This window comes from Trinickia sp. (assembly GCF_051953405.1).
GTDB lineage: Bacteria > Pseudomonadota > Gammaproteobacteria > Burkholderiales > Burkholderiaceae > Trinickia.
Genome location: NZ_JBQCIV010000131.1, coordinates 1 through 108,932, shown reverse-complemented (window position 1 = coordinate 108,932; position 108,932 = coordinate 1). Strand labels below are relative to the sequence as shown.

Annotated in this window: 97 protein-coding genes, 3 tRNA genes and 3 pseudogenes; 44 read left to right on the top strand and 59 right to left on the bottom strand. The window is 62.9% G+C overall.

Translation table 11 applies throughout. The features are described from left to right. Positions 1–209: 209 nt before the first annotated feature. From dnaB to ACTHN9_RS24215, 6 genes are all read right to left on the bottom strand, one after another. Positions 210–2,639: a replicative DNA helicase gene (gene dnaB / locus ACTHN9_RS24240; protein WP_440539355.1), complete on the bottom strand. Its 2,430-nt coding sequence runs from the start codon at positions 2,637–2,639 to the stop codon at positions 210–212. 156 nt (positions 2,640–2,795) lie between these two features. After that, complete coding sequence (gene rplI / locus ACTHN9_RS24235; RefSeq protein WP_440539354.1) at positions 2,796–3,248, bottom strand: 50S ribosomal protein L9; 453 nt, start codon at positions 3,246–3,248, stop codon at positions 2,796–2,798. A gap of 27 nt (positions 3,249–3,275) precedes the next feature. Continuing rightward, positions 3,276–3,551, bottom strand: a complete 276-nt coding sequence (gene rpsR, locus ACTHN9_RS24230) for a 30S ribosomal protein S18 (protein WP_440539353.1) — start codon at positions 3,549–3,551, stop codon at positions 3,276–3,278. A gap of 2 nt (positions 3,552–3,553) precedes the next feature. Further along, a complete protein-coding gene (gene priB, locus ACTHN9_RS24225) occupies positions 3,554–3,853 on the bottom strand; it encodes a primosomal replication protein N (RefSeq protein WP_440539352.1) in 300 nt (99 codons plus the stop codon). A gap of 51 nt (positions 3,854–3,904) precedes the next feature. After that, positions 3,905–4,282 carry a 30S ribosomal protein S6 gene (gene rpsF, locus ACTHN9_RS24220; protein ID WP_440539351.1) on the bottom strand — a complete coding sequence of 126 codons (378 nt, stop codon included), beginning with the start codon at positions 4,280–4,282 and terminating at the stop codon, positions 3,905–3,907. Positions 4,283–4,449: 167 nt separating this feature from the next. After that, entirely contained in the window at positions 4,450–5,376 is a 927-nt protein-coding gene (locus ACTHN9_RS24215; RefSeq protein WP_440539350.1) for a LysR family transcriptional regulator, read from the bottom strand. 232 nt (positions 5,377–5,608) lie between these two features. On the opposite strand from ACTHN9_RS24215, the gene gcl reads away from it, so the two are divergent. The 3 genes from gcl (at position 5,609) to ACTHN9_RS24200 (ending at position 9,276) form a co-directional block, all read left to right on the top strand. Continuing rightward, on the top strand, positions 5,609–7,384 hold the full coding sequence (gene gcl / locus ACTHN9_RS24210) for a glyoxylate carboligase (RefSeq protein WP_440539349.1): 1,776 nt from the start codon (positions 5,609–5,611) through the stop codon (positions 7,382–7,384). A 104-nt stretch (positions 7,385–7,488) separates the two neighbouring features. Next, the gene (hyi, locus tag ACTHN9_RS24205) at positions 7,489–8,283 is read left to right on the top strand and encodes a hydroxypyruvate isomerase (RefSeq protein ID WP_440539348.1); all 795 of its coding nucleotides are present in this window, start codon (positions 7,489–7,491) and stop codon (positions 8,281–8,283) included. A gap of 78 nt (positions 8,284–8,361) precedes the next feature. Then, positions 8,362–9,276: a 2-hydroxy-3-oxopropionate reductase gene (locus ACTHN9_RS24200; protein WP_440539347.1), complete on the top strand. Its 915-nt coding sequence runs from the start codon at positions 8,362–8,364 to the stop codon at positions 9,274–9,276. Between the two features lie 439 nt (positions 9,277–9,715). Here the strand turns inward: ACTHN9_RS24200 and ACTHN9_RS24195 are convergent, their stop codons facing one another. Beyond that, a complete protein-coding gene (locus tag ACTHN9_RS24195) occupies positions 9,716–10,738 on the bottom strand; it encodes an asparaginase (protein ID WP_440539346.1) in 1,023 nt (340 codons plus the stop codon). Positions 10,739–10,837: 99 nt separating this feature from the next. After that, the gene (locus ACTHN9_RS24190) at positions 10,838–11,764 is read right to left on the bottom strand and encodes a CysB family HTH-type transcriptional regulator (RefSeq protein WP_440539345.1); all 927 of its coding nucleotides are present in this window, start codon (positions 11,762–11,764) and stop codon (positions 10,838–10,840) included. Positions 11,765–12,060: 296 nt separating this feature from the next. Here ACTHN9_RS24190 and lexA point away from each other — a divergent pair, with 296 nt between their 5' ends. From lexA to ACTHN9_RS24175, 3 genes are all read left to right on the top strand, one after another. Continuing rightward, positions 12,061–12,708, top strand: a complete 648-nt coding sequence (gene lexA, locus ACTHN9_RS24185; protein WP_440539344.1) for a transcriptional repressor LexA — start codon at positions 12,061–12,063, stop codon at positions 12,706–12,708. A 24-nt stretch (positions 12,709–12,732) separates the two neighbouring features. Beyond that, positions 12,733–13,074 (top strand): hypothetical protein, encoded by a 342-nt coding sequence (locus tag ACTHN9_RS24180; RefSeq protein ID WP_440539343.1) that lies wholly within the window; start codon positions 12,733–12,735, stop codon positions 13,072–13,074. A 69-nt stretch (positions 13,075–13,143) separates the two neighbouring features. Further along, the gene (locus tag ACTHN9_RS24175) at positions 13,144–13,785 is read left to right on the top strand and encodes a DUF2939 domain-containing protein (protein ID WP_440539342.1); all 642 of its coding nucleotides are present in this window, start codon (positions 13,144–13,146) and stop codon (positions 13,783–13,785) included. A 100-nt stretch (positions 13,786–13,885) separates the two neighbouring features. On the opposite strand, the gene ACTHN9_RS24170 is transcribed toward ACTHN9_RS24175, so the two are convergent. Then, the gene (locus ACTHN9_RS24170) at positions 13,886–14,386 is read right to left on the bottom strand and encodes a universal stress protein (RefSeq protein WP_440539360.1); all 501 of its coding nucleotides are present in this window, start codon (positions 14,384–14,386) and stop codon (positions 13,886–13,888) included. A gap of 248 nt (positions 14,387–14,634) precedes the next feature. Between ACTHN9_RS24170 and nodI the strand changes: the two genes are divergently transcribed. Continuing rightward, positions 14,635–15,549, top strand: a complete 915-nt coding sequence (gene nodI, locus ACTHN9_RS24165) for a nodulation factor ABC transporter ATP-binding protein NodI (RefSeq protein ID WP_440539341.1) — start codon at positions 14,635–14,637, stop codon at positions 15,547–15,549. A gap of 124 nt (positions 15,550–15,673) precedes the next feature. Continuing rightward, a complete protein-coding gene (locus ACTHN9_RS24160) occupies positions 15,674–16,519 on the top strand; it encodes an ABC transporter permease (protein ID WP_440539340.1) in 846 nt (281 codons plus the stop codon). Between the two features lie 68 nt (positions 16,520–16,587). Here the strand turns inward: ACTHN9_RS24160 and ACTHN9_RS24155 are convergent, their stop codons facing one another. The 5 genes from ACTHN9_RS24155 to dusA all read right to left on the bottom strand — a co-directional run bounded on the left by ACTHN9_RS24155 (position 16,588) and on the right by dusA (position 20,937). Next, positions 16,588–17,010: a hypothetical protein gene (locus ACTHN9_RS24155; RefSeq protein WP_440539339.1), complete on the bottom strand. Its 423-nt coding sequence runs from the start codon at positions 17,008–17,010 to the stop codon at positions 16,588–16,590. Between the two features lie 159 nt (positions 17,011–17,169). After that, positions 17,170–18,300, bottom strand: a complete 1,131-nt coding sequence (locus ACTHN9_RS24150) for an acyltransferase family protein (RefSeq protein WP_440539338.1) — start codon at positions 18,298–18,300, stop codon at positions 17,170–17,172. Between the two features lie 3 nt (positions 18,301–18,303). Further along, a complete protein-coding gene (locus ACTHN9_RS24145) occupies positions 18,304–19,116 on the bottom strand; it encodes a 2OG-Fe(II) oxygenase (RefSeq protein WP_440539337.1) in 813 nt (270 codons plus the stop codon). 664 nt (positions 19,117–19,780) lie between these two features. After that, a tRNA-His gene (locus ACTHN9_RS24140) sits at positions 19,781–19,856 on the bottom strand. 82 nt (positions 19,857–19,938) lie between these two features. Continuing rightward, positions 19,939–20,937, bottom strand: a complete 999-nt coding sequence (gene dusA / locus ACTHN9_RS24135; protein WP_440539336.1) for a tRNA dihydrouridine(20/20a) synthase DusA — start codon at positions 20,935–20,937, stop codon at positions 19,939–19,941. Between the two features lie 138 nt (positions 20,938–21,075). Here dusA and ACTHN9_RS24130 point away from each other — a divergent pair, with 138 nt between their 5' ends. Both ACTHN9_RS24130 and ACTHN9_RS24125 read left to right on the top strand, forming a co-directional pair. Then, the gene (locus ACTHN9_RS24130; RefSeq protein ID WP_440539335.1) at positions 21,076–22,038 is read left to right on the top strand and encodes a PRC-barrel domain containing protein; all 963 of its coding nucleotides are present in this window, start codon (positions 21,076–21,078) and stop codon (positions 22,036–22,038) included. A gap of 11 nt (positions 22,039–22,049) precedes the next feature. After that, a complete protein-coding gene (locus tag ACTHN9_RS24125; protein ID WP_440539334.1) occupies positions 22,050–23,312 on the top strand; it encodes an MFS transporter in 1,263 nt (420 codons plus the stop codon). A 70-nt stretch (positions 23,313–23,382) separates the two neighbouring features. On the opposite strand, the gene ACTHN9_RS24120 is transcribed toward ACTHN9_RS24125, so the two are convergent. Together ACTHN9_RS24120 and ACTHN9_RS24115 are read right to left on the bottom strand one after the other, a co-directional pair. Continuing rightward, complete coding sequence (locus ACTHN9_RS24120) at positions 23,383–23,643, bottom strand: hypothetical protein (RefSeq protein WP_440539333.1); 261 nt, start codon at positions 23,641–23,643, stop codon at positions 23,383–23,385. 76 nt (positions 23,644–23,719) lie between these two features. Next, positions 23,720–23,917 (bottom strand): hypothetical protein, encoded by a 198-nt coding sequence (locus ACTHN9_RS24115; RefSeq protein ID WP_440539332.1) that lies wholly within the window; start codon positions 23,915–23,917, stop codon positions 23,720–23,722. Between the two features lie 195 nt (positions 23,918–24,112). Between ACTHN9_RS24115 and ACTHN9_RS24110 the strand changes: the two genes are divergently transcribed. Continuing rightward, complete coding sequence (locus tag ACTHN9_RS24110; protein ID WP_440539331.1) at positions 24,113–24,541, top strand: hypothetical protein; 429 nt, start codon at positions 24,113–24,115, stop codon at positions 24,539–24,541. Positions 24,542–24,628: 87 nt separating this feature from the next. Here ACTHN9_RS24110 and ACTHN9_RS24105 read toward each other — a convergent pair whose 3' ends face one another. Next, positions 24,629–25,780 (bottom strand): enoyl-CoA hydratase/isomerase family protein, encoded by a 1,152-nt coding sequence (locus tag ACTHN9_RS24105; RefSeq protein WP_440539330.1) that lies wholly within the window; start codon positions 25,778–25,780, stop codon positions 24,629–24,631. Between the two features lie 132 nt (positions 25,781–25,912). On the opposite strand from ACTHN9_RS24105, the gene ACTHN9_RS24100 reads away from it, so the two are divergent. Continuing rightward, on the top strand, positions 25,913–26,119 hold the full coding sequence (locus ACTHN9_RS24100; protein WP_440539329.1) for a hypothetical protein: 207 nt from the start codon (positions 25,913–25,915) through the stop codon (positions 26,117–26,119). Positions 26,120–26,145: 26 nt separating this feature from the next. Here the strand turns inward: ACTHN9_RS24100 and ACTHN9_RS24095 are convergent, their stop codons facing one another. Together ACTHN9_RS24095 and ACTHN9_RS24090 are read right to left on the bottom strand one after the other, a co-directional pair. Continuing rightward, positions 26,146–26,484 (bottom strand): DMT family transporter, encoded by a 339-nt coding sequence (locus ACTHN9_RS24095; protein ID WP_440539328.1) that lies wholly within the window; start codon positions 26,482–26,484, stop codon positions 26,146–26,148. Positions 26,485–26,487: 3 nt separating this feature from the next. Next, on the bottom strand, positions 26,488–26,985 hold the full coding sequence (locus tag ACTHN9_RS24090) for a heme-degrading domain-containing protein (protein ID WP_440539327.1): 498 nt from the start codon (positions 26,983–26,985) through the stop codon (positions 26,488–26,490). Positions 26,986–27,106: 121 nt separating this feature from the next. Between ACTHN9_RS24090 and ACTHN9_RS24085 the strand changes: the two genes are divergently transcribed. From ACTHN9_RS24085 to ACTHN9_RS24045, 9 genes are all read left to right on the top strand, one after another. Continuing rightward, positions 27,107–27,183 (top strand) — tRNA-Met (locus tag ACTHN9_RS24085). A gap of 414 nt (positions 27,184–27,597) precedes the next feature. After that, positions 27,598–29,010 carry an L-lactate MFS transporter gene (locus ACTHN9_RS24080; protein ID WP_440539326.1) on the top strand — a complete coding sequence of 471 codons (1,413 nt, stop codon included), beginning with the start codon at positions 27,598–27,600 and terminating at the stop codon, positions 29,008–29,010. A gap of 14 nt (positions 29,011–29,024) precedes the next feature. Continuing rightward, positions 29,025–29,156 (top strand): MFS transporter small subunit, encoded by a 132-nt coding sequence (locus tag ACTHN9_RS24075; RefSeq protein WP_440539325.1) that lies wholly within the window; start codon positions 29,025–29,027, stop codon positions 29,154–29,156. 191 nt (positions 29,157–29,347) lie between these two features. Further along, on the top strand, positions 29,348–29,893 hold the full coding sequence (locus tag ACTHN9_RS24070) for an NUDIX hydrolase (RefSeq protein ID WP_440539324.1): 546 nt from the start codon (positions 29,348–29,350) through the stop codon (positions 29,891–29,893). A gap of 17 nt (positions 29,894–29,910) precedes the next feature. Further along, positions 29,911–30,648, top strand: a complete 738-nt coding sequence (gene aat, locus ACTHN9_RS24065) for a leucyl/phenylalanyl-tRNA--protein transferase (protein WP_440539323.1) — start codon at positions 29,911–29,913, stop codon at positions 30,646–30,648. 72 nt (positions 30,649–30,720) lie between these two features. Further along, on the top strand, positions 30,721–31,500 hold the full coding sequence (locus ACTHN9_RS24060; RefSeq protein WP_440539322.1) for an arginyltransferase: 780 nt from the start codon (positions 30,721–30,723) through the stop codon (positions 31,498–31,500). A gap of 109 nt (positions 31,501–31,609) precedes the next feature. Beyond that, on the top strand, positions 31,610–32,653 hold the full coding sequence (locus tag ACTHN9_RS24055) for a quinone-dependent dihydroorotate dehydrogenase (RefSeq protein WP_440539321.1): 1,044 nt from the start codon (positions 31,610–31,612) through the stop codon (positions 32,651–32,653). A gap of 99 nt (positions 32,654–32,752) precedes the next feature. Continuing rightward, positions 32,753–33,550: a cystine ABC transporter substrate-binding protein gene (locus ACTHN9_RS24050; protein ID WP_440539320.1), complete on the top strand. Its 798-nt coding sequence runs from the start codon at positions 32,753–32,755 to the stop codon at positions 33,548–33,550. Positions 33,551–33,775: 225 nt separating this feature from the next. Beyond that, complete coding sequence (locus ACTHN9_RS24045; protein WP_440539319.1) at positions 33,776–34,435, top strand: amino acid ABC transporter permease; 660 nt, start codon at positions 33,776–33,778, stop codon at positions 34,433–34,435. Positions 34,436–34,491: 56 nt separating this feature from the next. Here ACTHN9_RS24045 and ACTHN9_RS24040 read toward each other — a convergent pair whose 3' ends face one another. Beyond that, a complete protein-coding gene (locus ACTHN9_RS24040; RefSeq protein ID WP_440539318.1) occupies positions 34,492–35,469 on the bottom strand; it encodes a Gfo/Idh/MocA family protein in 978 nt (325 codons plus the stop codon). Between the two features lie 210 nt (positions 35,470–35,679). Beyond that, on the bottom strand, positions 35,680–36,396 hold the full coding sequence (locus tag ACTHN9_RS24035; RefSeq protein WP_440539317.1) for a FadR/GntR family transcriptional regulator: 717 nt from the start codon (positions 36,394–36,396) through the stop codon (positions 35,680–35,682). A gap of 1,117 nt (positions 36,397–37,513) precedes the next feature. Here ACTHN9_RS24035 and ACTHN9_RS24030 point away from each other — a divergent pair. Beyond that, positions 37,514–38,248: a Crp/Fnr family transcriptional regulator gene (locus ACTHN9_RS24030; RefSeq protein ID WP_440539316.1), complete on the top strand. Its 735-nt coding sequence runs from the start codon at positions 37,514–37,516 to the stop codon at positions 38,246–38,248. An 80-nt stretch (positions 38,249–38,328) separates the two neighbouring features. Here ACTHN9_RS24030 and rpiA read toward each other — a convergent pair whose 3' ends face one another. Next, a complete protein-coding gene (gene rpiA, locus ACTHN9_RS24025; RefSeq protein WP_440539315.1) occupies positions 38,329–39,027 on the bottom strand; it encodes a ribose-5-phosphate isomerase RpiA in 699 nt (232 codons plus the stop codon). Positions 39,028–39,163: 136 nt separating this feature from the next. Beyond that, complete coding sequence (locus ACTHN9_RS24020) at positions 39,164–40,042, bottom strand: IclR family transcriptional regulator (RefSeq protein ID WP_440539314.1); 879 nt, start codon at positions 40,040–40,042, stop codon at positions 39,164–39,166. Positions 40,043–40,381: 339 nt separating this feature from the next. Here ACTHN9_RS24020 and ACTHN9_RS24015 point away from each other — a divergent pair, with 339 nt between their 5' ends. The 7 genes from ACTHN9_RS24015 to ACTHN9_RS23985 are packed head-to-tail and all read left to right on the top strand — an operon-like array spanning position 40,382 to position 47,272. Beyond that, complete coding sequence (locus tag ACTHN9_RS24015; RefSeq protein ID WP_440539313.1) at positions 40,382–41,470, top strand: ABC transporter ATP-binding protein; 1,089 nt, start codon at positions 40,382–40,384, stop codon at positions 41,468–41,470. Then, positions 41,454–42,389, top strand: a complete 936-nt coding sequence (locus ACTHN9_RS24010; protein ID WP_440539312.1) for an ABC transporter permease — start codon at positions 41,454–41,456, stop codon at positions 42,387–42,389. Before ACTHN9_RS24015 ends, ACTHN9_RS24010 begins: the two co-directional genes overlap by 17 nt. 16 nt (positions 42,390–42,405) lie before the next feature. Beyond that, on the top strand, positions 42,406–43,200 hold the full coding sequence (locus ACTHN9_RS24005) for an ABC transporter permease (protein WP_440539311.1): 795 nt from the start codon (positions 42,406–42,408) through the stop codon (positions 43,198–43,200). A gap of 36 nt (positions 43,201–43,236) precedes the next feature. Beyond that, positions 43,237–43,563, top strand: a complete 327-nt coding sequence (locus ACTHN9_RS24000) for a (2Fe-2S)-binding protein (protein ID WP_440539310.1) — start codon at positions 43,237–43,239, stop codon at positions 43,561–43,563. Further along, positions 43,560–45,080 (top strand): FAD-dependent oxidoreductase, encoded by a 1,521-nt coding sequence (locus tag ACTHN9_RS23995; RefSeq protein WP_440539308.1) that lies wholly within the window; start codon positions 43,560–43,562, stop codon positions 45,078–45,080. Before ACTHN9_RS24000 ends, ACTHN9_RS23995 begins: the two co-directional genes overlap by 4 nt. Beyond that, a complete protein-coding gene (locus ACTHN9_RS23990; protein WP_440539307.1) occupies positions 45,073–46,191 on the top strand; it encodes an NAD(P)/FAD-dependent oxidoreductase in 1,119 nt (372 codons plus the stop codon). The genes ACTHN9_RS23995 and ACTHN9_RS23990 overlap by 8 nt, the downstream gene beginning before the upstream one ends. A 31-nt stretch (positions 46,192–46,222) precedes the next feature. Next, positions 46,223–47,272 (top strand): ABC transporter substrate-binding protein, encoded by a 1,050-nt coding sequence (locus tag ACTHN9_RS23985; protein ID WP_440539305.1) that lies wholly within the window; start codon positions 46,223–46,225, stop codon positions 47,270–47,272. A 49-nt stretch (positions 47,273–47,321) separates the two neighbouring features. Here the strand turns inward: ACTHN9_RS23985 and rlmB are convergent, their stop codons facing one another. Beyond that, on the bottom strand, positions 47,322–48,065 hold the full coding sequence (rlmB, locus tag ACTHN9_RS23980; protein WP_440539304.1) for a 23S rRNA (guanosine(2251)-2'-O)-methyltransferase RlmB: 744 nt from the start codon (positions 48,063–48,065) through the stop codon (positions 47,322–47,324). Between the two features lie 134 nt (positions 48,066–48,199). Then, a complete protein-coding gene (gene rnr / locus ACTHN9_RS23975) occupies positions 48,200–50,674 on the bottom strand; it encodes a ribonuclease R (RefSeq protein ID WP_440539303.1) in 2,475 nt (824 codons plus the stop codon). A gap of 240 nt (positions 50,675–50,914) precedes the next feature. Between rnr and ACTHN9_RS23970 the strand changes: the two genes are divergently transcribed. Then, positions 50,915–51,001, top strand: a tRNA-Leu gene (locus ACTHN9_RS23970). Between the two features lie 165 nt (positions 51,002–51,166). Here the strand turns inward: ACTHN9_RS23970 and ACTHN9_RS23965 are convergent. Further along, positions 51,167–51,499: a type IV toxin-antitoxin system AbiEi family antitoxin gene (locus ACTHN9_RS23965; RefSeq protein WP_440539301.1), complete on the bottom strand. Its 333-nt coding sequence runs from the start codon at positions 51,497–51,499 to the stop codon at positions 51,167–51,169. 395 nt (positions 51,500–51,894) lie between these two features. On the opposite strand from ACTHN9_RS23965, the gene ACTHN9_RS23960 reads away from it, so the two are divergent. Further along, positions 51,895–52,500, top strand: coding sequence for a sigma-E factor regulatory protein RseB domain-containing protein (locus ACTHN9_RS23960; RefSeq protein ID WP_440539299.1), 606 nt, complete (start codon positions 51,895–51,897; stop codon positions 52,498–52,500). A 233-nt stretch (positions 52,501–52,733) separates the two neighbouring features. Here ACTHN9_RS23960 and ACTHN9_RS23955 read toward each other — a convergent pair whose 3' ends face one another. After that, on the bottom strand, positions 52,734–52,949 hold the full coding sequence (locus ACTHN9_RS23955) for a hypothetical protein (RefSeq protein ID WP_440539298.1): 216 nt from the start codon (positions 52,947–52,949) through the stop codon (positions 52,734–52,736). On the opposite strand from ACTHN9_RS23955, the gene ACTHN9_RS23950 reads away from it, so the two are divergent. Together ACTHN9_RS23950 and ACTHN9_RS23945 are read left to right on the top strand one after the other, a co-directional pair. Then, the gene (locus ACTHN9_RS23950; protein ID WP_440539296.1) at positions 52,935–53,864 is read left to right on the top strand and encodes a LysR family transcriptional regulator; all 930 of its coding nucleotides are present in this window, start codon (positions 52,935–52,937) and stop codon (positions 53,862–53,864) included. The two genes, ACTHN9_RS23955 and ACTHN9_RS23950, sit on opposite strands and share 15 nt — an antisense overlap. A gap of 144 nt (positions 53,865–54,008) precedes the next feature. Beyond that, a complete protein-coding gene (locus tag ACTHN9_RS23945) occupies positions 54,009–55,067 on the top strand; it encodes a DMT family transporter (RefSeq protein WP_440539295.1) in 1,059 nt (352 codons plus the stop codon). A gap of 15 nt (positions 55,068–55,082) precedes the next feature. On the opposite strand, the gene maiA is transcribed toward ACTHN9_RS23945, so the two are convergent. The 7 genes from maiA to ACTHN9_RS23910 all read right to left on the bottom strand — a co-directional run bounded on the left by maiA (position 55,083) and on the right by ACTHN9_RS23910 (position 60,696). Next, complete coding sequence (gene maiA, locus ACTHN9_RS23940; RefSeq protein ID WP_440539294.1) at positions 55,083–55,727, bottom strand: maleylacetoacetate isomerase; 645 nt, start codon at positions 55,725–55,727, stop codon at positions 55,083–55,085. A 16-nt stretch (positions 55,728–55,743) separates the two neighbouring features. After that, positions 55,744–56,442: a fumarylacetoacetate hydrolase family protein gene (locus ACTHN9_RS23935; RefSeq protein ID WP_440539293.1), complete on the bottom strand. Its 699-nt coding sequence runs from the start codon at positions 56,440–56,442 to the stop codon at positions 55,744–55,746. Between the two features lie 96 nt (positions 56,443–56,538). Beyond that, a complete protein-coding gene (gene gtdA / locus ACTHN9_RS23930) occupies positions 56,539–57,585 on the bottom strand; it encodes a gentisate 1,2-dioxygenase (RefSeq protein ID WP_440539292.1) in 1,047 nt (348 codons plus the stop codon). Then, positions 57,578–57,913 carry a non-heme iron oxygenase ferredoxin subunit gene (locus ACTHN9_RS23925; RefSeq protein ID WP_440539291.1) on the bottom strand — a complete coding sequence of 112 codons (336 nt, stop codon included), beginning with the start codon at positions 57,911–57,913 and terminating at the stop codon, positions 57,578–57,580. The genes gtdA and ACTHN9_RS23925 overlap by 8 nt, the downstream gene beginning before the upstream one ends. Before the next feature lie 8 nt (positions 57,914–57,921). Further along, entirely contained in the window at positions 57,922–58,395 is a 474-nt protein-coding gene (locus ACTHN9_RS23920) for an aromatic-ring-hydroxylating dioxygenase subunit beta (RefSeq protein WP_440539290.1), read from the bottom strand. 1 nt (position 58,396) lies between these two features. Continuing rightward, positions 58,397–59,653 (bottom strand): aromatic ring-hydroxylating dioxygenase subunit alpha, encoded by a 1,257-nt coding sequence (locus ACTHN9_RS23915; RefSeq protein ID WP_440539289.1) that lies wholly within the window; start codon positions 59,651–59,653, stop codon positions 58,397–58,399. A gap of 56 nt (positions 59,654–59,709) precedes the next feature. After that, positions 59,710–60,696 (bottom strand): 2Fe-2S iron-sulfur cluster-binding protein, encoded by a 987-nt coding sequence (locus tag ACTHN9_RS23910; RefSeq protein ID WP_440539287.1) that lies wholly within the window; start codon positions 60,694–60,696, stop codon positions 59,710–59,712. A gap of 135 nt (positions 60,697–60,831) precedes the next feature. On the opposite strand from ACTHN9_RS23910, the gene ACTHN9_RS23905 reads away from it, so the two are divergent. The 4 genes from ACTHN9_RS23905 (at position 60,832) to ACTHN9_RS23890 (ending at position 67,434) form a co-directional block, all read left to right on the top strand. Continuing rightward, positions 60,832–61,734, top strand: coding sequence for a LysR family transcriptional regulator (locus ACTHN9_RS23905; RefSeq protein WP_440539285.1), 903 nt, complete (start codon positions 60,832–60,834; stop codon positions 61,732–61,734). A 160-nt stretch (positions 61,735–61,894) separates the two neighbouring features. Continuing rightward, a complete protein-coding gene (locus ACTHN9_RS23900; protein WP_440539284.1) occupies positions 61,895–63,235 on the top strand; it encodes an MFS transporter in 1,341 nt (446 codons plus the stop codon). Between the two features lie 118 nt (positions 63,236–63,353). Then, complete coding sequence (locus ACTHN9_RS23895) at positions 63,354–64,487, top strand: porin (protein WP_440539283.1); 1,134 nt, start codon at positions 63,354–63,356, stop codon at positions 64,485–64,487. 592 nt (positions 64,488–65,079) lie between these two features. Continuing rightward, positions 65,080–67,434, top strand: coding sequence for a beta strand repeat-containing protein (locus tag ACTHN9_RS23890; protein WP_440539359.1), 2,355 nt, complete (start codon positions 65,080–65,082; stop codon positions 67,432–67,434). Between the two features lie 153 nt (positions 67,435–67,587). Here ACTHN9_RS23890 and ACTHN9_RS23885 read toward each other — a convergent pair whose 3' ends face one another. Beyond that, positions 67,588–68,019 carry a hypothetical protein gene (locus ACTHN9_RS23885; RefSeq protein ID WP_440539282.1) on the bottom strand — a complete coding sequence of 144 codons (432 nt, stop codon included), beginning with the start codon at positions 68,017–68,019 and terminating at the stop codon, positions 67,588–67,590. A gap of 172 nt (positions 68,020–68,191) precedes the next feature. Here ACTHN9_RS23885 and ACTHN9_RS23880 point away from each other — a divergent pair, with 172 nt between their 5' ends. Further along, entirely contained in the window at positions 68,192–70,240 is a 2,049-nt protein-coding gene (locus ACTHN9_RS23880) for a hypothetical protein (RefSeq protein ID WP_440539358.1), read from the top strand. Between the two features lie 47 nt (positions 70,241–70,287). Here ACTHN9_RS23880 and ACTHN9_RS23875 read toward each other — a convergent pair whose 3' ends face one another. The 18 genes and pseudogenes from ACTHN9_RS23875 to tssJ all read right to left on the bottom strand — a co-directional run bounded on the left by ACTHN9_RS23875 (position 70,288) and on the right by tssJ (position 96,729). Then, on the bottom strand, positions 70,288–71,010 hold the full coding sequence (locus tag ACTHN9_RS23875) for an SMI1/KNR4 family protein (protein ID WP_440539281.1): 723 nt from the start codon (positions 71,008–71,010) through the stop codon (positions 70,288–70,290). A gap of 130 nt (positions 71,011–71,140) precedes the next feature. After that, positions 71,141–75,619, bottom strand: coding sequence for an RHS repeat-associated core domain-containing protein (locus tag ACTHN9_RS23870; protein ID WP_440539280.1), 4,479 nt, complete (start codon positions 75,617–75,619; stop codon positions 71,141–71,143). A gap of 92 nt (positions 75,620–75,711) precedes the next feature. Then, positions 75,712–76,986 carry a tetratricopeptide repeat protein gene (locus ACTHN9_RS23865; RefSeq protein ID WP_440539279.1) on the bottom strand — a complete coding sequence of 425 codons (1,275 nt, stop codon included), beginning with the start codon at positions 76,984–76,986 and terminating at the stop codon, positions 75,712–75,714. 15 nt (positions 76,987–77,001) lie between these two features. Further along, entirely contained in the window at positions 77,002–77,640 is a 639-nt protein-coding gene (locus ACTHN9_RS23860) for a hypothetical protein (RefSeq protein WP_440539278.1), read from the bottom strand. A gap of 56 nt (positions 77,641–77,696) precedes the next feature. After that, complete coding sequence (locus ACTHN9_RS23855; RefSeq protein WP_440539277.1) at positions 77,697–79,970, bottom strand: type VI secretion system Vgr family protein; 2,274 nt, start codon at positions 79,968–79,970, stop codon at positions 77,697–77,699. A gap of 9 nt (positions 79,971–79,979) precedes the next feature. Beyond that, complete coding sequence (gene tssG / locus ACTHN9_RS23850; protein ID WP_440539276.1) at positions 79,980–81,098, bottom strand: type VI secretion system baseplate subunit TssG; 1,119 nt, start codon at positions 81,096–81,098, stop codon at positions 79,980–79,982. Next, the gene (tssF, locus tag ACTHN9_RS23845) at positions 81,095–82,960 is read right to left on the bottom strand and encodes a type VI secretion system baseplate subunit TssF (RefSeq protein WP_440539275.1); all 1,866 of its coding nucleotides are present in this window, start codon (positions 82,958–82,960) and stop codon (positions 81,095–81,097) included. Before tssF ends, tssG begins: the two co-directional genes overlap by 4 nt. A gap of 4 nt (positions 82,961–82,964) precedes the next feature. Next, the gene (gene tssE, locus ACTHN9_RS23840) at positions 82,965–83,510 is read right to left on the bottom strand and encodes a type VI secretion system baseplate subunit TssE (protein ID WP_440539274.1); all 546 of its coding nucleotides are present in this window, start codon (positions 83,508–83,510) and stop codon (positions 82,965–82,967) included. A 13-nt stretch (positions 83,511–83,523) separates the two neighbouring features. Continuing rightward, complete coding sequence (locus ACTHN9_RS23835; RefSeq protein WP_440539273.1) at positions 83,524–84,015, bottom strand: Hcp family type VI secretion system effector; 492 nt, start codon at positions 84,013–84,015, stop codon at positions 83,524–83,526. A 33-nt stretch (positions 84,016–84,048) separates the two neighbouring features. Then, positions 84,049–85,551, bottom strand: a complete 1,503-nt coding sequence (gene tssC / locus ACTHN9_RS23830; RefSeq protein WP_440539272.1) for a type VI secretion system contractile sheath large subunit — start codon at positions 85,549–85,551, stop codon at positions 84,049–84,051. After that, positions 85,544–86,104 (bottom strand): type VI secretion system contractile sheath small subunit, encoded by a 561-nt coding sequence (gene tssB / locus ACTHN9_RS23825; RefSeq protein ID WP_440539271.1) that lies wholly within the window; start codon positions 86,102–86,104, stop codon positions 85,544–85,546. The genes tssC and tssB overlap by 8 nt, the downstream gene beginning before the upstream one ends. Positions 86,105–86,140: 36 nt before the next feature. Further along, positions 86,141–87,154 carry a type VI secretion system protein TssA gene (gene tssA, locus ACTHN9_RS23820; protein ID WP_440539270.1) on the bottom strand — a complete coding sequence of 338 codons (1,014 nt, stop codon included), beginning with the start codon at positions 87,152–87,154 and terminating at the stop codon, positions 86,141–86,143. A 574-nt stretch (positions 87,155–87,728) separates the two neighbouring features. Beyond that, positions 87,729–89,147 (bottom strand): annotated as a pseudogene (locus ACTHN9_RS23815) (serine/threonine-protein kinase); the annotation flags it as partial. Between the two features lie 52 nt (positions 89,148–89,199). Next, the gene (gene tagF, locus ACTHN9_RS23810) at positions 89,200–89,886 is read right to left on the bottom strand and encodes a type VI secretion system-associated protein TagF (RefSeq protein WP_440539269.1); all 687 of its coding nucleotides are present in this window, start codon (positions 89,884–89,886) and stop codon (positions 89,200–89,202) included. Next, the gene (tssM, locus tag ACTHN9_RS23805) at positions 89,868–93,479 is read right to left on the bottom strand and encodes a type VI secretion system membrane subunit TssM (protein WP_440539357.1); all 3,612 of its coding nucleotides are present in this window, start codon (positions 93,477–93,479) and stop codon (positions 89,868–89,870) included. The genes tagF and tssM overlap by 19 nt, the downstream gene beginning before the upstream one ends. Positions 93,480–93,484: 5 nt before the next feature. Then, positions 93,485–94,822 carry a DotU family type VI secretion system protein gene (locus ACTHN9_RS23800; protein WP_440539356.1) on the bottom strand — a complete coding sequence of 446 codons (1,338 nt, stop codon included), beginning with the start codon at positions 94,820–94,822 and terminating at the stop codon, positions 93,485–93,487. 26 nt (positions 94,823–94,848) lie between these two features. Next, a pseudogene (tssK, locus tag ACTHN9_RS23795) lies at positions 94,849–96,226 on the bottom strand (type VI secretion system baseplate subunit TssK). Continuing rightward, positions 96,223–96,729: a type VI secretion system lipoprotein TssJ gene (gene tssJ, locus ACTHN9_RS23790; protein ID WP_440539268.1), complete on the bottom strand. Its 507-nt coding sequence runs from the start codon at positions 96,727–96,729 to the stop codon at positions 96,223–96,225. The pseudogene tssK and the gene tssJ overlap by 4 nt, the downstream one beginning before the upstream one ends. A gap of 333 nt (positions 96,730–97,062) precedes the next feature. On the opposite strand from tssJ, the gene ACTHN9_RS23785 reads away from it, so the two are divergent. The 4 genes from ACTHN9_RS23785 to ACTHN9_RS23770 all read left to right on the top strand — a co-directional run bounded on the left by ACTHN9_RS23785 (position 97,063) and on the right by ACTHN9_RS23770 (position 100,882). After that, positions 97,063–97,473: a TssQ family T6SS-associated lipoprotein gene (locus ACTHN9_RS23785; RefSeq protein WP_440539267.1), complete on the top strand. Its 411-nt coding sequence runs from the start codon at positions 97,063–97,065 to the stop codon at positions 97,471–97,473. Positions 97,474–97,524: 51 nt separating this feature from the next. Further along, on the top strand, positions 97,525–98,724 hold the full coding sequence (tagH, locus tag ACTHN9_RS23780; RefSeq protein WP_440539266.1) for a type VI secretion system-associated FHA domain protein TagH: 1,200 nt from the start codon (positions 97,525–97,527) through the stop codon (positions 98,722–98,724). 2 nt (positions 98,725–98,726) lie between these two features. Further along, positions 98,727–99,491, top strand: a complete 765-nt coding sequence (locus tag ACTHN9_RS23775) for a PP2C family protein-serine/threonine phosphatase (RefSeq protein WP_440539265.1) — start codon at positions 98,727–98,729, stop codon at positions 99,489–99,491. A 248-nt stretch (positions 99,492–99,739) separates the two neighbouring features. Beyond that, the gene (locus tag ACTHN9_RS23770) at positions 99,740–100,882 is read left to right on the top strand and encodes a branched-chain amino acid ABC transporter substrate-binding protein (protein ID WP_440539264.1); all 1,143 of its coding nucleotides are present in this window, start codon (positions 99,740–99,742) and stop codon (positions 100,880–100,882) included. Between the two features lie 82 nt (positions 100,883–100,964). Here ACTHN9_RS23770 and ACTHN9_RS23765 read toward each other — a convergent pair whose 3' ends face one another. Together ACTHN9_RS23765 and ACTHN9_RS23760 are read right to left on the bottom strand one after the other, a co-directional pair. Next, the gene (locus ACTHN9_RS23765) at positions 100,965–102,251 is read right to left on the bottom strand and encodes a hypothetical protein (RefSeq protein WP_440539263.1); all 1,287 of its coding nucleotides are present in this window, start codon (positions 102,249–102,251) and stop codon (positions 100,965–100,967) included. 227 nt (positions 102,252–102,478) lie between these two features. Next, entirely contained in the window at positions 102,479–102,889 is a 411-nt protein-coding gene (locus tag ACTHN9_RS23760) for a tautomerase family protein (protein ID WP_440539262.1), read from the bottom strand. A 179-nt stretch (positions 102,890–103,068) separates the two neighbouring features. On the opposite strand from ACTHN9_RS23760, the gene ACTHN9_RS23755 reads away from it, so the two are divergent. Then, positions 103,069–103,959, top strand: coding sequence for a LysR substrate-binding domain-containing protein (locus ACTHN9_RS23755; RefSeq protein ID WP_440539261.1), 891 nt, complete (start codon positions 103,069–103,071; stop codon positions 103,957–103,959). 106 nt (positions 103,960–104,065) lie between these two features. Here the strand turns inward: ACTHN9_RS23755 and ACTHN9_RS23750 are convergent, their stop codons facing one another. The 4 genes and pseudogenes from ACTHN9_RS23750 to ACTHN9_RS23735 all read right to left on the bottom strand — a co-directional run bounded on the left by ACTHN9_RS23750 (position 104,066) and on the right by ACTHN9_RS23735 (position 108,461). Next, positions 104,066–104,491, bottom strand: a complete 426-nt coding sequence (locus tag ACTHN9_RS23750) for a hypothetical protein (RefSeq protein WP_440539260.1) — start codon at positions 104,489–104,491, stop codon at positions 104,066–104,068. A 136-nt stretch (positions 104,492–104,627) separates the two neighbouring features. Beyond that, on the bottom strand, positions 104,628–106,025 hold the full coding sequence (dbpA, locus tag ACTHN9_RS23745) for an ATP-dependent RNA helicase DbpA (RefSeq protein WP_440539259.1): 1,398 nt from the start codon (positions 106,023–106,025) through the stop codon (positions 104,628–104,630). A 142-nt stretch (positions 106,026–106,167) separates the two neighbouring features. After that, positions 106,168–107,325 (bottom strand): annotated as a pseudogene (locus tag ACTHN9_RS23740) (cysteine desulfurase family protein); the annotation flags it as partial. Positions 107,326–107,561: 236 nt separating this feature from the next. Beyond that, on the bottom strand, positions 107,562–108,461 hold the full coding sequence (locus ACTHN9_RS23735; RefSeq protein ID WP_440539258.1) for a LysR family transcriptional regulator: 900 nt from the start codon (positions 108,459–108,461) through the stop codon (positions 107,562–107,564). A 228-nt stretch (positions 108,462–108,689) separates the two neighbouring features. On the opposite strand from ACTHN9_RS23735, the gene sdhC reads away from it, so the two are divergent. Continuing rightward, the coding region (sdhC, locus tag ACTHN9_RS23730) for a succinate dehydrogenase, cytochrome b556 subunit (protein ID WP_440539257.1) at positions 108,690–108,932 on the top strand (243 nt) is incomplete at its 3' end.

Sequence of the window (108,932 nt, the reverse complement as noted above, 5' to 3'; positions counted from 1 at the left end):
CCCCCCCCCGCGGCCGCGGTGCCCCCCGCCGCACCAAACACCACCCCCTCCGCCGGGGGGGGGGACCCCCGGGGCCCCCGCGGCTCTCTGGGGCTGACATAAAACTGCAACATTGTACCGGGTCGCGCGACCGAGCCCAACGCCCGGTTGCACCCGCGAACGAGAATGCAACAGCCGTGCCCTTGCGGTTGCGCCGCCGCACGCGTGCGCTACTCGCCGCCCATGAAAGTCTGCGCGCCGGCGAAATTGTCGAACTTCGTGTATTGCCCCAAGAACGTGAGCCGAACGGGGCCGATCGGGCCGTTACGCTGTTTACCGATGATGATTTCGGCCGTGCCCTTGTCCGGGCTATCGGGGTTGTACACTTCGTCGCGGTAAATGAACAAAATGACGTCCGCATCCTGTTCGATAGCGCCCGATTCCCGCAGGTCGGACATGACGGGGCGCTTGTTCGGCCGCTGCTCCAAGCTTCGGTTTAGCTGCGAGAGCGCGATCACCGGCACGTCGAGTTCCTTCGCGAGCCCCTTGAGCGAGCGCGAAATTTCGGAAATTTCCGTGGCGCGGTTCTCCCCGGACGACGAGCCCGACATCAGCTGCAAGTAGTCGATGATGATGAGCCCGAGTTTGCCGCATTGACGCGCCAAGCGCCGCGCGCGCGAGCGCAGCTCCATCGGGTTCAGGCCACCCGTTTCGTCGATGAACAGTTGGGCCTCGCTCATTTTCTGCACGGCGTGCGTGAGCTTGGGCCAATCCTCGTCGGTCAGGCGCCCCGTGCGCATGCGGTGCTGATCGAGACGCCCGACCGAGCCGAGCATCCGCATCACAAGCTGCGTCCCCGGCATTTCCATCGAGAACACGGCGACGGGCAACCCGTACTCGACGGCGACGTACTCGCCGATGTTCATCGAAAATGCCGTATTGTGCGTGACGACGTAATCGTCGGTCAGGTAAAGCCGCGTGGGGTGCGACACGGAAATGCACTGCGTTTGTGTGCGGCGCGTGGGCTCGATCGAAACCACCACCGGCATCTTGCGTCGCACGCGGCCGCGCTCCAGCCGCTCCCGCTTACCTTCGAAGAGGAAAAGACTTTGCGGATCCGGATGGCTGATCGTGCATTGGTAGGCCGTCGCCCCTTCCGTGCGCACGCCCTCGCGCGTAAACGACGTGCGCTTTTCCGACACCGTGCACCAGCCGCCGAGCGAGCGGACGAGTTCGCAGACGTCCTGCGCAAGCCGAGCGCTAGCCGTCGAATATCGAACCGTGCCCCAGGACTCGACCCAGCCGTCGGTATCCAGTAGCCCGCGCAGCAGGTCGAGCCGCACCGATTTGGACGCATCGAGATACGCGCGCGGGACGAATTTGTCGTAGCGCGTGCAACCCCATAGGCTCAGTCGCTCCAAAGCCTGCTGGATCGGGTTGGCGCTCGGGTGCGCGGTATCCGGGCCGGCCGGCCGACGTTTGATGCGCCAATCGTATTGGCCCGCATATTCGAGCTGCATGCATGCGTCGACGCGCTCGCGCATCCGTTCGAGCGTCTCTTGCGCCTTGACGCTGAAGCGAACCGACGTGCCGCCGATCGCGCCCTCGCCCAACAGCGCGCCGAGCACCCAAGGGTCGACAGGCAACGCTTCTTCGTGGCCGAAATCCCCGCTGGGCAAATCGATCCACAGGCGATTTTGGTAGCGCTTGCGCGTCAGCAGCGTGCGCAGTTCCGCAGTGTCGACCACGCGCGGCTGCGCCCAGCCTCGGTAGTGCACGCGCCACAGGTGCTCGTCGCAACATTCGGTCGAACGCCCGTCCGAGAACCGCACGCGATAGACCTCGCGCTCGCCTTGCGGAAAGATGCCCGTGACCACCGACGGCGCCCCATCCACCGATGCGAGCGCATCGCCCAACACGAGATCGCCCATGCGCTTCCAGCCCGAGAGCGTTTTCACGCGGGCATCGAGCGGCTGCGCCTTACCCATCGACGGCCGTCCGGCCACGATGATCAACTCGCCACCATGCATCCCGGACGTCATGCGGTCCAAATCGACAAACCCCGTCGGCGTGCCGGTCACGTCGCTCGGATTGGCGGTGTGGTAAAGCGTGTCGATCCGCTCGACGACTTGCGTCAGCAGCGGCCCGATTTCCAAGAAGCCTTGCGCGCCCCGCGCGCCGTCCTCCGCGATCGAAAACACGCGCGCCTCGGCCTCGTCCAGCAGTTGGCGCACTTCCTTGCCCTGCGGATTGAACGCACCGGCCGAAATCTCGTCGGCCACCGACACGAGGCGGCGCAACACGGCGCGATCGCGCACGATCTCGGCATAGCGACGGATGTTCGCGGCACTCGGCGTGTTTTGCGCGAGCGCGTTCAGGTACGCGAGCCCGCCCACCTCCTCGGCCTTGCCCGAGGTGGTCAAGGCTTCGTACACGGTCACGACGTCGGCCGGCCGCGTCGCCGCGATCAGCCGCCCGATGTGCTCGTAAATGATGCGGTGGTCGTACCGGTAGAAATCGCTCTGCGCGAGAAAATCGGCAATACGGTCCCAGGCGGCGTTGTCTAGCAGCAGGCCGCCGAGCACCGACTGCTCGGCCTCGATCGAGTGCGGCGGGACTTTCAGCGATTCGAGTTGCGGATCATGGGACGGTGCGTTCATGGGAAGGCATTATCGCGAAATGGCTGCGCCTTAGCCAGCAGGCAAAACGAGGCCAAAACAAAAAAGGCAGGAAACCGGCACGCCGGCTCCTGCCCCTCTTCAATCTGTGCGCTCGACCGGGCAACGCCCGATCGAGCCGGCACCTGCTCGCGATACTTACGCGTGCTCGCCGAGCACCGACACGGTGACGTCCACCAGGACGTCCGTGTGCAGCGCAACTTGCACCGGGTGGTCGCCCACCATCTTCAACGGACCTTGCGGCAGGCGAACCTGCGCCTTTTCCGCTGCAAAACCTTGCTTCGTCAGTGCTGCGGCGATGTCCGCGTTCGTGACCGAGCCGAACAGACGGCCATCCACGCCGGCCTTCTGGCCGATCTGGATCGTGAGGCCAGCCATCTTCTCGCCTTGCGCTTGCGCAGCGGCCAGCTTCTCGGCGGCCGCCTTTTCGAGTTCGGCGCGGCGCACTTCGAATTCGGCGATCGCGGCCTTCGTCGCGCGACGAGCCAGCTTTTGCGGAATCAGGAAGTTACGGGCGTAGCCATCCTTGACCTTGACGACGTCGCCGAGGTTGCCGACGTTGACGACTTTTTCCAAAAGAATGATTTGCATTCGGATTCTCCTTATCGCGCCGTCTGATTAGGCCTTGTGCAGGTCGGTGTACGGCATGAGCGCGAGGAAACGCGCACGCTTGATCGCCGTGTCGAGCTGACGTTGATAGTGGGCCTTCGTACCCGTCAGACGAGCCGGCGTGATCTTGCCGTTTTCGCCGATGAAGTCCTTCAGCGTTTCGATGTCTTTGTAGTCGATGTACTCGACGCCGGCAGCCGTGAAGCGGCAAAACTTCTTGCGCTTGAACAGCGGGTTTTGTTGCTGACGGCGCTTGTCGAATTTCTTACCAGTCGGGCGGGGCATGTTCAGTCCTTTCCAATGTCCTGCAATTCTGTGATGTGAAACACCAAGGTTCTCGCGTTGCGGCTTTTCTTCGCCAGGAAACCCGTGAAGAGCGTTTCGACGCCCATCTCGCAGGTTTCGAGCTTCCCGCTCGCGGCGCCTGCCGCCAGCGCGGGCATCGTCAGTTCGACTTGCCGGACGACACCGGCTTCGACGACTTCCCCGCGATGCTGCAGCGTACAGCTTGCGATCGGCACACCCGCCGGCGTGTAGCGCAGCGGCTCGCGCTCGACCACACTGGCCATGAGTTGCAGCCTGTTCACGAGAGCGGCGAAAATGCGATAGAACCTAGGTGGCTTAAACCGTGAATACCGTTAAGCCTGCGCTTCGGACGGCTGCGACGAGGCAGCTGCCTTCTTGGCTTCTTCGCGCTGCACTTCCTTCATCATCGGCGACGGGCCCGTTTCGGCCTTCTTCATCTTGACGATCAGGTGACGCAGCACGGCGTCGTTGAACTTGAATGCGTGCTCGAGTTCTTCGAGCGTGGCTTGGTCGCATTCGATGTTCATGCAGACGTAGTGAGCCTTCGCGAGTTTCTCGATCATGTAGGCCAGTTGGCGACGGCCCCAGTCTTCGATGCGGTGGATATTGCCGCCGCGCGAGGTAATCGTGGATTTGTACCGCTCGATCATCGCGGGCACTTGCTCGCTTTGATCGGGGTGTACGACGAAGACGATTTCGTAATGACGCATACACACTCCTTGTGGATTGAAGCCACCCGGGCGTCGATGGCCGCGATCGTCCGATTCTCGTCGGAGTCAGCGTTCGGACCAACCGGTGTGGCAAGTGAGAAGCCGGAGAGTATAGCGCAAAGGCTGATCCGGTGCAATTGCACGCGCGTTCGCCCGTACGGCGATTGTCAAGATTCGCCCTGCGCATCGATACCGCCCCAATACCCCGGCCGCGCATACACCTCTTTCAGATAGTCGATGAAATACCGCACCTTGGCCGGCACGTAACGCTGTTGCGGATAGACGGCCAGGATGTCGTACTCGGGCAGCGCGAATTCGTCGAGCACCGTTTCGAGTTCGCCCCGCGCAAGCTGATCGGCGATTTCCCAGGTCGAACGCCAGCCGAGACCCAGGCCCTCCGAGGCCCAGCGGTGCAGCAGCTCGCCGTCGTTGCAGTCGAGCGACCCGGTCACGCGCATCGTCACGCGCTTGCCGCCGCGCTGAAAGTACCAGCCGCGGTTCTGGCCCCCTTGCAAGTTGAATGCAAGGCAATTGTGAGCCAGCAGATCGTCCAGCGACCGCGGCCGGCCGTGCCGCGCAAAGTACGCGGGTGTGCCGCAAACGACGCGCCGATTCGTCGCCAGCTTCACGGCAACGAAGTTCGGATCCACCGCCCCGCCGATACGAATCGATAGATCGTAGCCCTCGCGAACCAGATCGACCACGCGATCGGTCAGATTGAACGACATTTGCAGCCCCGGCTTGTCGGCAAGAAACGCCGGCGCAAGCGGCGCAACATGCTTGCGACCGAAGGCCGCCGGCGCGGACACGATCAAATGCCCGCTGACGGCGCGCCGTCCCGCCGCCAATTCGTTTTCGGCCTGGTCCCAATCGGCGAGCAACCCTTTGCACCGTTCGAGAAACGCGGCGCCGGCCTCGCTGACGACGAGCCGCCGAGTCGACCGGTACATCAGCTTGACCCCAAGCCGCTTTTCGAGCGCGTCGATACGCCGCCCCAGGATGACCGGAGACACCCCCTCCTCCAGCGCCGCTTGCGCCAAGCTGCCGGCTTCGGCCACCCGTACGAATGTTTCTATCTGCTTGAAGCGATCCATCTTCGAGTCCTTCCACCCAGTTCGACGTTCGGTGCTGCCACCGCCGCCTCGGTCCCGCCCTGTCCGATGTCCGAGCTCACCCGCCCTGCGGCTTTTCCAGGTTCTTTCCCAATTCGATACTTTTTGTATCGAAATACCGAACTCCAAGCGATCTTATCAAACCTTTTCCGTAGTTCTACAGTGGCTCTAACCCGCCATCAGCGCATTGAACGAACAGGACAAGGAGACACCCATGCCGAAAATGAGAGCCGTCGACGCAGCCGTGCTCGTGCTGGAAAAAGAAGGCATCGACACGGCGTTCGGGGTGCCCGGCGCCGCCATCAACCCGCTTTACTCGGCGCTGCGGCGCGCGGGCGGGATCGGCCACGTGCTGGCCCGTCACGTCGAAGGTGCGTCGCACATGGCCGAGGGCTATACGCGTGCCGCCCCCGGCAACATCGGCGTATGCATCGGCACGTCGGGCCCCGCCGGTACCGACATGATCACCGGACTCTACTCGGCGCAGGCCGACTCGATTCCTATTCTCGCTATCACGGGCCAAGCACCCCGCGCTCGGCTCTACAAGGAAGACTTCCAAGCCGTCGACATCGAATCGATCGCCAAGCCGGTCACGAAATGGGCCGTGACGGTGCGCGAGCCGGCGCTCGTGCCGCGCGTGTTCCAGCAGGCCTTCCACGTCATGCGCTCGGTCCGCCCGGGACCGGTGCTGATCGATCTGCCGATCGACGTGCAAGTGGCCGAAATCGAGTTCGATATCGATACGTACGAACCGCTGCCCGTCTACAAGCCGAAAGCCACGCGCAAGCAGATCGAAGCCGCGCTCGAGATGCTGGCGGCGTCCGATCGTCCGTTGATCGTGTCGGGCGGCGGCGTGCTCAATGCGGGCGCCGAGGCACTGCTTGTCCAATTCGCCGAAACCGTCGGCGTGCCCGTCATCCCGACGCTGATGTCGTGGGGCGCGATCGCCGACGATCATCCGCTGATGGCCGGCATGGTCGGCCTGCAAACGTCGCACCGCTACGGCAACGCGACGATGCTCGAATCGGACTTCGTGCTCGGCATCGGCAACCGTTGGGCCAACCGTCATACGGGCAGCATCGAGGTGTACACCCAGGGCCGCAAGTTCGTGCACGTCGATATCGAACCGACGCAGATCGGCCGTGTCTTCGGCCCGGATCTTGGCATCGTCTCCGACGCGAAGGCCGCACTCGAGCTGTTCGTCGACATCGCGCGCGAATGGAAAGCGGCCGGCAAGTTCAAGGATCGCTCGGCGTGGGTCGAATCCTGTCAAGCACGCAAACGCACGATGCAGCGCAAGACGCACTTCGAGGAAGTGCCGATCAAGCCGCAACGTGTTTATGAAGAGATGAATAAGGCGTTCGGCCGCGATACCTGCTATGTCAGCACGATCGGGCTGTCGCAGATCGCCGCCGCCCAATTCCTGCACGTCTACCGGGCGCGCAATTGGATCAACTGCGGGCAAGCGGGCCCGCTCGGCTGGACGATTCCGGCCGCGCTCGGCGTGCGCGCCGCGGACCCGAGCCGCCCGATCGTCGCGCTCTCGGGCGACTACGACTTCCAGTTCATGATCGAAGAGCTGGCCGTCGGCGCGCAGTTCAAGCTGCCGTATGTGCACGTCGTCGTGAACAACTCGTACCTCGGGCTGATCCGTCAAGCGCAGCGCGCATTCGAGATGGACTACTGCGTGCAGTTGGCGTTCGACAACGTCAATGCCCCCGAGCTCAACGGCTATGGCGTCGATCATGTCGCCGTAGCCGAAGGCCTCGGTTGCAAGGCGCTGCGCGTGTTCGAACCGAACGAGATCGCCCCGGCGCTGCAAAAGGCGCAAGCGCTGGCCGCCGAATTCAAGGTACCGGTCGTGGTGGAGGTGATCCTCGAGCGCGTAACGAACATCGCGATGGGCAACGACATCGACGCGATCAACGAGTTCGAGCCGCTGGCCGATTCGCGCAACGACGCCCCGACCGCCATCTCGCTGCTCGATTGAGACGCATGCAAGACGTGCTGCTCACCCGCAACATCGAACGACCCGACGAGCGCCGCTCAGGCAGGGCTCGTCGGCACCCTGACCGACCGAAGAGCGACAACGACATGCCGAAATTTGCAGCCAACCTGACCATGCTGTTCAACGAAGTGCCCTTCCTCGACCGTTTCGAGGCGGCGGCGCGCGCGGGATTCACCGCCGTCGAATTCATGTTCCCCTATCCGTTTCCGGCCTCGGAATTGGCCGATCGGCTCGAGACGAACCGCCTGCGGCTCGTTTTGCACAACCTGCCCGCCGGCAATTGGGATGCCGGCGAGCGCGGCATCGCCTGCTTGCCCGACCGCATCGCCGAATTTCGCGACGGCGTGGGCCGCGCGATCGACTATGCGAAGGCGCTGCACGTCACGCAACTGAACTGCCTCGTGGGCATTCCGAGCCGCGACGTCACGCCCGAGCGCGCCCGTTCGACCATCGTCGAAAACTTGCGCTTCGCCGCCGCCGCGCTCGAAAAAGAAGGCATCAAGCTGCTCGTGGAGCCCTGCAACGCCTACGACATTCCGAGCTTTGCGCTCAATCGATCGAGCGAGGCGCTCGACGTGATTCGCGATGTCGCATCGAACAATCTCTATTTGCAGTACGACATCTATCACATGCAGCGCATGGAGGGCGAGCTGGCCGCCACGCTGCAAAAGCACCTGCCGCGCATCGCGCATATCCAGTTGGCCGACAACCCCGGCCGCCACGAACCCGGCACCGGCGAAATCAATTACGCGTTTCTGTTCGATTGGCTCGACCGGATCGGCTACGACGGCTATATCGGCTGCGAATACAAGCCGCGCACGACGACGCTCGAAGGCTTGTCGTGGGTGCGCGACATCGCGCTTTCGCGCAGCACGCGCTGACGCCAAGCCGTAAGACGGCACCGCACCAACGCCCCGCGCTCAATCTGCATTAAGACGAACTCTACGGACTACATCGACATGGCAAAGATCGGTTTCATCGGCCTCGGCATCATGGGCGCGCACATGGCGCGCAACCTGCTCAAGGGCGGACATACGCTCTACGTCAATGGCGCCTATCCGGTGCCCGACGATTTGCGCGCGAACACGCACTTGGTGGCCGATTCGACGGCCGTCGCACGCGAATCGGAGATCGTCGTCGTGATGGTGCCCGATACGCCCGACGTCGCCAACGTGCTATTTGCCGACGACGGCGTCGCCAAGGGCCTGTCCGCCGGCAAGCTCGTGATCGACATGAGTTCGATCTCCCCGCTCGACACGCAAGCATTCGCCAAGCGTGTCGACGCGCTCGGCTGCGACTATCTCGATGCCCCCGTCTCCGGCGGCGAAGTCGGCGCACGCGAAGCGACGCTGTCGATCATGGTCGGCGGCAGCGAGAAAGCATTCGCGCGCGCCAAGCCGCTATTCGAATTAATGGGCAAGAACATTACGCTCGTCGGCGAAAACGGTGCGGGCCAGACCTGCAAGGTCGCCAATCAGATCATCGTCGCGCTCAACATCGAGGCCGTCGCCGAAGCGCTGCTGTTCGCGGCACGCTCGGGCGCCGATCCCGAACGCGTGCGGCAAGCATTGATGGGGGGATTCGCGGCGTCGCGCATTCTCGAAGTACACGGCGCGCGCATGACGGCACGCACGTTCAAGCCCGGTTTTCGCATCGACCTGCACCGCAAGGACCTGAACTTGGCGCTCGACGGCGCGCGCCGGCTCGGTATCGCGCTACCGCACACGGCGAGCGCGCAGCAACTGTTCAGCGTTTGCGCGGCGCACGACGGCGGCAGTTGGGATCACTCGGCCATGTTGCGCGCGCTCGAAATCATGTCGGGCTTCGAGATCGCCGAAGCGCCGGCCGAAGCCGCCGAGGCTGTCGCGAAGTAACGGTGCGGCGCCGCAGGCAGCAAACGCACAGGCCCGCGCTTGCCGCGGTGCGTCGTGTCGGTTTGAGGTCTTCGTAAAAGTTGAGCAGGATACGGCCGTTCGATGGGCAGTCGGCACCGAACGGCCGGCACGTGGGGCGCCTCGCCTGCGCGTGCAAGGCAAGACCGAGGGGGCAACCCGTGCTTCGCGAGAGGCACGGCGCGAACGAGGTCGATACCGAGCACACGCATGGCAGGCAAAAAAGCCGCTTTCGGGCTGAGAGCGGCAGTGGGGTCCGCAGCGGCACCCGGCGACGCCGGGGAAGCCTTGGTCGGTCAGACGTCGTCGTCGGGTGTCCGCCTGTCGGATTGGCACATGCGCGAATCGCTTCGCGCGCTTCGTTTCATTCTTACTCGTCTATATCGGCGCTCGCGCGCGGGGGGCCGATGGGCATTGCCTTTCAATACGTATCGAAAATCCGTTGCAAGGCGGCCGGTTCGCGTTCGCCGGCGGCCAGCGCCAGCATGAGAAGCACACGCGCTTTGTAGGGATTGAGCGACCCGGCACTGACGAAGCCGAGCGCGTCGTCCGGCGCCGCCCCATTGCGCATCACATGCCCCGAGCCGACGCGCGATGCACGCACGACCGCGATACCGCGCGAGCGTGCATCGGCCAGCGCCGCCTGCACGGACGCGTGGATCGAGCCGTTTCCGGTACCGGCCACGACGATGCCATTCACACCGGCGGCGGCGAGCGCATCGACCGGGGTGCGCGATGCGCCGGCGTAGCTCGCGACGATGTCGACCGACGGCCAAACGGCACCGGCCACGAACGGCGTGGCACTCGTATGCGGACGCACGACCGTCCTTTGAAACTCGACGCGGCCATCCTGCACCCAGCCAAGCGCGCCGATCTCGGGCGAATGGAACGCGTCGACGGCATAGGTGCTCGTCTTGACGACGTCGCGCGCACTGTGAATGCGGTTGTTGAACGCCACGAGGACGCCTTGCCCGCGCGCGGCCGGCGAGCCGGCGACCGTCACTGCGCCGAGCAGGTTCAACGGCCCGTCGGCCGACAGCGCCGACGACGGGCGCATGGCCGCCGTCATCACCACGGGCTTGGCCGTCTTGACCGTCAGGTGCAGCGCATACGCGGTTTCCTCGAGCGTATCCGTGCCGTGCGTGACGACAATACCGTCGATGTCCTCGCGCGCCGCGAATGCGGCGATGCGCTCGGCTAGCTTCGTCCACAGCGCGACGTCGAGGTCCTTGCTGTCGATGCTGGCGACTTGTTCGGCTTCGATATGGGCCACGTTCGACAAGGCCGGCACGGCGGCCAGCAATCGATCGACGCCAACGACGCCGGCCTGGTAGCCGGACGTTTGCGAAGCGTCGGCGGCCGAGCCGGCGATCGTGCCGCCGGTGGCGAGCACGGCAATACGCGGCAGCGCCGCGGGAGAGGATGAGGATTGGGTGGTAGTCATGGGCGCCATTTTAACCGCGCCGCCGCGGCGCACGAACGCCCTGCTTACCCCTATTGGCGCTCGCTCGTGCGCAGCTCGCGCGCCGTGCTGCGTGCGCCGCTACGCCGCTTCGCGCAACTGCCCCGCCATGCCGGCCTCGGACAACTGCGGCGCGAACATTTCGATGAACCGGTAAGCGTAAGCGCGCATGAACGCGCCCCGGCGCAAACCCACGCGCGTCGTGCTGCCTTCGAACAGTTGCTGCGTGTCCAAGGCCACGAGTTCGGTGTCGCGCTTCGGGTCGTACGCCATCGCGGCGACGATGCCCACGCCCATGCCGAGTTCGACATAGGTCTTGATGACGTCGGCATCGATCGCGGTCAGAACAACGTCCGGCAGTGCGCCGATTTTCGCGAACGAAGCATCGATGTGCGAGCGTCCCGTGAAATCGCGGTCGTATGTGACGATCGGGTACTCCGCGACATCCTCCAGCGTGACCTTCGCGCGGCCGGCAAGCGGGTGCCCCTTCGGCACGACGACCACGTGATGCCACGAGTAGCAGGGAAACGTGACGATGTCGGAAAATCGATCGAGCGCCTCGGTGGAGATGGCGATGTCGGCCTCGCCGTCGATCAGCATCTGGGCGATTTGCTGCGGGTTGCCTTGGCGCAAGGCGAGCTGCACCTTCGGGTACGCGCGCGTGAACTCGCGCACGACCCTCGGCAGCGCGTAGCGCGCCTGGGTGTGCGTCGTGGCGACGACCAGGTGGCCCGTGTCCTCGTCGGCATATTGCCGCGCGACACGGCGCATGTTTTCGGCATCGAGCAGCATCCGCTCGATCAATTGGTGCACGGCCTTGCCGGGTTCGGTGAGCCCAGTGAGCCGTTTGCCGCGGCGCACGAAGATGTCGATGCCGAGTTCGTCCTCGAGATCCTTGATCTGCTTGGACACGCCCGATTGCGAGGTGAACAGCGCGTTCGCGACCTCGGTCAAGTTCAAGTTGCGGCGCACCGCTTCGCGCACGAAGCGCAACTGCTGGAAGTTCATGGGAATATCTCTCCTCGGCAAGCGGGTGATCGATCGGCGCGAAACCGCACGCGCCGGCTCCCGTTCGCGTTTCGCGCCCTCGCAGCCATCGGACGCATACGCCGCACCCAAGCGCGAAAGGCTCGGCGCCCGGCGTCGAGCCAGTCTAGGCGATGATACTTATTCCAAGAACTAATAAATCCTCATTCTTTTATGCCGATTTCTGCTAAGGACTTGGGTGGGGTCGCAACATTGGACTTGATCTTCGCCGGATACTGTATAAAAATACAGCAACCTGTCTATCCATACAGTGCGCTATGACCAAACTCACCGCAAGACAGCAGCAGGTAGTCGATTTGATCCGCCAATCGATCGAGCACAGCGGCTTTCCGCCCACACGTGCCGAGATCGCGGCGGCGCTCGGCTTCTCGTCGGCCAATTCGGCCGAGGAACATCTGCGCGCGCTAGCGCGCAAAGGCGTGATCGAATTGGCGGCCGGCGCGTCGCGCGGCATCCGCCTGCTGGCGCACGAAGATATGCCGCACCAGTTGTCGTTGCCTCATCCCGCTTTGATGCAGCTATCGCTGCCGCTCGTGGGCCGCGTCGCGGCCGGTAGCCCCATTTTGGCGCAAGAGCACATCTCGCAACACTACGCGTGCGACCCCGCGCTGTTTTCGAGCAAGCCCGATTACCTCTTGAAGGTACGCGGCCTATCGATGCGCGACGCAGGCATTCTCGACGGCGATTTGCTGGCCGTACAAAGGCGCACGGAAGCAAGCGATGGACAAATCATCATCGCGCGGCTCGGCGACGACGTGACGGTCAAGCGCTTGAAGCGCCGGCCGAATGGGATCGAACTCATCGCCGAGAACCCCGATTACGAGAACATCTTCGTGCAGGCCGGCAGCGCCGATTTCGCACTCGAAGGCATTGCGGTCGGGCTCATTCGCCCGACCGAATTCTGATTCCCAACACGCTAGGGAGACGTCATGGATCGCCTTGCCCGCCTCATGCCTTTTCGCACCTTCGGCCGCTTGCGCCACCTGCGCAGCGTCATTCCGTGCCCGCCGCTCGAAACCGCCGCTCCGGCTCTCGGGCGGCAAGCCGACGAAGCTTCGCACGCCGGGATGCAGCCCGCGGCGTTGCCGGCGTTCGCCCGCGTATCGCTCAATAGCGCGCTACATGCGGAACCGGCGCGGCGCGCGCCCGTGCGCGTGTATCACGGCGCATCGCGCGTCATCCTGGTCGGTACGATCGACGCCGTTTGCAAGATGATCGACCGATGCATCGACGACGAACGCGCCGGCACGCCCGCCGCACAGTGGGGTTGAGATTAGTCGGGATCGTTTCGGCGCGATCGCTGTCGATTAACACAGGACAACGATAAAGGCCGACCTCTCATGACGAACGAAAACCGCACGAACACCCGAAAACCGCTCGCCACCTCGATTGCCGTGGGTCTTGCGCTCATCGTGGTTGTGCTAGCCGTGTTCGCTTACGCTTCGCCCTACCTCGTACTGAGCCGAATGCGCGATGCTGTCCAGGCACGCGACACCGATATGCTCAATCGCTACGTCGACTATCCGGCGCTGCGGGCGAGCCTAAAGCAGCAAGTGACGCAGATGCTGAGCCAGCGCGTCGATTCGCAAAAGCTCCAACATCCGCTTGCCGCGCTCGGGGCGCTCGTAGGTATGGCGTTCGTGGGCCCGCTTGTCGATGCCTATGCGACGCCCGATGGCGTCGCTGCATTGCTCAAGGGAATGCCGCCTCGCGGGGAACCCGGCGAGACGCCGCCATCCGTCGCCAACGAGCAATCGGAGCCGGCACCGCAACCGCAAGCGACACCCTCGCCTTCCGCCTCGGCGTCAGCCGCGCCCGACGAAGCTAACGCACCGCGGGCCAAGGCCAGCGTAGGCTATCGGGATATCGATACGTTCGCCGTTAGCTACGCGCGCGGGACCGCCGGCGAGCCCTACAGCGTCATCTTCCATCGTCGCGGCTGGTTCTCCTGGCAAATCGATGCGGTAGAACTCAACCCTTAACGTTTCGGGCCGTACTTTTAGCGATGAAACAGCCGGCTTGCCGCTGCGTGCAGCGAAACGATGTCCGCGCGGCGAGCCGGTTAGTTCGATTCCAATTCGATCAGGTGCCGGTCCCGCCTTCGGAGCCGGTCGACGTCGTTTCTTCGACGGGCTCTTGTTCGTGCGCCGTGGACACCGCCACGAGAATGCTGCACGAGACGCGATCGAGCAAAAGCGTATTACCCGATCCCATCCACCATCGCGAAAGCCCACTGCGCGCGCGGTGGCCGACCACGATGAGGTCGACCTTCAACTGATCGGCTAGGTTGGCAATCTCGTCGATCGGATGGCCGAACGCAAAGTGACCTTGCGCCAGTACGCCTCGCTCCGTCAGCCAATCGACACCTTCTTGAAGGATTTCGCGCGCGGCGTCCTCGAAGCGGCCGCAGGCGACATCCGTCAACAGCCCAGCGCTCTGCGCGATGCTCGTTCGCATGTCGACGACCGACAGCAAGTGCGTCTCCGCTTTGAGATCCAGCGCGAGGTTCGCGCCGCAACGCAAGGCCTTGCGCCCCTCGCGGGTCCCGTCGTAGCACAGTAGGATTTTTTTGTAGCTTGCCATCATGGCCTCCCAGCCCGCGCTCATCGCGGTTAATCGTTTCAATCATGGTGCGCCGCAATTGGACTGACAAGACTAGGAAAACGCCTAGCTTTTGCTCGCCCCGCTTGCGCGCTCGCGCACGCAACGCCCGCGCGCAGCGCTTGGACGCACCGGCGGCCCTTGAATCCCGGCGCGAAGCAATCGAGCGCGATGCAATAGAATGGGGCACTGTCGGCCTCGAACTTGTGCGCTACCTCTCGTTCGTCCTCATGTCCAACAACACCATCGAATTTCGCGACGTCGTCAAGCACTACGGCGGCAAAGCCGTCGTCGACGGTTTGTCGTTCCACGTCCGGGCCGGCGAATGCTTCGGCCTGCTCGGACCCAACGGCGCCGGCAAAACGACGACCTTGAAGATGTTGCTGGGGCTCGTCGAACCGGATGCAGGCACGATCTCGCTATGTGGGCAAGCGATACCGTCGGGCGCGCGCTTTGCGCGCCAACGCGTGGGCGTCGTGCCGCAATTCGACAATCTCGATCCCGATTTCAGCGTGCGCGAGAACCTGCTCGTGTTTGGCCGGTACTACGGCTTATCCACGAGCAAAACGCGCGCCATGGTGCCCGAGCTGCTGGAATTCGCCCGGCTCGAAAGCAAGGCCGATGCGCGCGTGGGCGAACTCTCGGGCGGCATGAAACGCCGCCTCACGCTCGCACGTTCGCTCATCAACGATCCGGAGGTCCTGATCCTAGATGAACCGACAACCGGGCTCGATCCTCAGGCGCGCCATTTGATCTGGGATCGGCTGCGCTCCCTGCTCGCGCGCGGCAAGACGATTCTGCTGACGACCCACTTCATGGAGGAAGCGGAACGGTTATGCGACCGGCTCTGCATTATCGAGGAAGGGCGCAAGATCGCGGAAGGTGCGCCGAGCGAACTGGTAGCGCAAGAGATCGGCTGCGACGTGATCGAGGTCTACGGCGCTTCACCGAAGACATTGCGCGATGAGCTTGCGCCCTTCGCTACCCGCACCGAAATCAGCGGCGAAACGCTGTTTTGCTACGTGCGCGACCCGGAGCCCGTCAACACGCGCCTAGCGGGACGTTCGGGCTTGAAGTATCTGCACCGCCCGGCAAACCTCGAGGACGTATTTTTGAGGCTGACGGGGCGAGAAATGCAGGAGTAACCTGGCGCGGGGATACCGCGCATGCCGCCTATGCCGCCCGCTACGGCGATGACGGACGCATGCGGAACGGAGAACGGCGAGCACGACCTGCGCACGCAATCAGGCGGATGACGAGAACGAAACGATGGATGCCCCTTCCTACAACACACCGGCTCGTGCAGGCAAGGTAGCCAAGGCCGAACGGGCGAATCGCTGGCGGCTAGCGCTGCCGGCCAACGCGACGAACTGGACCGCGGTTTGGCGCCGCAATTATTTGGTGTGGCGCAAGCTCGCGGCGGCATCGATGATCGGCAACTTGGCCGATCCGATGATCTATTTGTTCGGCTTGGGCTTGGGGCTGGGCCTCATGGTCGGCCATGTCGACGGTGTCTCTTATATCGCGTTTCTGGCGGCGGGCACCGTGGGCTCGAGCGTCATGATGTCGGCCACGTTCGAATCGATGTACTCGGGCTTCTCGCGCATGCATGTGCAGCGAACTTGGGAGGCGATTATGCATACGCCGCTTACGCTCGGCGATATCGTGGTGGGCGAGATCGTTTGGGCCGCGAGCAAGGCGGTGCTGTCGGGCTCGGCGATCATGCTCGTCGCCGGCTTGCTCGGCTATGCGCATTTCCCGTCGATGTTGTTCGCGCTGCCCGTCGTCGCGTTGGCCGGGCTTGCGTTCGCGAGTCTGGCGATGATCGTCACGGCGCTGGCGCCGTCGTACGACTTCTTCATGTTTTATCAGACCCTCGTGCTCACTCCGATGCTGCTGCTCTCGGGCGTCTTCTTTCCGCTTGCGCAGTTGCCCGAGGGGATTCGTCGCGCTGCCATGGCCTTGCCGCTGGCTCATGCGGTAGCGCTGATTCGTGCGGCCATGTTGGGGCGCCCGATGGAGGGCGCCTTACTGCATATCGGCGTGCTCGCGTGCTATGCGATCGTGCCGTTTTTCGTCTGTGCGGTGCTATTTAGACGCCGGTTGATGCGTTGACGATGCGTTGACGACGTGCCGACGCATCGACGATTCGATTCGCGGTGCGGCGAGCGCACCGCATCGCTTTACTCTTCGTCGTCGCTCCATGGCACCTCGACGTCGGTGAGAAACGCGACCATCGCAAACGGACGCGCTTCGTGCCGCCCTAGCTTGCCGTCGGCGCGCTGCCATTCGACGCGATAGACGACCGACGGTGTGTCCGCCATCAGGAATACCTTGCGGATTTCGTCCGGGTCGGCTTCTTCGACTGGGCCATCGAACGAGATCAAAAGCGCCTGAGGCCACACGCCGCCGTCCGGATCGTAAATGCGATCGCCGTCGGGAATCGACGTAGACGCTTCCACGCCGATCGTGGCGCTCGCATCGACGACCATCTTGCCGAGCGCCTGCAATACGGCGGTGGCGCGAACGGAATTCGCCTGCCGGATCGCGAGATCGCCTCGGGTCAATGCTTGCTCGAGTTTGGGGTGGGTCTTGTGTTTGCCCATGGTGGTGTCTGGCTCGCTCGTTTCTCGGGTTGTTCTCGTCGGCGCCCCGCAGGCCGCCGTCCAATGGACGAATCGTACCACCTTGGTTGCACCGGACCTCGCCCGTTGTCCAACCGAACGGCTAACGAACTACGTTTTGCTCGATCAGCGCTTCTGGAATTATTCGTCGATCGCCGCCTTGAGCGCGCTCGCAACCGTAACGCGCCGCTCATTCGCTGCAAATCGACCGACCAACTTCCTGCCGAGGTCAATGCACGGCAGTTCCAAGTATCGATGGAGTTTGCTGGCGAGGAAAATCGTCATGACGACGACGAGCATGTACTCGATTGCCTCAATGTGTGCCGGACCATTTGAAAGCGGCCTTGTTCGCGCTAGGAACAGCAACGCAACCGGATGGACGAGATAGATTCCGTAAGAAATCTCGCCCAGATAGACGGCGAATCGGGGCATGCGGATCAGGCCGCCATGCTCGGCGAGCGCCACGGCTAGTACCAGCGCGGAAAACGGCAATCCGTGCCGCACGATGTCAAAGCCGCTATGACTCACCGCAAGGCATGCAAGAGTAAGTCCAACTGATGCGGACAGAAACACCCGGAGCCATTTTCTATTGAACCTCTCCCGCATCGCCCGATAGAGATACGCCACACCCACACCATAAAGGAACTCAGTAATGATGGGGTTGGTCGCCATCGAAAAATAGGCATGCCGGTAGTAACTGGCTTCGCCTGTCGAAAAACTAAGCGTGTTCCCCGCAAGCACTGGAGCTATAATGAGAGTCGCAACGAAATATAGAAGCACCGAAAAAATGGCCCGCCTGCCGAACGTCAGACTTGCGCCGAAGACGAGATAAAAGTACACCTCGTAGACGAGAGACCATCCTACATAAAGGACTGGTACGCCGTAGTATGGCGCTTGGTCCCCGCGCAGTGGATAGAAGGCTAGCGACTTCGCAATCTGATGGCTGTCGATGTGCGGGAAGTAGTAGATGTAGACGATGGATACCGCCCAATATGCCGGAGCGATCCTGAAGAATCGCTTAATCAGGAAGGCGAGCGAAGACTCGCCGTCCCGGCCGAAACCCGGCATGGCGGACAGAGTGATAACGAATCCACTTATGACGAAGAAGAGATCGACTCCGACATCTCCCTTCTGAATCGCTGCATTGATCCAGTGCGGAAGGTTCGAGCGGCTCTGATCGAACGTCGACAGCGTGTGAAATAGAACGACGGCAAGCGCAGCTATTGCCCTTAGTGCCTGGATGCCTTCGAACGTCTGCTTGCCGCCTTGCATACGCTACGCCTTGTTGACTTCGTCTTTTCCGCGCCCGATCTTCAGCGCCTTTGAGACGGTGTTCCGTAATGCATTATCGACCACCCCTAACATGCGCTTTCCAGTCTCTTCCGGACGTCCTGTGAACGATGTGACATGAAAGTAGTCCGTCTCGTCCGGCGAAACTTGAGAAAAGAAATAATTCGAGACGCAGCAGCGCGGCGCGTCGACGGCTACTTGGCTCACCGAGTGCCATGACGTCTTGTTCGTCTCCATCACGACGAGCCGGTTGAATTGCGAGACTAGCGTCTTCGGCACCTTACGCTCTTCGTCCCAAAGCTCAAAGTTTCCGCCATTCTCGAGTTTCCAGTCCGGCGAGACGTAAAACAGCAAATTGAGGCGCCGGTAGCGGTCGCGCGCCGCATCGTGACTATTGTCGATGTGCGGGTTCAGGAAGTCACCCTTGAACATCATCGAGAGCCCACCTGCATACAGGCTCGGATCCGGCTCAATGTGCGTGAACTCGACGAGATTCGAGACTCGTTCGACAACTTCTGGCGACTGGAAAGCGTGCGTGATTTCTCCTAGAAGCGGCTCAAATTGATCCAGATGCGCGGAGGTCCGCTTTTTCTCTCGAAATGATTCCCGGTTATAAAAACCATTTCCATCTTTCGGAAACGCCGAATAAATGTCGCGAGCCACATCCACCGGAAGAAAATCATCAACAACAAAGTGCCGCGTAGTGGTCCCGATAGGGTTTTGCCATTGCTGGCGAATATTTTCCTCAGCGCTATTCAGACGCGCGAGAATCAATTCTGTTAGGGCGAACCGGTCCATTGTTTCCTCTGGTTGGTAAGGGCGACACATTCTAGCCGCCGATCAGTTGACGAACAAGCAAGGCCGTTTGCAGATCCGAAGTACGTTGTTCGGGTACGGGAAGCCGACAGGGGGATTGAGTCCGACCATCGAATCGTCGCAGTAAGCCTCGATCATAAGGCTTTCCGCTGCGGCGGGCCCGGTGGGTCACGTATGCGGAGAGCGGCGCGGACGCCGACGAAGGGGCATTCGCCGCAGGAACCGACACAACCACATGAACCGGCGTAACAGCCTGCGGATCGGATGTAGACGTGCGTGTGCGTTGGGCGCGGCCTATTCCCGCGCGTGCGGAGAGGCAGGCAATGACGCCTCCGATCAAGGGGACTCGCCGGCAGGATCTAGGTTGACAATTGCGCGCCGGCACTTCGGCACCATTCGGACACTTGCTCACGGAGGGATCGAGCTGAGCGTGGGCAAGAAACAGCATTGACGACTCATTGGCCCCACGCTACATCCAGTCACACACTTGTGCCACTGCTTGCTGCCCGCAAGCCTGAACAAATCGGCCATCGCCCCCATGTACACCATGGGTGCCTGCAAACGCGAAGGTTCGTCAAATCCCATTTTTGGAATCTTGATGCCGCGAGTTTACAGGGGGAATGGGGGAGCTAAGCGGTCGATTTTTTGGGGTGGCTGATGGGACTCGAACCCACGACAACAGGAATCACAATCCTGGACTCTACCAACTGAGCTACAGCCACCACTGGTACCGCTGATTCCTTCGCCGGCGTTGCCAACGAAGAAGCGAGATTATACGAATAGATTTGCCGCTTGCCTAGCCCCTCAGCCGATAATTTCCGACGGCTCGCGAAGATGGCTGCGCGCCTCCTCGAAAATCGAGAGATCTCGCGCCGCCAACCGCTTGTTGTCGGACAGCACGCGGCGCCAGCCTCGCGCGCCGGCCACGCCGCGATACAACCCGAGCGCGTGGCGCACGACCGCCCCGAGGTAGGTCCCGCGCGCAAGCTCGGCTTCGCAGTAGGCAATCAGTTCGGCTTCGATCTGCTCGCGCGTCTTGGCAGGCTCCCCGCCGTAAAAGCGAGCATCGACCTCGGCCAGCACGAACGGATTGTGATAGGCCTCGCGGCCCAACATCACGCCGTCGACATGCTGTAGATGCGACTCGACTTCGTCGAGCGTTTGGATGCCGCCGTTGATGACGATCTCCAACGACGGAAAATCCCGCTTGAGCCGATACGCGTACTCGTACTTCAACGGCGGAATTTCGCGATTCTCCTTCGGGGACAAGCCCTTCAAGATGGCATTGCGCGCATGCACGATGAACACTTCGCAGCCCGCCTCGGCAATCGTCCCCACGAAGTCGCGCACGAACGCGTAATCCTCGACGGCGTCCACGCCGATGCGGTGCTTGACCGTCACGGGCACCGATACCGCATCGCGCATCGCACGCACGCAATCGGCGACGAGCCGCGGCTCGTTCATGAGACAAGCTCCGAACGCACCGCGCTGAACGCGCTCCGACGGGCAGCCGCAATTGAGATTGATTTCGTCGTACCCCCACTGCTCGCCGAGCTTCGCGGCGCGCGCGAGATCGTCCGGCTCGCTGCCGCCGAGCTGCAACGCGACAGGCGCCTCCGCAGGCGTAAACGCGAGATGACGCGCAACGTCGCCGAACAGCAACGCGCCCGTCGTCACCATTTCGGTATAAAGCCAGGTGTGACGCGAAATAAGCCGATGAAAATAACGGCAGTGACGATCGGTCCAATCCATCATGGGGGCGACGGATACACGGCGCGGACTGATTGGAGGGCGTGGCGACATTGAGGGATTCAGACGAACGGAGACAAGCGGCAAGCCCTTAATTTTACCTCAGCCGCTAGAATGGTGTCCGCGCGAACGCGGCGGCGTGTCGCGAATGCGCCGCCTTGCCCGCCGCAAGACATATAGGGAGTTGGGTCAATGAGCGACGGATCGTCCCGTCAGCGCCTCGCCGGGCGCGTCTTTCTCGTCTTATCGCTAGCCACGCTGGCCGGGTGCAGCACGTGGTTCGGGCCGCCTCCTCCCACACCAGCGCAGGACCCCGAACTCAATGCCATGCCCCTCGAAATCGAGCCTGCCGAGCCCGCGTCCGAGCCTGCGGCCTCCGCGCCCGTCGCGGCCCCGCCGCGCGAGGCGCCCGAGCACAAGCACGTGACGCCTAAGCCCGTTTATCATCCGCGGCCCAAGCCGCAGCCGGCGCCGCCGCCTCCGCCGGCGAAGCCCGCCGCACCGCCGCCCTTGATCGCCACTCGCGCACTCGCGGCCGACGATATCCACGGGCTGCTCGACACGCGCGTGCAACGTCCCGACGGCAAAGTCATCGGACGCGCGATCGACATGTTCGTCGATGCGGCCGGTAAGCCACGCGAGATGCTGGTCAATCTGGCGGGCTTCCTGGGCATCGGCGATCGCAAGATGCATTTCCCGTGGAGCGACTTCCGCTTCGACCCGACGCACCGCAATGCACCGATCACGCTCTCGATCGGACCGAACGAGGCGCCGGCCGCGGCCGCGGCCAAAGGCAAGGAGAACGCGCCGGGCAAGCCGGCCGGCGCAGGCGCGAACGATGCGCATCTGCTGGGGCTGATCGATGCGACGGCCGAACGCGCCAACGGCACGCGCGTAGGCCGTGTCGTCGACGTATTGATCGACACCCACGGGGAGCCGCAAGCTGCCGTCGTGGACGTCGGCAGTCTCATTCACGAACGGCGCAGTATCGCGGCCGATTGGTCCGCCGTTAAATTCGTGCAAAAAGACGACACCCTATCGCTCCAAACCGATCTGTCCGACGCGCAGGTCAATGCGGCGCCGCCCTACGCGCCGAACCAACCGGTGCGCACCGTCGCGCCGGCCGCGGCCTCGACCGGCCAGCCTACAAGGTAACGAACGCGCAGATGGCAATTTCACGAAGTCTTCGCGCGCTCGACTGGCTGAACTTCTTTCTGGCCAATGTCCAGACAGGGTTCGGTCCGTTCATCGCGTCATACCTCACCGCCAACAAGTGGACGCAAGGCGAAATCGGTGTCGCGCTGAGCGTCGGTACCGCCACGGCCATGCTGAGCCAGGTGCCCGCCGGCGCGCTGATCGATGCATTGCGCAACAAAAAAGGCGCAGGCGCCGCGGCCATCGTCGCAATCGCCGCCTGCGCCCTGCTCCTCGCCGCCAGCCCCACCCTACTGCCCGTACTCGCGGCGGAACTGTTTCACGGCTTCGCGAGCTGTATGTTGACGCCGGCGATCGCCGCGATATCGTTCGCGCTCGTCGGCCGCCATGCATTGGGCGACCGGCTCGGCCGCAATGCGCGCTTTGCCTCCATCGGCAGCGCATTCGCGGCGGCGGCGATGGGCGCATTCGGCGAATATTCGTCGGCGCGCGCCGTGTTTTGGTTGACGGCCGCACTCACGGTGCCGGCGCTGATCGCGCTCACGATGATCGAGGATACGAGTCGCGCCGCGTTCGGCTTGCCGCGCAATACGGGCGCGCCGCAGGCACCCAATCCGCCGGCGCCGGCCGTCGCGGAACATCGCGAAAGCATCGGTTCGCTGCTGCGCGATCGCCGCGTGCTCATCTTCGCCGTGTGCATCGCGCTGTTCCATCTGTCGAACGCGGCGATGCTCAATCTCGCGGCCGGCGAAGTGACCGCGCATATGACCGACAACGTTCAGCTCGTGATCGCCGCGTGCATCATCGTGCCGCAAATGGTCGTGGCAGCCATGTCGCCATGGGTCGGACGCTCCGCCGAGCGTTGGGGGCGGCGCCCGTTGCTCCTATTCGGGTTCGCTGCGCTGCCGGTGCGCGCGCTGTTGTTCGCTGGCGTCTCGAGCCCGTATCTGCTCGTCCCGGTGCAATTGTTCGACGGCATCAGCGCGGCCGTCTTCGGGGTCATGCTGCCGTTGATCGCAGCCGATGTGGCGGGCGGCAAAGGACATTACAACCTGTGCATCGGGCTATTCGGGCTCACGGCGGGGATCGGCGCGACGCTGAGCACGCTCGCGGCCGGATTCATCTCGGATCGGTTCGGCAACACGGTCAGCTTCATGGCACTCGCCGCGGCCGGCGCCCTCGCGGTGCTGCTCGTTTGGGCCGCACTGCCCGAAACGCGCGATGAGGACGAGGCCGGCTCCGCCGAGCCGGCACGCGAGCCATCCGCGACCTAGCAGCGTCGCGACTGTGGCCTGAGGCCGGACACTCGCGAAGCGGCGCGGGTGCCGGCGCGCCGGTGCGTCGCTATCGTTCGCGCGGCCAAGCGCAAACCAGTTCGGCGTCCACGGCGGCTCGTGCCGTGTCCAGCGCGTGCTGTGCCGCGTGCCGCTCCGTCGGCCAGGTTTCGCCGACGCGCACCAAACGCCAATCGAGTGCGATCTCGCGATCGCGCAGCACACGGTAATGCGATTTCAGGCCCGTCATGACCTGCTCGATCGCGACTTCGAGCGTGAAGCCGTGGTAGCGCTCGACGTAATCGCCCATGTCGATACCGTTCGGTTCCATGGTTGCCTCCCGGACACCGTATCTTCGCCGCCGCGCACGGCCGCGCGCTGGAGCACGCGCGTGCCGGCGCGCAGGACTAATCGCAATCCCCGGACAAATACTTGCGCCCATCGCAAGTGATTTCGATGACGCCATTGCCGTTTTCGTCGGCAAGGCCCGCACCGAGCAATTCGGCCGCAACCGACATCGAGACAAGCGGCGGCGCCTGGCCGACACCGACTTCGCTCAGGCGCCGTAGTGCCTCGACCGCCTCGGGACTCAGGGATTTGGACATGGCCCACTCCTCATCGCATGCCATCGACTCTTCAATTTAGCACTTTCCGGGAATGGCGCCGACGGCAATGCCGCACCAAGCCGGCGCTTGGCGACGGCCCGCCTATAATGTCGCTCGTTCCGATTCTCGCGAACTCGCGTAGGTGCACCGGCCGCGCGCCAGTCGCCCCGCACCGAACGGGTTCGCCGCGCCCCAATGCAAAAATTCATTCTGCCTTTCGTCTCCGGATTTCTCGCGGCGCTTTTCTTCCGAGAAGCCACGCTCGGGCTGTTGCACGCGGCTGGTCTGATCGCCGCGACAGGCTTTTCGACGGATCCGTTCTTACCGCTCGGGATCCCGGAATTCATCGCCAATGCGATTTGGAGCGCGGCATGGGCCGTGTTGATGGCGTGGCTGCTGCGCATCTCGCCCGAGCGCCCGGCGCCATGGGTGCAGGCATTCGTATTCGGCGGAATCGTCTTGACGGCCGCGCGCGTGTTCGCGCTCGATCCCGCACGCGGCATCTGGCCTAGCGGCAATATGCTGCCGCGGCTCGCGGTGGGCTTTGCGGCGAATGCTGTCTGGGGCTGGGGCGCGCTCGTCTTCATGCGCGCCTTCATGCGTCTCGAAGACGACGACGCTTAATCGCTCTAAGCGCGGTTCCGGCCCGGAATCGGCGCGCTCCCGCGCGGCGTCAGCCGGGATCGACGACCGATCGGCCCGCCCGTCGACCTATCCCAGCAAATGGCGCAGCGGATGCGTATCGGGCGTCCACGCGCTGACGAACATGTGTTCGACCTCGGCACGCGTCACATCCTCGATCCGCGCAATGCGCCACGCCGGGCGGTCGTCTTTGTCGATGATGCGCGCGCGCACGCCTTCGATGACATCCCCATGATCGAAAATCGAGCGCGTCAAATCCAAATCGCGCCGCAGGCAATCGGACATCGGCCCTTCGGCGCGTGCCACCACCTCCAGCGACACGGCCATCGATAACGGCGAACGTTCGCGCATGACGCGAACGGTTTCTTGCGCCCACTCGCGCGCGCCCGCTTCGGTCTCGGCCTCGAGCGAGGCGAGAATGGCGGCGACGTCGGGTTGAGCGAAATGCCTGTCGATCCACGTCCGCGCCACTGCTAGCGGTAGCGCGGCCGAACGGCCTGCCGCGCCTGCTTCGACGGGCGGCGCCGCGTGGCTCGCGAACCGTTCGACGCAGGCCAGGACATCGCGCGTGTCGGAGAACGGCTGCGAACCCAGCGCCTCGATCAGCGACTCGATCGCCGAGGTATCGAGATATGCGTCGGCCAATCCTGCATACAGCGCGTCGGCAGCGCCGATCGTGGCGCCGGTCACGGCAAGATAGCGCCCGATTGCCCCCGGCGTGCGGGCGAGGAACCAGCCGGCCCCGACATCGGGAAACAGGCCGATCCGCGTCTCGGGCATGGCCATCTTCGTCGTCTCGCAAACAATGCGCAGCCCACCCGTTCGATGCGCGCCCTGCGAGATGCCCATGCCGCCGCCCATGACAACGCCTTCCATCAGCGCGATATAGGGCTTGGCGTAAGTAAAGATCGCATGATCGAGCGCGTATTCCTCGGTGAAGAAAGCATCGCGCGCCGCCACATTGCCACGGCGCCCCGCCTCGTAGAAGAAACGCACGTCGCCCCCGGCGCAGAACGCGCGCGGATGCAGGCTGCGCGCAACCACGGCCAGCACCTGCGGATCGCGACGCCAACCGTCGAGCGCCGCCTGCATGGCGCGAATCATCGGAAGAGACAGCGCATTGAGCGCCTGCGGTCGGTTCAGCTCGATGTAACCGATGCGGTTCTCGACTCGAGTGCGGACCTCGTTGGAGGCGACAGGCATCGATTCTGGCGTGGACATGGGCAGCGAGCGGGGAAAGTTCGCGAGACGCAAAAGGTAGCATGCACGCGGACCGCATGGGAACTGCGCGCGCCCGATTCTTGCTGCCGCCATGGCTGAAAGCAATCGAAAGCCCCGCTCGCCGCCACCGCCATGGATCAATACTTTCTCGACGGCCGCCCCATCTCGGAGGCCGATGCATCGACCGCATGGTTCGATTACGCCGAACGCAACGGCATCGACGTGCCGCGCGCCATCAGTCTATGGGAAGACGCCGCCACGCCGGAGGGCGAAGCGAGCCGACGCGCCGTGGCGCAAGCGGGCATCCGCGTTGATGTGGATCGGAATGGCAGCGGCTAAGTGCGATCGGCGCCCGATGCCTGCGCTCAATGCGCCTGCATATTCGAAAAGAGATTGAGCACGACGACGCCGGCCACGATCAACGACAGCCCGGCCACCGCCGGCAGATCGGGGATCTGGCGATAGAGCACCATGGCCACGAGCGTGATCAGCACGATCCCGACGCCCGACCAGATGGCATAGACGATGCCAACCGGCATCGACTTGAGCGTCATCGACAAGCAATAGAACGCGAGCCCGTATCCCGCGACGACGACGAGCGCGGGCGCCAGCCGAGTGAACCCTTCCGACGCGCGCAGCGCCGAGGTGCCGATCACTTCGGCGACAATCGCGATCGCCAGCCAGAGGTAGCCCGAGCCGCGCATCGATCAAACCTTGTCGAGCGCGAGTTCGGCGAAATCGCGTTCGAGTTCGGCGCACAGCGCTTCGACGACGAGTTCGTGATCGGCTCGCTGCGTGAGCCCCGACACGGTGACGGAGCCGATCGCGCCGACACCGGCCAGCGTAATGGGAAACGAGCCGCCCGCCGCCGCATACTCGCTGGCCGGCAGGCCGTATTTGTCGGCGAGCGTCGCGCCGGTGTGCTGCAAGCGCAGCCCGACCGCGTACGAACTGCGCCGAAAGTGAGAGACGATGTTGCTCTTGCGACGCACCCAGGCCGAATTGTCGGGGGTCGTGCCGTCGAGCCCGCAGAAAAATAGCGGCACACCGAACGTGCGGACGTCGATGGCGATCACGTGATTGCGGGCGATCGCCAGCTCGCGCAAGAACGTGCCGAGCTTCCATGCACGCGCTGCGTCGAAGCGCGGAAACACCAGCGCGTGCTCTTGGCGGGTAATGGCTTGGAGATCGTGTTCGAGGTTCATGGGGCGATTCTAGCGTACGGTCGGCACCCTCACGTTCGCAAACGCGCCGCGGATTTGGCGCACTCGTCGATTTGTGTTGCAACGCATTCTGGTTTCCCCTATACTCTCATCTTTCGACGGACGCGGGGTGGAGCAGTCTGGCAGCTCGTCGGGCTCATAACCCGAAGGTCGTAGGTTCAAATCCTACCCCCGCAACCAAAGCGCCAAAGCCGCCGAAATAGAGCAAAACGCAGCGAAAGAAGCTGAAGGTCGATGCGAAAGCGTCCTTTCGGTGGCATCGCTGAAACATCGAAGCCCGGTCCCTGGATCGGGCTTTTTGTTTTGCCATGCCGAAGTTGGCATATCCGGGAGTGAGCGTTTTAGCTGTCGTCTGCCGTTGTCGCTTCCGGACCGGCTGCAGCGCCCTGCGAAGCCCCCTGCACGGTCTCGCGCAAAGTTTCGTCCCACTATGTGCCTCGTTTGCGCATACGTCATCCGGCACAACCCTTTATGCATTCCGGTTTCCTATTGCGGGCACTAATCTGCCTTCATATCGTTGAGCGCGCAACACGCGCGGCCGCATGGCGAACACGCATGCAAACGGCCGCTTGGGCGACAACACAACGATACGAGATGGAGACCCCCGTGAGCAGCACAACCGATTCGCCCGGCATTGCCGGTTCGCCGCCGTTCCTGTCCAAACAAGCCACCATCGCCAAACCGGGGTTTTCGCGCTGGATGGTGCCGCCCGCAGCCCTGGCGGTCCATCTGTGCATCGGCCAGGCTTATGCGTTTTCCGTCTTCAATGGGCCGTTGACGAAAGTCATCGGCGTGACGCAGTCCGCGCCCGGCGACTGGTCGCTCACCACGCTCGGTTGGATTTTCTCTCTGGCAATCGTCTTTCTGGGGCTGTCGGCCGCCTTCGCGGGCAAATGGCTCGAGCACGTGGGGCCGCGCCGTACGATGCTGACGGCGGCCTGCTGTTTCGGCGGCGGCTTCCTCGTCTCCGCGCTCGGCGTGTGGCTGCATCAGATCGTGCTGCTCTACCTCGGCTACGGCGTGATCGGCGGCATCGGGCTCGGGCTCGGCTACGTCTCGCCCGTGTCCACGCTGATCCGCTGGTTTCCCGATCGTCGCGGGATGGCAACCGGCATGGCGATCATGGGCTTCGGCGGCGGCGCGATGATCGCCGCGCCGCTGTCGGTGGCGCTCATGAACCACTTTAAAAGCGCGACGAGCGTGGGCGTCGCTCAAACCTTCGTCGTCCTCGGCATCGCGTATTTCATCTCGATGTCGATCGGCGCCCTGGCGATCCGCGTGCCGCCCGCCGATTGGAAGCCGGACGGCTGGGTACCACCCGACACGGCGCACAAGATGATCACGCGCAACCACGTGCACATCGATCGCGCACTGACAACGCCGCAGTTCTATCTCGTCTGGCTCGTGCTCTTCTTGAACGTCACGGCGGGCATCGGCATCCTCGGCCAGGCCTCGGTCATGATCCAGGAAAGCTTCAAGAACACGGTGACGCCTTCGGCGGCGGCCGGCTTCGTCGGATTGCTGTCGCTGTTCAACATGGGCGGCCGTTTCGTCTGGGCGTCGTCCTCGGACAAGCTGGGCCGCAAGAACACGTACTTCGTCTTCTTCGTGCTCGGCGCCGTGCTCTACTACCTCGTGCCGAGCTTTGCGACGTCGGGCAATATTGCGCTGTTCGTCCTCGCCTACTGCGTGATCCTCTCGATGTACGGCGGCGGGTTCTCCACCGTGCCGGCCTACTTGGCCGATCTGTTCGGCACGGCGTTCGTGGGTGGAATCCACGGCCGATTGCTGACGGCATGGGCCGCGGCCGGCGTGGCCGGGCCGGTGCTCGTCAATTACATCCGTGCCTATGAAGTGGCGCACGGGGTGGCCAAAGCCGACGCCTACACGATGACGGTCCATATCATGGCCGCGCTCCTCGTCGTCGGCTTCGTTTGCAACTTGCTGGTCACGCGCGTCGACGCCCAGCACCACATGACCGAAGCCGACCTCGCGGCCGAGCGCTAAGGAGACGATCGAACATGCAACACGCTACGCAAACCGCCCAGCCAACGAGCGCCGCCCGTCTCGCCGTATTTTGGGCCTACGTGCTCATTCCTTTGGCATGGGGCGTCGTCAATACGCTGACCCAGGCGATGAAATTATTCGGGTGACCGTGCGCAAGCGCGCAAGCCGCCGGAGCCGGGCCCACGCCCGGCTTTTTGTTGCGCCCGGACTCGGTGCTGGAGCACCTCGGTGCGGTCCCCTGCACCGCCTATCGGCGCGGCGTCCTAAGATCGCGGCGCGAGGCAGCACACGGCGCGCCCGGTGATACACTCGCATCACCCAGTTCCGCACGCTCCCTATGAAATTCTGCTCCGTCTGCGGCCAAGCAGTCAGCTTACGCATCCCCCCCGGCGATAACCGCGAGCGCTTCGTCTGCGAAAGCTGCGGCACCGTGCATTATCAGAATCCGCGCAACGTCGTCGGCACCGTCCCGGTCTGGGAAGACAAGGTGCTGCTGTGCCGGCGCGCCATCGAACCGCGTTACGGCTATTGGACGCTGCCGGCCGGCTTCATGGAGATGGGAGAAACGACCGCCGAAGCCGCCGCGCGCGAAACGCTCGAGGAAGCCGGCGCCCGCGTGGAAGTGCAACACCTGTTTTCGCTGCTGAACGTTCCTCACGTGCACCAGGTGCACTTGTTCTATCTCGCACGCCTGCTCGATATCGACGTGGCAGCGGGCGAAGAGAGCCTGGAAGTGCGGCTGTTCGACGAAGCCGATATCCCCTGGGACGACATCGCGTTCCCCACTGTCGGGCAAACGCTGCGCTTCTTTTTCGCGGATCGTTCGGCCGGCAACTACGGGCTGCACACGGGCGATATTTTCCGCTCCTTGCGCGAAGGCTGACCGCGCCCGGCCCGAACATGGTCCCCTGGCTCGGCCCCGACGATCCCTTCCCGCCTGTCGAGCGCGCGCTCGGGCAAACGAGCGGCGCGCCCGGGCTGCTCGCCGCGAGTTCCGATTTGCTGCCGTGGCGGCTCGTCGACGCCTATCGTCACGGCATCTTCCCGTGGTACTCCGACGGCCAGCCCGTGCTTTGGTGGAGCCCCGATCCGCGGATGGTTCTGTTGCCGCGCGAATTCAAAGTGTCGCCGTCGCTGCGCAAAACGCTCAAGCGCGTCTTGCGCGACCCGCGTTGGGAAATTCGCGTCGACGCCGATTTCCCGGCCGTCATGCGACGGTGCGCGCAAGCGCCGCGCCGCGGCCAGCGCGGCACCTGGATCACCGCGGAGATCATCGACGCCTACGCGTCGCTGCATCGCATCGGCGACGCGCATAGCATCGAAACCTGGCTCGACGGCCAGCGCGTCGGCGGCCTATACGGCGTGTCCATCGGACGAATGTTCTTCGGCGAATCGATGTTCGCCGAGGTGAGCGACGCGTCGAAGATCGCGCTGGCCGCACTCGTCGGCCACCTGCGCCGTCACGAAATAGAAATGATAGACTGCCAGCAAAACACGCCGCATTTAGCGTCCCTTGGCGGACGCGAGATCGCGCGCAAGACGTTCGTCGCTCATGTGCGCACCGCTGTGGCCGCGGCTCCTATCCCGTGGCAGTTCGATAAGGCGGTACTGCATGAAGTCCTGCCGCATGCGGTATAGGTTGATGCCCGCGCCGCTCGCCGATGGTCGAGGCGGCCCGTCAGAACAAGGACGATGCATTGAGAGCCGCCGATGACTCACCCCAATGAGCTGCCGCTTTCACCGCTTTCCGCACTGCAGTTTTACGCGACCGCGCCGTATCCCTGCAGTTATCTGGAAGGCCGCATCGCGCGCTCGCAAGTGGCGACGCCGAGCCATCTCATTAACTCCGACGTCTATACCGACCTGGTGAAGGCCGGCTTCCGGCGCTCGGGCGTGTTCACTTATCGGCCGTATTGCGAAGGCTGCCGGGCCTGCGTGCCGGTACGCGTGCCGGTCGCCGCGTTCGCGCCGAACCGCACTCAGCGCCGGGTCTGGAAGCGGCACGGCTCGCTCGTCGCCTCGGTGTCGTCGCTGCACTACGAAGAAGAGCACTACGTCCTGTACATGCGCTACCAGGCCGCGCGACACGCCGGCGGCGGCATGGATCGAGACAGCCGCGACCAATACGAACAATTCCTTTTGCATAGCCGCATCAACTCGCGCCTAGTCGAGTTCCGCGAGCCGCCCGATGCGCCGCATGACGCGGGGGTCCTGCGCATGGTCAGCATGATCGACATCCTCGGCGACGGTCTGTCCTCGGTCTACACCTTCTTCGAGCCCGATGCCCCGCACACGAGCTACGGGACCTACAACATCCTTTGGCAAATCGAACAAGCCAGCAGCCTCGGGCTGCCTTACGTCTACCTCGGCTACTGGATTCGCGAAAGTCCGAAGATGGCTTACAAGGCGAATTTCCGGCCGCTGGAAGGTCTCGTCGATGGGCGCTGGGCGCCCCTTGCCTGCTCGGCGCCCGATGCCGACCGAACCTGATTCGTTACGCGATGCGCGCTCCCTGCCACCCCGCGCATGGCGCGCGCGGCCGGGGTGCGCGCCGAAATCGCTAAAATAGCGGGTTTTCTTTTTCCCACCGACGGTTCAAGTGCTCAGTTCCCTTTACCCGCTAGTACGCGCGCGCCTCTTTCGCATGGATGCGGAAGACGCCCACCACTTCACGCTCGGTATGCTCGGCGCCGCCGGGCGCACGGGCCTTGCGCGGCTGCTCGCGCCGCATGTCCCCGATTTGCCGCGCACCGTCATGGGCATCGCGTTCCGCAATCCGGTAGGCTTAGCGGCTGGGCTCGACAAGGACGGCGCTTGCATCGACGGACTCGCCGCGCTCGGCTTCGGCTTCATCGAAGTGGGCACCGTCACGCCGCGCGCGCAACCGGGCAATCCGCGCCCGCGCATCTTTCGGTTGCCGGAGGCCGGCGCGCTGATCAATCGGATGGGCTTTAACAACCGCGGCGTCGATCAGTTCGTCAAGAACGTGCAGGCTGCGCGCTACCGCGGCCCGCTCGGGCTCAATATCGGCAAGAACGCCGATACGCCGATCGAGCGCGCCGCCGACGATTACCTGTACTGCCTCGAACGGGTCTACCCATTCGCGAGCTATGTGACGATCAACATTTCGTCGCCGAATACGAAGAACCTGCGGCAGTTGCAAGGCGCAAACGAACTCGACGCACTGATCGGCGCGCTGAAGGACAAGCAGCAGCGCCTGGCCGATCTGCACGGCAAACTCGTGCCGCTCGCGCTGAAGATCGCGCCCGATCTCGACGACGAACAGATCAAGGCGATCGCCGATACGCTGTTGCGCCACGGCATCGAAGGCGTGATCGCCACGAACACCACGCTCTCGCGCGCCGCGGTGGCAGGCATGCCGCATGCGGACGAAACCGGCGGTCTGTCGGGCCAGCCCGTGTTCGATGCGTCCAATGCCGTGATCCGTAAGCTGCGTGCCGAAGTAGGCGATGCGGTGGCCATCATCGGCGTGGGCGGCATCGCCTCCGGCGAGGATGCGGTGGCCAAGCTCGCCGCCGGCGCGTCGCTCGTGCAGGTGTATACGGGCTTCATCTACCGCGGGCCGGCGCTGGTGGGAGAATGCGTCGACGCGATTGCGCACGCGCATACGGCCCGCATATAGACATAAACAAACGGTATTTATGTCGCGATTGCAATATCGCTATGATGGCTGCACTCGCGAAAGCCCAGTGGGGGCACTCAGCAAAAGGGGACTGAAAAGATGAAATTTGGGACGCTCAAGAAGATTCTGACGGCCGGCGTGATCGGCATGACGTTCGTGGCCGCCACGGCTCACGCCGAAGATTTGCTCGATCAGGTCAAAGCGCGCGGCACGCTGCGGATCGGCTGCGAAGGCACGTTCCCGCCGTTCGATTCGAAGGCGCCGAACGGCGAACTCGTCGGCTTCGACGTCGACATCGCCAAGGCCGTCGCCGCCAAACTCGGCGTCAAGCCCGAATTCATTACGACGGAGTGGAGCGGCATCATCGCCGGTTTGCAAGCCGGCAAGTTCGATGTGATCGTGAACCAGGTCGGCATCACGCCCGAGCGTCAGAAAGTGCTCGATTTTTCGCCGGGCTATACGTTCTCGGGTGCCGAGCTGATTCAACGCAAGAACGACGATCGCACGTTCAAGTCGCTCGAGGATTTGAAAGGCCATAAGCTCGGTGTCGGTCTCGGCACGAACTACATGGATATGGCGAAGTCGGTGCCGGGCATCGACGTCAAGACCTATCCGGGCGCGCCCGAGTATCTGAGCGACCTCGCCGCCAGCCGTATCGACGCGGCGCTGAACGACCGCTTGATGGTGGCTTATCTGCTCAAGAACTCGCAGTTGCCGTTGCGTCCGGGTGCGATGGTCGGCAGCGGCAATCCGTCGGGCATTCCGTTCAAGAAGGGTAATCCGAAGTTCGCCAAGGCCATCGACGATGCGATGACCCAACTCGAAGCCGACGGCACGTTCGCGAAGATCTCCGACAAATGGTTCGGCATCGACGTGACCAAGCCGGTTGCCAAGTAAGCGGCCTCGGGCAGACGATACGTCGGACCGCATGAGGGCGGCATCGTCATGATGCCGCCCTTCGCTTTTTGTGTCGCCGGGCGCATGGCGCCGGACCGGCAACGATGCGGCAACCGCGCGGCAACGCACGCCCTCGCTTCGTCGCGTATATCATGTGCGCTCGCGCGCACCGCACTTCGCGCTCGAAATGGCCAATTTCGTTAGCCGTCCTCAACAATAAACGACATGTCCACCACCACCCTGCTCGTTCGATCGATGCCCGTGCTCGCGCAGGGCGCTGTCCTGACGGTCAAGTTTGCCGTCCTCTCGATGATCTTCGGCCTCGTCGCCGCCGTGTTCCTCGCGCTGATGGGCATCAGCCATAGCAAGCCGCTGAATTGGATCGCGCGCGTGTACGTGAGCCTCATGCGCGGCACGCCGCTGCTCGTGCAGATATTCGTGGTGTACTACGGACTCCCAAGCATTGGGATTTCGCTCGATCCGACGCCGGCCGGTGTGATCGCGCTATCCGCGAACGTCGCGGCCTATCTCTCGGAAAGCATGCGCGGTGCGATCAACGGCATTCATCGCGGACAGTGGCTCGCGGCCTATAGCCTCGGCTTGTCGCGCCGCCAAACGCTGCGCTACGTCATTGGGCCGCAGGCGCTGCGCATCGCCGTGCCGAGCTTGTCGAACAGCCTGATCAGCCTGATCAAGGACACGTCGCTCGTGTCGGTCATTACTGTCACCGAACTGCTGCGCAGCGCACAGGAAATCATCGCTTCGACGTATCAGCCGCTGCCGCTGTATCTCGCGGCGGCCGCCGTCTATTGGGTGCTGTGTCAAGTGCTCGAATGGGTGCAGCACCGCTACGAACGCCGGCTCGCATTGCCCTCGCGCCATTGAGCGAGGGGCCTAGCCGTTGCCGCGCGCAAGAAGACGCGCGCGCCGGTCGGGCCGCATCACTCCCCGGGAAACTTCACGCCGAGCGCTGCGCGTGCCGCGTCGGCCATCCCGATCATCTGCAGCGACTTCGCATGGGTCATGATGGGGCTCTCGAGCGCGCCTGCGCGAATGAGTTCGCAAAAGTGCTCGGTTTCATAGTTGAGCCCGCCGCCTTCGAATGGCACGTTCAACTCGACCACTCGCCCGCCGACGTAACTCACGGTCGCACGCACGGGATTCCACCATTTTTCGTGGATCCAAACATGGCCCAACGGCCCGGCCAGTAGCGCGTCGCCTTTGCCGTCCAGGTCGAGCCCGCAAAAGAGTTGGGCGATGCCGGCCTCGTGCCGGCTATGCACGCTCGCGAACGTATCGACGCCCGTGGGCCCGATTCGCCCGAACGTCTGCACGTCGAGCGGCGCCCCGAGCCAATCGACGGCGAGAAACATCTCGTAGATCCCGATGTCGAGCAGCGCGCCCCCGCCTTCGGCCAGCGAGAACGACGGATGGTCGGATGGGACGTCCGCCACCGAACAGCCCGCACGCACGAGGCCGACTGGGCCGATCGGATCGGCTTGCAGATGCTCGCGCAGCTTTCGGTACAGCGGGAAGAACGGCGGCTTCATCGCCTCCATGAACAGCCGCTGGTGCGTTCGCGCCGTATCCAGCACGGCCTCGAGCTGCCGCACGTTCAGGGCGGCCGGTTTTTCGCAAAGCACGTGTTTGCCGGCCGCCAGCGCCGCGCGTGCGAAATCGATATGGCTGTCGTTGAGCGTGGCGATGTAGACGGCGTCGATATCGCTGGCCAGCAGATCCTCGAACCGTCCGCTGGCCTGACCTCCGTGGCGCCCCACGAACGCATTCACGCTTTCGGCACGGCGCGACCATACGCGAGCAATGCGGGCATCGCGCACATGCGCCAACCCTTGAGCAAAGCGGTGCGCGATATGCCCCGCGCCCACGATGCCCCAATCGATCCTTCGAACCTTATTCATCGTCGCATCCCTTCCTCGTTTAAGGCGGCGCCATCGTCAATCACCACTTTCATTGATCTAGATCAAAACGCTCGACATGATAAGACGCCCGATGTCGCCATGCGTTCTATCCCGTTCGATCTTCACGCCATGCCGCACTCCATGGATCGTTGCCCCAAATGAAAAGACCGGCGCAACCTGCCGCCGGTCTTGCATGGAATGCGCACGAAGTTATCTACGGTTCGGCATTTCCACCGAAAACTCGCGGCTGATTTCATCGGCTGCGAAGTCGATGACGGCCAACGCCGCGGCTTCGGCTTCTTTCGGATCGCGCCGCTCGATCGCTTCGACTAGCCGCTCGTGCGTGCGCACCGAAATCTCCCAGGCCCCCGGCTTCTGACTGAGCATCGGATGGGTGGCCGATAGCGCGCCGCGAATAATGGCCGCCATCTGCTGGAAGAACTGATTGCCGCTCGCATGGACGATGCGCGTATGCAACAGTTCGTCGGCCGCTTGGTAGCCGGCGTCGCCAGGTGCCAGCGTTTTAAACACTTCAAACGCCTCGCGAATCGCCGCAACCTCCGACACGCTGGCACGCGAGGCCGCCTGCGCCGCCGCGCGCGGCTCGATCAGCATCCGAAACTCGATCACGTCGCGCATGAATTGCGGGTCGGGCTTTGCGCGAAACCGCCAATTCACGACGTCTTCGTCGATCATGCGCCAATCGCGCATCGATCGGATACGTGTACCCACTTTCGGACGGACATCGAGCATATCGCGCGCGAGCAACATCGACAGCGCTTCGCGCATGACCGTCCGGCTCACGTCGAACTCTTTCGACAGCACGTCCTGCGGCGGCAGTATCGCGCCGTATTTCTCTTCGACGATCCCGCTAACGAGCCCGTCCATAACCTTGCTCACTAGCGAACGGTCTTTGCCCTGCTCCATATCTCCCCCCGATGCGCCGTCCGACGCTTCTTTGCCTGTTTCATTGCGCACCGCCCGCCCAACCGCAGCCGATAAGCGATACGGTGCTTGGATCCGTTGCGGCGCGCCATTGGGAAACGCCTGAACAGGGTTATCCCTCTGACGAAATCGGTGCGCACCGCGCACAGATAGGTCGCCGTTGCATCTAGCCTTTGCGCCATGGCGCGCATTCGTTTCGGATACCTACACGATTTCGCGAGAACGCGACTCATTCTTCGACGCGCCTCGCCTACCCATTCATTTGACCACCGGCGAGACGTTTCGTTGTCCGAAACAATGTACGACGAATGCTATGGCTGCACGGTACGTCCGACGCAACCGTAATACCGTTCGCCATCGCACCCACTTCGCGGACTTCGTGCGCCATTGGGGAAATTACGCAACGACGCACCATTTCGTCCGTGTCTCAACAATGAGTCATTTCCGGCACGCCACGTTTTACGCCGACGCGTAACGTCGCCATGCCCCGTCCGACGGCGTTCGGCGCGTCGCTTCGCGAATGCGATCGCGGCGTTTGAAACAGCGCGACGGGTGGCCCCTCGCCCCTCGGGGGCGAGCCAGGTCCGACGAAAGCGCGCATTGCAGCACGCCTGCCGCAGCGTGCAACACGGCTGAATCGTTTCGACGTTTCGCTACCCGCTAACGGCGCCTGCCGTCTTCCGTGCGTGTCGGCGCGCCGACGGTTTGCGTCCGCACTCAAACGCCAAGCCGATCAACGACTTGAGCCAACTAGTTGAACGCATCTTGTAGGAAGCGCAAGCCATCGCCGCATTTGCAGATTTGAAACAAAAAGCGGGGGCGACCCACATTGCGCGCAAGGCAACATCGCGACCTCTTGGCGCGACCGCCGTGCAATGGGGCTTGGCACGATCCTCGCAGAACTGGGCCCGCAAACCGAGCGCTGCCGCACAGACGGCGCCGCGGCCAGGGAGACAGGCCAACACGACGCCGGGAAGCGCACGCATCGAGCCGACGATTTCACCGTTCGATCCGTGCGCGAGAACCCGGCCCAAGTAACGAACATGCCGCAAGAGCAGTGCGCGGGACGCACGATGCGGCAAGCCACCGAGGACCGATCATGTTGACGCTACAATCCGACCTTCACGGCAATCACCTTCTCGGCGCGCTGCCGTCGCACGAATGGCAAGCGCTGACGCCGCATCTTGAATTGGTCCATTTACGCACGGAGCAACTGCTTTGCGACTGCGGCCATAAAATCCATCACGTGTATTTCCCGACGACGGCAATCATTTCGATCCTCTCGATGATGGAAGACGGCGGCTCGGTCGAACTGGCCGCCGTGGGCCGCGAGGGAATGACAGGCGTGCAGGTGCTCACCGGCGGCGAAACGATGCCGAGCCGCGTCCAGGTGCAATGTTCGGGCTTCGCCTATCGGATGAGCGCGCAACAGCTCAAGCAGGAAATCGCCCGTTCGGACCTGCTACGCCGACTCATGCTGCTCTACATGCAAGCGCTGCTTACGCAGGTCGCGCAAACGGCCGCCTGCAATCGGCACCATTCGTTGAGCAAGCAACTATGCCGCTGGCTGCTGATCGAGATCGATCGCGCTGCCACGGACGAGTTGGCCGTGACGCAGCAGTTGATCGCCGACATGCTCGGCGTGCGGCGCGAGGGAATCACGGAGGCCGCCGGCAAACTGCACAGCCAAGGCCTCATTCATCACAGCCGCGGGCACATCAAAGTGCTGGACCGACAAGGCCTCGAATCGCGCGCCTGCGAATGCTATGGGCTCGTGAAGCGAGAATTCGACCGCTTGCTGCCGAGCCTTCACCAAACGAACTCGGTGAACTAAGCCTCGCGCGAACGGCTTCGAACGATCGGCGGCGGCGACCGCCGCGCCGCAGACGCGTTCGTGCCGCGACCGATCCTGCTTTAGCCTTGCGAGCGGTAATCGATCGTTTCGACGCCGGCGTCCGACCCGAGCAAGCAAAGATCGGCGCCGCGGTTCGCGAATAGACCGACGGTGACGACGCCGGGCCAGGCGTTGATCTGAGCTTCGAGCACGCGCGGCTCGTGGATCGTCAATTGTTTGACGTCCAAGATTTCATTACCGTTGTCGGTGATATAAGGGGCGCCGTCCTTCGTGACACGCAGCACCGGCACGCCGCCGAGCGCCGTCAGCCGGCGGCCTATCGCAGTGCGCGCCATCGGCACGACCTCGATCGGGAGCGGGAAGCCGCCCAGCACGGGCACGCGCTTGGACGCATCGGCGATACAGACGAAAACTTCGGACACGGAGGCGACGATCTTCTCGCGCGTCAGCGCACCGCCGCCGCCTTTGATCATGGCGCCGGTCGGATCGATCTCGTCCGCGCCGTCGACATACACGGGCAACGATTCGACCTCGTTCAAATCGAACACCTTGATGCCGTGCTGTTGCAACCGAGCCGTGGTCGCGACCGAGCTGGACACCGCGCCGCGGTAGCGATGCTTGTGTGCGGCGATCGCATCGATGAAACAGTTCGCGGTCGAGCCGGTACCGACACCGATCACGGTGCCTTCGGCTACGTTGGCGTTGACATAATCGGCGGCGGCTTGGCCGACCAATCGCTTGAGTTCGTCTTGGGTCATGGCGCGGAGAAAAATACGGGCGAAAGGCGTAAGTTTACCGGAGTTGCGCCCGCGTATCGCCGCTGCGCGCCGGCGCTGTCTCGTTCTTGCTTCCTATGCGCCACCTATGCACCACTAAGCGCCACCTGAGTGCCACCTAAGCGCTCTCGCCGGCGGGCGTGGCGGCCAGGCCGTGCGCGGGACGGCGCTTGAGCGCGACGTCGAAGGGATTCGTCTGCGGGCCGATCGAATCGGCCTGGCGCTTGAGCAGTTCGACCACCATCGGCAGGCGGTCGTCGCCAAGCCGAGAGGCGAGCGTGCCGACGCTCAACGCTGCGACGGCCGTACCGGTGCGATCGAGAATCGGCACGGCGACGCCGGCCATGCCCTCGAGCACGCCGCTATTGCGCGCCGCATAGCCCAGTTGCCGCACGTGTTCGATCTCGGTGCGCAAATAAACTTCGTCGAGCACCCCGAAGCCGCGAATACGCGGCACGTTGTAGCGGATGATTTCTTCGCGCTCGGCCTCGGGCAAGAATGCGAGGATTGCGAGCGAGCCCTGCCCAACGCCGAGTGCAATGCGCCCGCCGACGTCGTTCGTAAACGAACGAATCGGAAACGGCCCCTCGCACAGATCGAGACATACGGCATCGAAGCCGCTCTTGGCGAGCAGGAAGATCGTCTCGCCCAAGCTCGCGCACAACCGAAGCAAGGCCGGCCGGCAGAGCGCGCGCATGCCGCCGGGATTGCCCGCTTGCGCCGCGAGCGCGAAAAAGTCGACGCCGAGCCGGTATAGCTTCGAGCGCTCGTCTTGTTCGACGATCCCCTCCGCGATCAGGGCGCGCAAGATGCGGTGCGTCGTGCCCTGCGTGAGCCCGACCGTCTTCGCGAGCTGCGTCACGCGCACGCCGCTCGTCTGCAGCGATGCGAGTGCGCGCACGAGCGCGAATGCGCGTGCAAGCATGCCGACGCCGGGCGTATCCGCGGCTTCGTCACGCGCGGCCGGCTCGTCGTCTCGCGTTGCCTCTCCGATCATCTAGCGCCCCTCCGTCATCAAGGCTTTCGGTCCGTTCGATCTTTTTCGGTAAATGGAATACATCGCAACAATTCGTTCGTTCGCACAAGTATCGCAGCTTTCATGGCCCCATGCGGGGTCTCGGTAGCAATCTGGGGCAAACCCTCAATGCGTCCGGCGAAATCCGTTCGATCCGACCGATCACTTCGTTCCACACATCGGAATACTTTCGATTTTCCTATCGATGAACGGAATTCTAAATTGACTCGCCCTATATGGCTGGACAGAATCGGCTCTGCCTCGTCCCTCCCCTCCCCAAGCCGCTCGCATGGGAGGTCTTCGCTCACAAGGAGCCGAATCATGTCGTTCCTCACGCTGGCCGACGTCTCGAAGTCGTTCGGTCAATTGCATGCGGTCGCCGATCTGAATTTGTCCGTCGAAAAGGGCGAGTTCGTCTCGCTGCTCGGACCGTCGGGCTGCGGCAAAACGACGACGCTGCAGATGATCGCCGGCTTCGTGCAGGCGACGAGCGGCCGCATCGTGTTGGACGGCCGCGACATCACGGACATGAAGCCGAACCAGCGCGGGCTCGGCATCGTCTTTCAGAGCTATGCGTTGTTCCCGCACATGACGGTGGCGCAAAACGTGCGCTTCGGGCTGGAAATGCGGCGCGTCGGCAAACCCGAAAGCGACGCGCGCGTGAAGGAAGCGCTCGCGCTCGTGCGGCTCGATGCGCTCGCGAATCGCTTTCCGCGCGAACTCTCGGGCGGCCAGCGCCAACGCGTGGCGCTCGCTCGCGCGATCGTGATCGCCCCGCCCGTGTTGCTGCTCGACGAGCCCATGTCGAATCTCGACGCGAAACTGCGCGAGGAAATGCAGTTCGAGCTGAGGGCGATTCAGCGCCGGATCGGCACGACGACGATCATGGTCACGCACGATCAATCGGAGGCGCTTTCGATCAGCGACCGCGTCGTCGTCATGGAGGCCGGCCGTATTACGCAAGTCGACACCCCGTACCGCGCCTACGAACGCCCGGAAAACCGCTTCGTCTCCGAATTCATCGGCAAGGCGAATCTGTTTTCGGGCACCGTGGTCGCACTCGACGAAGCCGGGCTGCACGTCGAGGTCGGCACGGATCGCATCGAAGTCGGTCACGCGCCGGCGCTGCGGCCAACCGAAACGCCGAGCGTCGGCGACGCCGTGACGGTGTGCATTCGTCCCGAGAAAGTCCGCCTCGATCCGTCGGGGTCCGGCCGTTTGCCGGCCACCGTCACGAGCCGCTTCTTCCTCGGCAGCCAATGGCTTTATCGCGTCGAATGCACGCTCGGCGAAGTGCTCGTCTGTTGTCAGAACGAAGGGGACGACCCTGTTGCGGAAGGCCAATCCGTCGGTATCGACTGGAAGCGCGAAGCGGTGCGGTTCGTCGCGGGGGATGCACGACATGTCTAACGCCACGCTCGAAGCGGACGACGCCCGCGCCGCCACGCCGCGCGCAACCGGTGCTGTGCCCCGCACGCCTTGGCGCGCCTACGCGCCGATGTGGCTGCTGTGCGCGCCCGCGCTCGTCCTGTTCGCGACGCTCGTGCTGGTCCCGCTCGCCATGACGTTCGTGCTGACCTTCTACCGTTTCGACCCGTCGGTCGGATCGATCGCCGCCTTTCAGTTCGGCAACTACGTCAATGTGCTGAGTTCTTCGTACTACCAGACGATCTTTTTGCGCACGTTCGGCATCGCGGCAATCACCACGGTGCTGTGCGCGGCGATCGGCGCACCGGAAGCCTACGTCCTGTCGAAGATGCGCGACCCGTGGCGTTCGGCGTGCTTGCTCGCGATCCTCGCCCCACTGCTGGTCTCCGTCGTGGTGCGCGCTTTCGGCTGGAGCATGCTGCTCGGCACGGCGGGCATCGTCAATCAAGCACTCGGCCTCATCGGACTGGGCCCCTACAAGCTCGAATACACCACCTTCGCGATCGTCATCGCACTGGTGCACGTGATGCTGCCGTTCATGGTGATCCCAGTTTGGACCGCGCTGCAAAAGCTCGATCCGCAGACCGAGCATGCGGCCCTCTCGCTGATGGCCTCGCCGGCCACGACGCTGCGCCGTATCGTGCTGCCGCAGGTCATGCCCGGCGTGCTCTCGGGCAGCCTGATGGTGTTCGGGCTGTCGGCCAGCGCGTTCGCGATCCCGGGCCTACTCGGCGGACGGCGCCTGAAGGTGGCCGCCACGGCGGTTTACGACGAGTTCCTCGGTTCGCTCAACTGGCCGCTCGGCGCCACGATCGCCCTGCTGCTGTTGGCGGCCAACCTCGCCATCATGCTCACCTACTACCGCATGCTCGAGCGCCGCTACGGCCGCAGCATGGGCTGACGCGAAGGAGATCGACATGCGACGCAACGGCCCCTTCGCTCTCGCCTTCCATACGCTCGTCATCGCCTTCGTCATGGCACCGCTCGTCATTGTGGTGCTCGTGGCCTTCACGCCCGACGAAACGCTGACGTTACCCACGCATGGGTTATCGCTGCGATGGTTCCGCGCGATCTTGAACTACCCGGATTTCATCTCGGCCTTCTTCACGAGCATCAAGCTTGCGTTCCTCTCGGCCACGCTATCGCTAGCCGTCGCGTTGCCGGCGGGACTCGCGATTGCGCGTGCACGGTTTCCTGGACGCGGCTTCCTGAACGCGCTGCTCCTCTCGCCGCTCGTCATTCCCGGGCTCGTGCTCGGCATCGCCCTGTTGCGCTTTTTCGCGCTCGTCGGTGCGACGGGTTCGTTCGGTTGGCTGGTGCTCGCGCATACCGTCATCGTGACGCCGTTCGTCATGCGGCTCGTCCTTGCAGCCGCGACCGGGCTCGACCGCAGCATCGAGCATGCCGCGCAATCGCTCGGGGCCGACGCTTGGACCACGCTCAAACGCGTGACGCTGCCGATGATCGTGCCGGGCATCACCGGCGGTTGGCTGCTCGCGTTCATCAACAGCTTCGACGAACTCACGATGTCGATCTTCGTCACGTCACCGCAAACCGTGACGCTGCCGGTTCGCATGTACATGTATGCGACGGAATCGATCGATCCGATGATGGCATCGGTATCGACGCTCGTGATCTTCGTCACCGCCGGCGCGATGCTGCTGCTCGATCGCGTCTATGGCTTGAACCGTATCCTCATCGGCCAGCATTGAAGGCATCGCCCTCGATGGTAATTAGGACAACGAACCATGTCTCATGACGAAGCGCAACTCGTGCGCCTAGCCGAAACCGGCCGCGCCGCCGTTTCGTTTACGCTCGACGGTGCGCCGTGCCGCGCGCTGGAAGGCGATACGGTGCTGACGGCGATTCTGACGCAACGCCGGGCGCTGCGCGCCTCGGATTTCAGCGGCGAGCCGCGCGCCGGGTTCTGTTTGATCGGCGCCTGCCAAGATTGCTGGATTCGTACCGCCGATGGGCAAGCGCTGCGTGCGTGTTCGACGAGAATCGAAGCGGGCATGCGGCTCGTCACGCATGCGTTCGGCGCGAATGCCGCGCACGGAGGGCCGGCTCGATGACGCACGACGCCGGAATCGTCATCGTCGGCGCGGGCCCCGCGGGCGTGCGCGCGGCGCAAACGCTCGTCGAGGCAGGCGTGCGCCCGATCGTGCTCGACGAAAACGCGCGCTGGGGCGGCCAGATCTATCGTCAGCCGCCCGAAGACGCGCGCTTTCGACGCTCGCCGCGCGACCTTTACGGATTCGAAGCGCGCAAGGCCACCGCGCTGCACGCCACGATGGCGAGGCTGCTGCCCGATATCGACTATCGGCCCCATACGCTGGCGTGGGCGTGCGAGATGCAGGTTGCGGACGATGAGAGACTCGCCCCGATCGAGGGCGACCGACACGCGCCGGCGGGCCGCCTTGCAACGCTACGCGACTCGCACGAGCAAAGCGTCCCCTTCACGCATCTGATCGTCGCAAGCGGTGCGACCGACCGTGTGTTGCCGGTGCCGGGCTGGACCTTGCCCGGGGCCTATACGCTCGGCGCGGCGCAAACGGCGCTCAAGTCGCAAGGCTGCGCGATTGGACGGCGCATCGTGTTCGCCGGCACCGGCCCGCTGCTCTATCTCGTTGCCTATCAATACGCCAAGGCCGGCGCACAGGTGCTGGCCGTGCTCGATACAGCCAGCACCGGCCTGCAAGCTTCGGCCTTGCCCCAGCTTGCGACGCGGCCCTCCATGCTCGCGAAAGGGCTGTACTACGTGGGCTGGCTGCGCGCACACGGCGTGCGAATCGAGCGCGGCGTGTCGCTGCAAGCCATCCTCGGCGATCGCCACGTCGCGGGCATCGCCTGGCAATCGGGATCGGGATCGGCATCGGCCGCACCGGCGCGCGCACGCGCTCAGACGCTCGAATGCGATGCCGTGGGGTTCGGCTATGGGCTGCGCCCCGAAACGCAGCTCGTCGATATCGCGGGTTGCCGGTTTCGCTACGACACCGGCAACCGATGCTGGTTACCCGAGCGCGACGAGGCGGGGCGCACGTCGGTTGCGGGCATCTATGTCGCAGGCGACGGAGCCGGCATTGCGGGCGCGGATGCGGCCGAGGGGGCGGGACGCCTCGCCGCGCTCGCCGTACTCGACGATTTAGAGCGCAAGCCGTCCGGACCACGCCGCTCCACGCGCGTCGACGCGCAGAGCAAAGCGCGCCGATCGCTGCACCGCATCGCCACCTTCCGTGCCGGGCTCGAAACCGCGTTCCCCGCCCCCTTCGAGCAGGCGCGTTCGTGGCCCGATGCCATGACGGTGTGCCGTTGCGAGGAAATCGATGCGGGCACGCTGCGCCAATGCATCCGCTCAGGCGCCGCGCGCGAAATCAACCGCCTGAAGGCACTCACGCGCGTCGGCATGGGTCGGTGCCAAGGCCGCATGTGCGGCGAGGCGGCATCGGCTCTACTCGCCTACGAGACGGGGTTGCCCTTCGATGCGATCGGGCGCTTGCGCGCCTCGGCTCCGATCAAACCGATCCCGCTGGCCGCTGCGCTCTTCGACGAACGCGTGGCTGCCGTGCCCGAGGATGCACGCGATGAATGAACCGGTGCGACATGTCGATGTGGCGATCGTCGGCGGCGGACTCGTCGGCGCCTCGGCCGCGCTGGCCCTCGCGTGCAAAGGGATGCGCGTCGTGCTGCTCGAGCGGCGCTATTGCGGCGCACAGGCGAGCGGCGTGAACTACGGCGGGGTGCGTTGCCAAGGCCGGCCTGCCGAACAATTGCCGCTCGCGATGCGTGCCCGACGGATCTGGGATCGATTGCCCGAGCGGATCGGCATCGACGGCGAATTCGTCGTCTCGGGGCACTTGCGCCTGGCGCGCAGCGAAGCCGATCTCGCGGGGCTGGAAACGTACGCGAGCATGGCGGAGCAGCACGGGCTGGCGTTGCAGTTGATCTCGGGGGAAACGTTCAGACGCCGCTACCCGTGGCTCGGCGCCGCGGCGGTCGGCGGCTCGCTTTGCGCGAGCGACGGGCACGCGAACCCCCGCCTCGTCTCGCCCGCCTTTGCGAGCGCCGCGCGGCAAGCGGGTGCGCTCGTGCGCGAACACACCGCACTCACGCACGCCGAATACGATGGCAAACGCTTCTCGCTGAGCGCGGGCGACGAGACGTTCGAATCCGACTGGCTCATCAACGCGGCCGGCGCTTGGGGGCTCGCGCTCGCCGAACGATTCGGCGATACGGTCCCGATGAAACCGATCTACCCGAACATGTGGGTGACCGAACCGCTGCCGCATTTTCTCGAACACAACCTCGGCGTGTTCGGCGGCGGCATTTACGCACGGCAAGTCGCGCGCGGCAATTGCGTGATCGGCGGCGGACGCGGCCACGGCGATGGCGATTTCGCGCAGCCGTCGTCGGACACGACGCGCGCCGTCATGCGCGATGCCTGTGCGCTCTTGCCCGCGCTGCGGCAGGCGCTGCTGATTCGCACGTGGAGCGGCGTGGAAGGCTGCACGCCCGACCACAATCCGATTCTCGGGGCGAGCCGCAACGTGCCGCGCTTGCTCCATGCATTCGGCTTTTCCGGCGGCGGGTTCCTGCTCGCACCCGGTGTCGGCGACGTGCTCGCCGACCTCGTGATCGACGGCGCCACCGAGACGCCGCTCGACGCGTTCGACGTCAATCGCTTCTCGGCCGTCCCCGCATGACGTTTCGCTTCCCAATGATTAGGAGACCTGAATGAACGCTTTGAGCATCCTCTCGGCCGCCGCGATGTTGACCGGCGCGGCCCTCGTGGCGACACCCGCCTGGGCACAATCGAAAACGATCTACATCGGCATGAACGGCGGGCCGATGGAAAAGGCTTATACGACGCAAGTGTTGCCGGCCTTCGAAAAGGCGAACAACGTGCAGGTCACCGTTGTGCCGGGCACGTCGTCCGATATCCTGGCCAAGCTGCTCGCCAATCGCGCGCATCCGCAAGTGCACGTCGCGTTCCTCGACGACGGGGTGATGGCGCGCGCCGTCAGTCTCGGCCTATGCGAAAAGCTCGACGATGCACCGGTTCTCAAAGAACTCTATCCGTTCGCTCGCATGAAAGACGATGTCGGCGCCGGCGTGCAGCTCGGCATGACCGGTATCGCTTATAACAAGAAGCTTTTCGCCGAGAAAGGCTGGGCGCCGCCCACGTCGTGGCTCGATTTCGCCGATCCGAAGTACAAGGGCAAGGTGGTCTTCCAATCCGCGTCTAGCAGCACATTCGGCTTGCACGGCTTCTTGGCGCTCAATCGCATCTGGGGTGGCAGCGAGCAGAACGTCGAACCCGCATTCACGAAGTGGGCCAGTACGGTCGGCCCCAACGTGGTCGAATACATTCCCAATTCGGCGAAGATTTCGGAGATGGTGCAAACGGGCGAAGCCGCCCTGTTCCCCTTGACGCCGACGGGCGTGGCCGATCTGCAGGACAAGGGTCTGCCCGTCGCCTACGTCAATCCGAAGGAAGGCCCGGTGTTGCTGCTCGTCGATGTTTGCGTCGTCAAGAACAACCCCGACGATCAACTGGCGCAAAAGCTTGCGCAATTTTTGCTGTCCGCGCCGGCGCAAGAGAAGGCCGCCGAAGCCGGCAAACAGATTCCGACGAATCGTCTAGCGAAAATGCCGGCCTCGATGCAGCAAAGCCTCGGCAATATCGAAAGCCTCGTGCACAAAGTGACGGTGGTGGACTGGGACGCGATCAATGCGCATCGCGCACAGTGGGACACGCGCTGGAATCAGCAGGTCGAGCGCTGAGCGTATCGGTTTCAACGAGGGCGGCCCTTAAGGCCGCCCTCGATCGGCATTAGCGCGCGCTGCTACGCTGGCGCACCGCTTCGAACAAACACACGCCGCTCGCGACGGAGACGTTCAAGCTTTCGACCGTGCCCGCCATCGGAATATGCATGACCTCGTCGCACGTATCGCGCGTCAGGCGCCGCATGCCCTCGCCTTCGGCCCCCATGACGAGCGCCACCGGACCGTCGAGCTTCGTTTCGTAGAGGCTGGCCTTGGCATCGCCGGCCGTGCCGATGATCCACACGCCGGCATCCTTCAATTCACGCAGCGCGCGCGCCAGATTCGTAACCGTGATGTAAGGCACGGTATCGGCCGCGCCGCTGGCCACCTTGGCAGCGGTTGCGTTCAAACCGACGGCCTTATCGCGCGGTGCGATGACGGCATGGGCGCCTGCCCCATCCGCCACGCGCAGACACGCCCCGAGGTTGTGCGGATCGGTCACCCCGTCGAGCACCAGCAGCAGCGCCGGGCCGTCGATGCCGTCGAGCAATTCCGCAAGATTTTGCGCGAGCGGTAAATCGGTGGCGCGCGCCACGACGCCTTGATGCCGCTCGGTATGCGCGAGCCCCCACAGACGCGTCTCGTCCGCCGCGATCAAGCGTACGCCCGCTTCCTTGGCCGTTTGCAGAAAGTCCTGCATCCGGCGATCGCGACGCGTCGCGTCGTAAAACACTTCCTCGACCGTCGATGCGTCGTGCCGCAAACGCGCGGTCACCGCATGAAAGCCGTACAAAACCTTGAGACGTGACATAGCTGAATGACAATCGGTATTACGTCGAGCCTAAAAAGGCGAAAGCACAGCGGCGCACCATGCGCACGCTGTGCCGAAAAAACATCGCGGCGCGGCCTCGCTGCAATCCGAAGCCCTGCGCCGCCGCGCGACGGCTAGCCCTTCTTGCGCGAGCGGGCCTTCGGTGCCCCCTTGGGCGCGCCGGTGCGTTTGCGGGCTGCCTGGGCGCGTGCCGCGCGCGCCTCGACGACCGCAGCCGATTTACCCGGCGCGGCCTGCTTGCGCCGTCCATCTTCGTTCGCAGCCAATGCGCGCACGCGCGCCCCCCGTGCTGCCGCCGGTACTTCCGGTTCGCCGACAGGCCGAGCCGTACCTGCTGTGCGGGACGTGCCGGCAGGCTTGACCGGTGTATCGCGCACGAGCCGGAAATCGATCTTGCGCGCGTCGAGATCGACACGGCTGACTTGTACGCGCACGCGATCCGACAAGCGATAGCGAATGCCGGTACGCTCGCCGCGCAGCTCGTTCTTGATTTCGTCGTATTGGAAGTAATCGGAGCCGAGTTCGGTCACATGAACGAGGCCTTCGATGAACAGCGAATCGAGCTGCACGAAAATACCGAACGACGTGACGCCGCTCACCATGCCGCCGTATTCCTCGCCGAGCTTGTCGCGCATGAAGTAGCACTTGAGCCAGGTTTCGACGTCGCGCGAGGCTTCATCGGCGCGCCGCTCGTTGGCCGAACAGTGCAGACCGAGTTCTTCCCAAATCGCGGTGTTTTCGCGCGCACGCGGCCGGGTTTGCTCGTCCGCCTGCTGCATCGCGCGAGCGCGCGGCGAGAGCGCGGTATTCAGCGCCACGCCGTTGGGCGCCGCGGGCCGGTACTTCGTGCCCGACAAGATCGCATAGATGGCGCGGTGCGTCAGCAAATCCGGGTAGCGGCGAATCGGGCTCGTGAAGTGGGCGTAGGCGTCGTATGCGAGGCCGAAGTGCCCGATATTGTCGGGGCTGTAGACGGCCTGCTGCATCGAACGCAGCAGCATCGTCTGCAACATCTGCGCATCGGGCCGATCGCGCACCTGCGCCATCAGCGCCGCATAGTCGCTCGCATGCGGGGTTTCGCCGCCGCCGAGCGATAGCCCCATTCCGCGCAAGAAGGTGCGCAAATTCTCGAGTTTCTCGGCGGTCGGGCCCGCGTGAATGCGGTAAAGGCCCGGATGCTTGTTGCGCTTCATGAAGTCGGCCGCGCAGACGTTCGCCGCGAGCATGCATTCTTCGATGAGTTTGTGCGCGTCGTTGCGCTGGCGCGGCAGGATCTGTTCGATCTTGCCTTGCGCGTTGCAGACGATATAGGTTTCGGTGGTGTCGAAATCGATCGCGCCGCGCTTCTGGCGTGCGGCGAACAGCGCCTTGAACACGCCGTACAGGTTCTGAAGCTGGGGCACGAGTGCCGCGCGACGCGCCGCCTCGGGGCCCTTCGTATTCGTGAGGACGGCGGCGACTTCCGTGTACGTGAGGCGTGCCGCCGAATGCATGACGCCGGGATAGAACTGATAAGCCTTGATCTCGCCGCGCGCGGTGATCAGCATGTCGCAAACGAGTACGCAGCGATCGACCTCGGGATTGAGCGAGCATAGCCCGTTGGAGAGCTTTTCCGGCAGCATCGGAATGACGCGGCGGGGAAAGTACACCGACGTGCTGCGCTCGATCGCATCGGTATCGAGCGACGTGTCGGGCCGCACGTAGTGGGAGACGTCGGCAATGGCCACGATGAGGCGAAAACCCTCGCCCCGCCCGACCGTCGTGGGCTCGCAGTACACGGCATCGTCGAAATCGCGCGCGTCCTCGCCGTCGATCGTAACGAGCGGCACGTCGCGCAGGTCGACGCGATGGCGAAGATCGACCGGGCGCACTTCATCGGGCAGGCCGGCGGCTTCGGCGAGCGTCGTATCGCTGAACTCGTGCGGCACGCCGTACTTGCGCACGGCGATTTCGATTTCCATGCCGGGATCGTCGATATCGCCCAGCACTTCCACGACGCGCCCGAGCGGCTGCGAATGCCGGCTCGGGAAATCCGTCAATTCGAGTACAACGATCTGGCCAACCTTGGCCTTTTTCGTGTTCTGCGTGACGAGGATGTCGTGGCTGATGCGCTTGTCTTCCGGGGCGACGATGAGGGCGCCGTTTTCGTTGAGCAGCCGGCCGATGACGCGCTTGTTCGCGCGTTCGGTCACCTCGACGATATGCCCTTCGGGCCGGCCGCGGCGATCGTAGCCGACGATGCGCGCGAGTACGCGATCGCCGTGCATGACCTTTTGCATTTCGGCGTTGGGTAGAAACAGATCGTCTTGCCCGTCGTCGCGAATGATGAAACCGTAGCCGTCGCGATGGCCCTGAACGCGGCCGGCGACGAAATTGGACGGATGGGTGAGCTGATAGTAGCCGCGTTTATCGAGCAGGATTTGGCCGTCGCGCTCCATGGCGCCCAGACGCTTGAAGAATCCTTCGCGCTCCTGGCGCTTGATCGACAGAGCCTCGGCAATGTCGTTGGCGGCGAGCGGCGATTCGCTCGTACGCAGCACGCCGAGGATTTCCTCGCGGCTGGGGATCGGGTACGGATATTTGCTCAAGGGGCGCTTATCGATGATTGTTTTGGCTCGATACGTTAGACACGGCAATGCGCGCCATTCTAACACCCGCTGGGGGCGGGACGAACGGGCGCGGGCCTTGCGTTGCGGCTTACGCGCGGTTTGCCGCGGCGGCGCCGAAATGGGGCTTGAATGCGGCGATTTGGGACCTATGCCGTGGAAGTGCTTGACAGCGTTATTGGGACGGTTATAATGGCGGTCTTTGTTGCAAGACGCACACCTGCCCAGGTGGCGGAATTGGTAGACGCACTAGGTTCAGGTCCTAGCGGTGGCAACATCGTGGAGGTTCGAGTCCTCTCCTGGGCACCAGTATTTTAAAAAGGTCAGCTTTGCTGGCCTTTTTTCATTATTCCGCCCAGGAAGTAAGGTGCCTGCGCGCCTTGCGTGGGGACTCGAAAGGCTGCGCTTGCAAGCGCAGCCGGCGTCGCGCTTGTGTGACCGAGTCCGATCTTGGGCATTGAGATGCGATCCGGGTCAATTTATCGCGCGCCGTCGCGCCGAACGAAATACTGCAGGTTCGACATAGAGCGTTTGCGAGGCTGGACGAAGCTGCCCAGTCAGTTTGGCAGCGGCCAGTTCCCCGCTCCACCACGCTTGCCGCGCAGGAAGTTCTGCGTGCTGCCACCACGACGGATCACCCACGGCAAACCGTTGCACGTTGAGCTTCGGCAAGAGGCGAAGCGGATAATTGATCGCCCACTCCTCCCTCAGTGCGGCAGGATCGAGCAATCGCCTGTCGTCCGCGCCTGCCAGCAGGCCGCGCTCACGTAGGTCGTCGAATACGCTGCCAACAGTCCCAAGCGCCACACCGGCGGATGACGCAATTTCCCGGTACGGACGGTTGACCAGCTCCTGAGCGGATACTGCGAAGCGCGTTCAACTTTTACTTATGTTCATACTTGGTGAACGCCAGCCCATGATGAACAAATGCATCCCACCTCCCACGGCGACGGCGAACCGCAATCTGGCTGCCGGCCGGCTCATCCACGGCCGGCCTGCCTGGAGCTTGCCTTCGGGCGGTATCCGCACCTTCTCGCGAGGATTGCATGGCACGAAACCGTGCGCCAAAATCACCCATCGTCCACGGACAAATACGTTCGAGTATAGGAGGCGGCAATGCGCATACCGGCGATCGAGGCCACAGGACTTTCGGGCACGGCGTCGCTGGCCGCGTCGAGTCCGCGGTTGCGCAACCTAGTGCGATGACCGACGCGCCGATTCCGGGCCGGGATTTCGTTTTCGAAGGACAAGCACGCTTCGATGCGCTCGCAAACTATCGGGTCACGCTGAAATCGACGTCGGCGGGAAAGGAACCGGTCGAGGTGCGCTACGGCTACCGCAAACCGGGCTTCGTTCGGATGGATTTCATCCGCCCGCATGCCGGCGCAACACTCGTCTACAGCCCCGAAACGGGAAAGGTCATGCTTTGGCCATTCGGTTTCGACACGTTTCCGAGGCTCATGCTGAACCCCGACAGTCGCATGATCCTGAGCCCGCAGGGTCATCGCGTCGACCAGTCCGACATCGGCACACTGCTCGTCAACGTCCGTGAGCTTCAGCGGCACGGCGATACGCAGGTCGTCGGCGATGAGAGGATCGGCACACGCAGCGCGTCGCATGTGGTGGTGACGTGCAGGCCCGGACATACGGTGACCGGCGTATCCCGCTACGAGTTGTGGTTCGATGCGGGCCATGGGCTGCCCGTCAAGGTCGCAAGCGAGCACGCGTCAGGCCAGCCAATCGAAACGGTGCTGCTGGAGGACCTACGCATCGACGTGCCGGAGTCGCAGCTCGAGCCGTTCGGATAGTCGCACCATAGTCGGTGGAGCAACCGCTTGGACAGGAGAGAAAGCGGCTATTCCACTAGGCATACAGTATGTTGCCGACGATCCCTAGTCGAATAGACTCACAACGTAACCCGAACCTCACCTCATCTCCTCGTTCAAGCGATGCCTCTACAGCATCGCGTGAGCGGCTAATCGGCATTGGAGTGTCCCGCGAATTTCGGCAATAGTGCATACGTGCCGGCACGACGGCGGCTTCATCCAATGCGAAAGCCGCCGCATAGTTGCGTCGCCGACGCGATAAATGGGATGCGCGCCGAACCGTTCATCACGAAGGCGATCGCTTCGTCTGGAAATTCAAGTAAGCGCTCCTCCATAACTTCGGATTGGCAACCCTGCTCCTCGATGTTTCTGAATGAGCAGCGGACAACACCATCTTGCACATCGACGAGGAGACCATGGAACTTCGCCATTTACGTTACTTCCTGATGATCGCCCAGACCGAGAATGTCCGCCGGGCATCACGCAATCTTCACGTCACGCAACCCGCCATCACGCGCCAGTTGCGTGACCTCGAAGAAGAACTTGGTGTCGACCTGTTCGAGCGCCTGCCTCGCGGACTCAAGCTCAGCGCGGCGGGCCGCGCCTATCAAGAAGAGGTATCCCAGATCATGGCGGCAATCGACCAGGCACGCGAACGGGCAATCCGCGTTGCAGCGGGAGAGATGGGCATTCTGCGCATCGGATATCTAGAGGTATCGGCGTGGAAGGGAATCGTGCCCGAGACCTTTCAAGCTTACACACGCAAATATCCCTCGTTGCGCCTCGAACTCTTGCCGGACAATACCGCTCGTCAATATGAATTGCTCGAACGGGGTGAAATCGACGGCGGATTCGTCTACCCGTTCGATGATTTGCCCGAGGGCTGCGAAGCTATTCCTGTGCGAAACGACAACATCGTTCTAGCGACTCCCACGAGTTGGAGCGACCGTTTCTCGGAAAGAATATGCGTTGCAGAACTCGAAAAAATGCCATTCATTGGCTTTCATCGTGAAGAGCATCCTGCCTATCACGACCGTCTCCTTGCCGTCTGTGGGAAGGTCGGTATTTCACCGAGGACGGTGCAGATCGTTCGTGACGAGGGTGCTGTTTTGAGCCTCGTCTCGGCGGGTATCGGTGTGGCCATCGTCAACGACGCGAATAAGGATCGGCCGCCGTCCGGCGTACGATTCCTCCCTGTAGAAGATCTCTCCCTGCCTCTGAGCCTGCATTTTGCGTGGCAGACGGAAAATACCAATCCGGCGTTGCGAGCATTCTCGCACATGCTTCGGGCACACAGTAGCGTGGACTCTGACGCCCTCATCGAGGCTCCGTCCCTTGCGCCATAAAGCGATAGCCGGCGAACGCTGCCCCCTTCTTGCGATGCTCGGAAAGCATCAATAGCGCGACAATTTACGATTGGAAGTTCAGTAGCCGATTGTCCAGAATCGATTCCAGAAACGCTTTTCGTCTGAAATCAACTGGAGGTCGACATGTTTGACACAGGAAACAAGGCCATGGCCGACGCAACGTCCGACGGGTCAAGGAACACTCCCGCCAGCGGTACCATGCGCCTGGGCGCTGTCTATGGCTTATTGGCAGTTTTGGGCTGGGCCATCTTCAACGTGAGTTCAAAGGCCGCCCTCAATCATGGCTTTATTCCCAACGACCTCACGATGATGCGGTACGGCGTCTCTGGCCTGTTCTGCATTCCGTTGCTGTGGCGTGCCGGGCTCAGGAACGCTGGAGGTCTTGGCTGGCCGCGGGCGATCCTTCTCGCGTTGGCAGCAGGTCCCGTTTTTGGACAGCTTGTTAACGTGGCAATGCCTTTTGCGCCGCTCTCGCATACCGCCATCATGGTGCCCGCAGTGGCAATGCTCGGCGGCTTGGTGGTTGGCCACTTCATATTGAAGGAGCGCGTTTCCGCTCAACGTTGGGTCGGCGCCGCAGTTATGGGTGCTGGCTTGCTATGGCTGATGCTTCAAGGCGGTGGCGACCACCCGATGCCGAAGGCATGGATCGGAGATCTGCTGTTTGTCGCGGCTGGCTTTCTCTGGACCGCATACACATTTATGCTCAAGCGTTGGAATGCGGATCCTGTTTCGTCGGTAGCCGCGGTGAATGTGATATCCGGCTTCGCGTATCTTCCGGTGTATCTGATCACAGGGCACGGACAACTTCCTCATGTCAGTCTCGGTTGGTTCGCCGGGACAGCGGCACTACAGGGTATTGTCGCCGCGCTATTGACGGTGTACGCATATGCCAAGTCGGTTCGCATCTTGGGGGCGTCGCGTGCGGCGGTACTGCCGGCCATGGTACCCCCTGCCGCGCTGATCATCGGCGCGGTTACGATTCACGATATTCCAACTTCTCTTCAGGTCGCTGCTGTCGCCATCGCAATGATTGGGTTTACGGGAGCAGTGGGCGCGTGGCCCGCCATTCGAATGAACAGGAGACAGACGACGCCTCCTCGCAATCGCCTGCTGGCGCACGCATCCATTACGGCTACACAAGGTCGCGCTCAACACCCGATACTGCACCAGTCGAAATGACAGCAATATTCCAGATCACGGCGCAACGAAGTCGGGCTGCAAACTGGGCTGGGCGGCGGCGAAGGCCGGCTGCTCGCTCGCATGCCGATACACGGCCTGGCTCAACGGATACGCGTCCAAGTCGCAGCCCATTCTCATCGCATTGGCCATTTGCGGCACGAGACAACAATCCGCGAGGGTCGCTGCATCGCCGAAGCACCATGGCCCGCTTCCATAATCGGCAAGCAGCCGCTCTACCCCCGCCATCCCCTCGGCAACCCAGTGCCGGTACCACGCGCTCTTCTGCTCCGGCGTAACATTCAACGTGTTCTCGAGATAACGAAGCACGCGAAGGTTGTTGATCGGATGCATGTCGCACGATATCAAATACGACAGCTCGAGTACGCGAGCGCGAAGCGTCGGATCGGTCGGCACGAGCCTTGGGTTTGGAAAGCGGGCATCGAGCCAATCGATGATCGCGAGCGACTGCCCAAGGTGGAAATCGCCGTCCACCAGCGCCGGGACAGCCGCGAACGGGTTAATCATGCCGAGGTAGCCGGCGGCGCGCTGCTCGCCGGCGCGGATATTGACCGGCACGTAATCGAACGGCAAACCTTTGAGCGCCAGCGCAATCCGCGTGCGGTAGGACGTCGAGCTGTTGAAGAAGTTATAGAGTTGCATCGTCGCCCCTACCGATTCAAACAACCCGCACACGCAGCTCGCCCAGCCGTTCGATGCCGACCGTCATCAGGTCGCCCACGTTGACCGCACCGACGCCTTCGGGCGTTCCCGTATAGATGACATCGCCGGGCTCCAGACGGAAGAACTTCGATAGATCGGCGATCGTTTCGGCCACGCTCCAGATGAGATGGGAGATATCGCTGCGTTGCTTCGTTTCCCCGTTGACCGTCAGCCATATCGGCGCGCTTTCGAAGTGCCCCACGTCGCTCGCGCGATGAATCGGACCGATCGGCGCCGAGCGGTCGAATGCCTTGCCGATTTCCCACGGCCGGCCCATCTCGCGCATCTTCATCTGCAAATCGCGGCGCGTCATATCGAGGCCGACGGCATAACCGTAGACATACTCGAGGGCCCGCTCTACCGGAATATCCGCTCCCGAGCGACCGATCACGACGACAAGCTCCGCTTCGTAGTGGTAGTTCGACGTCTGCGACGGATACGCGAGTTCGAGCGTTTGCCCGTCCGCTACCGGCACCACCGCATCGGTGGGCTTGCAGAAAAAGAACGGCGGTTCGCGGTCGGGATCGAATCCCATCTCGCGCGCGTGCGCCGCGTAGTTCCGGCCAACGCAATACACACGGCGCACAGCGACCTGCGCGTCGCTGCCCGCAACAGCCATGGCGACCGGGGCCTCGGGAGGAAATACGAAAGTCATGACGAAAATTCCTTGTGACCTTATTAATCGATGAATTGAGCAACCCGACAGACGTCGAATGCGACCCGCGCGCGACCTGCACGCGTCCGCCGCCGACTACAATCGCGCCTCGCGTAACAGATTCAATGCCGACAACACCGGCCGGTCGGAATAGCTAAATAAAACGCAGTCGCTATCCGCGCTTAGACTGACCGGTTGCCAAGACGGCGCGACGAACACGTCGTGCGCGTCGAATGGGAAGGTTTGCTCGCCGATCCGCGCAACACCGCGTCCCTCGACGACGCAATAAACCGTCGCATCGGTGCTGCGGTACGCCCGCCCCCGAAAGCCGGCCGGAAGGAACTGCATGAACATCGCAATCGTCGGCATCGGCCAGCCGCCTGTGGCCGGGTTGACGTAACGCAGCTTCACGCCGTCGCACTCGTCCAGATCGCCGTTCCGATAGAGGACATCGAGCGCCTCTCGCGTACGCTCGTAGGGGTAGCTGAAAATCGGCGAAGCGGGATCCGTCACTCGATGCCGAACCGGCGCCATGTTGTATCCGAAGCGTGCCCAGCTATCGCCTTCGGGACGCAGCACAGGCTGCGTCGCTTCCGGGTAGGTCTCCGCAAACCCCGCATCGAGATGGCCGATCAAAGGAATGTCCAGACCGTCGAGCCAAACGACGGGCTCGCCGCCGTCGTCGATCGTGGGATTGCCGTGGTCATGCCACGTCCACGACGGTGTGATGATGAAATCGCCAGGATGCATCGTCGTTCGCTCGCCGTTGACGGCCGTCCACGCTCCGCGTCCTTCCACGATGAATCGCAACGCCGATTGCGTATGCCGATGGCTCGGCGCGATTTCGCCCGGCAAGATCAATTGCAGCCCGGCATACAGCGTGGACGTTATGCTCGACTTGCCGGGCAATCCCGGGTTTTCGAGTACGAGCACGCGGCGGACCGCTTCCTCGGCGCTGATCAGCGTCCCGGCTTCCATCACGAGGCCGCGAATGTCGGCATATTTCCAGATCGCGGCAATGGCCTGCGGCCGCGGCGTCTTGGGCACCAGGCTGTGCAGCGATTCCCAAAGCGGCGATAAGCCGCGCGCGTCCAATTGCCGATAGTACGCGCCGCGCTGCTCGCTCAATGTCGTGTCATTCATCGGTGCCTCCCGACGCCGATACGTCGACGAAGACGAAACCGCCCTCGATCTTCACGGGATACGTGCGAATATCCGTCGTCAACGGCTCGCACATGGCCTTGCCCGATCGCACGTCGAATTTGCCTTGGTGCAGCGGGCATTCGATCTCGTGTCCGTCGAGAAATCCGTCGCATAGCCGGGCATGACCGTGCGTGCAGAGGTTGTCGGTGGCGAACACTTCACCGTCGACACCGTAAATCGCCATCTCGCGGCCGGCCGCATTCACGGCCGTCACGTCGTCCGCCGGCACGGCAGACAACGCGATGACTTTCATCCATTGCGTTTCCATGGCTTGCCTCAAATGGGATAAATAATCGAGTTCGCGATCATTTCGCTATCGAAGACACAGACTTTCGATTCGAACTTCAACCCATTCGGCGTGGGGCGGATCGTATCGAGGTAGCGTCCGACATTGAATACCGTGGGCAGCTCGTCGGGCTTGGTCCGAAACACGGCGTAATTGGCCTCGGCTTCGATGCGCCCGTCTCCCACCCGCAGGATGCGCGGCACCCCGATCACGTGGCGCTGATAGTACGGATCGTGAAAGATCGTCTCGGTGATGCCGTACACGCGGTCTTTCAACATGCCCTTGCTCTCGAACGCGAGCGTTGCCAGCGGCAGGCCACGATCGAAATTCTCGCGAGGCTGAATCTTGTACGTGCATTCCTCGGTAAAGCACTCGGGCCACTTGTCCCAATCGTTGCGATCGATAATCGCGGCGTAGTCGGCATACAGTGCCAGCACGGCTTGGTAGGTTTCGAAATCGAGCATGTCACACCTCCATCACGCGGCGCCAGTAGTCGTACATGCCGCGTATCAGCGTTTCCGTCACCATATGGTCGGTGTTGGCCACCTCTTTCCCGCCCAGCTCCGCGATCGTTCGATGGAACGGCTTTTGTTCGAAGCCTTCTTGAGAGAACTCGATGACCTCGCCGTCGTCGGCCGACACGAATCCCGCCGGACCGAATAGATTGGCCTGACGCAGGCGCCGACGCGTCATGTCTTCGCTATCGTCCTCGAATCCGAAATGCGTCCACACGAAGTCGAACGAGCCATGCCCGTTCGGTTGAATGTGCCGCGTCGATACCGAGTTGACCTGCTGCTGAACGATCACGCTCGGAAAGATCGTCATCATTACCGCAGTAGGATCGCCCCACCACGGTTCATGAACGACGTCCAAAAAGCGATCGTCGTTCAGCGTCATCCTGTCCTTGAAGCTCGTGACGCCGCTCGTCACTTCGCCTTTGCCGCCGGTGCCGCGCGTCGAGATCATGGCGGCATGGCGAAATTGGTCGTCCATCTTCAGTTCGGACTTATTGTCCGCACGCCAAAGGCCGAACGTCACGAACCAGGTATGGAGCAGACCCGGGTGATAGGGATCTTTGATGTTCTCCTGCATGAGCTTCCAGTTGCCCGGAATGCGCTGCCGGTTATAGCCAAGAATCTTCAGCTTGCGTCCGTCGAACACGCGGTCGAAATACGCGAGGATCGTCGGCCCGAGATACGTTTCGAGCGAAGGAAGATCATGGTCGAACGACGCGAAGATCACGCCGTTTCGGCAAGCGACGTTAAGCTTTGTCAAGCCGTGCTGCTTCGGATCGAAATCGGCCGGCATACCGCCGTTCACCTTGCCCTCGGCCTTCACGCCCCGGCGGAACGGCACGCCGACGAGGTTGCCCTTTAGATCGTAATTCCATTGATGGTAGGGGCAGGTGAAATCCTTCCGGTTGCCGAACTTCTCGCGGCAAAAGCGCACGCCGCGATGGGCGCAGACGTTTTCCACGACGGCGATCTCGCCCTCCTGGGTACGCGCGACGATAACCGAGCGCTCGCCGATCACCGTGCGCTTGAAGTCGCCCGGATTCGGGATTTCGGCTTCGAGTCCTACGTAGCACCAATGATTCGCATAGAAAAAGCGATCGAGTTCGCGGCGATAGGTTGCATCGTCCGTGTACGTCCAAAACGGAATGCGACTCGAGCCCTCCTCCTTCCAGGCCGGCCGTACGAAGGTAACGGGCGCCTCAGTCATGATTCGTCTCCTGATAGCTAAACTTCAAACGTCTTCTGTCTTCTCGATGGCGGCAATCAAACGCCGCTCGCATAAAATGCGTCGGCGTAAACGTGTTCCGCACGAATTCCCTTTTGACGAAGCAAGATCGTCGAAGCATCGACCATCGCGGGGGCACCCGCGACGTACGCACGCCACCCTTTCAAGCTGTCCCAATCGTGCTTGACCGCATCGGTTACGACACCCGCTCGGTAGGGCCCGGGCTCGTTCGTCGATGTGACGACCACGTGAACCGTCAAATTCGGTAAGCGCGCCTTGAGTTCGTCGAGCCACTCGATGCCGTAGATATCGCGCGGCGAGCGCACGCCGAAATACAGATGCACGGGATACGCCACCCCTTGTTCCGCCATCGAGCGAACGATCGACAAGATCGGCGCGAGTCCTGTGCCGCCTGCGATACAGATCACGGGATCGGTCGTCTTCGATCGAAGATAGGCGGTACCGAGCGGCCCGCTCAGCCGAACGGCATCGCCTAGCTTCAATTGCGTTGCGACATAGGACGTCACGCGTCCGTCCGGCACGATACGGATATGAAACTCCGCTTCTTCGCCGCCCGCCGTCACGGCCATCGAATAAGGCCGAACCAGATCCGGGGCGAATTGCACCGAGGCATACTGGCCCGCAGAGAAGGAAAACGGTTTGGACAGTGCCAGCCGGACGCGCTTGATGTCATGCGTGAGATCTTCGATCCCAACGACCGTCGTCTTGATGATCTTCGATGGGTGGACGACGATCTCGTCCACCTCGGGAATCTCGATCGTGCAATCTTCGACCAGGGTCGCCTGACACGCGAGCACCGACTGTCCATCGGCGGTTGGCCGGCCTGTCTCCGCCGCGCCGGTGACCAAGACGTTGCCGGACACGACCCGGCATCGACACGTGCCGCAACGGCCGGCCATGCAACTGTACGAGATCGGAACTTCGTTGCGACGCAGCGTCTCCAGCAAGTTCTCGCCCGATCGCACTTCGAGCGTTCTTCGCAGCGGTAGAACGGACACTTCCATGAGCCCTTGTCTCCTAAGCACTCAACTTATGGAGCGCATGATGCACGCCGCTGCGCTATTGATAAATAGAAATGCGTTGATATGGAACATCACCAGGATTGATAATGCGGTGGAAGCCACCGAGCGGAACCGCGTATGGAACTGAAGGACATCGACCTGAACTTGCTCGTCGTATTCAACGAGCTGCTGCGTCAACGCCGCGTGTCGGCAGTCGCCGCGACGTTAGGCATTTCACAACCCGCGATCAGCAATGCACTGAACCGGCTCAGAAAGGTGCTCGGCGACGAGCTGTTTTTGCGCACGTCGAAGGGCATGACGCCCACCCCATTCGCCGAAGCCCTCGCCGAATCGGTCGGCTACGCGCTAGGCACGCTTCACGATGCACTGAACGTCAAGGCGGGTTTCGATCCGGCCTCGGCGACGCGCGCGTTCGCCATCGCCATGACCGATATCGGCGAAATCTACTTTCTGCCGAGTCTCATGAAGCGGCTGGCCAAGGCGGCACCGGGCGTATCGATCAGCACCGTGCGCAATCAATCGGACGCCTTGCGCGACGAAATGGAGCGCGGCAACGTCGATTTGGCGATCGGGTTCCTGCCCGATCTGAAATCGGGTTTCTTCCAACGGCGCCTCTTTCGTCAGAAGTATGTGTGCCTATTTCGGAAGGGGCATCCGCTCGCCAAGAGCGGCATGACGACGAAAGCGTTCCTGGAATCGGAACACGTATCGGTCGTTGCCGAAGGCACCGGCCATGGCATGGTGGATTCGGCGATTCAACGAGCGGGACATCAGCGCAATGTGCACCTGCGCGTGCCCCACTTCGTTGCGGTCGGCCATATCCTTCAGACGACGGACCTCGTGGCGGTCGTGCCGGAGGCCTACGCCGTGCGCACGCTCGCGCCGTTCGACCTCGTCAGCGCGCCTTGTCCTGTGAGAATCCCCGATATCACCATCAACGTACTTTGGCACGCTCGCAACCACCGCGAGCCCGGCAATCAATGGCTGCGGCAGTTGGTGTTCGATGAATTCTCGATTTAGTGCTTTCCCTAGGCGCCGCGTGGGCGGCGCGGGAGCCCCGACGCGCAGCAAAATAATCTTTGTGAATGGGCCTCATTCACGCACTGCGTAGACGTGCCTGCGGCAACTTGGCAACCTTCGTGACACTTACAAGAAGCAACGATGTTCACGGAGACGAAACATGCCCTCACCCGACGGTACGCTCGAGATACGCGCCTGGCTCGATCGCCAGCGCATTTCCTTGTTTCAATGGACGGTATTGCTGCTGTGCTTTGCCGTTGTCGCGGTGGACGGATTCGATACCGCCTGTGTCGGATTCATTGCGCCCGCGCTGAGCCGGCAATGGCATCTTCAACCGGCGATCCTCGGCGTGCTGTTCAGTGCGGGCCTCATCGGACTCATGGTCGGCGCACTATTATTCGGCCCGCTTGCCGATCGGATCGGCCGACGTAAAACGCTCCTTGCCACGGTTGCCTTCTTTGGCGCGGCAAGTCTCGCGACGGCATACGCGCCAAGCATCGGCCCCCTGATCGCATTGCGCTTCATTACCGGGCTGGGTCTCGGTGGCGCCATGCCGAACGCAATCGCCATGACGTCGGAGTATTGTCCCGAACGGAAAAAGTCCTTTCTGACTACCGTCATGTTCTGCGGCTTCACGTTAGGCTCGGGCATGGGCGGCGTGGCCGCCGCGCAGCTCATGCCTTCGCACGGCTGGCGCAGCATCTTGTTGCTCGGGGGCGCGCTGCCGCTACTGCTCGTGCCGATCATGGTCGTGGCCTTGCCGGAATCGGTGCGTTATCTCGCGCTTTGTAAGCAGGCGTACCCCGAACGCATCGCGCGCATTTTGCAAAAGATCGCACCGCTCCCCGCCCCCGCACCGGTGCAATTCACGCTCGACGAAACCGTTCGAAGCGGGTCGCCCGTTAAGCAGCTTTTCACACCGGAATATCGCGCCGGCACACTGCTGCTGTGGACCGTTTTTTTCATGAGCCTGCTGATCGTCTACTTGCTCACGAACTGGTTGCCGACGCTCGTCCACCGTTCCGGCATGCCGCTGGCGATCGCTTCCGAAGTCGCGGTGATGTACCAAGTGGGCGGGACTGTCGGCGCACTGGTCATCGGCCGGATGATGGACAAGGCGAACCCGACAGTCGTGCTGGCCGCGTCCTATGGGTTCGGCGCACTCTTTCTCGTCGCAACGGGCGCGGCGGCAGGCGCTTCCCTCGCGGCGGCGATCATGGGTGTCGGCTTTTGCATCAGCGGGTCCCAGATCGGCGCCAACGCCTACGTGGCGCGCTACTACCCGACATCGAGTCGCGTGACCGGTATCAGCTGGGCGCTAGGGATAGGCCGGCTCGGCTCGGTCATCGGCGCCCTCGTTGGCGGTGCGCTGCTCTCGTCCAACATCAGCTTCCCCACCCTGTTCGCGATCGTCGCCGTGCCCGCGGTCATCGCCTCTTTCGCCATCCTTGCTTGTGGACGGCAACTGCCTCGCACGACGTCGGTCCAGGCCGCCCTATAACCGCGATGCAACATTAGGGACCCGCGCCTGACGATCGGCTCTGAAAGATTATTAATTACGTAGTAGTCCTAACTATACAGAGAGCGAAAAGCTCCCTCAATCACGGAGTGTGGAGACAATGAAGTTATCGACATGGATCGCCGCTGGACTTGCCGCTTCCAGCGCCTCGGCGTTCGCCCAAAGCAGCGTCACGTTATATGGCATCGTCGACACCGGGATCGAATACGTGTCGCACGCCAACGCTGCCGGCGACAACTTGGTCCGCATGCCCGGCAATACCGGCGAATTGCCGTCGCGATGGGGACTGAGAGGCGTCGAAGATCTCGGGGGCGGACTGAAAACCGTCTTCCAGCTCGAAAGCGGTTTCAATCTGCGAGGCGGCGACATGGGGCAAGGCGGTCGGCTGTTCGGCCGGCAAGCATGGGTAGGCCTGCAAGGTCCGTGGGGCACGGTCTCGTTCGGCCGGCAGTACACGATGACTTTCTGGGCGCTCGCGGAGTCGGATATTCTCGGCCCGGACATCTACGGCAGCGCAGCGCTCGACACCTATATCCCGAATGCGCGCAGCGATAACACTGTGGCGTACAAGGGTACGTTTCATGGCGTGACGCTCGGCGCAACGTACTCGTTCGGGCGCGACTCGGCCGGCACCGGCAACTCGCCGGGTCAGGGCACGTGCGCGGGACAGGTGGCCGGGCATTTCGCCCAGTGCCGTCAGTTAAGTGCGTTGATCCAGTACGACGCGAAGACATTCGGCGTATCGGCGGCCTATGACGAGCAACGCGGCGGCGCGGGTGCCGCCGCCAACTTCTTCAACGGCATCGCGCCGTTTGCGTTGACTAACGAGTCGGATAAGGATACGCGAGTGCAAGTGAGCGGCTACGGAAGGCTCGGTCCGGTGAAGCTAGGCGCCGGCTGGATCGGGCGCCGCGTGCAGACCGTATCGCCCGCGATACCCGATGTTCGCTCTAATCTATTCTTCGCCGGGGCTTCGTATAGCGCCACGCCCACGGTGCTCATCGACGGCGAAGCGTTCCGGATTGTCGATCGCGAGCAAGACACGCGCGCGACCATGGCCACCTTAAGAGGAACCTATCTCTTATCCAAGGCTACGGCTGTTTATTTACAGACCTCTTACTTGTGGAATAGCGCGCATGCGCATTACAGCTTGAGTGCCGGCGGCGGCGGCACCACACCGGGCGCGGGTGCCGGCCAGTTAGGGGTGATGGCGGGCATTCGGCACATGTTCTGAGCGGACGCGGGTTTGCGCGACCGGCCTCGTACGGTCGCGCAAACCTAGTCGCACGTGAACCACCGTCCCCACACGCAGCCCTAGCCTCGCTCGGCACCGACGAGAGCTGCGTCCCCCGCACGCCACGCGTCGGGTTCCCAATTTTCGCCATCATCCCAAGCGACGTTTGCGATAGTCGCTTCCCGCCACGATATGTGTATTTTCACCCGATTTGGGTGAACTCGCGAATCGACACGTTCATTCACGCTCAAGCTTTCAAATAACGGATATAGCAAGGCGTCTTTTCGCATTCATTCACATTGAATTTACAATACGATTACACGCCCTCGACTGAGGGCTCTCCGCCCATCCTGTCATGCGTAGCTTGGCCATGTCCGACGAACGGCGGCACCGATGGCGCGAAAATAGGGCATCTCGTCCGGATTGACGAACCACCACGAAATAAAAATTAACAATTTGATCGGAAATAGTCACCATATTGTTATTCACCTTCAAATACACGATCCGTGCTTTTTGATGTAATTAGGGTGGATACATGGAAACATTCCGCGATGGAATATCAACGATATGCACGAGGGCTGCCATGAACAATATGCGAAGCATAGACTCTCCCCTTAAGTTAAACCCGATGATGTCGTTCGTACTGGCCGCCGTGGCAGCGCTGTGCGGCGTGTCGCCCGCCGCGAATGCCGGGCCGCTGCCTACCGGGGGGCACTTCGTCGCCGGTACGGGATCGATCGGCGGCAACGGGACATCGATGACGATCAATCAAAGCTCGCGACGAGGCGTCATCGACTGGACGAGTTTTTCGATCGGCTTCGGCAATCGCGTGGACTTCAATAACGGCACCGGCGCCACGCTGAACCGCGTCACCGGCGGCGATCTGTCCATGATCCTCGGCTCGCTTTCGGCTACCGGTAGCCTCTATTTGATCAACCCGCAAGGCGTCGTTGTCGGGCCCAGCGGCATTGTTTCGACGGGCGGACGCTTCGTCGCCTCCACGCTCGACGCCGATAACACCGCATTTATGAATGGCGGGCCACTGACGCTCACCGGCCACTCCGATAAGGGTGTCATCAACTTCGGCAAGATCGGCTCCACCGGTGGCGACGTGTTTCTCGTCTCGAGCAAAGACGCAACGAATCTCGGCAGTATCAGCGCGCCCAACGGCACAGCCGAATTGGCCACCGGCCATCAAGTGTTGCTGCAGGATTCGTCGAGCAGCCGGCAGGTGTTCGTGCAGGTAGGCAGCGGCGGGACCGTGTTCAATGCCGGCACGATCAAAGCCGCACAAGTGAGCCTGCAAGCCGCCGACGGTAACGTCTATGCGCTTTCGGGCAACCATGCAGCCCTTCGTGCCACCGGCACCGCCACACGCGACGGCCACGTCTGGCTCGTGGCCGATACCGGTACCGTCAACCTCGCCGGCACGCTCGAATCGAAGCACGCGGACGGCAGCGGCGGCACCGTCGATACTAATGCGGGGAACCTCGTCTTCACCGGCACCCCGACCGTCTCCGCCGGAACCTGGAACATCACCACGCCGAACATGTGGCTCACCGATGCCGCCGCCGCATCGTTCTCGCGCAGCCTGAACGCCGGCACCTCGGTCAACGTGCAAACGACGGGCATCGGCCGCCCCAACGGCGACATCGACGTGGCGTCGAATATCGGGTGGAACGGCGCGGCATCGCTCAACTTGGGGGCCTATCACGAGTTGCGTATCGATAAGGGCGTAACGATCAAGAATCAAGGCAGCGGCAACCTGACGCTGCGCGCGGATGCAAACGCCATCGATAACGGCGGCAGCGTCTTCAATAGCGGTACCGTCGATTGGGCGAAGAGTACCGGTATCGTCAGCGCTTACTACGACATGAACGGCTCGTATCTGCCGGGTACCTTGCTTTCGAATGCTTCATGGGCGGCTCCGGCGTATAGCGGGCTCGTGACGCAGATTACAGGCTATAAGCTCGTCAACTCGCTGGCCGATCTCGAAAACATCAATACCGATCTCGCCGGCAACTACGCGCTCGGTCGAAATATCGACGCGAGCGACGGCGATAATTTCCCACTCGCGGGAGGCAACACGCCCTTCACCGGACAATTCGACGGCAGGGGCTACTCCGTCAGTTCGGTGACGGTAAGCGGAGGCATACAGCCGCTGGGAATGTTCGGCGTCTTGGGCAAGAGCGCGGTGGTGCGCGACTTGAACGTCAGCGGCAGCGCGACGACGATCAGCAATGGCATCAATGGCAGCCAAACGGGCGCGATCGCGGGGATTTTGGCTGGGGTGAACGATGGGACGATCGTCGGAGTGAATACGTCCGGCAGCGTGGGGGAAAACACCTTCGGCAATGGCCTAACTGCCGGCGGGCTCGTAGGCGAGAATTACGGCACAATCCTGCGCTCCTCGAGCAGCGCAGGCGTTTCGGGCGATGGATGGTCAGGCGGCTTGGTTGGTGCGAACTACGGGACCATCGGCCAATCCTATGCCTCGGGGACGGTGACGATGGTGGGAGGCGTGATGGGCGCGCTCTTGGGAAGCCCAGGCGGTCTGGTCGGCGTCAACAATGGGACGATTGCGCAATCGTACGCGACGGGCACCGTGCAGGGTGGATGCGGCATGATCGCCTGCGTTGGCGGCGCCGCCTTCGTCAATACCAACAATGGGACGATCAACCAGTCGTTCGCGACCGGAAACACGCCGTACGGTACCGGCTTTACGCAGCTAAGCTCGGGCACGATCGGAAACGATGTGTACTGGGACGTAGACACCACTGGCACCGCCGACGGTGGTCAAGGCGCTCCGGCGACCAACGGGCTGACAACCGCGCAAATGAGCAACCCCGCGAGCTTCGTCGGTTGGAACTTCGGCCCGAACGGTGTCTGGGCGATGCCGGCAGGGGCAACGCATCCTGTGTTGGCGTGGCAAGTGAACCCGCAATAACGCCTATGAGTCGCTTCCGCCCTTCGCGTGCGTTTAGACGAAGGGCGGATTTCGATGCGACGATTTGAGAAAGGCGGCACCGAAGACGACGTCCCGTTCACGCGATATTTGCGTTTGGAGTACTTCGCGTTAGCATGCAGGCGTCGCGCGTAGTCAACGATAAATCATGTGCGACGACTGCAGTTTTGTGAGCACACCGCTCTTAAAGCGGAACCAACCTTCCGAACTCTGCATCACGACCTCATCGCCTTGCCAGAACACGCGTCTCACCGTCATGCGCTGACGCAAGCGCTGAACAAGCGGCGGGCGATGCCGAAAATCGTACAGCACCGGACCCGCTTCGATCTGCACAAGTGTGCGCGTGACGGTGCCATTTGCATTATCGACGTCATCGAAATGCGCGAGCGTATTCGCGTCCAAGCGATCGAACGTCTGCCCGTCCAACGTCCCCACAAAATCGCCGTCGACACGCATGAATTGCAGCGTGCCGGCGGGTGTCATGAATGGCCCCGCCGAATTGCTTTGCGCACGCGCACCAGCCGCGAAATGGGTCGCTGCGAGGACAACGAGGAACAGTCGTTTCATGTCGGGTTATAAGCGTCGGGCATTCCGATTGCTCCGGTAACGGCCGATAGTCGCACACGAGTATCGAGCCGTAAAGAGCCAAGCGTTCTCCGTGACGCAAATGACGCATCCGCATGTAACGAATACAAAGGAGGCACTCGTGAAGCACATCGTCTCGCGCTTGCTGATCGTCATGACGAGTGTCATCGTCGGCTGTTCCGGCGGCGGCAACGAAGATAGCGCATCGACCGCCAGCCCGCTGCTCGCGTTTCAAATGCAGGCCGGCGGTCAAACCAATGCGTTCTACCGCGAAGGCAACATCGCCGCGCATTTATTGATGCGTTCGTCGACGAAGCCGAGACTGCTCGTTGTATTTCCCGCCGGAAACAGCGGCACGGGATTGTGGTTCGATGACACGGCGCAGCCGGTCAATTGGAGCCTCGACTCGCCGATCGGACCGAGCGCGAAGCTCGACACCCAAGGCCGCAATCTGTATGGCATCTCGGCCGATGTGTCCGTCGACACTGCTCGTTTGACGCTGCGTGGGGCCTTGCTGACCTCCGTGCGATTCATGCGCGACTATAACGGTGGCTACCCGGCGCCGGCACAGGTTCAGACGCAAGGCGTCGTTGCCCAGAACACGATTAGTTGGCAACGCGATCGCGTCGACGGCGCGGCCGGCTATGCTATGACCGTACAAGTGCTCGGCGGCGGCACGGTCGCGACCGACGCATCCGGCGCACTTACGCTACAGGCCGCGCCCGGCAGCAATGCATTGCATTTGCGGATACTTTCCTGGACCGGCGAAACGCCGCTCACGCCGATCGTCCATGCGAACTTATTCAACGACACGGTCAACCCCGATACCCAGAGCCAAAACGTCGTCGAATTTTTGAGCTATCAGGACAAGCTTCTTGCCGGTTCGTGGCAGTACGACACCTACTTCGGCCGCGACACGCTGATCTCGGTGCGCATGCTCATGCCTGTTTTGCAACCCGCCGCCATCGAGGCAGGTCTGACGGCCGTGCTGACTCGGCTGTCGCCCGATGGCATCGTGGCCCACGAAGAAGGCATTGGCGAGTTCGCGGTCATCGACAACATGAAGAACGGCCGCGGCACCAACGCCACTCCCACCTACGATTACAAGATGATCGACGGCGATTACCTGCTGCCGCCCGTCATGGCAGCCTGGTTTCTCGACGATGCGCGGGGTCCGGCTCGCGCGGCCGCCTATCTCGCGCAAAGCGGGACCGACGGACAAACCAACGGAAGCCGCTTCGTCACCAATCTCGTGCATGTGGCGAACACCGCACGTGCTTTCTCGCAGCAGAGCATCGCAACCAACCTCATCCATCTACGCGCGGGGCAGATCGTCGGCAATTGGCGCGACAGTACCAATGGGCTCGGCGGGGGCGTGTATCCGTACGACGTGAACGCGGTACTCGTGCCGGCGGCGCTGCGCGCGGCCAGCCGGTTTCTCGATAGCGGGTTGCTCGATCCTTATTTGGACGGCAGCCAGCGCGCCGCGCTTGCCGACGCCGCACAGCAAGCGTCGATTTGGGAATCGGCCGCGCCGGCCTTGTTCGAAGTGTCCGTGCCGGCATCGCAGGCCGCGGCCGACGTGCCCGCCTATGCCGCGCAAGCCGGTGTGCCGGCCGGAACATTGCCGACTTCCGACACCGCGTTTTATGCACTTTCGCTCGATGAGCAGGGCAATCCCATTCCGATCTTGAACTCCGATGGAGGCTTCGCGCTGTTGCTCGGTACGCCGTCGGCCGATGTGCTTACGCGCATCGTGAGCGCGGCGGTGCAGCCGTTTCCGGTCGGCTTGACCACGAATGCCGGCATGTTGATCGCCAATCCAGCTTATGCGAGTACGTCGTTATGGCCGGAGTTTACGAACGCGGCCTATCACGGCACCGTCATCTGGTCATGGCAACAAGCGATGTGGGTGGCCGGGCTCGACCGGCAACTCGCTCGCACGGATCTGACTGCCGACGTTCGGACGCTGCTCGCGAATGCGCGCTCGCTCATCTGGCAAGACATCGCGAATGCATCCGACATGCGCGCGTCGGAAATGTGGACTTGGTCTTACGCCAACGGAACGTATCAAGCGGAGGCGTTCGGCACGCATAGCGCGGATGCTACCGAGGCGAACGCCGCGCAGCTTTGGAGTACCACGTATTTGGCAATCGCGAATCCGAGTATTTCGGCGCGGAAATACTGGTGGCAAAAACGTTGAAAGAAAGACAAGGATTCGCTGCGTAACACTGACCCGCAATGCCGCCTTCATGCGCAAGGATCGGCATTCTCCATAAAAATGCCGAGCCAAGTATCCATCGTGGGCCAAAAGTCCACGAAATCGGGCTCCATAGGCTTTTCATGCCAATAGATCAGCCCGGACGCGGTGCCATCGTCGTCGCAAGCAGCAAAGTTTAAGCACAGATAGTCACCTGCCCCGTTGTGAAAGACCGTGACGACATGCTGCGGGTCCATCGGCATCCGGGAGACGGTGTCAGGGCTCAGATCGAACTGATTCTCCGAAAGGAAGCACCAATCCTGGAGCGGTAGCGGTCCCATCGCGTTCGAAGCGAGAAACGTCCAGCCGTCGTGGGCCTCAGCGTAAAACCGTCGCAAGCTCCGTGGCACCGACTGCCAAACGCCCCGAAGCGGTTTAGGTACGGCCGCGTGGACCGGAAGGCGACCTTCGAAGAAGTTTATATCGCCTCGGTCGGCGGTATAAACATACAGAAGAGACGGCGATTCATCCTGGAATAGAATCAGCACGTCGTGCAACCGCGTCCGCACGAAGTGCTCCACCGACGGGAGTTCCGCCACGAACCCTCCCCAGCTTTCGAGAATACTGTCTCGCTTTCCACTAAGACCGTACTGCAACATCTCTCGCCATAAGTCCGGCACCTGGGCTCGCGAGGGCACTTCGTCTGGGGTCGTCGCAAGCTTCGGTGAGTCGATGAACCATTCCAGTTTCGCAAGCACCGCTGTCGTATCCATTTCTCGAACGCTCCTTTCTATCGCCGACCGTCTGCTGCTCGCGACCTGCAGGAATGGCCGCTGCGGCTTTGCGACCTCGAGCATGAGCGCGCCCAGCTCGATACGGCGATCGTTACCTGTATGGTAACGACTACCGGGCCCGCTGCTCGTGGAGCAGTTGATCGATGTATTGTTGCAACTTTGGACGCAGCTTCTTTTCCTCCTCCATCATCTTTTTTCGAAACTCTGGATCGACATCCACCTTGCCTTTCTCGTACCGTGTCCACTCTTCAAATGTTTTGCTCCCCTTCGACTCGTTTGCCGCTTCACTGAGGCCGACAAAATTTTCCTCGTAGTTCAGCACCTTTAACTGATTCCGAACAGTCAAATCCCAGAAGCCGTCCATGTTGGTGATGGCCTTAAAACTGACGATATGGTCGGCATGGAGGCGTTTAGTGATCTTCAACCCTGGCAACGCCGGATCGTCCATCCCTAGTCTGACGCCTCTATTTATCTGGTTGGTCAGGGCGGTTGTTGGCGTGCTCTTGCGCAAGTCGGTTTGCAGGTCCGATATATCCTTTTGCCTTCGGTCGATCCCCCGATTGTGGCTATCGCGCTCCACGATGTGCGGCGCTTCCCATATGCCGGCGTGTTCGGCGCGAATATGGGCATCGAGTTTAGCGATGCTAGCCTGCAGGTCCGCAATCTCGGCGTTGAGCGCTTTTATCTCCTTGTTCTTCCTTTCCTGCGCCTTATCTCGGTCCGTCGTGCCCGGATTCTCTTTGCTCTCGCAATCGGGGCACTCGCTAGACGGCTCGTTTTCGTGCAGCGGACACGCGGCCAGCCCAAGAACGTCTACCGCGACGAGCGGATTCGACGTATATGCGTACAGGTTTATCCCCCCCGATTGCCCCGCTGGATCGGATTGCAAATAGCGCCCCAGGCCCGGATGGTACGATCGGAACCGGTTGTAATGCAGCCCGGTTTCGATATCGAACCAGTGCCCCGGCCAACGAAGGTCGTACTCGATCGCATTGCCTGTCGCTACGCGAATCGACCCGTACGGCTGGATCTCTTCCGCGCGCCAGACATGCCTTCCCTCCTCGTCCTCAATCCGTTCGGGAAGCCCGACTTGGTTGCCGAATACGTAGTACGCGTTGCCCGATCCCGGATCGGCATCGCAGTTCGAGTAATCGATGAACATGAACGGCAGATACGACAACTCATTCACATAGACGTAAACCCGCAACCTGCCATCAGAGCCCACCTCCGCGGCCAGACGGTCGCCGTCCCAGAAGTATTGGGTCCGCGCTTGCCCCATCGCTTTGGCGATACGCCGGCACAAGCCGTCATACTCCGCGGTCCAGCGCTCCTGACGATCGCTCCATTCGACCTGCACCAGCAGATCGAGGCTGTTGTAGCGATAGGTCGTACGACGCTTATGTTCGTCAATCTCCTCGGCAACGTGATTGCGGCTGTTGTAGCGGAACGAACCGTACGCGGCGCTCGATAGGCGGTTGCCCTCCGTATATCGCATCCATTGGCACGTCGGCGTCGACAAAAGGTTACCGCCTCGATCGTACTCGAAGCGGCTGACGGGCCATCTATCGCGCGTCTCTCCGACCAGCCGGTGGGCGTCGTCGTATTGATAGTCCGTCGTGCCATCCTTGCTGTCGATCACCGATCTCAACTCGCCCGTCGCGCCATAGCGATATTTCACACAATGAATTTCCGTCGAACGTCTTTCCGGCCAAGTCACCCGGCCGGTACATCGACCGCCCTGATCGAACCCGAATAGCGCATTGGTACCATTGCCAAGTTGGAGTAGAAGCGAATCCCGCGCTGCGCGTTGGAGCCGATGGACACCCCCATCCGGCGTACGAATGACGACATCGCCGGCCGGGCCCTTGTCGTAGTGCACGACGTATCGCCCGAAATAGGTCGTCCTCTCGAGACGTTCATCGAGGAAGCGGTGCTCGACGCCGCGCCCGTTGCGCTTGTCGCTTGTGCGGCGCCCGGAGACGTCGTACGCGAGCTTGACGTCGACCTTCTCGGTGGATGCCCTTGTAAATTTGCCGCGGCGGTCGTACTCGTAGCTATGGGTCTCCCCGGTCGCCAGGATGCGCTTGTTCTGCAGCCCCTCCTCGCCCACCTCGAAAACTAGTAATGGATTTCCGGCTCCATCTCGCTTTTCGATCAGCCGGTCGCCCGCATCGTACGCGTAGGTCTCGCGCACCACGCCATGTCGCATCACACGTGCAATACGGCCCTTATCGTCGTACGCGTACGCGCTTTCGTTTCCGTTCGCATCGATGATCGTTGTGATTTCCTGCTTATTTGAATACCGATACTGTACGGTGTTGCCCAGCGGGTCGGTCTCGCTCTCGCGTAAATTCCACGACACGAGGCCATAGTGGTGCAGGCGCCCGTCTTTGTCCCAGCGTCGGATAACATTGCCCACGGCGTCGCGCAGGAACCGCTCGACGCCGCCGTATTCGTCTATACGAGCGACGACTCGCCCTCTCGCGTCGTGCCGTTCGCTAGGAAGAATCGCTGACTGTGGAAATAGTGATTCCGCGATGCGCTGTATTTCCGGTGGAAGCAGAACCGATTCTGGCTGCATTGTCGGCTCGGCCTCGCCCCATTGCAGAGCCAACGGCGTAACCGGTACGGTGTGCGCTAACGGATTCGGCAAGGCCAGCGCATCCTCCATTGTGGGCCAGCGATTTCCCCATCGATCCATACGCCCAGTATTGAGACCACGTGCATCATAGAGCCAATGCATCACGCGGCCGCCCGAATCGATCTCTCGAAGAATTCGGCCATCTTCGCCCGTAACGCGCTGCTTCGCTCCACCATAAGGGTCCACGATGCGCGTTACCGTGCGTGCTTCGTCGAACAGAAATGTCCATTTACCTCCGTCGGCACGCGTCACCACGGTGCGACCCGGCTGATAATCGAGCGCTACATGCCACAGCCCGTCCTGGCCGCCGCTCTCCACGCAACGGTCCTGGCTATCGTATCGGTAAGAGAAGGAATAACCGTTCGCGTCCGTTTCCCGGACCATCCGGCGCCGATCGTCGTACCCATGCGTCATCGCCGCGCCCAGGGAATCGACGAACGCCACCAGACACCCGGCCGCGTCGTAACGGTAATGGGCGATATGCTTCGTCTGTCCCTGTGGATCCGTGAGGTAAAGGTCGGCAAGATGACCGCTACCGTCATAGCGCAATTCGATCAGTTGCCGACGTCCGCCAGGACATTCCTCCTGAGCGATACGCAGGAGTGCTCCGTTGCGCGCATATTCCAGGGTGCTTCGAACGCCATCTCGGACCCAGCTCGCTAACTTGGCCGTACGATTAACGGCGCTCCCGCGCTCGAACATCATCTCGCCGCGGGAGCCGTTTCTAAGCACAAACCGACGCTCGTCGCGCTGCACCAGTTCATAGCCGGCAAAAACACCTTCATAACGGCCGCCAGGATTGCGCCGAATCGGATATTCCCCGTTAAGCGCGTCGACATAAACAGCTCGCGTGCGCAGCAGCCGCAGCTCATGCTGAAAGGCATGCCTGAACCCAAAGCCAAGCGCGCCATCCTGCTCGCGCCAGCCGCTGCAGTAGTAGCGCTCCCATTTGAACGCCGGCGCGGCCTTCGTTTCGTAGTCGACGAACTCATTCTCCGCGGTCCCCTTAACCACATCGACGGGGTGCCCGTCCCGGCACGGCGCGACCTCACCGCGCCTTGCCGCCCTCCGGGCTCTAACCTTCTTCCCAATACCATGCTTGACGCCATGCCACATCATCTGCGAATCGGGCATAGGAAACCCGCCGATCAACACGGTCGGGTTGCCGTCCAGCAGTACCCCCATACTCGGCTCGATCCCCGGGTCCTTGCCCATCAGATTGCCGAGCAGCATCATCGCGGCATCCGCGGTCGTTTGCGCGGCCATCATCGCCGCGGCCAGGCCCTCGCCGTGCTCGACGTCGCCGGCCGCGCCCGCGACACCCGCTGCGGGACCGATCGCCACATTGCCGATATTCCACGCCTTGCCCGCCCGCCCCATCCACCGTGCCCGGCTCGATACCTCAGCCGCTTCGCTGGCGACTTGTTCGCCTTTCTCGGCCGCCCCCGCTTCCTCTTCGCCGTGTTTCCCCGCATGTCCCATCGGGTTGCAGTGACGCGTCATGTCGATGCCCATGCGCGCCGCCCTCATACCGCCGATGAAGGTATTGCTCGAACCGGTTTGGATGTCGAAGTACGGTGTCAGTCCGCCGCAAGTCGGCGCGATGCCCATGTCCATCACGCGTGCGGCCGGCATACCGCCGATCAGTACACTCAAGCAACCGCTGCCAATGGTCGCGCCCACGCTCGGCAGCGGAAACCCGTCGCTCGGCGGATGATCGTGAGCATGCGGCGTCCCAAGATGGGCCGCGCCAATGGTCGCGGCCGGCATCCCCGGCATCTTGTCCAGCAGCGGAATCTGTGCGATCCCGGTGTTGAGCAATTGCGACGGCGCGCCTTGTAACGCCGCCAACGCGCTTACCGCCGAACTAAGGTGATGAAGCGTGCTGCCCTTGTTCGAAAATGTTTCCTTGAACGGATCGCACGTCAGATTGACCGTACCCAGCAATGCATCGCAAGACGTGTCGACTTTCGATTCCGATTGTGCCTTGTCGACCGAATGGGAATCGGATGCACGAATCAATCGGGCCGATTCATCGCTCATCGACGCACCCGCTCGTGCGCGCTTCCCGTATCGGCCCCGAGCCGCGCGGGAAAGCGATTCTTCTCCCGCTCGTAGACCTTCGCCTCGTTCTTCAAGCCGGCATTCGCATAGAGCGAAACGAGTCGATCCACGATGGACCGATGCAACCTTTCGCATCCGAACTGTTCGCATAAGCCCTTAGCATCGATCCAGCGCTTGGCCGCTTCCGCTGCCTTGCTGCAGGCGAGCAGCGCGATGCCGGCCTTCTCCATCGCCGCGATCTTCGTATGGACCAAAAGCAACCGCCCAGCGGCACTGCTTGCCAAATCGAAATAGGCCGCCGAATTCGCAGGTTCCCCCAGGGCCTGGCAGCAATCGCCGAGCGCCATCAATGCGTTGACCACGGCCAGTAGATTGCGACCGTCGAGCGCGACGGGTAACGCCCGCCGATACCAATTCATCGCGTCGCGCCGAGCGCCTTGGCGCAATGCCACATCCCCCAATCCATGCAGCGCCAATGCACGGCCTGTCGCATCGCCGCGCTCCGCGTGGAACGCATACAGCGCACGATACTTACCCTGCGCTTCGGGTAGCCGCCCATGCGCGAGGTCGACTGCCGCAACCTGCAGCAATGCGCCCATGCGCCGCGCGATCGGCTCGCCCTCATCGTTTGCAACGCCGACTAACTGGCGAATCGCTTTCTGCGACGAGAGATCCACGGACAAGATCAAAACGTGCTCGACCTTTCTCCCTTGTAGAGACGGGATTAAGAGCGGTCGGGCAGCATCGTCGCGAATACAGAACCGATGTCCTTCCATCCAATCTTCGAAGCCGTTCAGTGCGAACAAGTCCAGCATCATCTTCGAAAAACCGTCCGCATCGCCGAGCGACGAAGGTATCCACGACCAAACGATCGTCGCGCCGTCCAGCACCAATGTCCGAACGTGTGTCACCGCAATACGCAGCCGCTCAGCGGGTGCCCGCCGCGGATCGGTGCCAATCATCGGCAACAGCGGCCAGCGCGCCTCGCCTCGAATGTCGCGCATCCGATTCTCGTCGTCGATCTGACGGCTCAGCGATTCCATGCACGCTTGGGCATAGATCTCCACCGCATCGCATGGAAACGGAAAGTTCAAAAAGACGGCATCGTCGATGCGCTCGTCGAGCGCATGAAGCATCTTCAACACCGGCACTACGTCGTTGTCGGACATACCGAGCACCAGCGTGGGATCGTCCGGCTGCGCAACGAAGGCTTCAATCGACGATTCGATGGCGGAAAATTCCTGCTGCATGGTCGCGCGCGCTCGTCAGTTCAACCGGAGGTAGCGGCTTCGCACGACGGTGTCCGCTTCGGTCCGAATGTCGATGCCGCCACGCCCCCCTTCGAGTTCCAGCGTCTGCGCGGACAGACGCAACGTTCCGGCAACTTCGATATTCACGTTCTGATTGAGCAAGGTCACGACCGGTCCGTCCGGCGACGCACGCACCTGCAATAACGGATGCCCTCCGGCGTCGGACACTTGCACGCTCTTGCCCGATTCGAGCGAAAGCGCGACAGCGGGCTCGGCGACGGATTCGACAGGCTCGACCGGATCGCCGCTGCCTGCACGCCGAAAAACGCCGCAGACCAGATACTCGGGCCAGTTCGCCGGTGCCTGCATCACCACTCGATCGCCGATGCGTGCCTTAACGCCATCGACACACTCGAGCCAGCGCTCGCATACGGTCCCGTCCGGCATTGCCCATCGCACGCAAATGCGCCGGATGGCATCGGGGTGATGCGTGTCGGTTACCTCACCCATTAACGTCGCCCCTTCGGCCCGCCGGCTCGATTCGTGGGCATCGGCACCTGCCGACGCGCCGCTTTCGAACAATCGCCGCAAGGCATCGACGGTCTCCGCTTCGAGCGCGTCGTCTATCGTCGACTGATCCTGTTCATTCTCCATTGAATAGCTCCCGTGAATCGATTCGAATCGAGGCTTCGCCAGCGAGCTGGACTGCTTCAATTGATGTAGGCGATCGTCCCTTGGATCGTCACGCCCGACCCGTCGAGCGTGACCGAGCCGCCGCTCGTCGAGAGGACGATCTTCGTCCCCGTCACGTTAACCTCGCAACTGCCGCCTCCGTTATCGACGTAGATCTTCGGTGCTTGCAGCGATACGCTCGCCTTGCCGGAAAGCTTCAGATCGTTTTCGCCGTAAATCGAAACGCCCGTCGCATAACCGGCGATGTCGACCCCCTTGTCGTATCCGGCGATGCTCACGCCGCCCCCATAGCCGGCGAGGCCCACGCCTACCTCGCTTCCTGTGCCGCCAATGGAGACCCCGGCGCTGCCCTTGTTGATCGTCATCCCGCTCTTTCCCGCGCCCATTTCGATGTGGCCTAGTGCGACCGTGGATGCGACCTGCGCCGCCTGAACCGCATAGTTGCCGGCCTTCACTTGCGCGGCATAGGAGCCCACCTCGACGATATGCGTGCTGTCTCCCTTCACGAAGACGTCGCGTTTTCCGCTCGCCACCGCGACGGTGTGATTGCCCTTTACAACGGTATGACTACTGTCGCCGTCCACCGACACGCTGCGACTCCCCCCCACCCCATGCGTCTCATTCCCCCCAATCTGCGCAACCCGATGCTGCCCGATGCTCACCGTCTCGTTCTGTCCCACACTCCGTTGCCGGTTGTTTTTCACCTGCATGGTTTCGTCGTTGCCGACCGTATGCGTGTGGTCATGCCCGACCGACAGCGTATGATCGAGTTCCGTCTCCGCATCGAAATTGCGCTCCGCGTGCATCCATAGCTGCTCCGCGCCCTTGCGGTCTTCGAACCGGAACGCGTTGGCGTGCGACGCGGCCCCGCCCGGCGTCGAACGCGAGAGCAGCCCGCTTTGCGTCGCACTCATCGGCAGCCCCCAAGGCGGCATGCGCTCGCCGTTGTAGACGCGGCCCGTGACGATCGGTCGATCCGGATCCCCTGCGATAAAGTCGACGATCACTTCGTCCCCCACACGCGGGATTTGCACGCCGCCGAAACCGCTGCCGGCCCATGGGTTGGAGACGCGCACCCAGCACGAGGCGTTCTGGTCGCGCTGCCCATATCGGTCCCACTGGAATTGCAGCTTGACTCGCCCGTACTGATCGGTCCAAATCTCCTCGCCGGGCTGGCCGACCACGACCGCCGTTTGCGGACCGTGCGTGCGTGGCCTAGGCGTCATGCGCTCGGGACGATAAGGCAGTTGGGTCGGTTGCGCGACGAACGCCGTTTCGTGCGTCACATGCTCGTCGGAGCCGTCGGTCGCATACGGGTTTTCTTGGAATCGATAGCGACCTCGCACGACGAGGTACGCGCGATTCTGATCCGCTCGCGGACAGCGTTCGAGCGTGAACAAATAACCGGGCGCCATCGCACGGACATCGGTATGCGCCTCGACGCGTTCGTGTTCCGATTGCAATGCTTCGAGGCGAACGCGTCCATAGCGCGCGCCTAGCGCGTCATCGTCGTAGCAGCCCGGCCACTCGAAAATCGCGTAACGATCGTGGTCGTGGCCGCGCGGATCGTCGTGCTTCACCGATAGGTCCGCACGCGGCTTCGTATAGTCGTAATCGGTCGCTTCGTAGCTGCCGATACTGACTTCCTGCGCCGGCCGCCAGCTATCGATATGTTCCTCGTCGGCAATGGTCGCGCGATCCTCGCCGATGTAGGGAATCGTTTCGTATCCGGGCAGCGGCACGTGAGAGGATTGTCCGTCGCACAGCATCAGCGTATGCACTTCCTCCGTGTGCGCGAAGTAGTAGTAGATGCCTTCGCTTTCCATGAGCCGCGAGACGAACGCGGCATCTGTTTCGTTGTACTGGACGCAATACTCGCGCGGCGCGTAGTGCTCGGCCAGTTTGGTCTGCATGGGAAAACCATACGGCGCGAGGACTTCGTCGATCATCTCCGGCACACTCTTGTTTTGAAAGATTCGGCAGTCGGAGCGCCGCGTCGCCAGCCATAGCCAGGGCCGCACAACGAGTTCGTAAGCGTAGTGTCGCTGCGCTTGTCGACCGACGAGCGAGGCGCGCGCGACCAGACCGTTCAAATAGCGCTGCTTGCCGCCGCGCTCTTCGATGCGCACCGCGACGCGCTTACCGAGCAAATCGCGCAATGACACGCCGTAGCCGTCCGCAAGTGCCTCGATTCTGAATTCGAACAACCGGCTAAGCGCCTCCTCGCCCTCCAGCCGATAGAACTTGAGTTCGTCGCCCAGCGCAGTATTTAGCGTGAATATGCGTGACACGCTTGCCCCTCATTCGTTCAACGGCTGCGCGAGGACGCGGCGATCCACGCCGGCCATCGCACGATTGTCGGACCGCGCACGCGAGGAAGCGCCCGTCGCGCCCGTCGCGCCGATCGTCAGATCGTCGGCCGGCGCCGTACCCATACGGCGCCCGAGCCACATGCAGTGCCCCAGCCCTTCCCGGCTGCCCAGCGTGTTGCGCGGCACCTCGTCCGCCGCCAGCTCGAGCTGCATGACCCAGTCCAACTCCGCGCCGACATATTCGCGCACCCAACTAGCGACGCGCCGCGCATTGTCGCCGTTAGGCAGGAACGTCCGGTATCGTTCGAGCGACATCGGCCCAAGCAAGAGCCGAAAGCACGATTGACCGTCGCGCACCGCGCGGCCAAGCAGCGCTCCCTGCCCCAAGCGTTGCTCCGGCCGAGTGGCGTGCAGCGTCGTGCGTTGCGGCGCATCGATCGCCAACCACCGCACGACGTGCTCGACGAGCCTAACCGGGACGCCGAATTCCGCCTCGAGCATCTTCACGAGACCCTCGGGGTTGCGCGCATGCCGAGCCCAATGACCGGCATAAAAGCTCATTGCGCTCGCCGAAGGCGTCGCGCTCTGCGTTACCCCCACGCGCGCGGCCCGCCCCACGAGGCTGGCGGCATATCGATCGAACGGCCCGTGTGCCGCGCGGTCGCGAGCGACGACAGGCTGAGCATCTGCCCATGCGCGATAAAACAGCGCGATCGCGCGATGATGGAACAGATCGGCAAACGCGCTCAATCCATTGCCGCCGGCGTCGTAGGCCGCGGCATATTCGGTGACATGAAGCGGCATCGGCCCTTGCGGCCCGAACAGTCCAAATCCATAGATGCGCAGCCGATGCGCCGCGGCACCAGTCGCGCCGCTCGCCGCCTGCGCCACCATCGTGGGCGCAAACGAAAGCGACGGCGCCTGCCCAAGCCGCAGCGGTTCCTCGCGGGGATGGACACCGCGCCCGATCCGAGCATGCTGTACGGCGAGCGCGTCGATCCAGCGCAACGTACCGAAGAGGTCGTAGGCTTGCGGCGCGGCCCGCAACCGTCGCCAATACGCCGCGTAACGCTCGCGGTAATCCGGCATGGGATCGTTTGCGCTCATAGGATCGGGCGACGGCCGATACGCGGTCGCCACGCGGCAAGCTCGCCTCGCTGCAAGGAATACAGCGCAAACTGCGTGAAGGCGTTGATCGACGCATAGCGTGCGAAAAAATGTTCGAGCACGGCGCCGAACACATAGGGGCTTTCCCCCGAAAACGCGTGCTCGTCGACGGTCATGGCCATTCGTACGCCGCGCCCGAACGCAATCGGCCCCGCGTCGAGCAAGCGCTCGACAATAGGTGTACACGCGAGACGCCGGATGCTCGATATCTGTCGCACCATCGCCCCGTCGGCGGGATCGGCATACAAGGACAATCGCTCGCGCAGCTCGCGTGCACCCGTTTCCTCGTCCGCTCCGTTCATCGGCTGATAGCCGATCCCAAGGTGATCGATCATGCGCCAGATCGATTCGTCGCGCGCGAGCGCGGCTCTCGGCTTGGTCGGCCCTCTCACCAATTCGATGCCGTCGATCGGCAACGATAGCCTTGCGCTCAGGTCGGCGCGCGTGCCGGTCGCGATCGAGAGCGGCAGATCGCAATTCGTGCAGAGCACGTCCGCCGACAACAATTCGATGCGCTCGTCGAACGGGGCGTGCCGCCGATCGACGAGCGACACATAGATGTCCGTGCCGGTATAGCTCGCGCTCGCTCCACGCCGAGTGGGCTGCGCACTCACGAGCCGGTGCTCGCGGCGGGCGGAAAAGAACGCTTGGCGATCGTGTTCCGCGCCCCCGGACGCAAAAAACGGCAGAAACGACACGTCGCCCTCGTTGCCGAGCCGATGCCCGTTGACCTGCCGCACGGCATAGATTTCATAGTCGAACGGCCTCGTACGATCGACGACGAGCCGCCATTCCGAGTCATGCGGGGTAACCGGCATGCGATCGGTCGCCTTCGAAAACAGATTGACGATCGGCGTGCAATGCAACTTGACGTGATCGGTTTCGAGCGAGCGTTCGAGTTCGACGTCGGCATCGTCGAGCACGACGATCAGCTCTAGGCGAGTCCCACGCGTTTGCGCCAGTGCGCGTTGCAAGCCGATGACGGAGACGAACCGAAAGCGCGCGGGAAACGCGAAGTATTCGTGCAAAATCCGATGGCCCTCGAACGTTCTTGCGTCGGAAGGCAGCATGGCCTGTTCGCCGCTGAAGCCTTGATGTTCGATCGACGTTCGCGGGTCCAACCAATCGAGCCAACGCCCGGTTTCGGGTTCGCGGCAACCGATCGCAAGCGCATGGGCGTTCAACAGTTCGAGCAAGCGCACCGCCTGCGCATCGGGGCCGGCAAGGTATAGCTCGAGCCGCTCGAGCGGCAGTTCGGCAAGCGGCGCCTGCGCGTGGGCATCGATCGCGATCCGAACGGCACTGCGCGCGCGTGCGCGATGCGTTCGACCCGCGTCAGGAAGATCGGGCGGCACGTCCGCGATACGCACTTCGCCGAGCGAAATCGGCCACAACGTCATGGCATGTGCCGTACGGAATTCGCAAGGCGCGGCCGCCTCGCTCACGCGGCGATACAAGCTCGTGCCCGCCGGCACGACCTGGCCGCGCGCTGATGCACTCGCTCGCGCGTCGACATGAAACTGCGCGATGGCCATCGAAGGGATGGGCGCGCGATGATTCGGATAAACGACATCGAGCAACCGTTCGGAAAAACGCGGAAACTCCGCGTCCATCTTCAACTGCACGCGCGCAGTCAGAAAGCAGAATCCTTCGAGCAAACGCTCGACATACGGATCCGCCACGTCCATCCCTTGCATGCCCAAGCGCGATGCCACCTTGGGGTTGGCTCGGGCGAACTCCGCCCCCAGCTCGCGCATATAGCCGAGTTCGCGGTTGTAGTAGTCGAGAAAGCGCTCGTCCATGGCGTCACCGTTCAGCGAGCGCGCGCACCGACGCGGCGCCCGATTCGAGATCGAGGTCGGTGTAGACGAGCAGCGGGACCGGCCGAGGTTCGTCCCAGAGCTTCGCGGAAATTTCGAAGGTCAGCACGTTCGGATGTCCCGCTCGCGCGTCGTCGCCCATCAGCCTCACGTCGATCGACTCGGGCAACAAGCGGCTCTCGTAATGCATCAACGCTTGCCGTATCGCTTCCTCTACCTGTCCGACATCGAGCGACGACACCATCGCCCCCGCTAACGGCAGGACGCCATAGTTGACGACGGAGCACGCAACCTGCGGATACGCCTGCGCCTGGCTCGCATCGAGCAGGCGCGTCGCATTGAGCAGCCGGGCCATATCGCGCAGCACGCACTCGCGCAGCGGCATGGCCTGCCCGGGGCCCGTCCTGCCCTGCGCCTGTCGCGACTCGACGGCATCGGCGAGCCCCGGTTCGACGAGGCGGTCGAACAACGTGGGCGACAATCGATCTTTGTGTCGGGGCACCGGCCGCGAGGGTGCTAGCGTTTTATTCATGCCTTGGCCCTCGCTACATTTCCTCGTTCTTCTTGATGTCCCAACCCATCGTGACTTCCGCGCCCTTCCCGCCCGAAGGTGTCTGCTCCCAGTACTGCTTCTTGATACGCGCCGCTTGGAAACCGTAGCGCATCACAAGCCGATTCGGCTCGTCCTCGGCATCGGGGCCTTCGATCCGTGCCATCGTCACGATGACTTCCTCGAGCGTCAAACGCGAAAACTCGATTTGATCGCCGCCTGTTTTGCACGAGGATATTTCGACCTTCGACACATGCTTGCCGCTTGCGCAGTACTTCAGAATCGCAGGGGCCGCCTTGTCCATAAACGCCGTCACGATCAAATCGGCGAAGTTCGCCTTGCCCGCATTGCCGCCGCCCCCGCTCGACATCGCGGCAGGTTGCACCGCCGACCACGTAAACGATTGAATGTCGGTCCATCCCTTATGGCCGCCGTCCGCCGATTCTCCGGTCGCGCCGTCGACTTTCATAAACATCGCCATGCCCATCGCGTTCTCCCTTTGAATTCGAATGCGGATGACTTACTCGCCCGAGGCGCGAATCGCCGGCAACTTGGATACGAGCCGCAGCGATACCGTCAGCCCTTCCAATTGATAGTGCGGGCGCAGAAAGAACTTGGCCGCGTAATAGCCCGGGTTGTCCTCCATTTCATCGACGACGACCTCCGCTGCCGCCAGCGGCTTGCGGGCTTTGGTCTCTTGCGATGAGTTGACGGGATCGCCGTCGACGTAGTTCATGATCCAGTCGTTTAGCCAGCGTTGCATGTCGCTACGTTCGCGGAAGGAGCCGACTTTGTCGCGCACGATACATTTCAGGTAATGCGCGAATCGGTTGCAGGCGAACAGATACGGCAGCCTGGCCGAGAGACGCGCATTGGCCGTGGCGTCGGGATCGTGATATTCGCCCGGCTGATAAAGCGATTGGGCACCGATAAATGCCGCCGAATCGGAGTTTTTCCGATGCACGAGCGGGATGAAGCCGTTTTTCGCGAGTTCGGCTTCGCGGCGGTCGCTGATCGCGATCTCCGTCGGACACTTCAGATCGACGCCGCCGTCGTCGGTCGGGAAGGTATGGCAAGGCAAGTTCTCCACCGCGCCCCCCGATTCGACGCCGCGAATGGCGGAACACCAGCCGTACAGCTTGAACGAGCGATTGATATTCGTGGCCATCGCGAACGCGGCGTTGACCCATGTATAGCGGTCGTGCCGCGCGCTCGCCGTGTCTTCTTCGAAATCGAACGCTTCGACCGGGTTCGTGCGCGCGCCGTATGGCACACGCCCCAAAAAACGCGGCATCGCAAGCCCGACGTAGCGCGCGTCCTCCGATTGCCGAAGGCTGCGCCACGCCGCGTATTCCGTGTTCTGGAAAATTTTCGTGAGATCGCGCGGATTCGACAGCTCTTGCCAAGAGTCCATTTGCATCAACGACGATGCCGCTCCGGCAATGAACGGGGCATGCGCAGCCGCCGAGATTTTCGATATTTCGCGCAGCATTTCCACGTCGGGCGGGCTATGGTCGAAGTAATAGTCGCCGACGAGACAACCGAACGGTTCTCCGCCGAGCTGACCATACTCCTGCTCGTACACCTTCTTGAACAGCGGGCTCTGATCCCAGCCCACGCCTTTGTGACGTTTGAGCATGCGGGCAAGCTCGCTTTTCGTCGCAGGCAACACGCGGATCTTGAGCAGCTCGTCGGTTTCCGTGTTGCCGACCAGATAGTGCAAGCCCCGCCACGCGGATTCGAGCCGCTGAAACTCCGCGTGATGAAGGATCTCGTTGATCTGGCTCGTCAGCTTGCCGTCGATCTGCGCGATCAATTGGCGAATCGTATCGTAGGCGTCGTCCGACGCCGTGACCGAGTGTTCGAGCGCCTGATGCGCGAGCGTACGCATCGCATTTTGAACGGCGATGCGCGCTTGCTGCGTCTTCGGATTGATCTCTTTATCGAGCAACGCGGTGAACTGATCGCCGGCGAGAACCGCGAGCGGGCGGCTCTGCTCGCGTTGGGTTTCGAGTCTAGGCATGGTCGTCTCCTTGGGACGTTTCGTCGCGGCGATCGCCTTCCGTTGGCTCGGCGGCGTTCGATGCCGACAGCTCCGTCAGCAGCTTCGTGTCCGATAGCGCATGCGCGACCAGCATTTCCGCACCGCGTTTGCCGTCGATGTAGGACAGCAAATTCGATAACTGCGTGCGCGCTTGAAGCAACCGGCGCAGGGGTTCCACGTTGTGCGCGATGGCGCCGGGCGAGAAATCGTCGAGACTTTGCAACGCCATCTCCACGTGCAGCTTTCCCTCGCCTGTCAGGGTATTGGCGACATCGAGCGATAACGCGGGCCCGATCGACCTCATGCGCTCGTCGAAGTTGTCGATGTCGATGTCGACGAAGTTGCGTTCGCTCAAGTCGGGCAACTCGCCGGCACGCGCGCCGGCCAGATCGGCCAGCACGCCCATCACGAACGGCAGCTCGACCTTGCGTTGCGCGCCGTACAGCTCCACGTCGTATTCGATCTGCACGCGCGGTGCGCGGTTGCGGGCGATGAATTTCTGTCCGCTCGCCGATGGTTTCGTTGCAGGCATAACGTCTCCCTCCTCTAAGGTTCGATGCGCGGGCGGTTACGTTGCTCCACGGTCTCGCTCCGCACTCCGCCCAGTCAATACGTCGAGCTGGGGCAAGCCGTCGGGCGCCAGGTCCCGCATGATTTCGTAGAAATCGAGTGTCAACAGGCGCTCGACGCGACGCAACAGCAATGGCGCCGGGTGGCTCGGCTCATAGCGCTCGAAGTAACGGCGCAACTCGGCCAAGCAACGCGTGACGTCGCCGCGCGTACGGATCTCGGTGGGCGTCAGCGCGGGCGATGGCAGCGGCGACGGTGCCTGCGTCTCGCTTGGCGCGAGCGCGCCCTCCTTCTCGTCGTGTTCCCCGCTAACGACCGCCAAGCTTTCGGCGACAGCCGACAAATCGCGCTCGATTGCGCTCGCCTCGAATGCCCATTCGTGACCGAGGCGCTGACTCACCGTCTCGCGAACGGTATGCAATGCGTCGAGCGCGTCCAACGCCGCGACAAGCGCCGGCTCCGCGCTCGCGTAGGCTGCCCGCAGATCGGCGACGACACGCGCGTCGGTAGCGGCCGGTTCCTGGGCCGGCGTTCGCAGACGCGCGAGAGCGGCCGCTAGCGCTCTCGCGTTCATGCTGGCGATCAACGCGCACTCGCGCACCGCTTGCGTGCAGCCGCTCTCGCCCGCTAGTTCGCGCAGGACGTTCACGCGCGGCAGCGGGTCGAATTGACCTTCGATCTCCAACTGAGGATGAACCTTGTCCCAGTATGTTTCGAGCAAGGCCGCCGTCACCTTCAGCCCCTGCGCCAAGCCCGCGAAACCGCGCGCTTGTACCCAGGCTCGCGTGAGTTGCGCGACGACACGCAGATCCTTCGTGCGTGCGAGCAACGCGGCTGCGCACCGCTCCACGCGCCTCCAATCGGGCGGCTCGGCAGCGATCAACGTGTCGCCGTATTGCTGATCCGATTTGCCGCTTGCGTACTCTTGCAGCAGCAGGAACTCGGCGTCGTATTCGAGATTCGGACCGCAAGGGCAATCCTCATCGATCGGCGCGAGCGACACCTCCATCATGGGATCCTCACTCGAACGAATAGCGAATATCGACGGGCGCTTCGCCGACATCGAGCGTCAGCACGCGCACGAACGGCGGCAGCCTGCCGTTGCGGATTTCGATGCGGTAGGTGCCCGGCGCGAGATTCATCGATCGAAACGGCGGACTGACGCCGCGCTTCACGCCGTTGACATACACCTCGCCCCACGGAATCACGTACAAGCGCACCGAGACAGGCCGGAACGCGTTGATTCTCGCCGTCGCCGTCGCCGTCGCGGCCGGCGGGACAACGGGCGGCTCGTGGCGCTGCGCCGGCTCCATGGCAAGCGCCGACGGACTCGACGATTCGTGATCCGGGGCAACCGACGGTGCGACCGCGCGCGCCGCTTCGGTCGCCGGTGCGGTATCGGCTAATGCGGGCGCAGGCCCGGGTGTCGCAGCCGATGCCGGCATTCCCGTCCCGGCAGAGGTCGCGCTCGACGAAGCGAGCTGCGCAGTCGGCGCCATCGCAGGCGGCTGAGCGGCTGCCGTCGGCGTTTTCGCTGGCTGTTGCACCGGCTGTTGCACCGGCTGTGGCAACGGCTGTGGCAACGGCTGTGGCAACGGCGGCGGCGTAGCCGGCATCTGCGCCGTCGTTTGTGCGGCGGGCTCGGCAACAGTCGGCTCCGATGGCCGGAGCGCCAAACGGAGCAGCGTCACGCCGCCTATCACGATCGCCGCCAGCGTCAGTGCGGGCAACGCGAACCGGCGCGCAGCAAATCGATGGCGCGTCGCGCTCGCGTGCCCATCGGTCTCGCCGGCTGTCGACACAGCGGCCGCCATCGTCGAAGCCGGCGGCTCGCGCCCTTCTGTGTCGGTCGCTGCATCAACGCTCGGCGCCGTCGTCGATGCAACGCCGACCCGAGTCGCTTTCTGGGCGCTGTCGTCATTCGAGTCCCGCGGCGCCGGAGCGGGCTCCGGCGGCGGTGGCGCAGCGACGCCGGCAACGGGGTTCGGCGGCGGATCGGCCACTGCTACCGCTGCCGGCGCATGGATCGCCGCTGCGCGATCGGGCGGGACGAACACGCCGATCGTCGGCTCGCGCAAGCCTAGCCGTTGCGCGAACGCCGACACGGAGTCGGGCCGATCTTCGATCCGCAGTGCGAGCGCCTCGTCGATGGCGGCCAGAACATGCTCGTTGTAATGCGTGCCCTCCTCGGGCAGCGGCCGGCTCGCGAGCGGCCGGTATTGGTCCTGAATGCTGCGCACGACAGCCGCTGGCGGCAACTCGCCCGTGATGAGCGCGTAAGCAACGGCGCCAAGCGCATAGAGGTCCGTCCATGGCCCCTGCCGGAAAGCCGGGTCGTCGGTGTATTGTTCGATCGGCGCGTAGCCCGGCTTCAGAATCATCGCCGTTTCGTCGACGAGATCGCCGATCAACTTGCGCGCCGCGCCGAAATCCAGCAGGACCGGCTGTCCTCCCGGCTGCACGAGAATATTGTCGAGCGAAATGTCGCGATGGAAGCATTGCGCGCGGTGCAGCGTATCGAGCGCACCCAATAGTGCCGCCAGCAATTCGAGCAGCTCCGGCTCGCTCATGCGCGCTGCCCGGCGGTTTCGTTGCGCAAGGGTCTGGCCGTCGTAAAACGGCATCACCATATACGCGGTGCCGTGGCTCTCCCAAAAGTGAAGCACCTTGAGCAGCCCCGGGTGATCGAACTGCGCCAGCAAGCGCGCCTCGTTCAGAAACGCGGTACGGCCCGCCTCGAACGCATGCGAATAGCGCGGCGCGCGCAGCCCGACGGTATAGTCGCCGGCACGCAGCGCCAACATCGCCGGCATGTATTCCTTGACCGCGACGGTGCGTTGCAGCGTCCGGTCGAAGGCGCGATAGACGATGCCGAAGCCACCCGTGCCGATCACCGAGTCGAGTTCGAACTCGCCTAGGCGGTGGCGCGCGGGTAGCGGCCTGACCTTCGCGCTCGCGTCGCGATCGGCGCTCACCTCGCCTTCGGCAAATCGCGATTCCGTCATAAACATCCCCTTCAAAATCTCGTGCGCCGCGGCCGCAAAGGCCGCCTAGTCATCAACTTTCGATACGCCGCGAGCGGTCGATTTCACAGAACAAGGCGGAAAACAACGCGCTATCGAGCGCACCGGTATGCACCCGCGCCGCGGGCGAATCGTCATCGTCCGCGCTCGCCCACCAAAAGCTCGTCATGCCGTCGGGATCGAAGTAATCGAGCAAGTTGGCCCATGCCTGCGCTTTCGCTCGCGATCGATCGTCGTCGCCCCCGCTGGGCACCGCGCTCAATCGATCCTCGAGCGCGCGGTCGAATTGCTCGGGCCCATAGGCGTGCGCGATCGCTTGCGCCAGCGTTTCGCCGAGAGCCGCAAGACGCTCGCTCGCCCATGACGCGGCATCGAGCGAGAATCCTTCCAGGTCGAATAGGTGCGCCGCGAGCAGCGGATAACGGCGCCCCACGCGATCGAAACTCGGCGCGATGCAGCCGAACTGCACGGATCCCGCCCCGGCGCCCGCCGGCACCGCGAAATGCCAAATCGGCGCATGGGCGTAAGGATCGGACGACGCCTGCCCCGCCCCGTCCGGCAGCAATGAGATGCCGCATGCGAACCACCGCTCCCACGATTGCGCGAGGGCGCGCGGCATGCGGCGCTCGGCGAAGTCCCCCGCACCGGGGAGCTTGCCGTACCACGCCGGCAGCGCACGCTGCGCGCTCAGGCAAGCTTCTTTTAGGGTTGCGTCGGGCACTTGAACGACTCCAATTGAGCAAGATTCAAAGGGTTGCGAACGGAACTTGCCGTGACTTCGACGGCGAACGATTTGCCGCCCACACTGAACCGGGCCTGTGTCTTTTCCGCCGTGCCGGTGCGCAGCAGCGAGGCGTGATCGAACAGCCGCAACAGTGCCCATGGGCCGGAGGTCACGAAGCCGTCGCTCGCCCCCGTTCCACCGACAATCTGCAAGCGCACTTGATTCGTTCCGTTCGGCCCCGGCCATTGCACGCTCATCGGGGCTTGCGGCCCGTGCGCATAGCGGATGACCTGGCCGTCGACATCGATCGACCATTCCGAAATCGAAGGGTCGAGATCGAGCGGCATGATGTTCAGCTTGATCGTCGGCACGCGTTCGCCACCGCTGAAAAACGCATCGCGAATGACGGACGCGTTCTCGAACGAAGCCACGAACGGGGCATCGGCCCCGCCGTTCAGGTGCCAAGGGTGCGAACTCGTATCGACGCGCCCTTGCAAATTCTTTTGGAAGAACGTGTCCATCAACGCGCCGGGCGCGAACAACCGAGCGAAATCGTCGGGCGTGGCGTCGCGCGACGATCCGCGATCCAGCGGGTAACGCCCCGCAATCGCTTGCCGACAAAAGTCGCCGACATCGGATGCCGCACTGCGCGCCATATTGCCGTCGACGACCTTGACGAGATTCGCATCGGCGGTTTCGCTCAGCTCCACGAGCATCTGCCTGAACGGCGTGGGCATCCTGCCCGCTTGCGCCTTGAGCCGCGCGGAGGCATCCGAGGGCGGCGGCGCGCTGCCGCTGCGCAGCGCCGAATCTGCCCCGACCAAAAAGACGTAAAGCGAATCGATCGACTTGAGCGCATCGTTCATGGCCGCGCTGGGCGCGCCGCCGCTGCCGGCGCTTCCGACCTCGCGAATATCGGCGAAGTGCGCGTCGACCACGGCTTCCGGCTCGGCGCTGTTCGTTGCGCCTTGATCGCTTGGCGCCTGTTGCGGCTGAAAGATTTGCGAAAGCGACTGGCGCGCCTCGTCCACCTTGCTTTCGGCTCGCGCTTCGAGACCGGCCTTCGGGTTGTCGCTGCGTGCGAGCGAGGTTTCGTTAGCCGCCGCGGCGGCCATCCGCACCAGCGGAGAGTCGGGCGACGACAGCAGCCGTGCCATTTGTGCTGTCTGTGCGACGGAGGCGCTCGGTTGCAGACGCAAGTCGCCGAGATAGTCGTCCCAGGTCTTGATGAAATCGTCGAAGTACAGCGACCGCACTTCGTTCGCCTGCGTATCGAGCGCATTGGGCGTGGCGATTTCCGTCGAAGGCAGTGCCAGAACCCACACCTCTTCTCGCCCGAACGCATCGACGGCATCCATCAAGCGCTTATCGAAGACATTCCAATATCCGCCATAGGTGTAAAGACCGGGCACGCCCTCGTTCAACGGCGCGCCGCTCGCCCGGCGAAACGCAAGGCTTGCGGACGGGCCGGCCATTCGTGCGGCGTTGACGTCGTAGGCGGACGCCGCCGGGCGCAGCGTCCGAGCAAGCTGGGCATAGAGCCGCTGTGCGAATGTCAGCCTGACAAGCTCATCGCGCGCGTGTGCGACGAGGGCATCGTCGCGCGGGAACGGCGCCGCCACCACCCGCCCGTCGAACAGCGCGGACAAGTGCTGGCGCAACGCATTGCGCTCGCTCGGGCTCAGGGCCGCCGAGCGTGCGGCGTTGTCCTCGAGTTCGAGCACGGCCTGCACGAACACCGGATCGTAGCGATCGCTTTCATAGAGCATCAAGTACGCCTTGAGCGCGGCATAGATATACGCCGGGTCGTTCGCGGGCGCGCTGCGCAGCGCCGATTCCATGCGGCGCACCGCAAGCGGCAGCAGCAGCTCGTCCAGCGCACGGTGATAGACGTCGTCCGCAGCAGAGGCCAGCTTGCGTCCTTGGAATAGGCCCCACCGATATCGCGTGGCCGGATGCGCGGGATCGACGGCATCGGTCGACGCGAGATTGCGCAACGTGTTCAGCACCGCGATTACGTGTCGCGTATCGGTGGGGCCCGCGATCGTCGCCTCGCGCAATTGCCGTTCGATCGTGGGCACACGCTGTGCAATCGCATCGACGTAGACGCGGTTGCGCCAGTAGCTGCCGAACCAGGCCGCGAGCAACACGCCCGACACGAGCGCCACGGCGATATAGCCGGCCAGCGTCATCGCGCGTCGACGCAAACGCCAGCGCCTATCCGTCCCGGCCAGCGAGGCTTCCTTGAAAATGAGGTCCTGCAACAGCCCTTGCAGAAAGAAGCTGCGCCCGGAGGCTACCGCCTGAAAGGCCGGCTGCGCGAGATCGATTTTCAAGAAGCGCTTGATGCCTCCCATCACCCGATCGAACACCGTGCCTTCCTGCGTGCCGCTCGTCAGATACACGCCGCGCAGTTGCGGCATCGAGTCGAACTTGGAATGAGAAAACACTTGCGCGATGAACTGCCCCAGAATGTCTTTCAGTCCCGCGAACTGCTGCGGCAGCGAAAAGATCAGTTGCCGACGATACGGGTCCGGTTCGGCGCTCAACAGTTCGGGCAACGCTTCGTTCAGCCGCCGGTGCAAGAGGCCATACTCCCGGTCGAACACGGTCCGCAAATCGAGCGGCGCATTCGGCGATTCGTCGAGCGGGATCGTGAATCCCCACACCTGAGTCCGGTCCGCGCGGCTGAAGCTCATGAAGTACTCGGAGAAGCCCGCCAGCAGGTCGGCTTTCGTCACGAGGACATACACGGGGAATTGAATCCCGAGCTGCGCGCGCAACTCTTGCAGGCGTTTGCGCAGCGCCATGGCATGTTGCGTTCGCTGAACCTCCGATCCCTCGAGCAAATCCGACACGCTGATCGTCAGCAACGCCCCGTTCAGCGGCTGCCGGCCCCGGTACTTCTTCAGCAGCCCGAGAAAGCCGTTCCATTCGGCTTCATCCAGCGCGCGGTTGCTCTCATGGGTCGTATAACGTCCGGCGGTATCGATCAGCACCGCGTCGTTCGTAAACCACCAGTCGCAGTGACGCGTGCCGCCCACCCCGCGTATCGCCGCGCGGCCGAACTGCTCCGCCAGCGGAAACGTCAAGCCCGAGTTCACGAGCGCCGTGGTCTTGCCCGAACCGGGCGCGCCGATGAACACATACCAAGGCAGTTGATAGAGAAATCGCCGCGTCAACGAATCGAACCAACGCGAGGCGTTCGAACGCGATGGCACTTCGCCGAGCCGTGCCGACTTCAGCAGCGCGACCGCTTCATCGAAGCGGCCCCGCAACTCCCGCACATGGGACGCTTCAGCGGTGTCCTCGCGCGCGGCCGCCGGAGTCTGCTCGTGCAACTGCGTGAGCAGCGCCGCGTTGACGCGCGCGGTGCGCCACTCGCGCCATGCGCGACGTGCGATCCATACCGCCACGATTGCCGCCGTCGCCCATAGGCGGGCCGATATCGTTTCGAGCGGACGATACACGCCGATGGCGACGAGCGGCCCGACCAGCCACACGGCGGCCAAGATCGCCAGCAGCCCCAATGCCACCCAGATGCGACGGCTCGTCAGCATCGACGCCGTCTTCGGCAATGCCCGCGTCAACGGATTCATCGAACGGCTCCCGGCGAGGCGTTGGCGGCGCTCGCCTCCGGCGCGGCGAACAACGTGATTTCGACGCGGCGGTTCTGCGCGCGGCCCGCTGCCGTGTCGTTCGATGCGATCGGATCCGCATCGGCGCGACCGACGGCTTGCAGGCGGCCAGGCGCGTGCATGCGGTCCGCCAAGAAGCGCGTCACCGCTTGCGCACGCTCGACCGACAAGTTCCAGTTCGAAGGGAAGCGCGCCGTGCGCACCGGTTGATTGTCCGTATAGCCGGCGACGACCACCCTGCCGGGCGTCCGATCGAGCGCATCGGCAATGCGAGCGAGCGTGGGTTCGTAGCGATCGATGATCGTCGTCGAGCCCGACCCGAATAGACCGTCGCCGCGCAGCACGACCACGCTACGATCGGCCTCGTCTCTCACCGTGACCAAGCCCGCCCGCACCTCGGGTGCAAGAAAGAGCGCGAGGCGAGGCGCCGGCGCCGGCTGCGAAGCCGTGCTTTGCGCCGCGACCGATTGCATCTTCGGTACGGGCAATCGAGCGATCATCGAGAAGGCTCGATCCGAACGCCCCGCCAACGCAAGCGACAGCGCGACGAAGACGCCGAAGCCGAGCACCACCGCGAAAGCCACGCAAGCCCACAGCGGCACGATCGAGCGTCGCGGATCGCGGCTCGCGAGTTCGTCGCGCCAATGCGGCGATAGTGCCGGATCGAATTCGCCGCGCACGCGTCGAATGCTGGCCGCGAGTTCCCGCCGCATCGCGTCGAGCTGCGCATGGCCATTGTCGAGGACCCGGTAGCGTCCTTCGAAACCGAGTGCCAGACAGTAGAAGAGCAGTTCGAGCAAGAGCAAATGCTCGCGCGGCTGCTTTGCTGCGCGCTCCAAGACCTGAAAGAACTTCTCGCCGCCCCACGTTTCGTTGTGAAATTCGACGAGCAGACTATCGGCGGCCCAATTCGCGGCACTGCCCCAGGGCGTCAACGCGGCGGCTTCGTCGAGCGCGGTGCAAAGACAGTAACGCGCGGCGCCGATTTGTTCGGGCGAGATTCCCGCCTGTTGCGCGCGCACTTCGAACGCCCGAATCTCCGAGGCAAGATGCTCGCGCAGCCATCGCGGATTCGAATGATGCACGGTATAGCGAATCTGCGGCACGAGATTGAGCAACGAACCGGCCGCGCCGACGAGCGGATTGCGCGGATCGGAGAACGCGGCCGGCGCGGACGCTAGCGAGCCCTCTTGCGCGGGTGGGCGGCTCGGCGCTCGCGCGTCGTCTCCATCGTTCGCGTTCGGAATGAGACGCGCTCCCGGCCCCGCCGCGAACGGATCGTCCAAGGGATGCAGTTGGTGCATTTCGAACCCGCTCTGGCTCATGGGCGAATCGCCCAAAACTCCATTGCCAGGCCGGGAAAATCACCGGCCAAATGCAATGCCAACGCACCGGATCGCTGCAGTTGCCGCCATAGATCGCCGCCTTTATCGACTTCGAAATAGACGTGCCCAGCGTGATAAGGCAGCTCTCGCGGGGCAACCGGCAGCGGCTGCACCGCGATGCCCGGCAACTGCAGATGAACCAAGTCGCGGATTCGCTCCACCGGCCCGAGCTTGATTTGAGCAGGCACGCGCGTGCGAATGTCCTCCGCGCGCATATCGGCGCGCACGGCCAATACGAAGCTCGCCTGCTCGCGCAGGTCCTCGTCGGCAATCAGGGCGACGCTCACGCGGTTGCCTTTATCCTCGAGCGAAATTTGCACCGCATGCTGCTCCAATACCGTCGCGAGCGATCGCCTCAATTGCGTGAACAGTTCGCCGAAGCACTTGCGCAAATCGTCGTGCTCGTAGATCGGCAACGCAGGCGGCCGACGCTCGTCGGTCGTAAACGTCGCAAAGTCGCATGCCATCTCGAGCCATTCGCGGAACAGCCGTTCGGGGTGAACGCGCGGCATGTTCTCGGCATGCGAGCCGAAGGCGAGCGATCGATTGACGAGTTCCAGCAACAGGAAGTCGGCCATCTCCGGTACGCCCATGCGCCCCGGCGCCGCTAACCGGCCCGCGAGCGCTTCGGCACGGGCGAGCAAGAGCCGATGCAACTCGCGGACATATCCGCTCAACACGGGATCCGCATGCGCATCGAGCATCGGCGGAATATAGCTTTCATCGACCATGAGCTGCCGGTCGGCCCGCCGCTCGAGCACGCGCAAGACGCCGAGCGTATGCCAATCCGCGCCCGCGTCGGCATCGAGCATCAAGCGCAATTGCAAACGTCCGAGCTGAACGAGCGCAGGCTCGAGGCCGATTTCATTGATGTCCGATAGCTCGCGCTCGTGCGCAATGAAGCGCGCCCCCGCACGGGCGCTGTCCTCACCGAAAGCGATTTGGACGCCGTCGCCGCGCGATCGCGGCACCGCGAGCACGACGGTCGCAGCCTTGACGTGCGGACCGACGTCGAGCGTATCGGCCCCCTCGCCCGCGGCGGAAAACTCGAACGGCGTCCCGTCGGGCATCACGCCGGCGGCCATATCGAGCGCGACCTTACCGTGCGCAAGCGCCTCGCGATTGACGACCAGCGCCGAGAACCCCCAATAGAACGGTTGGGTTTGCGCGCAGCGAAGCTGGATGTAACGCTCGACGAACCGCTCCAATTGCTGAAAGTGCTGCGGGCGCAAGAACATGCCCTCGGACCACACGACCCGATCCCCCGCGGCGGCGAGCAGGCTTGGATTCGCGTTTCGGCTCATCAACATCTATCGATTCCCAGTTTGCGTGTCGATACCGTCTGCACGTAACACGACGACCAGCCGCCTCTCGCGCGGCGCCAATTGCCAGACTTTCCAAAGATTCGTCTGCGCCGGAGCCGGTAGCGCAATGGCCGACTTCCAACGGCTCTTCACTAGATTTCGGTAACCGGCCACGATGCCGAGTTCGCGCACCGATGGGTCTCCGGTGTAGCGGAGCGTGCGCGATTCGCCGGGCCGCAGGATCAGTCGATCGGCGCCGACCAAATCGCCGCCGAGCGCCTGAGCCGGCTTGTTCTGCAGCGAGAAGAAATCGGCGCGCTCGAACGCGTCGCCCGACTTGAGCCGGAACACCTGCAGCGCCACCGGCGACGGTCTTCGCCCACTATCGACATTGACGTCATTGGCTGCCTCGAATGTCACGGAATAAGGGACCGGCAGCGATTTTTCCGTACCTGCGCAGCCGTTCAATGCCAGCAGCACAGCGGCGAATGCAACTCGAGCAAGAAACCGCATTTAGCATTTACCGTCCCAATTCGAATAGCCGCAATGACTCCTCGCGATCAACTCGCGATTCGATTGCATTGCATGCATGCGACAGAGCACGCGTAACCTCGGCGGCGCACCACCGGTAGACGTCGGAAACGAGCTATTCAGCGTTCAACGAAAAGCGGTTTGATTCATCCCCAAAAAATCCGCTTTAATATGAACCCAATTTCGCCGACAGCGATAAAGTGGAATAGACTATAGTTCACATGAATTTTCACGGCAACTGAATATTCATTCAAAAATATGCGCATAGGATAAGAAGCCTTTCCCGAAATTCGTAGTTTTAAGCTGACACTACTTATGCCGCAATACACGGATATTTGGGCGAACCGGTCGGGGTTCGCGAAGCTTGTAGGCGCGGTGTGTTTGGGCCTGGCCGTGGCTGCCTGCGCCACGACGTCGCCGGCTCAACGGGCGGCCGACGAAACGCTGCGAGCCGCGCAGGAGTCCTTTGCATCGGGCGACTACGCACGCACGATCAAGCTATTGCGCAACAGCGATACGGTCGACGCCGCCGATCGTCGCACGCAGGTCGATGCGCACAAGCTGATGGCCTTCAGCTATTGCGTCACGGGACGCGTCGCGTTGTGCCGCGTGGAATTCGAGAAAGCGCTGCGTCTCGATCCGAAATTCGAACTATCGAACGCCGAAAAGGGACACCCGATATGGGGCCCGGCATTCGAAGCCGCGCGTCAGCATGTTGGGTCCTGAGCCATCGGTGCGGCTGTCGCCATCCTTTCATTTTCATTGTCGAGTCGAGTTATGCAACTGACCGTCGTCGAATACGCGGGTCGGCCCGCCAAGTCGAAGACCTCCGTGGAATTTCTGCCTCCCGGCGGCACGATCGGCCGTAATGCGGACAATCTATTGGTGCTGCCGGACGAAACGCGGCGTATATCGCGGCTTCAGGCACTGCTGCAAACCGACGGCACCCATTGCCGATTGAAGAATTTGAGCAGCGTGGCCGTCGTGCAGGTCAACGACATCTCGCTGGAATGCGCGCAGGAACAGGTGGTTCGCCCCGGCGACGCCATTCGTATCGGGCCGTATGTTCTGCGAGCCGATTGGGATGCGCCCCATCTCGCGCAGGACGCCGGCGCGCATGCACCGCGCGGCCGAGCCGCGAACGAAGAAGCGCCGCGCGCGATTCCGACCGATCCGTTGACGGCATTCATGCCGACGGCAACGACCCATCGCGCGCCGCCCGCCTTCGATCGCCCCGAGCTGACTCGTTCCGATGTGCCCGCGTCTCTCGATGCGACCGCGCCAGCGTCGGCTCGGTTCGCGCCTGCGGCAACGCCCTCGGGCCCCAGTCCAACCCAAGATCCCAACCCGCCCGATGCGCAACCGAAGCCCTCCGATGCGCTGCTCGCCGCGTTCCTTAACGGCGCGGGGCTCGACAAGGTCGCCTGCAATTGGTCGACGGAGCAATTGAAGATCGCAGGGCAACTGCTCGCGCTGTTCGCCAACGGCACGGTCGAGCTGCTTTCTTCGCGCAGCGTCCTGAAGCGAGAGGTGCAGGCCGACATGACGGTCTTGCTCGATCGCGAGAACAACCCGCTCAAATTGCTGCCGGACGGCAGTGCCGCGCTGAAGCAAATGTTCGGCTTGCCGTTTCCCGGCTTCATGACGCCCGCGAGCGCGGTGGAAGATGCGTTTCACGATTTGCATGCGCACCAGCTTGCAATTGTGGCCGGCATGCGCGCGGCCCTCATCGATCTCCTGAGTCGTTTTTCTCCGGAGCGAATCGCACAGCGCGCGGGCGAGGCGAACCGAATCGAACGCGCCTTGCCGATACTGCGCGACGCATCGCTGTGGCAACACTACGCGCGGCTGCACCGCGAGATGGCGCTCGCGGTCGAAGACGATTTCGGCGCCGTATTCGGCAAAGCGTTTTTGAATGCCTACGACGAGGAAGTGAGGCACTATCACGCGCGACGCGAAAGCGCCCGGTCGAGCTGACCATGCATGTCTCTTGTGCTTATTTTTCGTGCGCGGGCGCGAGGCAGACCAATCAGGATGTCGTGGCGCATCGGATCGACGCGGACCGCGCCTGCTTCGTGGTGGGCGACGGCATTGGCGGCACGCCTGGCGGCGATGTCGCCGCTCGGCGCGCCGTCGCAACCCTCGTCGCGCACTGGAGCGAAGCCGAGCGTGTCTCGCGAGAGGCGGCGCATGCCTGGGTGCAAGCCGCGAACGAAGCCATCGTAGCCGAGCAACAGCGCGACCCGCTGCATGCGCAGATGAGCACCACCATCGTCGCGCTCTTCATCGACCGCGTGCACGCGCACGCGCAATGGCTGCATGTAGGCGACAGCCGCCTGTACCGGTTCAGGCACGGCGCCATCGCGGAGCGCACGCTCGATCACAGCGTGATGCAGCAAATGCGCGATGCGGGGTGGTCGACCGATGGCGTCAACCCGAGCCTGCTTCACAGCGCGATCGGCATGCGCGGCCTAGTCTCGCCGAGCCACGGCGAACGCTTTCCGCTCGTGGACGGCGACGCGTTCATCCTCTGCACCGACGGTTTTTGGCAGCTCGTATCGGCGCGAACGCTCGAACGGACGCTGCGGATCGTGCATTCCGCCGACGACTGGGCTCGACTGCTCGAGCACGAAGCGGCGCGTCACGCCCGGGTCGCACCGCACGCCGATAACTATTCCGCCGTGGCGGTTTGGGTGGGGCACCCCGAAGACTCGACCTTGGTGGCGTTCGCCGATGAGCCGTAACGCCGCGCGATGGGCTGAGCTGTGCGGAATTCCCTACAGCAAAACAGTCCTCCACCTATAGCCAGCCACGCAGAATCGATCCAAGATCAAGTGCAAGCGTCGCCCGCGTTTGCGCGGGTTCATCGAAAGTGGGGAGAGGCAAGATGGCAGTTGGACATACACGCACCGGCCGCGCGCCGCTTCAAAGCAGGCACGCGTCGCGCATTCTCCATCGTCGCCCGAGACTCGCATCGTTCGCATCGTTCGCAATGGCAGCGTCGATGGGCGTCTCGCTCGCGTTCGCGCCCCATGCGGCGCGAGCGCAGGAGGACACCATCAAGATCGGTGTGCCGACGTCGCTCTCCGGCGCCTATCAGGATGCAGGCACCGATATCTTCAACGGCGCTCGACTGGCGGTGGATCAAATCAACGCGGCGGGCGGTGTGCTCGGCAAGAAGCTCGAACTCGTACAGCAAGACGACGCTTGCAACCCCGACAAGGCGGCGCAAGCGGCCGAGGCGCTCGTCCGCGCGAACGTCGTTGCCGTGGCCGGCGGCTACTGCTCGAGCGCGGCGCTGCCCGAACTCAACGTATTTCACGTAGCGGGCATTCCGTATGTGCTCGATGCTTCGACCAGTCCTCAACTGACCGACCATGGCTGGTCCAACGTGTTTCGCACGATCGGTCGTGCCGATGCGCAAGGCGGCTACGTGGCCGCGTTCATGACAAGCGTGCTGCATGCGAAACGCGCGGCCATCATCAACGACGGCTCCACGTACTCTCAGCGGCTTGCGCAGGATACGATCGCGGGACTCAAGGCGGACGACACTCAGGTCGTGCTCGACGCGGCGCTCACTCCGGGGCAGCACGACTATCGCGATTTGGCGGCGAGCACCGCACAGGCGAAGCCCGACGTGATCTACTTTACGGGCTATTACCCCGAGGCTGCGGCCTTGTCCAAAGACGTGCGCGCGTTGCGGTTGCCGATCAAGCATTTCATCAGCTCCGGCACCGCCGACCCATCGCTGATCCAAACCGGCGGTGCGGATGTCGAGGGAATGATCGTCACGACCTCGCCGTTGCCCGCGTTTCTCGGGAACGAGCGCGCGCATCGGTTCTCGGCGGCCTACGAGGCGGCGTACAAGCGCGCTCCGGGCCCCTACTCGATCTACGAATACGATGCGATCGGCGTCACGGCCCAGGCCATCGAAAACGCGAAGTCGGCCAAGCCATCCGATGTCGCGGCCGCACTGCACACGCTCAAAAGCTATAACGGCGCGACCGGCAAAATCGCGTTCGACGAGAAAGGCGACCGGGCGAGCGCCGCTTATATGGCGGTACAGGTTCGCCACGGAAAGTTCGTTCCCTACGCCGCGTTGGATGCCAAGGGGCGTTGGGTCCTGTTGAAGTAGCGGCCTGCGGAAACCGGTCTCGCGAGTCGGTGCACCCGCGAGATCGGCGAAAGCGGCTCGATTAGCGGGCGTCGCTGGCTCATCATTGCTCGCTAGACGAAAGAGCGCGCAGGAACTGATCCAGCTCGTCGCCCACGGCATCGGGCGAAGTATTGATAAATCGACCGGACTGAGCGATCAAGGCATCGGTGTAGTGCTCCGAATCGCGTTCGCACCGGACGATCTCCGCCAGCGCGCGTTCGATCATCGCCTCGGACGATTCCCCCGAGTTTCGCGAGAACAATAAATGACCGGCACGCGTCACGTTCACTTGAGCCGAGGCGTTGTCGCGAAAGCCGAGCGGGTCGAAGGACATCGCATAGCGGCATCCCGCTAACGTCGTAAAACCATCGCGATGATCGAGCGTGCCATGAAAGACCAACCTGGCCGAGTCGATCGCGCGCAGATCGACCTCCAGCGACGCTGTCTGTGTCCTGCCCGCGATGACGACCTTGAAATCCCGCCCGAAGCCGTACATCGCTAGACGCCGGCAGAGCAGTCGAATGAGTTCGGCCGACAGCCCGTGACGCGCCGTGATCATTCCGAACACGATGATGCCTTGCGTTTGGCGCCGAGCGAGGTTGCCGCGCTGGCTCGGCACGGTCCGCAGCCGAAACTGCTGCAGCAGCACCGCGGCAGCCGTGCGGATCAGCGCGGTGGATTCGCCGCGCAGGTATTGCAAAATGAGGTCGACGCTCGACGTGTGAACGCAGGTCATGAGCCCGGGTACCCGAGACAGCGCGACGCGCTCGCGGAACTGGAGACCCAGTTGCCCTTGCACATCGGGATTCAAGGCCAAAAGCGACGACGGCTGATAGCGCCACGCCTCTCCCCCTAGGCCCTCCGACTCGTGCACGGTATAGAGCACGATGAGCCGATAGCCGGCTTCGGCCACGATGCCCTGAAGCGCCGCGACCATCTCCTGGCTGCTGCCGCGCCCTGTCCAGGCATTGGGCCGGCCGGTGTAGCGGATATGCCAATTCAGCACGATGGTGCGCGTCATGCGCAAGGCGGGCGTGGTCAAATACCGCTGTAAATCCCGCGTGAACTGGGGAATCATGCGGCCGATAAATTCGCCCGTCGATCCGGTCTTGCGGCCCGTGAAGATCAGGCGCTGCACATCGACGCAGCCTAGTTGGCTCTTGTGACAAGAAAAATGGCCGTGCAACCAATTGGCGTACGCCCCGTCGCCCCCCATGTCGTCGGGCGTGTTGCCGCCCAAGGTATGGACTAGCGCGTACGACGTCGGCGCAACGGCGACTGCCGACGATGGGCCGCCGCTCGGCGAATCGGGCCGCAAACGGCGCCGATCCAATCGAACCGAAGTCATGCTGCCGCATCTGGGACAGAACAGCGCATCGACTTCAATCCGGCACGTCTCGCAATACGGCATGCGTCCCCCTCATCGAAGCGCCGTGAAGCGTCCTAAGGCGCGCAGCGCTCAACAAGTCTACATGATCGTCCGAATATCGAACGTATTGGACCGAGGCCACGAGGTACCTTCAGGATCGTGCAACCCGTTCTCTACGGAAATCCGAGCCGGGGCGAAGCCGTGCGTCACGCCGAAAAATCCGAGCCTCGCTGCTGTGCCAATGCCATGGCGAACAGCCCGTTGCCAACCGACCAGTCGGAGTAGTCGTTTTCATGCAGAAAGATGAAAACGTCCTTGCGCGACACACCGGCCGCTTCCAGATTGTGCGCGATCCCGGCATACAAGTCTTTCTTCATTGCGTCGCTGCGACCGCGCCGCATCGTGATTTCGACCACCACCACGCGTTCGGAGCGGGCAATGCCGTTGAAGCTGCGGCTGCAGAAGAATTGTCCCGGCGCGTAGTCGGACACCAGGTTGAACAACTCGTCGGTGGGCATCCCGATCGCATCGACGAGCGCGTCGTGCACGCCCATGACGATGGCTCGACGTTGCTCGGGAGAGGTATCTTGCGCAACGGCGGTCCGAATGAAAGGCATTTGATCTTTTCTCGCTGATAGACATAAAGAGACACAAAGGATTCGCCCGCCTTCGCGGTGCCTCACCCTTGGCATCATGCGGGGAGAGGCGCCGGAAGCGGAACGAAAAGCCTTTATAGCGTCCAGCATTAGCCGGGAAAAGCGATTAATATGCGCGCAATATTTGCGTTTTTCTCACAATGATGAAGCGTCGACTTCCACCTCTGAATGCCCTTCGGGCCTTCGAAGCCGCCGGGCGGCTCGGTCGCATGACAGCCGCCGCAAGCGAACTCAGTGTCACGCCGGGCGCGATTAGCCGCCAAGTGCGGCAATTGGAAGAAGCCCTTGGCACAGCGCTGTTCGAGGGGAGCAAGCAACAGCCCGCGCTGAGCGAGGCGGGCCGGCGCCTGTTGCCGACGGTATCGGCCGCGTTCGACCAAATCGAGAGCGCCGTGCGCGCCGTCAGCGACGAACCCGGCGGCACACTCGACGTCTCCTGCTTCGGTACGCTCGCCATGCGATGGTTGATTCCGCGCCTGTACGATTTCAACGCGGCCTGTCCCGACATCGACGTGCGAATCAGCGCGACCGACCGCGACGTCGACATCGAACGCGAACGCTACGACGTCGTGATCTCCGTGGACGACGCGCAACACGCCGAACCCAGCGCGGCCAGCGTGTTATTTCCGGAATGGCTGGGGCCCGTGTTGTCACCCGAACTGGCCACATCGATCGACTGGAAATCGCCCGCGAAGCTGCCCGGCAAACTACTGCTGCATACGCGGACGCGTCCCGATGCATGGTCGCTGTGGGCCCATCACGCAGGCAGCACTGCACCGGAAACCAAAGGTCAAGTCTTCGAGCACTACTACTTCACGTTGCAAGCCGCCACGGCAGGATTGGGCATGTGCGTAGCCCCCTGGCATTTGGTGATAGACGACCTGCAAAGCGGACGCTTGATCGCGCCGCTGGGTTTTCGCAGAAGCGGCAAACGATATGTCCTCAAGCGGCGCCCGCAGCGCAGCGCTAAAGCCGATCGGTTTTGCGCATGGCTCGCGCGGCAGGCTGCCGAGATGCCCCATCCCGCTTAGCCCACCGGGCGCTACCCGGTCTCCCGGAGCATGCCCGGTCCCCGGAGCACGCCCGGTCCCCGAAGCATGCCCGGTCCCCGGAGCACGCGTTCAAACGAAATCGAATTTATTGGCTACCGTCTTGATCCTGAATGTCACGCTCGCGGCAGCTCATCGTCGCATATCGCCCTTTGTGAATCGAAGACAACGCGATATGCGAGTATTTCGCCACGTCGGTCAAATTGACGTTCGTCTCGATGGAACACTTGTTCGCGCGAGCGAATTGCTCGAGGTTGGCCGTACTGCCGTGGACGCGCACCGTGACCCCAACGCCCGGGCTCACACAGCAGCCCACCCAGGCGCTCATGTATTCCTGCTCGATCATGACCAACTCATGCGTCATGAACGGCGCGCTCTTTTTTAGCCACCAGTAGTCGGTATAGTCCAGCCGCGTATTCGGCCGTTTCGCCAGATAGCCGGCGGCCACATAGCCTTGAATGGCAGCGCCCCCATCGCCCACGCGATCCGTCGGCTGCTTGATGTCCAGGCGCATCGCGTTCGTCAGTGCCGACTCCAATCGGGCGTTGTTTTGCGCCCTCGCAGGAGACACGCAAACGACGAGCGCGCATGCAACGATGTTTGCGGCGGCCCACCGCCTAAGGTTTTTATTTTTCAAAACGTTTTTCTCGTCACTCGTCCATCAAACGGGCTTTCACCTTCTTGCCCTTGACCTTGCCTGCGTTGAGCTTGCGCAGCGCCTCGCGCGCAATGCTGCGCTCCACCGCAACGTACGTCGAATAGTCGGTCACGTTGATCTTGCCGATCTGCGAGCCGGGCAAGCCCGCTTCGCCCGTCAGCGCCCCCAGCACGTCGCCGGGGCGAATCTTTTCCTTGCGACCGCCGAGGATCTGTATCGTTTCCATCGGCGGCAATAACGGAGCATCACCGCTGTCTTTGAGTTCGGCCAGCGCATGCCATTCGACATCGCGCTTTTGCGCCTGTTCGATACCGCCGACGCGCCCCATCTCGTCCATGCTCGCCAGCGTCAGTGCCCAGCCTTCCTGATCCGCGCGGCCCGTGCGGCCGATCCGATGCACATGCACTTGCGGATCGGGCGTGACATCGACGTTGATGACGGCTTCGAGCTGCGCGACATCCAACCCGCGCGCGGCGACATCGGTGGCCACGAGCACCGAACAGCTGCGGTTCGCGAACTGAATCAGCACCTGATCGCGTTCGCGCTGATCGAGTTCCCCATGCAAAGCCAAAGCATGAAAACCCTGCGCGCGCAACACATCGAGCAAATCCCGGCATTGCTGCTTCGTATTGCAAAACGCAAGCGTACTCACGGGGCGATAGTGATTCAACAACAAACCGACCGCATGCAGCCGCTCGTCTTCCGTCACTTCATAGAAGCGCTGACGAATCTTGCTGTCGTCGTGATGCTCTTCGAGCCGCACTTCTTTCGGGTTGCGCAAAAACCGCTGGCTCAGCTTGGCAATGCCTTCGGGGTAGGTCGCGGAGAACAGCAACGTTTGCCGCTCCTTCGGACATTGATCGACGACCTTCGCGATATCGTCGTAAAAGCCCATATCGAGCATTCGATCGGCTTCGTCGAGCACCAGCGTATTCACGGCGTCGAGGGCGAGGCTGCCGCGCTCCAGATGATCCATGATGCGCCCTGGCGTCCCAACGACGATATGCGCGCCGTGTTCGAGGCTGGCGGTTTGCGGCGCCATCGGCGTGCCGCCGCACAACGTCAGCACTTTGACGTTTTCCTCGGCACGCGCCAGGCGGCGGATTTCCTGTGTGACCTGATCGGCAAGCTCCCGCGTCGGACAGAGCACCAACGCTTGCACGTCGAACCGGCGCGCGTCGAGCCGTGCGAGCAGCGCCAGCGAAAAGGCAGCGGTTTTGCCGCTGCCGGTCTTCGCCTGAGCGATCAAGTCGTGCCCAGCAAGCGCGGCGGGCAGGCTCTGGGCCTGGATCGGCGTCATCGAGACATAGCCGAGCCGAGCGAGATTGGCCAATACGGCGGGCGCGAGCGGGAGTTCGCTGAAGGACGTGGCAGTCGGTTTGTTCGTCATGAAGGGGCGTGGTTCGTCAAACGTCCATGTTCGGTTCGCATGAACAAGCACGCATCATGACCAACAACGCCAAACCGATCAACCTTTTCGAGCACTCGAAGCCGAGGACGCTCGGCTCGGCTCGATTCGGCTCAGTTCAACCCGCTACGAGCGGACGGCAAGCGTCCACGGTTCGTTGGAAGCAAGCGATTGCATAGTCGACGTCCTCTTGCGTGGTATAGCGGCCGAGACTGACGCGGACGGTACGGCTCGCCGATGCTTCGTCGAGGCCGATCGCGGTCAATACATGGGAAGGCGTGCCGGCCGCCGAGTTGCAGGCCGAGGTGGACGAGACGGCCAGCTCGCCGCCGAGCATGAACGTGAAAAAGCCCGGCAAGCCGATCGTCAGACTCAACGTATGAGGAATGCGGCGCGCCAAGCGCGCGTTGTGCACCACCCCGTCGAGCGCCAGCACGCCATCGAGCAAGCGCGCACCGAGGCCCGCGATCCGCTTGCTGTCGGCGTCCATCATAGCGGCCGCCAATTCGCACGCCGTCCCCATCCCCGCGATCTGGTGCGTCGCCAACGTGCCCGAGCGAAGTCCGAACTCGTGACCGCCCCCATGCATCTGCGGCGCGATTCGGCTGGCGGCCTCGCGGCTCACATAAAGCGCGCCGATCCCTTTCGGTCCATACACTTTATGAGCGGACATCGACATCAAGTCGATTCCAAGCGCCTTTACGTCGATCGGCGTCTTGCCGAGCGCCTGCGCCGCGTCGACATGCAAGAGCGCGCCCGCGGCATGGACGATCGGTGCGATCGCCGCGATATCGGTCAGCGTGCCCAATTCGTTATTCACGAGCATGAGCGATACGAGTCCCGTTTGCGGGCCGATGGCCGCCGCGACCGCATCGGCCGTGATTTCCCCGTCCGCCGTCGGACGGACGTAAGCGACCGACATCCCGCGCTTCTCGAGGCTACTCATCGTATCGAGGATCGCTTTGTGCTCGAGCGGGCTCGTCACGAGGTGCCGCCGTGTGCCGGCGCCTTCGGCATACCCTTTCAGCGCCAGATTGTTCGATTCGGTCGCGCCGGAAGTCCAGACGATTTCGTGCGGCTGCGCACCGATCAGATCGGCGACCTGCTTGCGCGCATGCTCCACCTTCTCGCGCGCCGCGGCACCCGCGGCATGCGAACTCGAAGCCGGATTGCCGAACACGCCATCGATCCCCAAGCACTCGGTCATCGAGTGGATTACCTTCGGATCGACGGGGGTCGTTGCCGCGTAGTCGAAATAATGGAAAGGGGCACGGTCGCTCATGATCGTCTTTCAATTCGTCGGATTTCGCATCGTTTCGCGTGAGCCGATGGAAATTCACCGAACAATGTCTAAATAAGGGCAGCGGCGCCGCCTTTCGTCTCGCTTACAGCGAATCGATTTCGTCGTTGGACGGGCCGCGCCAACCGTCGTCGGCGCTGGCAATCTTAAGTGCGCGATCGCAAAAATTGCTTCCAAAGAATCGTGCGAAGTGCAATGAGCGTAGAAGAATTTTCTCTTCACCCTTCCAAGGGGGCCGTCAACTGTCGCGCAATCGCTAGAAAGTTTTCCACTTTCGATGTCTTGGGCTGAGCTTGCGAGGCCAACGCGAGGCGGATCGTGATATTCGCGCCGGCGACGTCCGCATACACCACGCCCTCGACCTGAATCTGGCAAACCGAGGCCGGCACGAGGGATACGCCGAATTCGGCTGCGACAAAGTTGACGACGGAGGACAACTGCGGCGCCTGCTGGCCCAGCACCGGCTCGAATCCTGCCTGACGGCATGCGCCGACGATCACGTCGTGCAGCGTTGGGCTGACGTCGCGCGGAAGCAGAACAAACGGTTCGCCGGCCAGCATTTCGAGTTTGATGCGCTGCTTGCGGGCCAATCGATGCGTGGCGGGCAACACCAATCGCATGCGCTCGGCCGCGATGTGATGGAACGTCATCCCGGCGGGCGACTGCGCGCCCAGCCGCACGAACGCGACATCGACGCGGCCGGCCTTGAGATCGTCGAGCAGTTCCGCCGTATTACCCTCAGACAGCGTGAGGGTGACGCCAGGATAGGACTGGCGAAACTGCCGAGTCATTCTCGGCACGATCGGATTGAAGGCCGCCGATCCGGTAAAGCCGATGTTGAGTTGCCCCGTCTCGCCCCGCCCCGCGCTCTGCGCATTGGCGATGGCTTGGCCCGCGCTCTCGAGGAGCCGCCGCGCGTCGACCAAGAACGTCTCGCCGGCTTCGGTGAGCACCACGCCGTGGCCCGTCCGCCGAAACAAACGCACATCCAATTCGGCTTCCAGCGCGTGAATCTGCTGGCTCAGCGGAGGCTGGCCGATGCCCAGCTTCTCGGCTGCCCGCGTGACGTTCCGTTCCTCGGCAACGGCCAGGAAGTAGCGAATATGTCGTAGCTCCATACCGATATCTGTAAAAAATATTTCTGGAATACACGATAGATATTGGACAGCATATCAGTACGGGACGACAATATCGGCAAAATTCTTGGCGTGGCATAACGCCGCGCTCGACTACGTCCCCGCATCCCCACGCCGTATCCGGCCTGGTTCGGCCCGCCCCTCGCATGCGGCGGCCTTGCGTGAGGCGGCCGTAGCAAGAACGGGCTCGATACGACAAAGGGGTACGACATGGCAGGACCGTTAGAAAAACGCAGTCGCAGGCGGGAATTCCGCAACATCGGGATTGGCGACATTACGATGTCCTATCGTCTGCCCTTGGCGGCGAAGGTTTCGATCCTGCACCGCGTCAGCGGCGCGCTGCTGTTCGTGTTCCTCCCGTTCCTGCTGTATCTCTTCGATCAAAGCCTCACCTCCGAGATCAGCTTCGAGACGTTCAAGCTGTTCCTCTCCAACATCATCGTCAAGCTCATC

Coding starts and splice junctions, on each gene's coding strand:
- ACTHN9_RS24045 (WP_440539319.1), top strand. CDS start 33,776: ATGTCCACCACCACCCTGCTCGTTCGATCGATGCCCGTGCTCGCGCAG.
- ACTHN9_RS23760 (WP_440539262.1), bottom strand. CDS start 102,889: ATGCCTTTCATTCGGACCGCCGTTGCGCAAGATACCTCTCCCGAGCAA.
- ACTHN9_RS24100 (WP_440539329.1), top strand. CDS start 25,913: ATGGATCAATACTTTCTCGACGGCCGCCCCATCTCGGAGGCCGATGCA.
- ACTHN9_RS24190 (WP_440539345.1), bottom strand. CDS start 11,764: ATGAACTTCCAGCAGTTGCGCTTCGTGCGCGAAGCGGTGCGCCGCAAC.
- ACTHN9_RS24200 (WP_440539347.1), top strand. CDS start 8,362: ATGGCAAAGATCGGTTTCATCGGCCTCGGCATCATGGGCGCGCACATG.
- tssG (WP_440539276.1), bottom strand. CDS start 81,098: ATGAGCGCAAACGATCCCATGCCGGATTACCGCGAGCGTTACGCGGCG.
- dnaB (WP_440539355.1), bottom strand. CDS start 2,639: ATGAACGCACCGTCCCATGATCCGCAACTCGAATCGCTGAAAGTCCCG.
- ACTHN9_RS24040 (WP_440539318.1), bottom strand. CDS start 35,469: ATGAATAAGGTTCGAAGGATCGATTGGGGCATCGTGGGCGCGGGGCAT.
- ACTHN9_RS24150 (WP_440539338.1), bottom strand. CDS start 18,300: ATGCAAGGCGGCAAGCAGACGTTCGAAGGCATCCAGGCACTAAGGGCA.
- ACTHN9_RS23860 (WP_440539278.1), bottom strand. CDS start 77,640: ATGGAGAATGAACAGGATCAGTCGACGATAGACGACGCGCTCGAAGCG.
- ACTHN9_RS24000 (WP_440539310.1), top strand. CDS start 43,237: ATGTCTCATGACGAAGCGCAACTCGTGCGCCTAGCCGAAACCGGCCGC.
- ACTHN9_RS24030 (WP_440539316.1), top strand. CDS start 37,514: ATGTTGACGCTACAATCCGACCTTCACGGCAATCACCTTCTCGGCGCG.
- tssF (WP_440539275.1), bottom strand. CDS start 82,960: ATGGACGAGCGCTTTCTCGACTACTACAACCGCGAACTCGGCTATATG.
- ACTHN9_RS24155 (WP_440539339.1), bottom strand. CDS start 17,010: ATGGGCAAACACAAGACCCACCCCAAACTCGAGCAAGCATTGACCCGA.
- ACTHN9_RS23945 (WP_440539295.1), top strand. CDS start 54,009: ATGTTTGACACAGGAAACAAGGCCATGGCCGACGCAACGTCCGACGGG.
- ACTHN9_RS23885 (WP_440539282.1), bottom strand. CDS start 68,019: ATGAAACGACTGTTCCTCGTTGTCCTCGCAGCGACCCATTTCGCGGCT.
- ACTHN9_RS23985 (WP_440539305.1), top strand. CDS start 46,223: ATGAACGCTTTGAGCATCCTCTCGGCCGCCGCGATGTTGACCGGCGCG.
- tssC (WP_440539272.1), bottom strand. CDS start 85,551: ATGCCTAGACTCGAAACCCAACGCGAGCAGAGCCGCCCGCTCGCGGTT.
- ACTHN9_RS24115 (WP_440539332.1), bottom strand. CDS start 23,917: ATGTCCAAATCCCTGAGTCCCGAGGCGGTCGAGGCACTACGGCGCCTG.
- ACTHN9_RS23880 (WP_440539358.1), top strand. CDS start 68,192: ATGACGAGTGTCATCGTCGGCTGTTCCGGCGGCGGCAACGAAGATAGC.
- ACTHN9_RS23835 (WP_440539273.1), bottom strand. CDS start 84,015: ATGGGCATGGCGATGTTTATGAAAGTCGACGGCGCGACCGGAGAATCG.
- tagH (WP_440539266.1), top strand. CDS start 97,525: ATGCAACTGACCGTCGTCGAATACGCGGGTCGGCCCGCCAAGTCGAAG.
- dusA (WP_440539336.1), bottom strand. CDS start 20,937: ATGTCGCCACGCCCTCCAATCAGTCCGCGCCGTGTATCCGTCGCCCCC.
- ACTHN9_RS23875 (WP_440539281.1), bottom strand. CDS start 71,010: ATGGATACGACAGCGGTGCTTGCGAAACTGGAATGGTTCATCGACTCA.
- ACTHN9_RS23865 (WP_440539279.1), bottom strand. CDS start 76,986: ATGCAGCAGGAATTTTCCGCCATCGAATCGTCGATTGAAGCCTTCGTT.
- ACTHN9_RS24130 (WP_440539335.1), top strand. CDS start 21,076: ATGAGCGACGGATCGTCCCGTCAGCGCCTCGCCGGGCGCGTCTTTCTC.
- ACTHN9_RS23755 (WP_440539261.1), top strand. CDS start 103,069: ATGATGAAGCGTCGACTTCCACCTCTGAATGCCCTTCGGGCCTTCGAA.
- ACTHN9_RS23935 (WP_440539293.1), bottom strand. CDS start 56,442: ATGACTTTCGTATTTCCTCCCGAGGCCCCGGTCGCCATGGCTGTTGCG.
- lexA (WP_440539344.1), top strand. CDS start 12,061: ATGACCAAACTCACCGCAAGACAGCAGCAGGTAGTCGATTTGATCCGC.
- ACTHN9_RS24105 (WP_440539330.1), bottom strand. CDS start 25,780: ATGTCCACGCCAGAATCGATGCCTGTCGCCTCCAACGAGGTCCGCACT.
- ACTHN9_RS23775 (WP_440539265.1), top strand. CDS start 98,727: ATGCATGTCTCTTGTGCTTATTTTTCGTGCGCGGGCGCGAGGCAGACC.
- ACTHN9_RS23990 (WP_440539307.1), top strand. CDS start 45,073: ATGAATGAACCGGTGCGACATGTCGATGTGGCGATCGTCGGCGGCGGA.
- ACTHN9_RS24175 (WP_440539342.1), top strand. CDS start 13,144: ATGACGAACGAAAACCGCACGAACACCCGAAAACCGCTCGCCACCTCG.
- tssE (WP_440539274.1), bottom strand. CDS start 83,510: ATGAATAAAACGCTAGCACCCTCGCGGCCGGTGCCCCGACACAAAGAT.
- tssB (WP_440539271.1), bottom strand. CDS start 86,104: ATGCCTGCAACGAAACCATCGGCGAGCGGACAGAAATTCATCGCCCGC.
- rpiA (WP_440539315.1), bottom strand. CDS start 39,027: ATGACCCAAGACGAACTCAAGCGATTGGTCGGCCAAGCCGCCGCCGAT.
- ACTHN9_RS23910 (WP_440539287.1), bottom strand. CDS start 60,696: ATGGAAGTGTCCGTTCTACCGCTGCGAAGAACGCTCGAAGTGCGATCG.
- ACTHN9_RS24020 (WP_440539314.1), bottom strand. CDS start 40,042: ATGATCGGAGAGGCAACGCGAGACGACGAGCCGGCCGCGCGTGACGAA.
- ACTHN9_RS23960 (WP_440539299.1), top strand. CDS start 51,895: ATGACCGACGCGCCGATTCCGGGCCGGGATTTCGTTTTCGAAGGACAA.
- ACTHN9_RS23925 (WP_440539291.1), bottom strand. CDS start 57,913: ATGGAAACGCAATGGATGAAAGTCATCGCGTTGTCTGCCGTGCCGGCG.
- ACTHN9_RS24160 (WP_440539340.1), top strand. CDS start 15,674: ATGGATGCCCCTTCCTACAACACACCGGCTCGTGCAGGCAAGGTAGCC.
- ACTHN9_RS23915 (WP_440539289.1), bottom strand. CDS start 59,653: ATGACTGAGGCGCCCGTTACCTTCGTACGGCCGGCCTGGAAGGAGGAG.
- ACTHN9_RS24080 (WP_440539326.1), top strand. CDS start 27,598: ATGGAGACCCCCGTGAGCAGCACAACCGATTCGCCCGGCATTGCCGGT.
- ACTHN9_RS23920 (WP_440539290.1), bottom strand. CDS start 58,395: ATGCTCGATTTCGAAACCTACCAAGCCGTGCTGGCACTGTATGCCGAC.
- ACTHN9_RS24070 (WP_440539324.1), top strand. CDS start 29,348: ATGAAATTCTGCTCCGTCTGCGGCCAAGCAGTCAGCTTACGCATCCCC.
- rplI (WP_440539354.1), bottom strand. CDS start 3,248: ATGCAAATCATTCTTTTGGAAAAAGTCGTCAACGTCGGCAACCTCGGC.
- ACTHN9_RS23895 (WP_440539283.1), top strand. CDS start 63,354: ATGAAGTTATCGACATGGATCGCCGCTGGACTTGCCGCTTCCAGCGCC.
- ACTHN9_RS23995 (WP_440539308.1), top strand. CDS start 43,560: ATGACGCACGACGCCGGAATCGTCATCGTCGGCGCGGGCCCCGCGGGC.
- ACTHN9_RS24215 (WP_440539350.1), bottom strand. CDS start 5,376: ATGGATCGCTTCAAGCAGATAGAAACATTCGTACGGGTGGCCGAAGCC.
- ACTHN9_RS24120 (WP_440539333.1), bottom strand. CDS start 23,643: ATGGAACCGAACGGTATCGACATGGGCGATTACGTCGAGCGCTACCAC.
- rpsR (WP_440539353.1), bottom strand. CDS start 3,551: ATGCCCCGCCCGACTGGTAAGAAATTCGACAAGCGCCGTCAGCAACAA.
- ACTHN9_RS24125 (WP_440539334.1), top strand. CDS start 22,050: ATGGCAATTTCACGAAGTCTTCGCGCGCTCGACTGGCTGAACTTCTTT.
- rlmB (WP_440539304.1), bottom strand. CDS start 48,065: ATGTCACGTCTCAAGGTTTTGTACGGCTTTCATGCGGTGACCGCGCGT.
- ACTHN9_RS23955 (WP_440539298.1), bottom strand. CDS start 52,949: ATGGCGAAGTTCCATGGTCTCCTCGTCGATGTGCAAGATGGTGTTGTC.
- tssJ (WP_440539268.1), bottom strand. CDS start 96,729: ATGCGGTTTCTTGCTCGAGTTGCATTCGCCGCTGTGCTGCTGGCATTG.
- ACTHN9_RS24170 (WP_440539360.1), bottom strand. CDS start 14,386: ATGGCAAGCTACAAAAAAATCCTACTGTGCTACGACGGGACCCGCGAG.
- nodI (WP_440539341.1), top strand. CDS start 14,635: ATGTCCAACAACACCATCGAATTTCGCGACGTCGTCAAGCACTACGGC.
- aat (WP_440539323.1), top strand. CDS start 29,911: ATGGTCCCCTGGCTCGGCCCCGACGATCCCTTCCCGCCTGTCGAGCGC.
- ACTHN9_RS23785 (WP_440539267.1), top strand. CDS start 97,063: ATGCCGCAATACACGGATATTTGGGCGAACCGGTCGGGGTTCGCGAAG.
- ACTHN9_RS24035 (WP_440539317.1), bottom strand. CDS start 36,396: ATGGAGCAGGGCAAAGACCGTTCGCTAGTGAGCAAGGTTATGGACGGG.
- ACTHN9_RS24110 (WP_440539331.1), top strand. CDS start 24,113: ATGCAAAAATTCATTCTGCCTTTCGTCTCCGGATTTCTCGCGGCGCTT.
- ACTHN9_RS23770 (WP_440539264.1), top strand. CDS start 99,740: ATGGCAGCGTCGATGGGCGTCTCGCTCGCGTTCGCGCCCCATGCGGCG.
- ACTHN9_RS23765 (WP_440539263.1), bottom strand. CDS start 102,251: ATGACTTCGGTTCGATTGGATCGGCGCCGTTTGCGGCCCGATTCGCCG.
- ACTHN9_RS23905 (WP_440539285.1), top strand. CDS start 60,832: ATGGAACTGAAGGACATCGACCTGAACTTGCTCGTCGTATTCAACGAG.
- gtdA (WP_440539292.1), bottom strand. CDS start 57,585: ATGAATGACACGACATTGAGCGAGCAGCGCGGCGCGTACTATCGGCAA.
- ACTHN9_RS23890 (WP_440539359.1), top strand. CDS start 65,080: ATGCGAAGCATAGACTCTCCCCTTAAGTTAAACCCGATGATGTCGTTC.
- ACTHN9_RS24010 (WP_440539312.1), top strand. CDS start 41,454: ATGCACGACATGTCTAACGCCACGCTCGAAGCGGACGACGCCCGCGCC.
- tssA (WP_440539270.1), bottom strand. CDS start 87,154: ATGATGGAGGTGTCGCTCGCGCCGATCGATGAGGATTGCCCTTGCGGT.
- ACTHN9_RS23750 (WP_440539260.1), bottom strand. CDS start 104,491: ATGCGCCTGGACATCAAGCAGCCGACGGATCGCGTGGGCGATGGGGGC.
- rpsF (WP_440539351.1), bottom strand. CDS start 4,282: ATGCGTCATTACGAAATCGTCTTCGTCGTACACCCCGATCAAAGCGAG.
- ACTHN9_RS24145 (WP_440539337.1), bottom strand. CDS start 19,116: ATGGACCGGTTCGCCCTAACAGAATTGATTCTCGCGCGTCTGAATAGC.
- maiA (WP_440539294.1), bottom strand. CDS start 55,727: ATGCAACTCTATAACTTCTTCAACAGCTCGACGTCCTACCGCACGCGG.
- ACTHN9_RS24015 (WP_440539313.1), top strand. CDS start 40,382: ATGTCGTTCCTCACGCTGGCCGACGTCTCGAAGTCGTTCGGTCAATTG.
- ACTHN9_RS24195 (WP_440539346.1), bottom strand. CDS start 10,738: ATGACTACCACCCAATCCTCATCCTCTCCCGCGGCGCTGCCGCGTATT.
- ACTHN9_RS23950 (WP_440539296.1), top strand. CDS start 52,935: ATGGAACTTCGCCATTTACGTTACTTCCTGATGATCGCCCAGACCGAG.
- ACTHN9_RS24090 (WP_440539327.1), bottom strand. CDS start 26,985: ATGAACCTCGAACACGATCTCCAAGCCATTACCCGCCAAGAGCACGCG.
- ACTHN9_RS24180 (WP_440539343.1), top strand. CDS start 12,733: ATGGATCGCCTTGCCCGCCTCATGCCTTTTCGCACCTTCGGCCGCTTG.
- ACTHN9_RS24050 (WP_440539320.1), top strand. CDS start 32,753: ATGAAATTTGGGACGCTCAAGAAGATTCTGACGGCCGGCGTGATCGGC.
- ACTHN9_RS23735 (WP_440539258.1), bottom strand. CDS start 108,461: ATGGAGCTACGACATATTCGCTACTTCCTGGCCGTTGCCGAGGAACGG.
- ACTHN9_RS24095 (WP_440539328.1), bottom strand. CDS start 26,484: ATGCGCGGCTCGGGCTACCTCTGGCTGGCGATCGCGATTGTCGCCGAA.
- ACTHN9_RS24005 (WP_440539311.1), top strand. CDS start 42,406: ATGCGACGCAACGGCCCCTTCGCTCTCGCCTTCCATACGCTCGTCATC.
- gcl (WP_440539349.1), top strand. CDS start 5,609: ATGCCGAAAATGAGAGCCGTCGACGCAGCCGTGCTCGTGCTGGAAAAA.
- ACTHN9_RS24060 (WP_440539322.1), top strand. CDS start 30,721: ATGACTCACCCCAATGAGCTGCCGCTTTCACCGCTTTCCGCACTGCAG.
- dbpA (WP_440539259.1), bottom strand. CDS start 106,025: ATGACGAACAAACCGACTGCCACGTCCTTCAGCGAACTCCCGCTCGCG.
- ACTHN9_RS23900 (WP_440539284.1), top strand. CDS start 61,895: ATGCCCTCACCCGACGGTACGCTCGAGATACGCGCCTGGCTCGATCGC.
- ACTHN9_RS24075 (WP_440539325.1), top strand. CDS start 29,025: ATGCAACACGCTACGCAAACCGCCCAGCCAACGAGCGCCGCCCGTCTC.
- hyi (WP_440539348.1), top strand. CDS start 7,489: ATGCCGAAATTTGCAGCCAACCTGACCATGCTGTTCAACGAAGTGCCC.